Origin of the sequence: Mycobacterium asiaticum, assembly GCF_001668675.1 — a bacterium.
Lineage (GTDB): Bacteria > Actinomycetota > Actinomycetes > Mycobacteriales > Mycobacteriaceae > Mycobacterium > Mycobacterium asiaticum_D.
The window spans coordinates 1-108,938 of the sequence record NZ_LZKQ01000100.1 but is presented as its reverse complement, the minus strand read 5'-3'; the positions used below and the strand labels follow the sequence as shown (position 1 = coordinate 108,938).

At 67.2% G+C, this 108,938-nt stretch carries 113 protein-coding genes, 5 tRNA genes and 1 other RNA gene; 68 read left to right on the top strand and 51 right to left on the bottom strand.

Annotation, left to right across the window (positions count from 1 at the left end; translation table 11 throughout):
* On the bottom strand, positions 1-1,279 hold a 1,279-nt coding region (locus A9X01_RS09360), incomplete at its 3' end, for a DNA polymerase III subunits gamma/tau (protein WP_065120456.1).
* Between the two features lies 1 nt (position 1,280).
* Here A9X01_RS09360 and A9X01_RS29780 point away from each other — a divergent pair.
* Complete coding sequence (locus A9X01_RS29780) at positions 1,281-1,583, top strand: hypothetical protein (protein ID WP_172832477.1); 303 nt, start codon at positions 1,281-1,283, stop codon at positions 1,581-1,583.
* Between the two features lie 23 nt (positions 1,584-1,606).
* On the opposite strand, the gene A9X01_RS09350 is transcribed toward A9X01_RS29780, so the two are convergent.
* A complete protein-coding gene (locus A9X01_RS09350; protein WP_065120454.1) occupies positions 1,607-2,878 on the bottom strand; it encodes an aspartate aminotransferase type Ic in 1,272 nt (423 codons plus the stop codon).
* 25 nt (positions 2,879-2,903) lie between these two features.
* Positions 2,904-2,998, bottom strand: an RNA gene (gene ffs, locus A9X01_RS09345) — signal recognition particle sRNA small type.
* A gap of 90 nt (positions 2,999-3,088) precedes the next feature.
* Here ffs and A9X01_RS09340 point away from each other — a divergent pair.
* Together A9X01_RS09340 and lucA are read left to right on the top strand one after the other, a co-directional pair.
* Positions 3,089-3,174 (top strand) — tRNA-Ser (locus tag A9X01_RS09340).
* Between the two features lie 84 nt (positions 3,175-3,258).
* Positions 3,259-4,128: a lipid uptake coordinator LucA gene (gene lucA / locus A9X01_RS09335; protein ID WP_065120453.1), complete on the top strand. Its 870-nt coding sequence runs from the start codon at positions 3,259-3,261 to the stop codon at positions 4,126-4,128.
* A 4-nt stretch (positions 4,129-4,132) separates the two neighbouring features.
* Here the strand turns inward: lucA and A9X01_RS09330 are convergent, their stop codons facing one another.
* Positions 4,133-4,873 (bottom strand): enoyl-CoA hydratase/isomerase family protein, encoded by a 741-nt coding sequence (locus A9X01_RS09330; RefSeq protein WP_065120452.1) that lies wholly within the window; start codon positions 4,871-4,873, stop codon positions 4,133-4,135.
* Positions 4,874-4,959: 86 nt separating this feature from the next.
* Between A9X01_RS09330 and A9X01_RS30445 the strand changes: the two genes are divergently transcribed.
* From A9X01_RS30445 to A9X01_RS09315, 3 genes are all read left to right on the top strand, one after another.
* A complete protein-coding gene (locus A9X01_RS30445) occupies positions 4,960-5,463 on the top strand; it encodes a lipoprotein LpqH (protein WP_172832479.1) in 504 nt (167 codons plus the stop codon).
* Between the two features lie 77 nt (positions 5,464-5,540).
* Positions 5,541-7,274: a hypothetical protein gene (locus tag A9X01_RS09320; protein WP_065120450.1), complete on the top strand. Its 1,734-nt coding sequence runs from the start codon at positions 5,541-5,543 to the stop codon at positions 7,272-7,274.
* The gene (locus tag A9X01_RS09315) at positions 7,271-8,638 is read left to right on the top strand and encodes a CHAT domain-containing protein (protein WP_065120449.1); all 1,368 of its coding nucleotides are present in this window, start codon (positions 7,271-7,273) and stop codon (positions 8,636-8,638) included. The genes A9X01_RS09320 and A9X01_RS09315 overlap by 4 nt, the downstream gene beginning before the upstream one ends.
* Positions 8,639-8,650: 12 nt before the next feature.
* Here the strand turns inward: A9X01_RS09315 and A9X01_RS09310 are convergent, their stop codons facing one another.
* Positions 8,651-9,019, bottom strand: a complete 369-nt coding sequence (locus A9X01_RS09310) for a hypothetical protein (RefSeq protein ID WP_065120448.1) — start codon at positions 9,017-9,019, stop codon at positions 8,651-8,653.
* Between the two features lie 84 nt (positions 9,020-9,103).
* Here A9X01_RS09310 and A9X01_RS09305 point away from each other — a divergent pair, with 84 nt between their 5' ends.
* The 6 genes from A9X01_RS09305 to A9X01_RS09280 are packed head-to-tail and all read left to right on the top strand — an operon-like array spanning position 9,104 to position 13,850.
* Positions 9,104-10,450 (top strand): hypothetical protein, encoded by a 1,347-nt coding sequence (locus A9X01_RS09305; RefSeq protein WP_065120447.1) that lies wholly within the window; start codon positions 9,104-9,106, stop codon positions 10,448-10,450.
* Positions 10,447-11,559, top strand: a complete 1,113-nt coding sequence (locus A9X01_RS09300) for a hypothetical protein (RefSeq protein ID WP_065120446.1) — start codon at positions 10,447-10,449, stop codon at positions 11,557-11,559. Before A9X01_RS09305 ends, A9X01_RS09300 begins: the two co-directional genes overlap by 4 nt.
* A gap of 58 nt (positions 11,560-11,617) precedes the next feature.
* Positions 11,618-12,676 (top strand): NAD(P)H-dependent amine dehydrogenase family protein, encoded by a 1,059-nt coding sequence (locus A9X01_RS09295; protein ID WP_065120445.1) that lies wholly within the window; start codon positions 11,618-11,620, stop codon positions 12,674-12,676.
* A gap of 46 nt (positions 12,677-12,722) precedes the next feature.
* Complete coding sequence (locus tag A9X01_RS09290) at positions 12,723-12,935, top strand: CsbD family protein (RefSeq protein ID WP_065034036.1); 213 nt, start codon at positions 12,723-12,725, stop codon at positions 12,933-12,935.
* Positions 12,932-13,105 (top strand): CsbD family protein, encoded by a 174-nt coding sequence (locus tag A9X01_RS09285; protein ID WP_036362695.1) that lies wholly within the window; start codon positions 12,932-12,934, stop codon positions 13,103-13,105. The genes A9X01_RS09290 and A9X01_RS09285 overlap by 4 nt, the downstream gene beginning before the upstream one ends.
* A gap of 43 nt (positions 13,106-13,148) precedes the next feature.
* On the top strand, positions 13,149-13,850 hold the full coding sequence (locus A9X01_RS09280) for a cutinase family protein (protein ID WP_065120444.1): 702 nt from the start codon (positions 13,149-13,151) through the stop codon (positions 13,848-13,850).
* 8 nt (positions 13,851-13,858) lie between these two features.
* On the opposite strand, the gene A9X01_RS30440 is transcribed toward A9X01_RS09280, so the two are convergent.
* A complete protein-coding gene (locus A9X01_RS30440) occupies positions 13,859-13,996 on the bottom strand; it encodes a hypothetical protein (RefSeq protein ID WP_172830430.1) in 138 nt (45 codons plus the stop codon).
* Between the two features lie 18 nt (positions 13,997-14,014).
* Positions 14,015-14,401, bottom strand: a complete 387-nt coding sequence (locus tag A9X01_RS09275) for a PPOX class F420-dependent oxidoreductase (RefSeq protein WP_065120443.1) — start codon at positions 14,399-14,401, stop codon at positions 14,015-14,017.
* Between the two features lie 162 nt (positions 14,402-14,563).
* Between A9X01_RS09275 and A9X01_RS09270 the strand changes: the two genes are divergently transcribed.
* Positions 14,564-15,553, top strand: a complete 990-nt coding sequence (locus A9X01_RS09270) for an SDR family NAD(P)-dependent oxidoreductase (protein ID WP_065120469.1) — start codon at positions 14,564-14,566, stop codon at positions 15,551-15,553.
* Here the strand turns inward: A9X01_RS09270 and A9X01_RS09265 are convergent.
* Positions 15,550-16,122 carry a TetR/AcrR family transcriptional regulator gene (locus A9X01_RS09265; protein ID WP_081282291.1) on the bottom strand — a complete coding sequence of 191 codons (573 nt, stop codon included), beginning with the start codon at positions 16,120-16,122 and terminating at the stop codon, positions 15,550-15,552. The two genes, A9X01_RS09270 and A9X01_RS09265, sit on opposite strands and share 4 nt — an antisense overlap.
* A 99-nt stretch (positions 16,123-16,221) precedes the next feature.
* Here A9X01_RS09265 and A9X01_RS09260 point away from each other — a divergent pair, with 99 nt between their 5' ends.
* A complete protein-coding gene (locus tag A9X01_RS09260; protein ID WP_065120441.1) occupies positions 16,222-17,157 on the top strand; it encodes an NmrA family NAD(P)-binding protein in 936 nt (311 codons plus the stop codon).
* Positions 17,158-17,174: 17 nt separating this feature from the next.
* The gene (locus A9X01_RS09255) at positions 17,175-17,924 is read left to right on the top strand and encodes an SDR family NAD(P)-dependent oxidoreductase (protein WP_065120440.1); all 750 of its coding nucleotides are present in this window, start codon (positions 17,175-17,177) and stop codon (positions 17,922-17,924) included.
* On the opposite strand, the gene A9X01_RS28930 is transcribed toward A9X01_RS09255, so the two are convergent.
* Complete coding sequence (locus A9X01_RS28930; RefSeq protein WP_081282284.1) at positions 17,914-18,705, bottom strand: SMP-30/gluconolactonase/LRE family protein; 792 nt, start codon at positions 18,703-18,705, stop codon at positions 17,914-17,916. The genes A9X01_RS09255 and A9X01_RS28930 overlap by 11 nt on opposite strands.
* Positions 18,706-19,031: 326 nt before the next feature.
* Between A9X01_RS28930 and A9X01_RS09245 the strand changes: the two genes are divergently transcribed.
* A complete protein-coding gene (locus A9X01_RS09245) occupies positions 19,032-19,646 on the top strand; it encodes a cysteine hydrolase family protein (RefSeq protein ID WP_065120439.1) in 615 nt (204 codons plus the stop codon).
* Between the two features lie 4 nt (positions 19,647-19,650).
* On the opposite strand, the gene ligD is transcribed toward A9X01_RS09245, so the two are convergent.
* Positions 19,651-20,676: a non-homologous end-joining DNA ligase gene (ligD, locus tag A9X01_RS09240; RefSeq protein WP_065120438.1), complete on the bottom strand. Its 1,026-nt coding sequence runs from the start codon at positions 20,674-20,676 to the stop codon at positions 19,651-19,653.
* Between the two features lie 37 nt (positions 20,677-20,713).
* Here ligD and A9X01_RS09235 point away from each other — a divergent pair, with 37 nt between their 5' ends.
* From A9X01_RS09235 to A9X01_RS09220, 4 genes are read left to right on the top strand one after another with little or no spacing between them, the layout of a single operon-like run.
* The gene (locus A9X01_RS09235; protein WP_065120437.1) at positions 20,714-21,778 is read left to right on the top strand and encodes an ATP-dependent DNA ligase; all 1,065 of its coding nucleotides are present in this window, start codon (positions 20,714-20,716) and stop codon (positions 21,776-21,778) included.
* 39 nt (positions 21,779-21,817) lie between these two features.
* A complete protein-coding gene (locus tag A9X01_RS09230; RefSeq protein ID WP_065120436.1) occupies positions 21,818-22,381 on the top strand; it encodes a TetR-like C-terminal domain-containing protein in 564 nt (187 codons plus the stop codon).
* A 37-nt stretch (positions 22,382-22,418) separates the two neighbouring features.
* Positions 22,419-22,847, top strand: coding sequence for a hypothetical protein (locus A9X01_RS09225; RefSeq protein WP_253849033.1), 429 nt, complete (start codon positions 22,419-22,421; stop codon positions 22,845-22,847).
* A gap of 18 nt (positions 22,848-22,865) precedes the next feature.
* Positions 22,866-23,279 carry a hypothetical protein gene (locus A9X01_RS09220; protein ID WP_155772001.1) on the top strand — a complete coding sequence of 138 codons (414 nt, stop codon included), beginning with the start codon at positions 22,866-22,868 and terminating at the stop codon, positions 23,277-23,279.
* A 10-nt stretch (positions 23,280-23,289) separates the two neighbouring features.
* On the opposite strand, the gene A9X01_RS09215 is transcribed toward A9X01_RS09220, so the two are convergent.
* Genes A9X01_RS09215 through A9X01_RS09200 form a run of 4 tightly spaced genes read right to left on the bottom strand, consistent with a single transcriptional unit; the run spans position 23,290 to position 26,873 of the window.
* The gene (locus A9X01_RS09215) at positions 23,290-24,519 is read right to left on the bottom strand and encodes a cytochrome P450 (RefSeq protein WP_065120467.1); all 1,230 of its coding nucleotides are present in this window, start codon (positions 24,517-24,519) and stop codon (positions 23,290-23,292) included.
* A gap of 25 nt (positions 24,520-24,544) precedes the next feature.
* Positions 24,545-25,030 (bottom strand): NUDIX hydrolase, encoded by a 486-nt coding sequence (locus A9X01_RS09210; protein ID WP_065120434.1) that lies wholly within the window; start codon positions 25,028-25,030, stop codon positions 24,545-24,547.
* A 3-nt stretch (positions 25,031-25,033) separates the two neighbouring features.
* On the bottom strand, positions 25,034-26,398 hold the full coding sequence (locus A9X01_RS09205; RefSeq protein WP_065120433.1) for a WS/DGAT/MGAT family O-acyltransferase: 1,365 nt from the start codon (positions 26,396-26,398) through the stop codon (positions 25,034-25,036).
* Positions 26,399-26,450: 52 nt separating this feature from the next.
* Positions 26,451-26,873, bottom strand: coding sequence for a hypothetical protein (locus A9X01_RS09200; protein WP_081282283.1), 423 nt, complete (start codon positions 26,871-26,873; stop codon positions 26,451-26,453).
* Positions 26,874-27,037: 164 nt separating this feature from the next.
* Here A9X01_RS09200 and A9X01_RS09195 point away from each other — a divergent pair, with 164 nt between their 5' ends.
* The 3 genes from A9X01_RS09195 to A9X01_RS09185 all read left to right on the top strand — a co-directional run bounded on the left by A9X01_RS09195 (position 27,038) and on the right by A9X01_RS09185 (position 29,530).
* Positions 27,038-28,096 (top strand): NAD(P)H-dependent amine dehydrogenase family protein, encoded by a 1,059-nt coding sequence (locus A9X01_RS09195; protein WP_172832478.1) that lies wholly within the window; start codon positions 27,038-27,040, stop codon positions 28,094-28,096.
* A gap of 76 nt (positions 28,097-28,172) precedes the next feature.
* Positions 28,173-28,946, top strand: a complete 774-nt coding sequence (locus A9X01_RS09190) for an SDR family NAD(P)-dependent oxidoreductase (protein WP_065120431.1) — start codon at positions 28,173-28,175, stop codon at positions 28,944-28,946.
* Entirely contained in the window at positions 28,943-29,530 is a 588-nt protein-coding gene (locus A9X01_RS09185; RefSeq protein ID WP_065120430.1) for a TetR/AcrR family transcriptional regulator, read from the top strand. Before A9X01_RS09190 ends, A9X01_RS09185 begins: the two co-directional genes overlap by 4 nt.
* Here the strand turns inward: A9X01_RS09185 and A9X01_RS09180 are convergent.
* Complete coding sequence (locus tag A9X01_RS09180) at positions 29,527-30,513, bottom strand: D-2-hydroxyacid dehydrogenase family protein (RefSeq protein ID WP_065120429.1); 987 nt, start codon at positions 30,511-30,513, stop codon at positions 29,527-29,529. The genes A9X01_RS09185 and A9X01_RS09180 overlap by 4 nt on opposite strands.
* 30 nt (positions 30,514-30,543) lie before the next feature.
* Positions 30,544-31,236, bottom strand: a complete 693-nt coding sequence (locus A9X01_RS09175; RefSeq protein WP_065120428.1) for a type 1 glutamine amidotransferase domain-containing protein — start codon at positions 31,234-31,236, stop codon at positions 30,544-30,546.
* Positions 31,237-31,319: 83 nt separating this feature from the next.
* Here A9X01_RS09175 and A9X01_RS09170 point away from each other — a divergent pair, with 83 nt between their 5' ends.
* Both A9X01_RS09170 and A9X01_RS09165 read left to right on the top strand, forming a co-directional pair.
* Complete coding sequence (locus A9X01_RS09170; protein ID WP_065120427.1) at positions 31,320-35,231, top strand: Pls/PosA family non-ribosomal peptide synthetase; 3,912 nt, start codon at positions 31,320-31,322, stop codon at positions 35,229-35,231.
* Positions 35,228-36,550: a M1 family metallopeptidase gene (locus A9X01_RS09165; RefSeq protein ID WP_065120426.1), complete on the top strand. Its 1,323-nt coding sequence runs from the start codon at positions 35,228-35,230 to the stop codon at positions 36,548-36,550. The genes A9X01_RS09170 and A9X01_RS09165 overlap by 4 nt, the downstream gene beginning before the upstream one ends.
* On the opposite strand, the gene A9X01_RS09160 is transcribed toward A9X01_RS09165, so the two are convergent.
* The gene (locus tag A9X01_RS09160; protein WP_065120465.1) at positions 36,551-36,937 is read right to left on the bottom strand and encodes a DUF2237 family protein; all 387 of its coding nucleotides are present in this window, start codon (positions 36,935-36,937) and stop codon (positions 36,551-36,553) included.
* Positions 36,938-37,079: 142 nt separating this feature from the next.
* On the opposite strand from A9X01_RS09160, the gene A9X01_RS09155 reads away from it, so the two are divergent.
* The gene (locus A9X01_RS09155; RefSeq protein ID WP_065034041.1) at positions 37,080-37,472 is read left to right on the top strand and encodes a hypothetical protein; all 393 of its coding nucleotides are present in this window, start codon (positions 37,080-37,082) and stop codon (positions 37,470-37,472) included.
* Here A9X01_RS09155 and A9X01_RS09150 read toward each other — a convergent pair.
* From A9X01_RS09150 to A9X01_RS09135, 4 genes are read right to left on the bottom strand one after another with little or no spacing between them, the layout of a single operon-like run.
* Positions 37,469-38,434, bottom strand: coding sequence for an LLM class flavin-dependent oxidoreductase (locus A9X01_RS09150; RefSeq protein WP_065120425.1), 966 nt, complete (start codon positions 38,432-38,434; stop codon positions 37,469-37,471). The genes A9X01_RS09155 and A9X01_RS09150 overlap by 4 nt on opposite strands.
* A gap of 6 nt (positions 38,435-38,440) precedes the next feature.
* Positions 38,441-38,938, bottom strand: coding sequence for a VOC family protein (locus tag A9X01_RS09145; RefSeq protein ID WP_065120424.1), 498 nt, complete (start codon positions 38,936-38,938; stop codon positions 38,441-38,443).
* The gene (locus A9X01_RS09140) at positions 38,905-40,143 is read right to left on the bottom strand and encodes an MBL fold metallo-hydrolase (protein WP_065120423.1); all 1,239 of its coding nucleotides are present in this window, start codon (positions 40,141-40,143) and stop codon (positions 38,905-38,907) included. Before A9X01_RS09140 ends, A9X01_RS09145 begins: the two co-directional genes overlap by 34 nt.
* Before the next feature lie 13 nt (positions 40,144-40,156).
* The gene (locus A9X01_RS09135) at positions 40,157-41,425 is read right to left on the bottom strand and encodes a sulfotransferase family protein (protein ID WP_065120422.1); all 1,269 of its coding nucleotides are present in this window, start codon (positions 41,423-41,425) and stop codon (positions 40,157-40,159) included.
* Between the two features lie 103 nt (positions 41,426-41,528).
* On the opposite strand from A9X01_RS09135, the gene A9X01_RS09130 reads away from it, so the two are divergent.
* From A9X01_RS09130 to A9X01_RS09115, 4 genes are all read left to right on the top strand, one after another.
* Complete coding sequence (locus tag A9X01_RS09130) at positions 41,529-41,903, top strand: YbjQ family protein (protein ID WP_065120421.1); 375 nt, start codon at positions 41,529-41,531, stop codon at positions 41,901-41,903.
* A gap of 45 nt (positions 41,904-41,948) precedes the next feature.
* On the top strand, positions 41,949-42,308 hold the full coding sequence (locus A9X01_RS09125) for a hypothetical protein (protein WP_065120420.1): 360 nt from the start codon (positions 41,949-41,951) through the stop codon (positions 42,306-42,308).
* Between the two features lie 89 nt (positions 42,309-42,397).
* Positions 42,398-43,534: a glycoside hydrolase 5 family protein gene (locus tag A9X01_RS09120; RefSeq protein WP_065120419.1), complete on the top strand. Its 1,137-nt coding sequence runs from the start codon at positions 42,398-42,400 to the stop codon at positions 43,532-43,534.
* A 13-nt stretch (positions 43,535-43,547) separates the two neighbouring features.
* A complete protein-coding gene (locus tag A9X01_RS09115) occupies positions 43,548-44,288 on the top strand; it encodes an SDR family oxidoreductase (RefSeq protein WP_065120418.1) in 741 nt (246 codons plus the stop codon).
* Between the two features lie 3 nt (positions 44,289-44,291).
* Here A9X01_RS09115 and A9X01_RS09110 read toward each other — a convergent pair whose 3' ends face one another.
* Positions 44,292-45,107 (bottom strand): PE-PPE domain-containing protein, encoded by an 816-nt coding sequence (locus tag A9X01_RS09110; protein ID WP_155772000.1) that lies wholly within the window; start codon positions 45,105-45,107, stop codon positions 44,292-44,294.
* A gap of 223 nt (positions 45,108-45,330) precedes the next feature.
* Here A9X01_RS09110 and A9X01_RS09105 point away from each other — a divergent pair, with 223 nt between their 5' ends.
* The 3 genes from A9X01_RS09105 (at position 45,331) to A9X01_RS09095 (ending at position 47,261) form a co-directional block, all read left to right on the top strand.
* Positions 45,331-45,588, top strand: coding sequence for a hypothetical protein (locus tag A9X01_RS09105; RefSeq protein WP_065120416.1), 258 nt, complete (start codon positions 45,331-45,333; stop codon positions 45,586-45,588).
* A gap of 75 nt (positions 45,589-45,663) precedes the next feature.
* Positions 45,664-45,969 carry a hypothetical protein gene (locus A9X01_RS09100; RefSeq protein ID WP_065120415.1) on the top strand — a complete coding sequence of 102 codons (306 nt, stop codon included), beginning with the start codon at positions 45,664-45,666 and terminating at the stop codon, positions 45,967-45,969.
* A gap of 284 nt (positions 45,970-46,253) precedes the next feature.
* Positions 46,254-47,261, top strand: a complete 1,008-nt coding sequence (locus A9X01_RS09095) for a hypothetical protein (protein ID WP_155771999.1) — start codon at positions 46,254-46,256, stop codon at positions 47,259-47,261.
* 59 nt (positions 47,262-47,320) lie between these two features.
* Here A9X01_RS09095 and A9X01_RS09090 read toward each other — a convergent pair.
* The 3 genes from A9X01_RS09090 to A9X01_RS09080 all read right to left on the bottom strand — a co-directional run bounded on the left by A9X01_RS09090 (position 47,321) and on the right by A9X01_RS09080 (position 48,536).
* Positions 47,321-47,410 (bottom strand) — tRNA-Ser (locus A9X01_RS09090).
* A 29-nt stretch (positions 47,411-47,439) separates the two neighbouring features.
* On the bottom strand, positions 47,440-47,901 hold the full coding sequence (locus A9X01_RS09085; RefSeq protein WP_065120464.1) for a nucleoside deaminase: 462 nt from the start codon (positions 47,899-47,901) through the stop codon (positions 47,440-47,442).
* Positions 47,902-48,011: 110 nt separating this feature from the next.
* Positions 48,012-48,536, bottom strand: coding sequence for a tRNA adenosine deaminase-associated protein (locus tag A9X01_RS09080; RefSeq protein ID WP_065120413.1), 525 nt, complete (start codon positions 48,534-48,536; stop codon positions 48,012-48,014).
* 107 nt (positions 48,537-48,643) lie between these two features.
* Between A9X01_RS09080 and A9X01_RS09075 the strand changes: the two genes are divergently transcribed.
* A complete protein-coding gene (locus A9X01_RS09075; RefSeq protein WP_436405250.1) occupies positions 48,644-49,600 on the top strand; it encodes a prephenate dehydrogenase in 957 nt (318 codons plus the stop codon).
* On the opposite strand, the gene A9X01_RS09070 is transcribed toward A9X01_RS09075, so the two are convergent.
* The 5 genes from A9X01_RS09070 to A9X01_RS09050 are packed head-to-tail and all read right to left on the bottom strand — an operon-like array spanning position 49,563 to position 53,599.
* Positions 49,563-50,162, bottom strand: a complete 600-nt coding sequence (locus A9X01_RS09070; RefSeq protein WP_065120412.1) for a putative glycolipid-binding domain-containing protein — start codon at positions 50,160-50,162, stop codon at positions 49,563-49,565. The two genes, A9X01_RS09075 and A9X01_RS09070, sit on opposite strands and share 38 nt — an antisense overlap.
* 4 nt (positions 50,163-50,166) lie before the next feature.
* Positions 50,167-50,913, bottom strand: coding sequence for an ABC transporter permease (locus tag A9X01_RS09065; RefSeq protein WP_065120411.1), 747 nt, complete (start codon positions 50,911-50,913; stop codon positions 50,167-50,169).
* Positions 50,910-51,587, bottom strand: a complete 678-nt coding sequence (locus A9X01_RS09060; protein WP_065120410.1) for an ABC transporter permease — start codon at positions 51,585-51,587, stop codon at positions 50,910-50,912. The genes A9X01_RS09065 and A9X01_RS09060 overlap by 4 nt, the downstream gene beginning before the upstream one ends.
* The gene (locus A9X01_RS09055; protein ID WP_065120409.1) at positions 51,587-52,681 is read right to left on the bottom strand and encodes an ABC transporter ATP-binding protein; all 1,095 of its coding nucleotides are present in this window, start codon (positions 52,679-52,681) and stop codon (positions 51,587-51,589) included. Before A9X01_RS09055 ends, A9X01_RS09060 begins: the two co-directional genes overlap by 1 nt.
* 3 nt (positions 52,682-52,684) lie before the next feature.
* Positions 52,685-53,599 carry an ABC transporter substrate-binding protein gene (locus tag A9X01_RS09050; RefSeq protein ID WP_065120408.1) on the bottom strand — a complete coding sequence of 305 codons (915 nt, stop codon included), beginning with the start codon at positions 53,597-53,599 and terminating at the stop codon, positions 52,685-52,687.
* A 78-nt stretch (positions 53,600-53,677) separates the two neighbouring features.
* Here A9X01_RS09050 and A9X01_RS09045 point away from each other — a divergent pair, with 78 nt between their 5' ends.
* Entirely contained in the window at positions 53,678-54,037 is a 360-nt protein-coding gene (locus tag A9X01_RS09045; protein ID WP_065120407.1) for a LapA family protein, read from the top strand.
* On the opposite strand, the gene A9X01_RS09040 is transcribed toward A9X01_RS09045, so the two are convergent.
* Both A9X01_RS09040 and A9X01_RS09035 read right to left on the bottom strand, forming a co-directional pair.
* Entirely contained in the window at positions 54,034-55,083 is a 1,050-nt protein-coding gene (locus A9X01_RS09040; RefSeq protein ID WP_065120406.1) for a phosphotransferase family protein, read from the bottom strand. The genes A9X01_RS09045 and A9X01_RS09040 overlap by 4 nt on opposite strands.
* Before the next feature lie 23 nt (positions 55,084-55,106).
* Complete coding sequence (locus A9X01_RS09035) at positions 55,107-55,715, bottom strand: histidine phosphatase family protein (protein WP_065120405.1); 609 nt, start codon at positions 55,713-55,715, stop codon at positions 55,107-55,109.
* A gap of 83 nt (positions 55,716-55,798) precedes the next feature.
* Here A9X01_RS09035 and A9X01_RS09030 point away from each other — a divergent pair, with 83 nt between their 5' ends.
* Genes A9X01_RS09030 through A9X01_RS09010 form a run of 5 tightly spaced genes read left to right on the top strand, consistent with a single transcriptional unit; the run spans position 55,799 to position 60,496 of the window.
* Positions 55,799-56,824, top strand: coding sequence for a phosphotransferase family protein (locus A9X01_RS09030; protein ID WP_065120404.1), 1,026 nt, complete (start codon positions 55,799-55,801; stop codon positions 56,822-56,824).
* A gap of 1 nt (position 56,825) precedes the next feature.
* Entirely contained in the window at positions 56,826-57,590 is a 765-nt protein-coding gene (locus tag A9X01_RS09025; protein ID WP_065120403.1) for an SDR family NAD(P)-dependent oxidoreductase, read from the top strand.
* Between the two features lie 31 nt (positions 57,591-57,621).
* The gene (locus A9X01_RS09020) at positions 57,622-58,929 is read left to right on the top strand and encodes an acyl-CoA dehydrogenase family protein (RefSeq protein WP_065120402.1); all 1,308 of its coding nucleotides are present in this window, start codon (positions 57,622-57,624) and stop codon (positions 58,927-58,929) included.
* Positions 58,926-59,528, top strand: a complete 603-nt coding sequence (locus A9X01_RS09015; protein WP_065120401.1) for a TetR/AcrR family transcriptional regulator — start codon at positions 58,926-58,928, stop codon at positions 59,526-59,528. Before A9X01_RS09020 ends, A9X01_RS09015 begins: the two co-directional genes overlap by 4 nt.
* Entirely contained in the window at positions 59,528-60,496 is a 969-nt protein-coding gene (locus tag A9X01_RS09010) for an NADPH:quinone oxidoreductase family protein (RefSeq protein WP_065120400.1), read from the top strand. The genes A9X01_RS09015 and A9X01_RS09010 overlap by 1 nt, the downstream gene beginning before the upstream one ends.
* Before the next feature lie 90 nt (positions 60,497-60,586).
* On the opposite strand, the gene A9X01_RS09005 is transcribed toward A9X01_RS09010, so the two are convergent.
* Positions 60,587-62,467 carry an alkyl/aryl-sulfatase gene (locus tag A9X01_RS09005; RefSeq protein WP_065120399.1) on the bottom strand — a complete coding sequence of 627 codons (1,881 nt, stop codon included), beginning with the start codon at positions 62,465-62,467 and terminating at the stop codon, positions 60,587-60,589.
* A 136-nt stretch (positions 62,468-62,603) separates the two neighbouring features.
* On the opposite strand from A9X01_RS09005, the gene A9X01_RS09000 reads away from it, so the two are divergent.
* On the top strand, positions 62,604-63,074 hold the full coding sequence (locus tag A9X01_RS09000) for a lipoprotein LpqH (protein WP_065120398.1): 471 nt from the start codon (positions 62,604-62,606) through the stop codon (positions 63,072-63,074).
* Positions 63,075-63,086: 12 nt separating this feature from the next.
* On the opposite strand, the gene A9X01_RS08995 is transcribed toward A9X01_RS09000, so the two are convergent.
* From A9X01_RS08995 to A9X01_RS08985, 5 genes are all read right to left on the bottom strand, one after another.
* Entirely contained in the window at positions 63,087-64,592 is a 1,506-nt protein-coding gene (locus tag A9X01_RS08995) for a sensor histidine kinase (RefSeq protein WP_065120462.1), read from the bottom strand.
* Positions 64,570-65,274, bottom strand: coding sequence for a response regulator transcription factor (locus A9X01_RS08990; RefSeq protein ID WP_065034046.1), 705 nt, complete (start codon positions 65,272-65,274; stop codon positions 64,570-64,572). Before A9X01_RS08990 ends, A9X01_RS08995 begins: the two co-directional genes overlap by 23 nt.
* A gap of 155 nt (positions 65,275-65,429) precedes the next feature.
* Positions 65,430-65,585, bottom strand: a complete 156-nt coding sequence (locus A9X01_RS30430) for a DUF6131 family protein (RefSeq protein WP_099051174.1) — start codon at positions 65,583-65,585, stop codon at positions 65,430-65,432.
* A gap of 12 nt (positions 65,586-65,597) precedes the next feature.
* On the bottom strand, positions 65,598-65,849 hold the full coding sequence (locus tag A9X01_RS28925) for a hypothetical protein (RefSeq protein WP_080697084.1): 252 nt from the start codon (positions 65,847-65,849) through the stop codon (positions 65,598-65,600).
* A 104-nt stretch (positions 65,850-65,953) separates the two neighbouring features.
* Positions 65,954-66,367: an MmcQ/YjbR family DNA-binding protein gene (locus A9X01_RS08985; protein WP_065120397.1), complete on the bottom strand. Its 414-nt coding sequence runs from the start codon at positions 66,365-66,367 to the stop codon at positions 65,954-65,956.
* An 87-nt stretch (positions 66,368-66,454) separates the two neighbouring features.
* Here A9X01_RS08985 and A9X01_RS08980 point away from each other — a divergent pair, with 87 nt between their 5' ends.
* Positions 66,455-67,285 (top strand): hypothetical protein, encoded by an 831-nt coding sequence (locus A9X01_RS08980; protein ID WP_065120396.1) that lies wholly within the window; start codon positions 66,455-66,457, stop codon positions 67,283-67,285.
* Here A9X01_RS08980 and A9X01_RS08975 read toward each other — a convergent pair.
* The 4 genes from A9X01_RS08975 to A9X01_RS08960 all read right to left on the bottom strand — a co-directional run bounded on the left by A9X01_RS08975 (position 67,282) and on the right by A9X01_RS08960 (position 73,101).
* A complete protein-coding gene (locus A9X01_RS08975; protein WP_065120461.1) occupies positions 67,282-69,174 on the bottom strand; it encodes a PE family protein in 1,893 nt (630 codons plus the stop codon). The genes A9X01_RS08980 and A9X01_RS08975 overlap by 4 nt on opposite strands.
* 134 nt (positions 69,175-69,308) lie before the next feature.
* Positions 69,309-70,658 carry a PE family protein gene (locus tag A9X01_RS08970; RefSeq protein WP_081282290.1) on the bottom strand — a complete coding sequence of 450 codons (1,350 nt, stop codon included), beginning with the start codon at positions 70,656-70,658 and terminating at the stop codon, positions 69,309-69,311.
* A 172-nt stretch (positions 70,659-70,830) separates the two neighbouring features.
* Positions 70,831-72,060 (bottom strand): PE family protein, encoded by a 1,230-nt coding sequence (locus A9X01_RS31830; protein WP_081282289.1) that lies wholly within the window; start codon positions 72,058-72,060, stop codon positions 70,831-70,833.
* 93 nt (positions 72,061-72,153) lie between these two features.
* Positions 72,154-73,101 carry a class I SAM-dependent methyltransferase gene (locus A9X01_RS08960; RefSeq protein ID WP_065120393.1) on the bottom strand — a complete coding sequence of 316 codons (948 nt, stop codon included), beginning with the start codon at positions 73,099-73,101 and terminating at the stop codon, positions 72,154-72,156.
* A gap of 138 nt (positions 73,102-73,239) precedes the next feature.
* Here A9X01_RS08960 and A9X01_RS08955 point away from each other — a divergent pair, with 138 nt between their 5' ends.
* Positions 73,240-74,271: a phosphotransferase family protein gene (locus tag A9X01_RS08955; RefSeq protein WP_065120392.1), complete on the top strand. Its 1,032-nt coding sequence runs from the start codon at positions 73,240-73,242 to the stop codon at positions 74,269-74,271.
* Here A9X01_RS08955 and A9X01_RS08950 read toward each other — a convergent pair.
* The 3 genes from A9X01_RS08950 to A9X01_RS08940 all read right to left on the bottom strand — a co-directional run bounded on the left by A9X01_RS08950 (position 74,268) and on the right by A9X01_RS08940 (position 75,359).
* A complete protein-coding gene (locus A9X01_RS08950) occupies positions 74,268-74,984 on the bottom strand; it encodes a PE family protein (RefSeq protein WP_081282280.1) in 717 nt (238 codons plus the stop codon). The genes A9X01_RS08955 and A9X01_RS08950 overlap by 4 nt on opposite strands.
* A 164-nt stretch (positions 74,985-75,148) precedes the next feature.
* A tRNA-Arg gene (locus A9X01_RS08945) sits at positions 75,149-75,221 on the bottom strand.
* 46 nt (positions 75,222-75,267) lie between these two features.
* A tRNA-Ser gene (locus A9X01_RS08940) sits at positions 75,268-75,359 on the bottom strand.
* Positions 75,360-75,441: 82 nt separating this feature from the next.
* On the opposite strand from A9X01_RS08940, the gene A9X01_RS08935 reads away from it, so the two are divergent.
* Both A9X01_RS08935 and A9X01_RS08930 read left to right on the top strand, forming a co-directional pair.
* Positions 75,442-76,497: an aromatic amino acid aminotransferase gene (locus A9X01_RS08935; protein ID WP_065120390.1), complete on the top strand. Its 1,056-nt coding sequence runs from the start codon at positions 75,442-75,444 to the stop codon at positions 76,495-76,497.
* An 11-nt stretch (positions 76,498-76,508) separates the two neighbouring features.
* A complete protein-coding gene (locus tag A9X01_RS08930; protein WP_065120389.1) occupies positions 76,509-76,970 on the top strand; it encodes a DUF4334 domain-containing protein in 462 nt (153 codons plus the stop codon).
* On the opposite strand, the gene A9X01_RS08925 is transcribed toward A9X01_RS08930, so the two are convergent.
* Positions 76,967-77,548 carry a TIGR03086 family metal-binding protein gene (locus A9X01_RS08925; RefSeq protein WP_065120460.1) on the bottom strand — a complete coding sequence of 194 codons (582 nt, stop codon included), beginning with the start codon at positions 77,546-77,548 and terminating at the stop codon, positions 76,967-76,969. The two genes, A9X01_RS08930 and A9X01_RS08925, sit on opposite strands and share 4 nt — an antisense overlap.
* Positions 77,549-77,572: 24 nt before the next feature.
* Between A9X01_RS08925 and A9X01_RS08920 the strand changes: the two genes are divergently transcribed.
* The gene (locus tag A9X01_RS08920; RefSeq protein WP_065120388.1) at positions 77,573-78,397 is read left to right on the top strand and encodes a crotonase/enoyl-CoA hydratase family protein; all 825 of its coding nucleotides are present in this window, start codon (positions 77,573-77,575) and stop codon (positions 78,395-78,397) included.
* On the opposite strand, the gene A9X01_RS08915 is transcribed toward A9X01_RS08920, so the two are convergent.
* Complete coding sequence (locus A9X01_RS08915; RefSeq protein ID WP_065120387.1) at positions 78,384-78,770, bottom strand: hypothetical protein; 387 nt, start codon at positions 78,768-78,770, stop codon at positions 78,384-78,386. The two genes, A9X01_RS08920 and A9X01_RS08915, sit on opposite strands and share 14 nt — an antisense overlap.
* A 24-nt stretch (positions 78,771-78,794) precedes the next feature.
* On the opposite strand from A9X01_RS08915, the gene lipE reads away from it, so the two are divergent.
* Together lipE and A9X01_RS08905 are read left to right on the top strand one after the other, a co-directional pair.
* A complete protein-coding gene (gene lipE, locus A9X01_RS08910; RefSeq protein ID WP_065120386.1) occupies positions 78,795-80,036 on the top strand; it encodes a lipase LipE in 1,242 nt (413 codons plus the stop codon).
* A gap of 37 nt (positions 80,037-80,073) precedes the next feature.
* Entirely contained in the window at positions 80,074-81,180 is a 1,107-nt protein-coding gene (locus tag A9X01_RS08905) for an Rv2629 family ribosome hibernation factor (protein ID WP_065120385.1), read from the top strand.
* A 125-nt stretch (positions 81,181-81,305) separates the two neighbouring features.
* Here A9X01_RS08905 and A9X01_RS08900 read toward each other — a convergent pair.
* Positions 81,306-81,392, bottom strand: a tRNA-Ser gene (locus A9X01_RS08900).
* Between the two features lie 46 nt (positions 81,393-81,438).
* Between A9X01_RS08900 and A9X01_RS08895 the strand changes: the two genes are divergently transcribed.
* Positions 81,439-82,410 carry an NAD(P)H-quinone oxidoreductase gene (locus tag A9X01_RS08895; RefSeq protein ID WP_065120459.1) on the top strand — a complete coding sequence of 324 codons (972 nt, stop codon included), beginning with the start codon at positions 81,439-81,441 and terminating at the stop codon, positions 82,408-82,410.
* A gap of 81 nt (positions 82,411-82,491) precedes the next feature.
* Here A9X01_RS08895 and A9X01_RS08890 read toward each other — a convergent pair whose 3' ends face one another.
* On the bottom strand, positions 82,492-83,688 hold the full coding sequence (locus A9X01_RS08890) for a cysteine desulfurase-like protein (protein ID WP_065120384.1): 1,197 nt from the start codon (positions 83,686-83,688) through the stop codon (positions 82,492-82,494).
* A gap of 137 nt (positions 83,689-83,825) precedes the next feature.
* On the opposite strand from A9X01_RS08890, the gene A9X01_RS08885 reads away from it, so the two are divergent.
* From A9X01_RS08885 to A9X01_RS08855, 7 genes are all read left to right on the top strand, one after another.
* Positions 83,826-85,847 (top strand): DUF6541 family protein, encoded by a 2,022-nt coding sequence (locus A9X01_RS08885; protein ID WP_065120383.1) that lies wholly within the window; start codon positions 83,826-83,828, stop codon positions 85,845-85,847.
* Positions 85,848-85,869: 22 nt separating this feature from the next.
* On the top strand, positions 85,870-86,403 hold the full coding sequence (locus tag A9X01_RS08880; RefSeq protein ID WP_036363704.1) for a bacterial proteasome activator family protein: 534 nt from the start codon (positions 85,870-85,872) through the stop codon (positions 86,401-86,403).
* Between the two features lie 3 nt (positions 86,404-86,406).
* Positions 86,407-87,204 (top strand): galactan export ABC transporter ATP-binding subunit Wzt/RfbE, encoded by a 798-nt coding sequence (gene wzt, locus A9X01_RS08875; RefSeq protein WP_036362562.1) that lies wholly within the window; start codon positions 86,407-86,409, stop codon positions 87,202-87,204.
* Positions 87,197-88,111: a galactofuranosyltransferase GlfT1 gene (gene glfT1 / locus A9X01_RS08870; protein ID WP_065120458.1), complete on the top strand. Its 915-nt coding sequence runs from the start codon at positions 87,197-87,199 to the stop codon at positions 88,109-88,111. The genes wzt and glfT1 overlap by 8 nt, the downstream gene beginning before the upstream one ends.
* The gene (gene wzm / locus A9X01_RS08865; protein WP_065120382.1) at positions 88,108-88,938 is read left to right on the top strand and encodes a galactan export ABC transporter permease subunit Wzm/RfbD; all 831 of its coding nucleotides are present in this window, start codon (positions 88,108-88,110) and stop codon (positions 88,936-88,938) included. Before glfT1 ends, wzm begins: the two co-directional genes overlap by 4 nt.
* Positions 88,939-88,945: 7 nt before the next feature.
* Positions 88,946-89,785, top strand: coding sequence for a class I SAM-dependent methyltransferase (locus A9X01_RS08860; RefSeq protein WP_065120381.1), 840 nt, complete (start codon positions 88,946-88,948; stop codon positions 89,783-89,785).
* Between the two features lie 320 nt (positions 89,786-90,105).
* Positions 90,106-91,875: a PE family protein gene (locus tag A9X01_RS08855; RefSeq protein ID WP_065120380.1), complete on the top strand. Its 1,770-nt coding sequence runs from the start codon at positions 90,106-90,108 to the stop codon at positions 91,873-91,875.
* Between the two features lie 5 nt (positions 91,876-91,880).
* On the opposite strand, the gene A9X01_RS08850 is transcribed toward A9X01_RS08855, so the two are convergent.
* Entirely contained in the window at positions 91,881-92,525 is a 645-nt protein-coding gene (locus A9X01_RS08850) for a C39 family peptidase (protein ID WP_065120379.1), read from the bottom strand.
* Positions 92,526-92,596: 71 nt separating this feature from the next.
* Here A9X01_RS08850 and A9X01_RS08845 point away from each other — a divergent pair, with 71 nt between their 5' ends.
* The 10 genes from A9X01_RS08845 to A9X01_RS08800 all read left to right on the top strand — a co-directional run bounded on the left by A9X01_RS08845 (position 92,597) and on the right by A9X01_RS08800 (position 103,356).
* Positions 92,597-93,076, top strand: a complete 480-nt coding sequence (locus tag A9X01_RS08845) for a GTP cyclohydrolase I (protein WP_081282279.1) — start codon at positions 92,597-92,599, stop codon at positions 93,074-93,076.
* 6 nt (positions 93,077-93,082) lie between these two features.
* The gene (locus A9X01_RS08840; RefSeq protein ID WP_081282278.1) at positions 93,083-93,604 is read left to right on the top strand and encodes a 6-carboxytetrahydropterin synthase; all 522 of its coding nucleotides are present in this window, start codon (positions 93,083-93,085) and stop codon (positions 93,602-93,604) included.
* A 6-nt stretch (positions 93,605-93,610) separates the two neighbouring features.
* Positions 93,611-93,835 carry an NfeD C-terminal domain-containing protein gene (locus tag A9X01_RS08835; RefSeq protein ID WP_065120377.1) on the top strand — a complete coding sequence of 75 codons (225 nt, stop codon included), beginning with the start codon at positions 93,611-93,613 and terminating at the stop codon, positions 93,833-93,835.
* A gap of 26 nt (positions 93,836-93,861) precedes the next feature.
* A complete protein-coding gene (locus A9X01_RS08830) occupies positions 93,862-95,010 on the top strand; it encodes an SPFH domain-containing protein (protein ID WP_065120376.1) in 1,149 nt (382 codons plus the stop codon).
* A 51-nt stretch (positions 95,011-95,061) separates the two neighbouring features.
* Positions 95,062-95,547, top strand: a complete 486-nt coding sequence (locus A9X01_RS08825) for a GreA/GreB family elongation factor (protein WP_065120375.1) — start codon at positions 95,062-95,064, stop codon at positions 95,545-95,547.
* A gap of 100 nt (positions 95,548-95,647) precedes the next feature.
* The gene (locus tag A9X01_RS08820; RefSeq protein ID WP_155772003.1) at positions 95,648-96,013 is read left to right on the top strand and encodes a GtrA family protein; all 366 of its coding nucleotides are present in this window, start codon (positions 95,648-95,650) and stop codon (positions 96,011-96,013) included.
* 31 nt (positions 96,014-96,044) lie between these two features.
* Positions 96,045-97,436, top strand: a complete 1,392-nt coding sequence (gene dprE1 / locus A9X01_RS08815; protein WP_065120373.1) for a decaprenylphosphoryl-beta-D-ribose oxidase — start codon at positions 96,045-96,047, stop codon at positions 97,434-97,436.
* Complete coding sequence (gene dprE2, locus A9X01_RS08810) at positions 97,437-98,201, top strand: decaprenylphospho-beta-D-erythro-pentofuranosid-2-ulose 2-reductase (protein WP_065120372.1); 765 nt, start codon at positions 97,437-97,439, stop codon at positions 98,199-98,201. It abuts the gene before it with no gap.
* Positions 98,202-98,203: 2 nt separating this feature from the next.
* Positions 98,204-100,084 carry a galactan 5-O-arabinofuranosyltransferase gene (locus A9X01_RS08805; protein WP_065120371.1) on the top strand — a complete coding sequence of 627 codons (1,881 nt, stop codon included), beginning with the start codon at positions 98,204-98,206 and terminating at the stop codon, positions 100,082-100,084.
* Positions 100,084-103,356 (top strand): arabinosyltransferase domain-containing protein, encoded by a 3,273-nt coding sequence (locus A9X01_RS08800; RefSeq protein WP_065120370.1) that lies wholly within the window; start codon positions 100,084-100,086, stop codon positions 103,354-103,356. The genes A9X01_RS08805 and A9X01_RS08800 overlap by 1 nt, the downstream gene beginning before the upstream one ends.
* Before the next feature lie 7 nt (positions 103,357-103,363).
* On the opposite strand, the gene A9X01_RS08795 is transcribed toward A9X01_RS08800, so the two are convergent.
* Entirely contained in the window at positions 103,364-104,497 is a 1,134-nt protein-coding gene (locus A9X01_RS08795) for a BTAD domain-containing putative transcriptional regulator (RefSeq protein WP_065120369.1), read from the bottom strand.
* 133 nt (positions 104,498-104,630) lie between these two features.
* Here A9X01_RS08795 and A9X01_RS08790 point away from each other — a divergent pair, with 133 nt between their 5' ends.
* Together A9X01_RS08790 and A9X01_RS08780 are read left to right on the top strand one after the other, a co-directional pair.
* On the top strand, positions 104,631-107,951 hold the full coding sequence (locus A9X01_RS08790; RefSeq protein ID WP_065120368.1) for an arabinosyltransferase domain-containing protein: 3,321 nt from the start codon (positions 104,631-104,633) through the stop codon (positions 107,949-107,951).
* Positions 107,952-108,221: 270 nt separating this feature from the next.
* Positions 108,222-108,740 (top strand): SRPBCC family protein, encoded by a 519-nt coding sequence (locus A9X01_RS08780; protein ID WP_009240172.1) that lies wholly within the window; start codon positions 108,222-108,224, stop codon positions 108,738-108,740.
* Positions 108,741-108,938 lie beyond the last annotated feature (198 nt).

Genomic DNA, 108,938 nt, shown 5'->3' with positions numbered 1-108,938 from the left:
GTGTCGCGGGCTTCGGCGGCGCCGCCGGGACCGGTTCGGCCTTGGGCTCCGGCCGCGGCGCGGGCCGGGTGATCGGCGGACGAGCCGGCGCGCTGGGCGCGGGCGCGTCCGCGGCCGGTATAGAGATCGCCAGCCGCGTCTCGATGCGCTCAACACGTTGCAGCAACGCCGATTCGGCGTCGGAGGCCGACGGCAACAGCAGGCGGGCGCACACCACTTCGAGCAGCAACCGCGGCGCGGTGGCGCCACGCATCTCCCCGAGGCCGGCCTGGACGACTTCGGCGTATCGGGTCAGGGTCGCCGGACCGATGCGGGCCGCTTGATCCCGCATGCGGTCCAGGATGTCCTCCGGCGCGTCCACCACGCCGCGGGACACCGCGTCCGGGACCGCCTGCATGAGGATGAGGTCGCGGAACCGTTCCAGCAGATCGGTGGCGAAGCGCCGCGGGTCGTGTCCGGCGTCGATCACCGATTCGACGGCGCCGAACAACGCCGCCGCGTCGCCGGCGGCCAGTGCGTCGACGGCGTCGTCGATGAGCGCGACGTCGGTGGCGCCCAGCAGCCCCAGCGCCCGCTGATAGCCGACCCGGCCGCCGTCGGATCCGGCCACCAGCTGATCCAGCACCGAGAGCGTGTCGCGCGGCGAGCCCCCGCCGGCCCGGATGACCAGCGGGTACACCGCCTCGTCGACGACCACGCCCTCCTGCTCACAGATCCGGGAGATCAACGCCCGCATCGTGCGGGGCGGCAGCAGCCGGAACGGATAGTGATGAGTGCGCGACCGGATCGTGGGCAGCACCTTCTCCGGCTCGGTGGTCGCGAAGATGAAGATGAGGTGCTCGGGTGGCTCCTCGACGATCTTGAGCAGCGCATTGAATCCCGCCGTGGTCACCATGTGCGCCTCGTCGACGATGAACACCCGGTAGCGCGACTGGGCCGGCGCGTAGAAGGCGCGGTCGCGCAGTTCGCGGGTGTCGTCGACGCCGCCGTGGCTGGCCGCGTCGAGCTCGACCACATCGATGCTGCCCGGCGCATTGGGGGCCAGCGCCTGGCAGGAATCGCAAACTCCGCACGGGGTAGCGGTGGGACCCTGCGCGCAGTTCAGCGACCGCGCGAGAATGCGTGCGGACGAGGTCTTTCCGCAGCCGCGCGGGCCGGAGAACAGGTATGCGTGGTTGATCCGGCCCGCTTGCAGGGCGACGGAGAGCGGCTCGGTGACGTGCTCCTGCCCCACCACTTCGGCGAAGGTTGCCGGTCGGTACTTGCGGTAGAGGGCCACGGTGAGCAGGCTACCGACGCCCGGTGACGATGCCGACCCCAGAGGGTCGGCTGAGGAGGCGGGCAATCAAGCGGAGCCCGGTGACGATGCCGACCCCAGAGGGTCGGCTGAGGAGGCGGGCAATCGAGCGGAGCCCGGTGACGATGCCGACCTCAGAGGGGCGGCTGAGGAGGCGGGCAATCAAGCGGAGCCCGGTGACGATGCCGACCCCAGAGGGTCGGCTGAGGAGGCGGGCAATCAAGCGGAGCCCGGTGACGATGCGCTCGTCGGCGTTGATTCTGCGTCCAGGGCGCTGGGAACCTGAACTTTTCCGCCCTGAGCGCAGGATCAAGTCAGAGTTTCGGTCGCTGCCAGCAGCGCGCACGTGGCCAGCCCGTCCACCGCGTCGCGCAGGTCCGACTGCGACGGGAAGGACGGCGCGATGCGAATGTTCTTGTCGTCCGGGTCTTTGCGATACGGGAACGACGCCCCGGCTTCGGTGACGGCGATCCCGGCATCCTTGGCCAGCGCGACGGTCCGGCGGGCGGTCCCGGGCAGCACGTCGAGGCTGATGAAGTAGCCGCCCTTCGGCTCGGTCCACGAGGCGATCTTGGCGCCGCCCAGCCGTTGCTCCAGGATCTCGGCGGCCAGCGCGAATTTCGGCGCCAGGATCTGCTGGTGCCGCAGCATGTGCAGACGCACCCCGTCGGCGTCGCCGAAGAAACGCAAGTGCCGTAGCTGGTTGACCTTGTCGGGTCCGATCGACTTCTTCCCGGCGTACTGCAGGTACCAGGCGATGTTGCCGAGCGAGCCGCCGAAGAAGCTGACGCCGGCACCGGCGAAGGTGATCTTGGACGTGGACGCGAAGATGTAGGGCCGGTTGGGGTTGCCCGCCTTGGTGGCCAGGCCGAGCACGTCGACCTGACGGATGAAGTCGTGGGTCAGGGTGTGCACGGCGTAGGCGTTGTCCCAGAACAGGCGGAAGTCGCTGGCCGCGGTCTTCATTTGCACCAGGCGGCGGACGTTCTCCCAGGAGTAGGTGATGCCGGTCGGGTTCCCGAAGACGGGAACAGTCCACATGCCCTTGATTGCCGGGTCGGCCGCGACCAATTCTTCGATCAGGTCGACGTCTGGGCCGTCCTCGAGCATGGGAACCGGGATCATCTCGATGCCCATCGTCTCGGTGATCGCGAAGTGCCGGTCATAGCCGGGCACCGGGCACAGAAACTTGACGGTCGGCTCCTTCGCCCACGGCCGCGGCGAATCCACGCCACCGTGCAGCATCGAGAAGACGACGACGTCGTGCATGAACTCCAGGCTGGCGTTGTTGCCCGCGATCAGGTTTTGCACCGGGAGGCCCAGCAACTCGGCGAAGATCGCGCGCAGCCCGGGCAGACCGTGCAGGCCGCCGTAGTTGCGCGTGTCGGTGCCCTCCGGGTCACGGAAGTCGGCGCCGGGCGCGGACAACAGCTGGTTGGACAGGTCGAGCTGTTCGGGCGACGGCTTGCCGCGGGTCAGATCCAGCGAAAGATTCTTTGCCTGCAGCGCTGCGTATTCCTGCTGGTGGCGCGCGTGCAGCGCGGACAACTCTTCAGGGCTGAGGGAATCGAACGACGCCATGCGGCCCTTTCGTATTGCTTGGAAAATGAGGGGACCCCGCGCACCCGACAGAGCCCATTGACCCTTGCTGCCTTCCGGCCCTGGGGGAGTTCACAGGATAGACGCCGCGCGGGGTCCACCGGCGAGTGTAGTACCAGGCCGCGGCGACTCGACGGCGGTGGTGGCAGGTACCCGGGACACCCGGCACCGTTCAGCAGCTACCATGACCACGGAGGATTCGCCTAGTGGCCTATGGCGCTCGCCTGGAACGCGGGTTGGGTTAATAGCCCTCGCGGGTTCAAATCCCGCATCCTCCGCTGTACGGTCCGCCGTGTGACCAGGAACGACATTCGGCCTGGTCACCTTTCGGCGGCGTGAGATCAATCTGTTTGAGGAGGGGTATGGGGCGCAAAGTCGCCATGCTTTGGCACGCGTCGTTTTCGATCGGCGCCGGCGTCCTCTTCTTCTATTTCGTACTGCCGCGGTGGCCCGAGTTGGTGGGCGACACGCCAGAAATGCTCGGGCGGGTGCTGCGCATCGTCACCGGCGCGCTGATCGGACTTGCCGCCTTGCCGGTGGTCTTCACCCAGCGGCGTACCGGCAAGCCCGAGCTGGGCACCCCGCAAATGGCGCTCACGATCAGGACCTGTTCGATCGTCGCGCACGTATTGGCCGGTGTGCTGATCGTGGGCACCGCGATCAGCGAGTTCTGGCTCAAGCTGGACACGGTCGGCCAGTGGCTGTTCGCGATCTACGGGGCGGCCGCGGCCATCGCCGTGCTGGGCTTCTTTGCTTTCTACCTGTCGTTCGTGGCCGAGTTGCCGCCACCGCCGCCCAAACCGATCAAGCCGAAGAAGGTCAAGAAGAGCCGGGGCCGCGGCAAGAAGCGCGGCAAGGCCGCCGAAGTTGATGCGGCTGACGAGGCGGACGACGAAGACGAAGCCGAGGCGACCGACGAAGCCAGAGACGAAGAAGACGCGGAAGCCTCCGAAGACACCGTCGAGGCCGAAGACGAGGAATCGACGCAGGCCGAGACCGTCGAGGCACAGGTGCCCGAACCGGTAACTCAAGTGCAGGAAACCGAGGAGCCCGCCGCCGAAACGACGGAGGAAACCACCGACACCTCCGAGGCCGAGACCTCCGAGGCCGAGACCTCCGAAGCCGAAACCGTCGAGGCGCCCGTCCCCCAGCGGCTCCGCAACCGGCGGCCCACCGGCAAGACATCGCACCGCCGCCGGCGCACCCGCGGCGGGGTCGCGGTCGAGGAGTAGGTCCTTAGCGGCGCCGCAGCCGCTCGACGTAGTCGGCGATGCCCTGCAGCGTCTGGTCCGCCCCCCAGATCCGGCGAACGTCATCATCGATCTGCGCGCCGTCCCGGATGCGCCGCAGCGCCGGACCCCGCAGTTGCGCCTTGGTGTGGCTGTAGGCCTGCGCCGGAATGCTGCTGAGGTCTGTCGCTTCGGCCACGGCCGCGTCCAATAGGTCCTCATTGACGATGCGGTGGGCCAGTCCCCGGGCGACGGCTTCGTCGCCGCGGTAGTTCCGCCCGCCGAGCAGGACCTCCTCGGCGTGGTCACCGCAGGCGTAGCGGAGCACCTCGAGCGCGGCGACCGGGAACGCGACGCCCACCCGGACCTCGGCGGCTCCGATCTGCGCCTCCGGACTGGCCAGGCGCCAATCGCAGGCGCCGGCCAACACGCACCCGCCGGCTATCGCGGCGCCGTTGATCGCCGCCACGGTCGGTCCCGGGTAGCTGAACAACGCCTCGAACGCATCGGACAACGCGGGCACCAACTGGTCCGTGTAGCCCGCTCCGCCCTCGATCACGCGATTGAGGTCCACCCCGGCGGAGAACACCCGCCCAGCGCCGGTGATCACCAGCGCACCGCCGCCCGAGCGGGCGAGCTCCTGGATGGTCTGCGTCAACTCACCGAGGGTCTCGACGTCGAGCGCGTTCACCCGCCCCCAGGAAAGCGTCAGCACCTGCACCGATCCCGCAGTCTGGATCTCGATCACAAGGGATACTTCACCACAATTTTTGGGATCGGTAGCAACGCCCACCGCCTGTACTTGCTCCCATGACGACGCCATCAGGGCGGCGCATGACGGAAGGAAGTCCAGTGAAACGTGCTATCGCGGTTGCGATCGGAACCCTCGGCTGCGCGTCCGCGCTGGTGGGCTGCTCGAGCGGCGGCCACACCGCCAGCCCAGCCTCGAATGCGCCGGCCAGTGTCGCCACGGGTGGGAGCGCCGGCACCGAGGTCAAGGTGGGCGGCTCGGACTTGGCGGGTCTGAACCCGTCCTCGGTCACCTGCGTCAGGCAGGGCGGCAAGATCAATATCGGTAGTGGTTCGACCGGCGGCCAGCAGGCATTGGCGGTGGTCATGACCGAAGGCAACCCGCCGACGGTCGACTCGCTGGCCATGGTCGTCGACGGCAACGCCCTGTCGGTCTCGGACAACATGGGCGCCAAGGTCGGTGAAGCCAAGGTCGCGGTGGACGGCAAGACCTACACCATCACCGGGCAAGCGCAGGGCGCCGACCTGAAGAACCCGATGGCCGGAATGATCACCAAGGACTTCAGCATCAAGGTGTCGTGCGGCTGATGAGGGGTAGTTCGGGGCGGCGGGCATGCAGTGCATGTCCGCCGTTCCGGATTGGCGTCCGGACTTATGATGCAGCCGTGTCGATCACCGGCGACCTCGATCGGGCGCGTCAGCTGACGTTCGCCGCCGACGAGGGCGCGGCCCGGGATCTGTTGCTGACACTGCCACCGCAGATCGAGCGGGCCGACCGCGACGATCTGTTGCTGGAAGTCTTCGCGCAGCTCGGTGAGATCTACCTGGTCCGCGGCGCGAATGACGGAGTGCGCGAATGCATCCGGCGAATGCGCGAACCGTTGGCGATCTATCGGGGCATCCTGGACGGCACCCGGCCCGAGGCCGCCGCCCAGGTGAACATGTCGGACGCCGAGATCGCCCATATGGTCCTGCGCTACTCGCGGCGGGCGCATTTCCTCGAGATCGGATTGGCCGCGGCACAGGGCAACCACGAAGAAGCGGCGGACGCGCTGCGCGTACTGGCCGAAACCGAGTGCTCCGACGGCGATCTCGCAGACGAGCGGCAACGGTTACTCACCCACGCCCAACTGCTCTGCGCGACCGCCCTGTGTGACGACGATCTGCACGTGCGGTCGCTGCCGTTGTGGGCCCAGGTGCTCGATGCCCTAAACCGGCCCGCACGGGGAACCGAAGCCGACGACTACATCTGGGTTTCGGCGGCGACCGGCTACGGCAGGTTCTGCATCGAGACCGGGCGATTGGCCGAGGCTGAGCCCTGGCTGCGCCGCGCCGGCGCGCGCGCTCAAGCCCGTGGCTGGGAATTGGCAAGCGCGCGAACACAGCTGGAGCGCGCCGCGGCCTGTTGGACCGCCGGTGACCACGAAACCACCGAGCAACTGGTCTCCGATGCCTACCCGGTGATCGCCCGCCACGCACGCGCCCACGACGTGTCCCGCTGCTGGCTCTACATGGGGCTGACCCGGCTCGCAAGTGGCGCGCTCGAGGCCGCCGACCAGTGCTGGGAGCACGCAGAGCAGCACTGGCGCGACCTGGGCAAGCCGCTACACCTTCACCGTATTCTGTTGCAGCGCAGCTGGATCGCGATCTTCTGGGGTCGCTTTTCTCAGGCTGTCGAGCTGATCGCGCAGGCCCGCGAGTTGCTCGACTCGTCGCCGCGCAGCAGCTGGCTCCAATACGCACTGCTGGACAACCATCTGGGGACCGTCTGGCGAGCGGACGCGCTGGCGGATCTGGGTTTCGACGGGTCCGGCGACCCCGACGAGTCGTTGCAGGAGATCGAGGCCCGGCAGGCCGAATCGCTCGGAATCCTGCACGGCGAGGTCGGGACCCCGGAGTACTGGCGCGCGATGGGCAAGCTGGAACAGGCGGCCGAACTCAAGGTGCCCGCTGCCCTGGCCGTGGACTCCGTACGTTATTCGATCGCCGACACCGATGCCCGATCACGTTGGGCCGCACAGGTCTCGGCGCCGATCCTGGCCAGCGCATTCGCGGTCGCGTGGGAATGGGAGAACACCGAACTCGTCAGCGAGCTGGTCGAGTACCACAGCGCCCGTGGCACATTCAACACCGAACAACAGCAACGTCAGGTCGGCGAATGGGAGTCCACCGGCACCGGCCCGGTGCTCGTCGAGAGTGACGACGACCTGGCACTTCCGGCAGCAGCGGCCGGATCTGCACCGACACAAGCCCATTCGCTGACCCGCCTCGGACCGCTGCCACCACTGCAGATGCAACCGGGTGCGCCGCCGATCATGAGCCACTATCGCGCGCTGGCGTTTGCGCGGTACGGCCGCGAGGTGACCGCCGCCGAGCCGGCTTGGTCGACCTGGCCATGACCGGTGCGACCCTGGTCCTGCGTTACGCCGACGTCGGGATCGCCACATACGCCAGTCTGCGCTTGATCGACCAGTCCGGAATGACGCAACAGACCGTCAACTGGGTGGTGGAGGAGCCAATTCTGTTGGCCGCCTTACAGGAATTGCGCGATGCCCTGCCCGAGCCATATGGCTCAGAGAGCAGGCGGGACGCCATCGAGCGGGCTCTGACCCGCGGCCCGTTCGCGACACCGGACACTGAGCTGACGGTGGCCTACATCCTCGGTGTTCTGCTCATCGGCACCGCGGGATGGCAATTGCTGGCGGATTGCGCCGCGACTCCGCGGCCGACACTGTTCGTCTCGCCCAGCACCCGGTTGGCCAGGGTGCCCTGGGGATTGCTCGCGGTGCCGAAATCCGGGCCCAGCAAAGAAGAATTGGTGCGGGCACGGCAGGACGCGATCACTTCCAGCGGGCGGGTGGCCGCTCAAATCCCCTGGCAACTCACCGATGTCAAAGAGCACACCGACGGCTATCGCCTGATGGAGTTGGTCGATGTGCTGATGGCGGTGCCACAGAACATCGTGCACGCGCCGCGCCCCCACACCGATTGGAGTGGCCGGCACGAAGGCCCCGCGCTACTGATCCTGGATCCGCGGGTACCGGGACAACGGCCGGACTCCGCGCTGGGATCAGTACTTGGGCGACCATCGGAACAGACCCCGCTAGCAAGGCATTTCACCGAATCGTTGCGGCGCCGGCGGGTCTTGCCGGACGTCGGCAGCGCGGCGGAACTGTTCCGCCGCCAGGACGCCGACCGCAGCTGGTTGGCCGATTTGCTGACCCAGCGGCCGAGTCGGCTGATGTACGTCGGACACGCCAGTTCAGCGGACGACGACGTGGGTCACGCGGACCGGGCCGCGCTGCACCTCGCGTGCACCGCAGCTGCACCAGGAGACGCCTCACCGATTGGCAATCACCGCCCCTTGACCGCCTCGGACCTCATGGCGCTGCGGTTGCCGATCCCACCCCGGGTAGCGTTGCTGGCCTGCGCTTCGGGTGGGGATTACCAGTTCGACGAGGCGACAGGTCTGGTGGCGGCGATGATCCTGGGCGGGGCGCAACTGGTGACCGCCACGCTCTGGTCGCTGCCCACCACGGCCGCCTATCGGCAGTTCGCGCCGGCCGCCGGCGGCGCGAGCGCACCCGATCCCATGGCCGAAGTCGTTGTCGGCGTGGACAGTGCGCACGAGGAGGCCGACGCCGGGTGCGCGGTCAATCGCTGGCAGCGCGCGCAGATGCGGCGCTGGCGGGACGGTGCCGTCACCGCCAACCCGTTGTTCTGGGGAGCGCTGGTCACGTTCGCCGTAGACGGTGCGCGTTGAACGGCCCGTCCGTCATACCAGGGCGAGGCCTTGAGCCCGCACCGCCAACACATCATCGGGTAACGAAAGCTCCTCCCGCGCAGCGGGATCGAACGCGACCAGCATAACCAGGCCGGGACGCAGCGTGGATAGGTCCGCACCCGGGTTGTCGTGCACCAAGCGGCCGACGAAGGTGTCACCGTCCACGCTGGCCACCTCTATCCAGATCTGGCGTTCGCCGGCGTGCGCCGCAACCTGCTCATCCACGACGGTTCGCACGGTGCCGACCCCGACCGCGAGGCTGTCGTCCGTGCGCTTGTGCGCGTTGCGGGTGGCCCGGCGGGTCAACGTCGCCAGTAGCGCGATATGGGCCCCAACTGCCATCAGCTTCGACTTGTTCATGGGACCAGCTTCGGGACCGCGATCGGCTACCGAACCCAACTTTTCGAGTACCAGGATTTTCCCGGCTGCCCCTATCCTGTCGTCATGAGCGCCGATTCGCAGGTGGAGCCTGCCCTGGACGGACGCGACGATCGCGACGACCGTGCGACGGGACAGCCCCGGCGGGCGGTGATCGACGCCGCGTGGCGGGCCATCGGTCCCGGCGTTGAAGTATTGAGCAGCGACGACGGCGGCCCGCTGAGCCGGACCGTGAAACGCATCATCGACCCGCTGGTGCTGCGGCTGCGCGCCAATCCCCAGTATTCCGCACCTGTCGTCACCGATGCTGTCGCGCTGGCAATGCACGACCTCATCATCGGCAATGCGGCCCAATTGCGCTGCGCGGCAGCCTGGTTCGAGGTGCTCAAGTTACAGCGCAGGCGGCTGCGGATACGCAGCGGCAACGCTCAGGAGCTGTACTTCCCAGTGTGTTTCGAGCTAGCGGTCACCAAAGGTGCACCGACAAACGAAGATTCGGCTACCGCGGCCGATGTTCTGCAGGAGGTGCATCAGGGCAGGGATCGCACCGCGGTCGAGGTGCTCAACGATTACGTGACCAGCGCACAGGTGGTGGCGACGCTAGCGGCTCAGCTGGTCGCGAGCTGGCGCGACGTGCGGGCCGACGACGTCCCGCGCGAACCGTTCATGGCGGAGCTGGCCACCGTGCTCGGCCCGGCCAAGAGCCACACCGCCGCCGCGGCGCGGCAGCGCGTCTGGACCGCGATGATCGCCGACACCACGCCGTACAACCTGGGTGCGCTGATCCGCCTCGAATCCGCCGACGTGCCATGGTCGATCGTCGACCTGGGGTTGAGTGCCGTTGCCCCGCAACGTCCCCCGGAAGTTGCCAGCGGATCCGAAAGCGACCGCCCGCTGGATCGCACCGTGGTGGACCGGGTCCGGTCCACGTTGCGGCGCGCCCTGGACCGCGACGCACTGCCGGATGTCCCGCTGTTATGCGCGGAGGAGGTGGACCGGGCGTGCGCGCCATGGGGACTGCTGGCCGAGGACAAGCAGGCCACCCTGGTCGCAGGTATCGAGGTGGCCGTCGACCTGGCGCCGCTAGACCGCTCGGTCACCAGTCGCTACGGGCTGGCCGCGCAGATTCAGGCGCGGCTGCGCAAGGAGGCCTACGTGCTGCACGCGCGGCGTTATCTGGCCGAGGGCGGGCCGATTCATCCGCGCCAACAACAGGTGGTCGACGATCTCGCGTCGTACGCGCAGCCGTACCTGAGTCGGTTGTGGGCGCGGCTGCACGGGCGCGACGTGTGGCAGGAGCCCTGTGCCGACATCGACGATGTGCGGTCGCTGCTGGAAGGTGTCGCCAGGTCGGTCAGCCTCGACCATCGACAGCGGATCAAGTCGATGCTGGAACTGCAGGTGGCGGGATGAAGCTGATCAGCGAGTCCGGACTCTGGACACAGACCTCACCGCTGGTCGCGGTGCTGGAGGTCAGCGGCGCGGTGCTGTCCTGGATTGTCGACGACCCGGCCGGTGCCGCCGCCGGCCAGATCACCTTCACCGACCCGGACCGGGCCGATTGGCTATGGCGGGTGATCGGTCAGGCGGGTCACCTCGCGGTGGTGTCGGCCGCGGCGACCACCGACGAACCCCGGGATCTCGACGGCATCGACATCACGCCGGGGTCGCTGGATCCTTTGCACCGGTTGGCGATCGGCCAGTGGCTGCGTCGCTGGTGGCCCGCCAGCCAGCGCGACGGTGTCATCGCACTCGATCAAGCCCTGCTGGACGCCGAGATCGCGTTGCTGACCGCCGGCGCGGACGGTTTCTTCACCGACGACACCCTGGATTCGGATGTGACGGAACTGCTGAGTCCACACGCCGCAGCCCTGACGGCACACGTGCGAAGCAACGATCCCCGCATCCGCGACCTGGTGCGGGCTGCCGCCGACCTCGCCGACGAGGTCGGCGTCGACGGCAGCGGCTGGGCGGAACTGTCCGCGGCTCTACGGGATTCGGGCCTTAGCCTGGCCGAGCCGACCGGCTACCGCGATGACTACGCACTGGCCGCCGGCGCCGATCCCGGCCCGGCGGGCGTGGCATCGATCGGCAGGGGCGTCGCATCGATCAACTGGGGAGCGGTGCCGCCGGGTGTTTTCGACGCGGCCGAGGACACCGTCGACTGGCGCGTGGAAGCGGCCGGCCCGTCGGTCGTCGCCGTCGTCCGTGCGGCGGTCATCGGACCCGATCCGGCCACCGACGTACCGGTTCGCGTTCAGTCCGGAGACGTCAGCGGCGCCGCCGCGCTGGATGCCGGCGGCCGCGCCACCGTGCCGCTCGTCGACGGCCAACGGCGAGCACTGACGGAATCGGTTGCCTGGAACCACGATTGGCCCGTCACGTCGGTCATCGTCGGCGCCGATGTGACGGAACCCCGGGCGGCCCGGGAACGGATTCGCGGCTGGGTGCGGTCCCGGCTGGACCAGCCGCCACCGGACGCCTTCCTCGCCGAGATCCTGGCAGCCGAATCGTCCTACTAGGCAGCGTCCTATCGGCGTCCTACTAGGCGACGCCCACCCCCTTGCCTATGCTGAGCGAGTGCCCAACACATATCGGGTCGTGCAGTGGACGACCGGGAACGTCGGTAAGAGCTCACTACAGTCCATCGTCGCCAACTCGCAGTTCGATCTGGTGGGTTGCTACGCGTGGTCCCCGGAGAAAGCCGGCCAGGACGCCGGGGAGTTGGTCGGCATCGAACCGCTCGGGATTGCCGCGACCAATGACGTCGAGGAACTGCTGGCTCTGAAGCCGGACTGCGTGGTCTACAACCCGATGTGGATCGACGTCGACGAGTTGGTCCGGATCCTGTCCGCGGGTGTCAACGTGGTGACGACGGCTTCCTTCATCACCGGCCACAACCTGGGCGAGGGCCGCGACCGGATCCTGGAGGCATGCCAGCAGGGTGGCTCGACGATCTTCGGCTCGGGTGTCAGCCCGGGCTTTGCAGAGTTGTTGGCGATCGTGTCCGCGATGGTGTGCAACCGCGTCGACAAGGTCACCGTCAACGAGGCGGCCGACACCACGTTCTACGACTCCCCGGACACCGAACGGCCGGTGGGTTTCGGACAGCCCATCGACAATCCCGAGCTGCCGGCGATGGCGGAGAAGGGAACCGCGATCTTCGCCGAGGCCGTCCGCCTGGTTGCCGACGCGTTGGGCGTCGAACTTGACGAGGTCCGGTGCGTGGCCGAATTTGCGCAAACCACAGCCGATCTCGAGATGGCATCCTGGACGATTCCGGCGGGATGTGTTGCGGGTGTCTACATCAGCTGGCGCGGCATTGTCGGCGGCAACACGATCATCGACCTCAACGTGCGCTGGAAGAAGGGGCAGACCCTCGAACCCGACTGGCCGATCGACCAGGACGGCTGGGTGATCCAGATCGACGGTCAGCCGACGGTGACGACCAGGGTCGGCTTCTTGCCGCCGCCGTACTTCCAGGCGACGACACTGGCCGAGTTCATGGCGCTCGGACACATCATGACTGCGATGCCGGCGATCAACGCGATCCCCGGCGTGGTGGCCGCTGCACCCGGCATCGCCACCTATGCCGACCTTCCGCTGACCCTGCCGCGTGGGACAGTCCCCTCGTCGTGAGGCAGTGCCCGGCATGAAGCCGACGCTGAGCGGGTATCCGCTCCACATGGCTACCAACAACCGATTGAGCAACTCAGCAAAGTATTGGGGCGGGCGGGCCAAAGAAACGGTCGGCCGGCTGACCGGTGACCGGCGCACCCAGTATGAGGGTGTGCTGGACCAGGCGAAGGCGAATCTCAAGGACACCGGGCTGCGTTTCCGGGACGCTGTGCGGGGCGGGCGTCGGCCGGTGCGGCGGCAACCACGGCGGCAACCATGAGCGCCGAAGACAAGGTTAAGAACAAGATCGAGGACCTTGGCGGCCGGGCCAAAGAGGCGGTCGGCCGGGCGACGGGCGATCGCGACACCGAGGCCGAGGGACGTGCCGATCAGGCCAAGTCGAGCCTCAAGGATGCCGGCGAAAAGGTCAAGGACGCCTTCAAGAAATAGCCGCAGGCGGTTGAACTGCGATTTTCTGGCTACTTCTATTGGCATGCTATTCAAGTCAAGGGCTCGCCGGCTGACGGCGGGCGCCGCGGTGGCGCTGGGTTGCTTTGCGCTGCTGAACGCGCCGGCACCCGATGCGTCGGCAGCGCCATGTCCGGACGTCGAGGTGGTGTTCGCGCGCGGTAGTGGCGAGCCACCGGGTGTCGGCGGCATCGGCGGGGCATTCGTCGATGCGCTGCGTGCGGATATCGGCGCACGGTCGCTGGGCGTATATGCGGTCAACTACCCGGCCAGTACCGACTTCGGCAGCAGCGATTTCCCGCTGACCGTCATCGACGGGATCCGAGACGCGGGCGGCCACATCCAGTCCATGGCCGCGACTTGCCCGAACACCAGAGAGGTCCTGGGCGGGTACTCGCAAGGGGCTGCCGTCGCCGGTTACGTCACCTCGGCGGCCGTCCCGCCGGGTGTGCCCGCGTCCGCAGTGCCGCAACCGCTGGCTCCCGAGATCGCCAATCACGTCGCGGCGGTCACGCTGTTCGGTACGCCCTCACCGGAATTCCTGAGTCAGTACGGCGCGCCACAGATCGCCATCGGACCGCTGTACCAGCCCAAGACCATTCAGCTGTGCGCCGACGGTGACAACATCTGCGCCGGCGGCGGCACCACCCCCACCTTCGCGCACACGTTGTACGCGGCCAACGGAATGACCGGTCAGGCAGCGGATTTCGCGGCCGGCCGCCTGTAAGTCGGGCCTCAGTCGGGATCTTCCGGCAAGTCCGGGTTCGGGATGCTGGGTGAGTTCTTCAACCATTCCCGCAACCGGAGCAACCCGTTGATCACGATGCCGAGCCCAAGCAGAACCAGCACCGCGACGATGATTGCGGTAGTCACCATTCCATGGTGACAGGTCTATGCGGGCTTGATCTCCAGTCCGACGTGCACCTTGTCGATGCCGCCGCGCACGATCGAGTGCGCGTAGAACCACCAGGCGTGGTACCAGTACCGCTTGAGCACGGCGTTGTACACCCGTCGCGTCTCGGACTTCGGCAGGACGCGGGCAACCGCTTCCACCTCGTCGCTCTTGGGCTTACCCAACGAACCACTCCTGGCGACGGTCACCCGCGGCGTGTTGCGAATGCGCTTGACCTTCCACGAATCGTCGTCGGTGATGACGAGCAACCGGTCGTCGCCGTCGGGCACTCCCCAGATCGCGGTCGGCTTGGGACGGCCGTCCTTGGTGAAGGTCGTCAGCAGCAGATACTTCGACTTGATGACATCTTTGAACGAGATTGCCACGCTGTGTTTCCTCCTGGATAGGTTTGCCGATCCCGACATCGGCGATACCGCACCGCGACCTATTACCCGCATTGCACGCTGCGGAAACCGTGGGATTGCATGGCAGGCGGCACAGCCACCCCACCGCATTCCACCGTTAGCGACGGTTGCAACAATGCGAAGATGCGTGTTCTGGTCACCGGAGGTACGGGGTTCGTCGGCGGGTGGACCGCCAAAGCCATAGCCGATGCCGGGCATTCCGTCCGGTTCCTGGTGCGAAAGCCCGAACGCTTGAAGACGTCGGTGGCCGCACTCGGGGTCGACATATCCGACTACGCCGTCGGTGACATCAAGGACCGCGAGTCGGTTCGGGAGGCGCTGCAAGGCTGCGACGCCGTCGTCCACAGTGCCGCGTTGGTGGCGACCGATCCGCGGCAGACGGCGCAGATGCTGGCCACGAACATGGAAGGCGCGGGGAACGTTCTGGGGCAGGCGGTCCAACTCGGTCTGGACCCGATCGTGCATGTCTCGAGCTTCACCGCTCTTTTCCACCCGAACGTGACGACCCTGAGCGCCGACCTGCCGGTTGTCGGTGGGACTGACGGATACGGAACCTCCAAGGCGCAGGTGGAAATCTATGCCCGCGGCCTGCAGGACGCCGGTGCGCCGGTCAACATCACTTATCCCGGAATGGTTCTCGGCCCGCCGGTGGGCAATCAGTACGGTGAGGCCGGCGAGGGTGTGCGGGCGGCGCTGCAGATGCACGGTATCCCGGGGCGCAGCGCGGCCTGGATGGTCGTCGACGTCCGCGATGTCGCCGCCGTGCACGCGGCACTGCTCGAGCCGGGGCGCGGCCCGCGACGGTACATGGTGGGCGGGCATCGGGTCCCCGTCGGCGAGCTGGCGAAGCTGCTGGGCGAGGTGTCGGGCACCACGATGTTCCCGGTGCCGGTCCCGGACAGCGCATTGCGCGCCGCCGGAACACTTTTGGACTTCGTGGGACCCTATCTGCCCTTCGAGAACCCGGTGACCGCGGCGGGAATGCAGTACTACACCCAGATGCCCGAATCCGATGACACGCCGGCCGAGCGGGAACTCGGCATCCAATTCCACGATGCCCGCACCACGCTGGCCGACACCGTTGCGGCACTGCGGCAGGCGCAGCGCGACTAGTCCGGTACCACCGCGGCGTCGATCAACGCGGCGGCGGCTGCCCGGGCGTGTACGACCGGTGACGCATCGTTCAGCGAGGTTGCCATCGCCGTTGCCCCTTCGAACAACACGGCGAGCTGCTGACCCAACAGGTGCGGGTCGGCGGCGCCCAGTTCCTGCGCAACGGCGGCAAGCCGACGGGTGAAGCGCAACTTGTGACTCCGCACGATCTTGTCCGCACTCGTCATCGCGCCAGCGGATTCCACCGCTGCGTTGTGAAAAGGACACCCGCGCACCACTTCTGCGCGCGGCGCCTCGAAGATGGCCAATAACCGCTCGCGAGGAGAAAGAGCGGTGTCCGCGAGACGCTGTTCAAGCGGCGTGCCGCCGCGACCGTCAATAGCGGTCAGGTAGTTCTCGACCAATTCGCCTTTACTCGAAAAGTGTTGATAAAGCGTGCGTTTGGAAACGCTGGCGTGCCGGGCGATGAGATCGACACCGGTGGCATGGATCCCGTTGCGGTAGAAGAGGTCGGCTGCCGCACGCTCGATGCGCGCACGGGCCCCGCGTCCGCTCACCCGTTGCTCCATGACCGCCATATTACACCGATCGGTTTACATTATGCGAGATCGCTGATATCGTCGACCGTTCATATACACCGATCGGTTTACTTAGTCGGAAGGACGCCCATGCAGCACACCGCGGAATCGCCCATCCTGGTAATCGGTGCGACCGGACGGCACGGCGGAACCGGGGCTACCGTGGTGGACTGCCTGCTGCGACGTGGTCATTCGGTGCGGGCGCTGATCCGCACCGACGACGAGCGTGCCGCCGAACTGCGTCGGCGGGGCGCCGAGACCGTCGTCGGCGACTTACATGATCGCGACTCGCTGGTACCCGCATTCGACCGCGTCCGCGCGGTGTATTTCACCTACCCCGTGGCGCCTGGCATCATCCCAGCCGCGGCCAACGTCGCCTCGGTGCTGTCTAAGCACGCGTCCGCTGCACACCTCGTGGTGATGTCCATGGCGGTGTCAGCCCTCGACAGCCCGAGCAAACTTGGCCAGGCTCAAGCGGTTGCCGAGGACATCTTCATCTGGGCAGGCTTAAATCCGACGGTGCTGCGGTTCGCCGGACTGTTCCACGAGAACATCGCAGTCCTGCACCAGCGAACCATCCAGCGTGATGCCGTGATCGCCAACAGCTTTGGCGGCTGTGCGGCGCCATGGATCAGCGGGGATGACGCCGCCGAGATCGCCGCCGCCCACCTGTTGACGCCTCGCCCCGATTCACCGCGAATCAGCTATCCACCGCCGGCGGAGGCGATCAGCCACACCGAACTTGCCCGCATCATCTCCGCGACGGCGGGCCGGCCGGTGCGCTATGAACACATCTCCGCGGCCGCATGGCAGCGGCAGCTGGAATTGGCCGCCGAATCCGAGCACCCGGTCAATGTGGGCATGGCGCAACACATCGCGGCCGTCGGCGCGGCCCTGTCGGGGCGGAGCAAGCCACTGGTGGCACCGGACCCGTCCGCCCTGGCGGCGATGCTCGACCGGCCGCCCGCGTCGGTCGCTGATTTCATTCGGCGCAACCATTCCCACTTCGCCACCGATCGGACATAAACCAAGGAGAAGCGATCATGTCGTCCGTGCTGATCACCGGAGCCAACCGCGGCATCGGCCGCGCCATCGCCACCGAGTTCACCCGCCGCGGTCACCGGGTCATCGCCACCGCACGCGATCCGCGCTCGCTGGCCGACCTCGACGTCAGCGGGCGGCTGGCCCTCGACGTCACCGATGACGCGAGCGTCACTGCCGCCGTGGCGGCGGCCGGCGAAATCGACATCCTGATCTCCAACGCGGGGGCCATCTTCTATGCCGCGGTCGAAGCCATTCCGCTGCCGGAACTGGAACGGGTGTTCGACCTCAACACCGTCGGCGCCGTCCGGGTGGCGCAAGCCGTACTCCCGCAGATGCGAGCCCGCGGTGACGGCAAGCTGATGTTCATGTCCAGTGTGCTCGGCCGAATCGTGTTGCCGCCCGCCGCCGCGTACGCCGCGACGAAGTGGGCGCTGGAAGGGTTGGTCGAAGCCCTGGCCATCGAAGTTGCGCCATTCGGCGTTCAGGCGGCGCTCCTGGAACCGTCCGCCGTGAGCTCCGGCGCACTCGACGACGTCGCCACCTACACGCTGCCCGACGATCCCTACGCCGCCGTGCTGAACGGCGGCGGACCGCGCGCCGGGATGATCACCCCCGAACAGGTTGCTGCAGAGGTCGTCGACGCCGCCGAGAAGCCCCAACTCCCGTTGCGCATCCCGATCGGGGACGCCGCCCGCGCGCTGCTGGCCGCCCGTCATGTTGCCCCCGAGGACGCCCCTTTCACCCTTTGACCGGGATCGCGGCCGCGGGCACCGCCACGCCCGGCACACCCACATCGATCCGCAGCAGCGCCCCGGCGGTGGTGACATAGATTGCCGTTCCGGCAAAGGCCAGCGACGACACGAATCGTCCCGGAAGTTCGACCACTTCGCGCAGAGCGCCCCCGGCATCGAATCTTGCAATGCCGCCGCCACTTCCGAGCGCAACCCATACGCCGCCGTCCGCATCGACCGCCAGGCCGTCACATTCACCGCAGGGCGCGTCGGCGAATACGGACGACCCGTGCGGTCCGTATGCGCGCACCCGCGCCGCCGCGTACTCGGCGACATACAGCGTCTCGCCACCCGGCGCGAACCCAACACCGTTCGGCCAGAGCAGATCATCCAGCAAAATCTGCGTCGCGCCGTCGGGCGCGATACGAATCAATTCGGTGGGTCCGGCGGTCTGACCCGCCTGCGGCTGATGACGCAGAACTCCGACGATCACCGAACCATCCGACCCCACGGTCAGATCGTTGATGCCGGTGGCGCCCACGGGAGCCAGCACGGTCCGCAGACCCGACGGGTGCACATACGCCAGATCGCGCCCGCTGACCAGAATTCCGCCGTCGGCATGCAACGCGATACCGCCGATCCCGCGCCGCCGGTCAACCACGGTCGATATTGCGTCGCCGGACCAGCGGTAAACGCCGCCGGCCGTGGTGTTTGCCACCAGCACCGATCCGTCCGGCAGCGGCCGAGGCGCTTCGAGCAAACCGTCGGCCTCCCACAGGGTCTGCACTCGGTGAGTCATGTCATCGCCTCGACCCGACCGATGTCCGCCCCGAAACCCGGCGCGGCCGGCAGCTGCGGGCAGCGCTGCGCAAACGGCGCGGGTTTGCGGGTATCACCTCGCGCTCGGGCCTTTAACTCCCCGCAGCCGTCACCGAAGCGCGCGTTCGAAAGCGGTTCGACGCCGCATGAGCGGCAACCCGTTACGGTCGTCATTCGACCCCTCTGTGTCGAGCCCACGACGGCCCCCGGGGTATCGGGCCCTCACAGATTATGCGCAGTTGCCGCACGCCGTCACTGCCGTCATGCTGAACGGCGCATGCCGCGTCGACGGATGGGACCTCAGCCGTGACCTACCACGCACACACCACTGGCCTGTTGGTCATCGACCCATACAACGACTTCATCTCGCCCGGCGGGAAAGTCTGGGAACGGCTGCAGGGGGTGTTGGAGGCCAACGACTGTGTCGCCCATATGAAACAGGTGCTCGACGCCGCGCGCGAGGCGCAGGTGCGAGTGTTCTATGCGTTGCATCGCCGGTACCGCCCTGGCGATTACGAGTCATGGCAGTACGTCGCCCCAGTTCAGCGGGCCGCGTGGTCGCGCCGCACGTTCGAATACGGCACCTGGGGCGGCGAATTGCGCCCCGGCTTCGAGCCCCGGCCCGGTGACATCGTCGCCGACGAACACTGGTGTTCCAGTGGTTTCGCCAACACGGATCTGGACCTGCAACTGAAGAGGCACGGCATCCACCGGCTCATCGCCATCGGGCTCATCGCCCATACCTGTGTGGAGGCAACCGTCCGCTTCGCCGCGGAGCTTGGCTACGACGTCACAGTGGTCAAGGACGCAACCGCGGACTACTCAGACGTGGAGATGCATGCCGCGCTAGAGGTGAACCTGCCGAACTATGCCAGCGCGATCCTGACCGCCGCCGAGGTGACCGCGGCGTTGAAGGCGTGATGCGTCACTTCTTCCGGTCCGTATCCCGGCTCGGCTGAACCCTTTTCGGCTCCCCCGGCATTTTGGGATAGTTCGGCGGATACGGCATGTCGCCGAGGCCGCGCTGCTCGTCAGCCTCGACCAACTCGAGCAGCGGAGCGATCGACTGGGCGAGTGAGTCCATGCCGGCCCATGGGTCATCACGGCCCGCAACCAGGTCGGGCACCGTGGCCATGGTGTAGTCGTCGGGATCGGCATGCGCCAACTCGTCCCAACTCAGCGGGGTGGAGACGGTCGCAATCGGGGTGCGGCGCACCGAGTACGGCGACGCCATGGTGCGGTCCCGTGCGTTCTGGTTGAAGTCGATGAAGATGCGCTTGCCGCGTTCTTCCTTCCACCAGGACGTGGTCACCGCATCCGGTGCCCGTCGCTCGATCTCGCGCGCCAGCGCGATGCCGGCCCGGCGCACCTGCACGAAATCCCAGTCGGTGGCTATCCGCAGGAAAACGTGGATGCCGCGGCCCCCGGATGTTTTGGCGTAGCCCACCAAACCGAGTTCGGCGAGCAGTGGCCGCAGCACATCGACGGCGACCGTTCGGGCTTCGGCGAAGCCGGTGCCCGGTTGCGGATCGAGGTCGATGCGCAGCTCGTCGGGGTGGTCGGTGTCGGGGCAGCGCACCTGCCAGGGGTGCAGGGTGATGGTGCCCATCTGCGCCGCCCACACGATGGCCGCCGGGTGGGTCACCTTCAGCGCATCGGCGGTACGTCCGGACGGGAAGGTGATCCGGCAGGTCTCCAGGTAGTCGGGATGGTGCTGCGGAACCCGCTTCTGGTAGATCTCCTCGCCGTCGATGCCGTCGGGGAAGCGCTGCAAATGCGTGGGCCGGTCACGCAGCGCAGTGAGCATCGGACCGCTCGAGACGGCCCGATAGTAGTCGACCAGCCGGCCCTTGGTGCCCTGCTTCCCCAGCTTGGGGAAGTACACCTTGTCCCGGTTGGTCAGCCGGACGGCGATCCCATCGACGTCGAGTTCTTCTGCTGCGGCAGCCATAGCTGCACTCCAGCATGCCGCACGCAAGAATGAACCAATGGACTTACCCGTCATGCCGCCCGTGTCGCCGATGCTGGCCAAGTCGGTCAAGACGATTCCGGCGGACGCGTCATACGAGCCCAAGTGGGACGGCTTTCGCTCGATCTGCTTTCGGGACGGCGACGAAGTCGAATTGGGCAGCCGCAACGAGCGGCCAATGACGCGCTATTTCCCCGAGCTGGTCGAAGCGGTCAAGGCCGAGCTGCCGCCGCGCTGTGTCATCGATGGCGAGATCGTGATCGCCACCGATCACGGGCTGGATTTCGAGGCGCTGCAGCAGCGGATTCATCCGGCGGACTCCCGGGTGCGGATGCTCGCCAAGGCGACGCCGGCGTCGTTCATCGCGTTCGACCTGTTGGCCCTCGGCGCCGACGATTACACCCGGCGTCCGTTCAGCGAGCGCCGCGCGGCACTCGTCGACGCGCTGGCCGATTCGGGGTCGTCCGTTCACGTCACCCCGGCCACTACCGACCGCAGCGTCGCCGAGCAGTGGTTCAGCGACTTCGAGGGCGCCGGCCTCGACGGCGTCGTGGCCAAACCGCTGACGGTCACCTACCAGCCGGACAAGCGCGTCATGTACAAGATCAAGCACGAGCGGACGGCGGACTGCGTGGTGGCCGGATACCGGGTGCACAAGTCGGGCGGTGACACGATCGGTTCCCTGTTGCTCGGTCTCTACCAAGAAGACGGCCAGCTGGCGTCGGTCGGCGTGATCGGTGCCTTCCCGATGGCCGAACGCAGGCGGCTGTTCACCGAGCTGCAGCCGCTGGTCACCGCTTTCGACGACCATCCGTGGAACTGGGCCGCCCACGAGGCGGGCGAACGCACGCCGCGCAAGAACGAGTTCTCCCGCTGGAACGCCGGCAAGGATCTGTCGTTCGTGCCGCTGCGGCCCGAGCGCGTGGTGGAGGTGCGCTACGACCACATGGAGGGCGCGCGCTTCCGGCACACCGCTCAATTCAACCGGTGGCGACCGGACCGCGATCCGCGCTCGTGTACCTACGAGCAACTGGAACAGCCCGTCACCTTCAAGCTGGGCGACATCGTCCCGGGGCTCGGCTAAGACGATTCGTCACGGCCGGGCCGGGGTAATGATGAAGTCATGGGGCCCATCCCGGCGGAGCTCGAGTCACGGGTGACGACGGCTGTGCTCGACGAGTTAGCCCGGTGGGGCGTCGAGCGTTTCAGCGTGGAGGCGCTCGCGGAACGCCACGGTCTGGACGCCGCGACGATCTACGACCATTGGGGCGATCGGCAGCGACTCATCGTGGACATCGCGCTCAGGGATCTCGACAATCTAGGTTCGTTGGCCGACACCGGGACGCTGCGCGGAGACCTGCTGGCGTTGGCCCGCGGCGTCGCCGCCAACCTCAACACCGAGGTCGGCCGCATTTTCCTGCGGGCGCTGGTGATGAATGCTCGTGGTCATCATCACGACAACGACACGCGAATGATGTACTGGCAAAGCTGTTTCGCGATCGTTCGGTCGGTCTTCGATCGCGCGCGGGAGCGCGGCGAAATGCGCGACGATGTCAGTACCCTGGCGGCGGTGCAGATCCTGTTGGCGCCGTTGAACATTCGCGGCCTGTACTCGAACGGCCGGATTGACGACCGTTATTGTTCCCACGTCGCCGATCTGACCTGGCATGCCGTCGCCCGCCGGTAATGGCCGCTGCCTCGTTTGCTCGCCTTAGGATGTCGGGATGCTGAACGTGTCCGCTCTGTTCGTCGCTCGTAGCGCCACTTTCGACGAGCAGGGCGCCATCAACGCTTCGTGCATACCCATGGCTTGGTTCGAAGTCGACCGAATGCCGTTTTGGGCAGAGCTTCCGGTTGTTTTGGTGGTGCACGCACCGGCCGGTGGAGACTATGCCCCGGAGTTGCACGTGGTGTGCAAGGACCCCAGCGGGTCGCCGCGCGGATCACTGCGGGCAGCCTGGCATTGGCCGGATGAAGAGAACCGTGCCTCGAAATTCCGGTGCTTCACTCAAGAACTCTCCCTCCCGGTAGCGTCCCCCGGTGAGTACACGATCGGCGCGTATTACGACGCCGACGGGAAAATCGAGCTGGCCGCGCCGGTTCCATTTTCAATCTTGTTGTCGCAACCGGGTCCGGCCGAAACGGCGGACTGAAACCATTAGGCTGTGCCGATGCACTTAGCCGCATTGCTCGTGGCGGGCGCCGCGAAAATCGACGACTCCGCAATCGACGCCAGCCGCCTTCCCATCACCAGCTATGAGGTCAACCAGACCCCGTGGTGGATGACAATTCCCCTGGTCTTGGTGGTGCACGCACCGGCGGGCGGAGAATACGACGCCGAAATCTTCATCGTCTGCAAGGATCCCGCCGGCACGATTCGCGGCACGGTCCGCTCGGCCTGGCAATGGCCGGACGAGGAAAGCAAGCCATCCAAATACCGCTGCTTCACTCCGGAGCTTTCATTCGCGGTCGAGACCACCGGTGAATACACGATCGGGGTCTACCGTGACGCGGAGGGCATCAAGTCGGTGGGCACCCCGATACCTCTCTTTGTCGGCCTGGCCGGCGGGCGTCAGCGACGCTGACCAATAACAGCTAGACGGAAACCGTCAACGCCGACAACCCCCGCAGGGTGATGTTCGCCTTGTAGCGGGGATCGCCGGCCAACCGCGCGTCCGGGAAACGTGCCGTCACCGCCGACAAGGCCACACTGGCCTCCAAGCGCGCCAGCGGTGCACCCAAACAGTAGTGCGCACCGCGTCCGAAACCCAAGTGCCGCAACGCGGGTCGGTCCGGGTCGAAAACGTCGGGCCGGTCGAACTCGGCAGGATCGCGATGTGCGGCCGCCAGCAGCAGCATCAGCACATTGCCCCTGGCCACCTCGACGCCGCCAATCGTCATGGGATCGAGGGCGATCCGGCTGAGCTGTTGCACCGGCGGGTCGTAGCGCAGCGTCTCCTCGACCACCGCTGCAGCGCGGGTGTGGTCCGCGGCCAGCGCCGTCCACTGCCGGCCGTCCCGCAACATCGCGAGGACGGCGTTGCCGATGAGGTTCACCGTGGTCTCGTGACCGGCCACCAGTAGCAGCACGCACGTCGACACGATTTCCTCTTCGGTCAACTGATCACCCGACTCGTTGACCGCGACGAGCGCCGACAGCAGGTCATCGCCGGGTCGCGACCGGCGCTGCGCGATCAACCCGTGCAGGTACTCACGCAATTCGGCGCCGGCACCCAACGACTCGTTGAGTTCGTCGCTCTGCTCGTCGGTGAAGAACGGGTCCAGTGACTTCGCCAGCACCGCCGAAGCGCGACTGAACTGCGGTTCGTCCTCGAGCGGCACGCCGAGCAGCCGGCAGATCACCGCGACCGGCAGCGGATAGGCAAAGTCGGCGACCACGTCGAAACTGCCCTGCTCGGCGATGCGGTCGAGCAGTCCGTCGACCAGCGCGCTGATTTCGGGCTGCAGCGCGTTGACCACCTTGGGGGCGAAGGCCTTGCTGACGAGCTTGCGCAACCTGGTGTGATCCGGCGGGTCGAGGAACAGGAAGCTCGGCGGCGTCCCCTTCCGCAGCGACGGGTCGGCCTCGAGCATTTGCTGTGCCGCCGTCGACTTCAGGTGGTCGCTGCTCGATGACGAATGGCGCAGCACCTCGTCGCAATCCCGGTACGACGAGAAGAGCACAAAATCGCTGCCCGGCAGCACCAGCGGGCCGTTGCAACGCAACTCGGCACACACCGGGTACGGGTCCGCCCGGCTGCCCGGGTCCAGCAGTTGCAGCAGCAATGTCTGCGGATCAGCTTGCTCGGTGGGCGCCGTGGTCATGGTGCCCATTGTGCCTGCGGTTTGTTTACGGGCCTTCGGTCAGCCCGGCGAGGTCCGGGTGCGTCATCAGTCGGTCGAGGAACACCCGCTGCCCCTTCAGGAGTTTCGCGCGCGCACCCGCCACCGGAAACCATTCGACGCGGTCGATCTCGGGAAACTCGCGCAACTTGCCCGAGCCGCGCGGCCATTCCATTTCGAAGGTGTTGCTGTGCGCGTCGGTGATGTCGAGATCACTTCTAACCGCGTAGGCGGTCACCACCTTGCCGCTGGGTTGTCGCACCGACCCCAGATCGATCCGCGGGCCGGCCGGCACCGCCAGTCCGAGCTCTTCGACGAACTCGCGCTGCGCGGTTGCCCACGGGTCGTCCCCGTCCGAGTACTCACCCTTCGGGATCGACCAGGCGCCGCCGTCCTTGCGCGCCCAGAACGGTCCACCCGGGTGCGCGATCAGCACGTCGACAATGTCGGCGCGGGTCCGATACAGCAACAGACCCGCGCTGAGCTTGGGCATGCGTCAGACCCCGACGGCCTGCTCCAAGTCCTTGAGCGAGGACTCCAGATGCGCGAGCAACCGCTGCAGGTGCGGCACACTGCGACGGCACCCGACCAGACCGAAGTCGAGGTTGCCGGCATTGTTGACCAGCGTGATGTTCAGCGCCTGGCCGTCCGGGATGTTCGACAGCGGGTAACTGCCGTCGAGGCGGGCACCGCCGTAGTACAGCGGGTCCGACACACCGGGCACATTGGAGATGACGATGTTGAATGGCGGCGGTACCGCGGAGAGAAAGCCCGGGACACCGGCCAGCGTCAGCGGCGCCATGTTCAGCGCCGACAACGCCAGCACCTGGTACGAGGGCAGCTCCGCCAGCACCTTTTTGTTTCGGCGCATGGACTCGCCGATGATCTCGATCCGCTTCGCGGGGTCTTCGACATTGGTGGCCAGGTTGCACAGAATGCTGCCCACCTTGTTGCCGCCGCTGTCGGCGTCGGCCTCCGAGCGCAGGCTCACCGGAACCATCGCGACCAGCGGGGTGTCCGGTAGCGCATCCTGCTCGAGCAGGTAGTACCGCAACGCACCGGAGCACATCGCCAGCACGGCGTCGTTAACCGTCACTCCGGCGGCCTGCTTGACATTCTTGACCCGGTCCAGCGACCAGGACTGCGCGGCGCACCGCCGAGCGCCGCCGACCTTCACATTCAGCATGGTGTGCGGCGCGGCAAACGGCAGCGTCAACTGCTGTTCCAGCAGTGCGGCGCGGGCGAGCTTCAAGGTCGACGGGGCCACTCCCGCCACCGATCCGGCCGCCGCGAGCAACGAGTTCAATGGGTTGCGGGCGGGTTTGGCGGCGGGCGTCCGCGCCGGCTTGGGCAGGTTCCACATCGCCTTGACGTGGGTGTCGTCGGGGTCGGTCGACATGGTGCGTTGCATCAGCTTCACGGCCGAAACACCATCGATCAGGGCATGGTGCATCTTGGTGTACATCGCAAAGCGGCCGTCTTTGAGTCCCTCGACCACGTGCAACTCCCACAGTGGGCGGTGGCGGTCGAGCAGGCTGGTGTGTAGCCGCGAGGTGAGTTCCAGAAGGTCGCGCACGCGGCCCGGCGAGGGCAACGCCGACCGCCGGACGTGGTAGTCCATGTCGACTTCGTCGTCGTAAGTCCATGCCAGCTGCGAAATTCCGCCGCCGATTGTCGCGGGGTGTTTGCGGAAGGTCGGCTGAAACTCGTCGTTGGCAATCAGGGCGTCGTGGAATTCCCGGACGAATTCGGGGCCGGCACCATCGGGCGGTTGGAACAGCGACAACCCGCCGACGTGCAAGGGATGCTCACGCGATTCGGTGAACAGAAACATCGAGTCGGTGGGCATCATCAATTCCATGCACACATTAAAGCGTGTCGAACAACGCTGGTGAATGGTCTTTGACGAGTGATTAACCGACGGCGACGACGCCAGAGCTGGAAATGGTGAAGCCCCGCCCGTTTGTCACTGTGCAGGTGACCCCCCCGGTTTCGGACAGGCAAGTGAAGGGGCCGATGCTGGCGCTTTGGCCGTAGGGCAGGGTCGGGGTTCCCTGGCCGGCGTTGCCGAGACAGGACTCACCCGTGCAGGTCTTGAAGGTTCCATTGGTCGACATGTGCACCGACTGCGGCGGAGAGTCGGTCTGGCAATAGGTTTCGTCGGGTATGCCGCTACCGCGCTGATAGTTGATCTCGCAGCCGAGATTGTGCGACGGGGCATAGAAGGTACACCATGTCGAGCTGCACACCGGATTGTCGGCCGCTGCCACCGGCATACCCATGACCGCGGCGAACCCGACCAATCCCAACACCGTGGCAAACGACCGCAACACCATTCTCGGAACGTATCAGAGCATTTCCGTGTGGCCACCGCTTCCGCCAAATATGCTGTCGCGCTTCCGTATTGCGGCGTCGACACCCCATTCTTGAGGGACGGCATTGACAGTGACTGTCAATGCGGCATAACGTGCCGCTGGTCACCGTCCACCGGGAGGTCGCCGTGCCGAGCCAGTCCAAGTTCCGTGTCATCCAATGGGCGACCGGAGGCGTCGGTAAGGCCGCCATCGAGTGCGTGCGCAACCACCCGGAACTTGAATTGGTCGGATGCTGGGTGCACAGCGCCGACAAGAACGGCACCGACGTGGGACACATCGTCGGCACCGCCGAGTTGGGCGTCACCGCCACCACCAGCATCGACGACATCCTGGCCATCGATGCCGACTGCGTCGTGTACAGCCCGCTCATTCCGAACGACGACGAGGTCATTGCGATTCTGCGCTCGGGCAAGAATGTGGTCACCCCGGTCGGCTGGGTGTATCCGGACCTGAGCAATCCCCGCGTGCAGGCGATCGCGGACGCTGCCGTAGCCGGGGGCGTGACGTTGCACGGGTCGGGCATACATCCGGGTGGCATCACCGAGCGATTCCCGCTGATGTTGTCGTCGCTGTCCTCGGCCGTCACCCATGTCCGCGCCGAGGAGTTCTCCGATATCCGCACCTACAACGCCCCCGACGTGGTGCGCCACATCATGGGCTTTGGCGGCACACCCGAGGAGGCGACGCAGGGACCGATGGCCGAGCTGCTCGAAGCCGGTTTCAAGCAGTCGGTGCGAATGATCGCCGACACCATGGGTTTCCGCATCGATCCCAACATCAGGACGATTCAGGACATCGCCGTCGCGACCGGTGACATCGACTACGAGGCCGTTCCGATCACCAAGGGAACAGTGGCCGCCCGCCGGTTCCGGTGGCAGGCGATATCCGACGGCAAGCCGGTCATCACCGCAGCGGTGAATTGGCTGATGGGCGAGGAGAACCTGGAGCCGGCGTGGAACTTCGGTGATCAGGGCGAGCGCTTCGAAGTCGAGATCACCGGCGATCCGGATGTGAGCATCACCTTCAAGGGGCTCCAACCACAGACGATTGCCGAAGGGCTGCAACGTAACCCGGGTGTCGTGGCCACCGCCAACCACTGCGTCAACGCCATCCCCTACGTCTGCCCCGCGGAACCGGGAATCAAGACCTACCTCGACCTTCCACTGATCGCCGGCCGCGCATGAGGAATGTCCTGGGCGATGATGCGCGCCGCACATATGAGATGCATCGGGGGGTACCGCTGCACCTGGGACCGGCCCGATGAGCTATTCACACCCCCAATCCCTGGACGGCCATGTCGCGATCGTCACCGGCGCGGCCCAGGGTGTCGGCAAGGGAGTGGCGGCCGCACTGCTGGAGCGGGGCGCCGCTGTGCTCCTGGTCGACATCCAGGGCGAAAAGCTCAATGCCACCGCTGCCGAACTCGGTGCGGCCGGGCGCGTCGAGCAGATCGAGGCGGACCTGCGCGATCCGGACAGCGCCCCGCGCATCGTGGCGCACGCGGTCACGGCGTTCGGCACGGTGCACGGTCTGGTCAACAACGCCATCGCCACCAATGAGCCGAAGGCCTTCGTCGACATCACCACAGACGACCTGGCGCTGGGCTACGAGGTCGGTCCGCGCGCCACCTTTCTGCTGATGCAGGCCGTATACCCACTGATGGCCGAGGCGGGCGGCGGCTCGATCGTGAACCTGGGCTCGGGAACCGGCACCGGCGGTGAACCGAAGTGGGGCGGTTACGCCGCCGCCAAAGAAGGCATCCGCGGCCTGTCGAAGGTGGCCGCCCTGGAATGGGGCCGGCACAACATCCGGGTCAACGTCATCTGCCCGTTCGCCGAATCCGACGGCGTCAAGTTCTGGAAAGAGTTCGCCCCCAACGACTACGCCAAGGCGGTCGGACGCGTCCCGATGAAGCGGATCGGCGACGTCCGGACCGATGTCGGCGCGCTGGTGGCGTTCCTGCTCGGCGGCGACGCGACTTTCATCACCGGACAGACCATTCACGTCGACGGCGGTATCGGCAGCTTCCGATGACCGAGTCATTACGCGATCGCCAGCGCGCGCAGATCCGTGCCGACATCAGGCGCGCGGCCTTCCGGCTGTTCATCCAGCGCGGCTACGACGCCGTGACCACCGAGGAAATCGCTGCCGCCGCAGGGGTTTCCCCGCGCACGTTCTTCCGGCATGTGCCGGCGAAGGAGGACTTGCTGCTGAGTCCGGTGCGCCATGGTGGCGCCGCCATCGTCAGCATGCTCGAGCAGCGGCCCGCCACCGAGACTGCCGATGTCGCGTTGGTCAACGCCATCATCGGCCGGACCCGGTCGTTCGACCAGGCCGACTGCGAGGAGTGGCGGGAAGCGCTGCTGGTGGCGCCCGAGCTGCTGGCCAAGGTCACCATGTACACCCATGCCGACCGGGAACGGGCGACGAAACTGACGGCGGATCGGATGGGCGTCGACCCTGAAATGGACCTGCGCCCCGCGCTGTTGGTACAACTCGGTTTCGCGGCGGGTGACTTCGCATTTCAGCAATGGGTTCGTGGAACCGGCAAACGTCACTCACTGGATCACTACGTCACCACGGCCCTGCAGGCGGTGCGCAGCGCCCACTGGCACTAGTCGCGCAGCGCCCCGGGATTGGCGATGCGTACCGGGCTCCCCTCCAGCCACGCCACGACGGCTTCGACGGTGTCCGCGTAGAAGACGCTCAGCATCTCGCGGGTCACATAGCCGAGATGCGGCGACAGGGTCACGTTCGGCAGCCTCCGGAGCGGATGCTCGGCCGGAAGTGGTTCGGTGTCAAACACATCCAGTCCGGCTCCGGCGATTCGTCCGGTACTCAACGCATCAAGCAGGGTGGCCTCGTCGACGATGGGTCCCCGCGATGTGTTGATCAGGTACGCGGTCGGCTTCATCGCGGCCAGCTCCGGTTCGCCGATCAGCCCGCGGGTGCGCTCGGACAGCACCACATGGATGGACACCACGTCGGATTCGGCGAACAGTGCCGCCTTCTCCACCCGTCGGGCGCCGGCCTCTCGCGCCGCCTCATCGGTGAGATGCTGGCTCCAGGCGATGACCTCCATGCCGAACACCGCGGCATACTCCGCCATGCGTTTGCCGACTCGCCCCAAACCGAGGAGTCCCAGCGTCTTTCCCGCCAGCGTCATTCCGGTGGTGGTCTGCCACTGACCGTCGCGCATCCGCAAATGCTCCTCGGCGAGATTGCGCACGGTCGCGATCAGCAGACCCCAGGCCAGTTCCGGTGTCGCGTCCCGCGCGGAGCGGAAGCGCGGATGGGCGAAGTCCGAGTGGGCGACCAGGATTCCGCACTCCGTCGCCGCGGCCATGTCCAGGTTGGGCAGGTTTCGGCCGACGATGGTGATCAGCTTGAGGTTGGGCAGCCGCTCGATCAGCGTGCGAGGGAAAGCCATCCGCTCGCGCAACGTGCAGACGACGTCGAAAGGCCGCAGCGCCTCGATGGCCTCGGCTTCGGACAGGTGCCGGTCGAAAACCGTTAGTTCAGACCGGTTCTGCACGGGCGACCAGTCGGCGAGCTGTAACGCCACACCGGCGTAATCATCGAGGATTGCGACCCGGGGCATGCGATCAACCTACCCGGGTCCAGATGGCGCTCAGCCCAGAGCTTTGAGCAGTTCCTGCGCCAGCGGCCCGGCGGAGGCGGGATTCTGACCGGTGTAGAGGTTGCGGTCGACGGTCGTGAAGGGCTTCCACACTTCGCCGCGGGCGAAGTCGATTCCGGCGTTGATCAACTCGTCTTCCACCGTCCATCGGGCCTTTTCGCGCAGGCCCACTCCGTCCTCTTCGTCGTTGGTGAAGGCGGTCACCCGATAGCCGGCGAAGGGTGTTGTGCCGTTGCGACGTGTAGCCAAAATCGCGGCGGGCGCATGGCAGACGATTGCCAGCGGCTTGCCCGACGCGAGCGCCGCGACAAGCAGGCGCCCGGAGTCGGCGTCCCGCGACAGGTCTTCCATCGGGCCGTGGCCGCCCGGGTAGTAGACGGCGTCGTAGTCGTCCAGCCGAACGTTGGCCAATTCGATTGGCCTGCGCAGCTCCTCGGCCTCGCGCAGCGTCTCCTCCAGCTCGAGGGCGATCTCTTCGCTGCCGGCCATCGCGGGACGCAGGCTCATCACATCGACGTACGGCACCACACCACCCGGCGTCGCCACCACAATCTCGTGTCCTGCCGCGACGAAAGCGCTATAGGGCGCGGCGAATTCTTCGGCCCAATAACCGGTCGGGTGCCGGGTGCCGTCCTTGAGTGTCCAATAGCTGGTACCCGAGACGACAAACAAGATTTTGGCCATAACCGAACCTACGTCAGGCCCCGTCGCACAGCCACCGAACAACCGTTACTTGGGCCGCAGCCGGGGCCACTAGTCTTCCTAAGGTGCCCGCGATCCCTGCGCAGTATCTGCTGTCTGCTGACGCGCCGAGTCCGCGCACGCTGATCGACATCATCAAAGACACGGCGGCGCGGTACCCGGATGCCGCCGCGATCGACGACGGCGAGGTGCAGCTGACCTACAGCGAACTCGTCGAGGACATGAACGACAGCGTCGCCTGGCTGGCGGCCCGGGGTATCGGCCGCGGCGACCGGATCGGCATCCGGATGCCCTCGGGCAGCTACTCGCTGTACGTGGCGATCCTGGCGGTCCTCGCCGCCGGCGCGGCCTATGTGCCCGTCGACGCCGACGACCCGGACGAGCGTGCCGAATTGGTGTTCGGCGAGGCCAACGTCGTCGCGGTGATCAGCGCCGACGGCATCGAGCGCACCCAGGGTGCGTCACGTGGCTGGCGCGCAGGGGCGCCGCTGGCCCGCGACGACGCGTGGATCATCTTCACCTCCGGGTCCACCGGCACACCCAAGGGGGTCGCGGTCACCCACCGCAGCGCCGCGGCGTTCGTCGATGCTGAAGCGCGAATGTTTCTGCAGGACAATCCCATTGGACCCGGCGATCGGGTGCTGGCCGGGTTGTCGGTGGCGTTCGACGCGTCGTGCGAGGAGATGTGGCTGGCCTGGCGGCACGGCGCCTGCCTGGTGCCCGCGCCGCGATCGCTGGTGCGCAGCGGAATGGATCTGGGGCCGTGGCTGGTCACCCGTGACGTCACCGTGGTCTCGACGGTGCCGTCGCTTGCCGCGCTGTGGCCCGCCGAGGCCCTGGAAGCGGTGCGGCTGTTGATCTTCGGCGGCGAGGCATGCCCGCCCGAGCTCGCCGAACGGCTCACCCTGGGCGTCGAGGGCGGCCGCGAAGTATGGAACACCTACGGCCCCACCGAGGCCACCGTGGTGTCCTGCGCCGCCCGGCTGGACGGCACCGGGCCAGTCAGCATCGGCCTGCCGTTGGCGGGGTGGGACCTGGCTGTGGTCGACGGCGACGGTGCCCCGGTGAGTTACGGCGAGACCGGCGAACTGGTCATCGGCGGTGTGGGACTGGCCCGCTACCTGGACGAGGAAAGGGACCGCGAGAAATACGGCCCAATGCCGGCACTCGGTTGGAAACGGGCGTATCGCAGCGGTGATCTGGTGCGGCTGGAGCGTGACGGGCTGTACTTCTGCGGCCGCGCGGACGACCAGGTCAAGGTAGGCGGCCGCCGCATCGAGCTCGGCGAGGTGGACTCTGCGCTGGTGAACCTGAACGGGGTCAGTGGCGGTGCGGCCGCGGTCCGGCGCACCAGCACCGGAACGCCGGTACTGGTGGGCTATGTGGTCAGCGCGGATCCGTCGTTCGACATCACCAAGGCGCGTGACGAATTGGCCGAGCGGCTGCCGGCCGCGCTGGTGCCCCGGCTGGTGCGCATCGAGGAACTGCCCACCCGCACGTCGGGCAAGGTCGATCGGGACGCACTGCCCTGGCCGCCACCCGGGAGTTCCGCCGATGAAGAAACACCGGAGCTGGCCGGCACCGCGGGCCGGCTGGCCGGGTTGTGGCGAGATCTGCTGGGCGGCACGGTGACTGGTCCGGAAGCCGACTTCTTCGCCCTGGGCGGTGGCTCACTGGCGGCGGCGCAACTGGTCGCCACCCTGCGCCAGCACTACCCACAGCTCACCGTCGCCGACCTGTACGACCACCCACGACTGGGCTCGCTCGCCGGCTTCCTCGACGAATTGGAGCCGCCGCCGCAGGTGCCCGAGCGCGTGGTGCGGCCGACGTCGCTGCGCACGCAGTTGATCCAAAGCCTGTTGATCCTGCCGCTGGCCACGTTGTCGGCGCTGCAGTGGGTTACCTGGCTGGCTTTGGGGAACAACATTGCCCGTGCTGTGCATGCGGTGCCGTGGACGGTCGCGGTGAACTGGTGGATCGTCGCGGCGGCATTCGTCATGTTCGTCACACCACTGGGCCGGATGGGCATCGCGGTGCTCGGCGCGCGGATCCTGCTGTGGAACGTTCGGCCGGGCAGCTACCCGCGCGGCGGGTCCGTGCATCTGCGCGTCTGGTTCGCCGAGCGGCTGGCGGCAGCGAGCGGTGCCGAAAACCTCGCCGGCGCGCCGTGGCTCGTCTATTACGCACGCGCCCTCGGCGCGCACATCGGTAAGGGCGTCGACCTGCATTCGGTGCCGCCGGTGACCGGCTTGTTGGCCGTCGGACACCGCAGCGCCATCGAACCCGAAGTCGACTTGTGTGGGCACTGGATCGACGGTGACCTGTTTCACCTTGGCGCGATCACGATCGGCAACGACGCGACGATCGGAGCCCGCACCACGCTGCTACCCGGCGCGGTGGTCGGCAAGAACGCCGACGTGGCACCCGGTTCCGGCGTCGTCGACAAGATCAAGAACGGTCAGTACTGGAAGGGCTCGCCGGCGGCCAAATCCGGGCGGGTCAAACATCCGTGGCCCGACGAGCGACCGGCTCCGAAATCGCAGTGGGTGGCGGTATACGGGTTGACCTCGCTGTGGCTGGCCGCCCTGCCGCTGCTGGCCGTCGCGGCCGGGCTGGTCGTGATCTGGCTGGCGGTGCGCCACACCCGCAGCCCGGCACAGGCGGTGGCGCCGGCGTTGCTATGGACGCCCGCCGCGGCGGTGACCGCGCTGGCCGCGTACGCGGTGCTGACGGTGGTCGCGGTGCGCGCGTTGTCCCTCGGGTTACGCGAGGGCTATCACCCGGTGCGCAGCCGCACGGGGTGGCAGCTGTGGACCACCGAGCGGCTGATGGATGCCGCCCGCAACTACCTGTTCCCGTTGTACGCCAGCCTTTTCACGCCCGTCTGGCTGCGCGTGCTGGGCACCCGCGTGGGCCGCGGCACCGAGATCTCGACGGTGCTGCTGACCCCCAAATTCGCGGTGATCAAGGACGGCGCATTTCTGGCCGATGACACCATGGTCGCCTCCTATGAACTCGGCGGCGGCTGGATCTACGCCGCCGAGACAACCGTCGGGCGCCGCGCGTTCCTGGGTAACTCGGGCATCACCCAACCGGGACGCCGGGTGCCCGACGACGGCCTGGTTGCCGTGCTCTCGGCGACCCCGCCCAAGGCCAAACGCGGCTCGTCGTGGCTGGGCAGCCCGCCGATGCGGTTGCGCCGCCGCCCTACCGAGGCAGACGAAGAGACCACCTACCATCCGCCGACCCGCTTGAAGGTGATGCGGGCCGCGGTGGAGATCTGTCGGGTGTTGCCGGTGCTGGTGAGCGCCGTGATCGGGGTGGCGGTGCTGGGCGTATTGCAGGCGCTGACAACGCGATTCGGGATCTGGTGGGCGGCGCTGGCCGGCGGGCTGGTGCTGCTCTCGGCCGGCATGACCGCCGGTGTGGTGACCGTGGCCGCCAAATGGTTGTTGGTCGGGCGGATCAGGGCCGGCGAGCACCCGCTGTGGTCGTCGTTCGTGTGGCGCAACGAACTTGCCGACACCTTCGTCGAAACCGTTGCCGCGCCTTGGTTTGCGCGGGCGGCCAGCGGCACACCGGTGCTGAACCTGTGGCTACGGGGGTTGGGCGCGGCGATCGGCCGGGGCTCGTGGTGTGAAACCTACTGGCTGCCGGAGGCCGATCTGGTCACCCTCGGCGCCGGCAGCACGGTGAACCGCGGCTGCGTGGTGCAGACGCACCTGTTCCATGATCGGATCATGCGGCTGGACAGCGTCGTGTTGGAGCCCGGCGCCACCCTCGGCCCGCACTGCGTCGCGCTGCCGGCAGCCAGGCTGGGCGCCGGGGCGTCCGTTGGACCCGCATCGCTGGTCGTCCGAGGCGACGAGGTACCCGGATCGACCCGCTGGCAAGGTAATCCGGTGCGGCCCTGGCAGCAGGCCCGCAAGAAGTCCGGCCGCAAGAGAGCGGCCAGCGCCGAGGAAACCGCCGCGTGAAATCGGCCAACGACAAAACCACTTCGAACGAGGTGGTCGATCCCTACCTCCCGCAGAACGGCAACTTCGGTTACACGGTGTCGCGTTATGAGCTGGACCTGGAATACCGGGTGGCGAGCAACCGGCTGTCAGGGACGGCGACCATCACCGCGATCACCGTCACCGAGCTGACGGATTTCACCCTCGATCTGTCCAGCGCGTTGTCGGTGTCGAAGGTCTCGGTGAACGGCAAGCGCGCTCCCCGCTTCAGTTGCCGGGCCGGCAAACTGCGCATCACACTGCCCGCCAAATTGGCCACCGGCGCCGCCATGTCGATCGTGGTGCGCTATGGCGGTACCCCCAAACCGCTCCGGACGCTCTGGGGGGACGTGGGTTTCGAGGAACTGTCCGATGGCGCCCTGGTCGCCGGCCAGCCCAACGGAGCGGCGTCCTGGTTTCCCTGCGACGACCGCCCCAGCGCCAAGGCCGCCTTCCGGATCCGGATCAGCACCGAGAGTGGCTACCGGGTGGTCGCGAACGGCAAGCTGATGTCGCGCCGGGCCCGGGCTTCGCAGACCGTCTGGATCTACGAGCAGCCGGAGCCGACATCCACCTACCTCATCACTCTGCAGATCGGCGTCTACGAGACCGCCCGGTTGGCCCGGACGCCGATCACGATGCGCGCCGCGCTGCCAGAACGTCTCAGAGCCGAGTTCGACCACGACTTCGCCCGGCAACCCGAGATGGTGAAACTGTTCATCGATCTGTTCGGACCGTATCCCCTGGCGGACGGGTACACCGTCGTGGTCACCGACGACGACCTGGATATTCCCCTTGAGGCACAGGGCATCTCGATATTCGGGGCGAACCACTGCGATGGCACCGGGGACAGTGAACGGCTCATCGCCCACGAGTTGGCGCACCAGTGGTTCGGCAACTCGGTGACGGCGCGCCAGTGGCGCGACATCTGGTTGCACGAGGGCTTCGCCTGCTACGCGGAATGGCTTTGGTCGGAGCACAGCGGCGGTCCGGATGCCGACGAGCTGGCGCACCGGTACCACTACGAGCTCGCGCAGCAGCCACAGGACCTGCTGCTGACCGATCCGGGACCGCGCCGCATGTTCGACGACCGGGTGTACAAACGGGGCGCGCTGACCCTGCATGCCCTGCGCCGCGAGCTGGGTGACGAGAAGTTCTTTGTGCTGCTGCGGGATTGGACCAACCGGTACCGGCACGCGACCGCCGTCACCGACGACTTCACCGGTCTGGCCGCCAACTACGCCGACGGGTCGCTGCGAGGGTTGTGGGAGGCCTGGCTGTACTCGGCGGAGGTCCCCTGATTACAGGTTTGCGAGATCGTCGGGGACGTCAACGGCGTGCTGCTGCAAGACCTCGAGCGGTACCACCTCGAGCGTGCGCTCGTGGGTGGACGCCAGGACCACCGGAGCGGCGCACCCGTCTTGATGAGCGCGCAACCAGTTCACCGCGGTGACACACCAGCGGTCACCCGGCAGCAATCCGGGGAATCGGTACTCGGGCACCGGCGTGGACAGGTCGTTGCCGATGGAACGCTGGTGCTCGAGGAACTCGGTGGTGACGACCGCACAGATGGTGTGCAAGCCGCGGTCCTGGTCGCCGGTGGAACAGCAGCCATCCCGGTAGAAGCCGGTGACCGGCTCATTCCCGCACGGTTCCAGCGAACCACCGAGCACGTTGCGATCAGGCAGGCGATCGGACATGCGCTTAGTATCGCGCTTTCCAGCGAATTGTCGCCCCTAAACGGCGGCCATCCTCGAACCCCACTGCAGGCCGGCGCCGACCATGCTTTCGGCAGCGGCGGGTTTGCTGCTCGATGGTAGGTTCAGCGGCGTGATACTCACCGGAGCTTTTCTGGCCGACGCCGCCGCCGTCGTCGACAACAAACTCAATGTGTCTGGCGGGGTGCTTTCCCGGTTCGCCCTCGGACCCGAACGGTCGGCCCGGTTTGTACTGGTCGTCCTGACTCAGGCCGAGCCCGGCAGCACCGACCGAATGCTCAAGATCGAGATGCGGCCGCCGACCGACGAGGACCCGATCCGGCTGGAGTTCGAGGTTCCGGAAGCCTCGGTAGCGGAGTTCCCGGGTTTCGCCTTCTTTGAGTTGCAGCTCCGGTTACCTTCCAACGGTCGATGGGTCCTGGTGGTCAGCGGTGGCACCGGCGCCATCTCGCTGCCGGTGCTGGTAACCGACTACGTGCCCCAGGAATCGTCACTCGGCCTTTAGGCCAGCGCCGGCAACACGGAGTCGGTGAGCAGCTGCACCGACTTCCATGCTTCGTCGGCCGGCATGCCACCCACCAGCGGGTGCAGCACGATCGGGCCGTAAGACTCGGCGTCCCGCACTTCGGCGATGAGCTCGTCGGGTGTCAGGAACCGGTACCTACCCGAAGCCCTCACCTCGTCGAGCGTCTGAACGCCGGGCAGGTGCATCAGGGACCGCTCCTCGGCTGACCATCCGCCGTATGTGACCGCCTCCCACAGGATGTAGTCGCCGAGCTCGGCCCACGCCCGGTCCGGGTCCTCGTGCAGGAAGATCATCCCGCGGTTCACCGGTCCCGGCATGATCACGAACGGTGCCACCCCGGCCTCGGCGCACAACTGCCGGTAGTGCTCGGCGACGTCGGGCAGGTGGTCGGCCAGGCTGAGCGGCAAGCGGAACCGCGCCGCGCGCCGGGCGGTGGCACGTGAGCCGCCTCCGACGTACAGCGGCGGGTGTGGCTTCGTCCATGTCCCGGTGCAGACACCCACCGCCGCGCCTGACCAGATCGAGAGCATCCGCTCGATCAAGTGGTCCATCAGCTTGCCTCGCCGACTGAAATCGACACCGAGGGAATCGTATTCGGCGGTCCGATAGCCCAGTCCCACCGTGGTGTGCAACCTGCCCCGGCTCATGTTGTCGACCAGCGCGATGTCCTCGGCCAGCCGGACCGGATTCCACATCGGTCCGAGCGCACAATCCACACTGGCGATCAACCGTGACGTTCGGGCCAAAAACATCGACGCGGCCATGATCGGATTGCAGCTCCAGCCGTGCCCGGTGACGTGGTGCTCGTCGACGCTGATCGTGGTGATACCGCGCGACTCACCCCACTGCGCCAGTTCCAGTGCGGCTCGGATCAACTCGCCCTGCTTGCGCGGATCCCCGTGGGGCGAGCCGAAGTTGAAGCGCAGCACGGTCAGCAGCATGTCCGGCTACCGGGCCTGTGATCGCACAAAGGCGGGAAAGTCGGGAAACAGAGCGCGATCTACGATCTCGATGCGCGTGCCGAATGGGTCGACGTAGTAGGCGAACAGCCCCAGCTCGGTGCCCGGCACGTCTGCGGTCATCTCGAACACGAAGCCGTTGCCCTGCAACGATCGAGCCGCCTCGGCTAGGTCGTCGGTGAAATAGCCGACGTGGTGCACTGCGTTGCCGGGCGCCGCGGTCCAGGGGGTGCCCGGAACCTCCTGCAGGAGTTCGAGATACGGGGCCTGTACGGAGTACACGATCGTGGAGGTCAACTCGCGCGTGCCGGCGGTCGTCCGGAACGGCAGCGTGTAACTCATCGGGCTGATCCACTGATAGCCGGCCAGAGCGGTGAGGCGGGCCATCGCGGCTTCGATGTCGGGCACCACCACACCGGTGTGGTAGAGGTCTTCGGGTTTCAGCGCCGCGGTCACGAGTTCCTCGCAATCTGTTGCTTGAGCCATGCGGTTTCCCAGAAGTTGCTGCTGCCCGCTAGCAACTGTTGGTGGGCGTCTCGGAGTATTTCGCGGGCCGCGGGAGTGCCTTCGGGCAGCAGCTCGGCCAGGTGGATCGCGTGCAGCGACCGACCCGCACTCAGGTGTGCCCGCGCACGATCCGCCAGGGCATCGGCGCCGGCGAGCTCGACCACGTCGGCGGCGACGGCGTCGAGACCGACTGGATAGAGTTCGGTGGTCGAGCGGTGGTGGAACCAGCCGGAGTAGTTCTCCCAGATGGCCCGCACGTCCCATGCGACCTTTCCATAGCCCTCGCCCACTTCGTATTCCGGGGGCAGCGTGATCTCGCGCATCAACGTTCGGACGTCCTTGCCGGCGTTCATCCCGGCGACCGTTGCGTCATGGACGTACTGAATCGCATCGCGCAGTCGCGTCAGCTCGCTGTCGATGCGATCGGCGCCGGCAACGGGATCGAAGTGACCCGTCACCAACAACTCCGGTCGCAGCCGGCGAACTCGTTCGACCGACTCGACGGCGCTCAGCGCGTCACGGTATCGGTCGCCGCGGATGGTGACCAGATTGGGGATGTGTCCGAAAACGGGACCGAAGGTATTCCCACACAAACAGATTCGCTCGTCGGGTAACCACACCACCAGCGAATCGTTGGTCTCCCCGCCCGGCACGGAGATCAGTTCCAGCCGTCGTCCGCCGACCTCCAGCGTGAGGGTGTCCTCGAAGTCCAGGTCAACGGCGGGGACGCTTTGGGGCGCCAGCCTTTTGGTGCCGAGACGACGCTGGATCGCCCGGATGCCCTCGGCGAGGGTGTTCTGGAACGCGAACGCATTGCGGTGGGCCCGATAAGGGATCAGGCGTTCGTTGTCGTCGCGCCAGCGTGTCCAGTTCGCCTGTGCGACAACGGTCGTCTCCGGGTCACGTACGCTGTCCAAGCCCCCGACATGGTCGACGTGGCCCTGGGTGAAGATGATGTAGCGCACCGGCGCGGAGTCGACTGCGTCGAAGTTGGCCCGGTGCACCGGTCCCTCGAATCCCATGCCGGTGTTGACGATCACCCGCCCGTCCCCGGTGGTGAGCAGGTAGGAGTTGGACAGTCCTGGCGAGGACCATATTCCGGGCGCGATCTGCTCGGCACGCTCGGCGGAGGCGGCCCGCATGGCATCGGCGCCCGGGCGGCGTCGATAGATCGGTTCGAACATCACTGCCTTTCCTTCACTCGGCGCGGACGTCGAACGCGTCGAAGTAGAAGCCGAACCGTGCCCGTAAGTCGTCGGGCGATATGCCGAAATGGCGGCGCAGGTCATAACGAATGCGGCCGTGCTTGCCGCGGGGATTGCCGTCGAGATACCGCTTGAACCGTTCCCGCACCGGTGCCGGCAATTCCACGTCGCCGCGCCGGTAAAGCTGTTCGAGCAAAGGCATTTCGTTGCCGTTGAGCTGGTGAAAACCGATGTCGATGCTGCGTTCGGCCGGCACCAGGCCACGGTCACGCACGCACGCGCTCAGCAGTCGGTGCACGCGGTCGCTCCAGTAGTCCAGCAACCAGTCCGGCTCGATCGATGTGCGGCGCAGCCGGTCTGAGTAGGCCATCATGGTGATCGCGGATTGGATCACCGCGACCGGATCGCGGTGGGTGAAGGCCACCGTCGCGTCGGGAAACGTCGCCATCAGCGGCCCGAGTTGCTCGCAGTGCTGCGGACTTTTGAGGATCCACGTCCGTGGACCGCGCAGGAACGTCAGCGCTTGTAGCACCTTTTTCAGATACGCGTAATGCCGATGCTGATCCAGGCTCAGGTAGTAGTCGCGCCAATCCGGCACGCGCGCATGCCATTCCAGCACATAAGAGGCGAGGTCAAGGTCGAGGATCTCGACCTCCTCCTCGATGGCCTCCGGGAAGCGGTCGTGCATGGCGGCCACGATCGGCGCGCTGATCATGAGCGCGTCGTGTTCCTGCTTGACCCGTGTGTAGCGCGGATCCACACCGCACGTGTCCGGCCCACGGCCGGGCGCCGGTATGGGATCCTGGCTCTCCCAGTACGGCAGGGCGCGCCGGCGGGGGTCGGTGGCGATGAGGTTCACCAGATGCGTAGTGCCGGATCGCGGCATCCCGACCACAATGAAGGGCTTTTCGATCGGGATCGACCCGATTTCGGGAAAGCGTTTGAGCAGTTCGGTCAACGACAGCCGGTTTCGCAGCAGTCGTACCACTCGTTGCCGCAGGGTTGATCGGTTGAGCTGGCGTAGGCCATCGTCGTGTTCGATCGCCGCAACGTGGGCGCTCAGGCGGTCGGTGAATCCGTCGGTGTCGTCGAGATCGCTGACGCCGGCCTGCTCGCGGGCTTCGCTGAGTATCTTGTCGATATCGAACTCGACCTGCCTGGCTTCAGTGAATTCAAGAATCTGACGCTGGACTTCAGTCAGCTGGGGCGATGCCAGGTCATCGAAGTCGATGTCGTCGGCGGCAGGGCCCGCAGCATTCACCTGTGACCTCCCCAGGGCGCCGTCGCCGTGACTTGTCGAACGATAGCGCAGCGGTAGCCTGCGCGGGGACCACCCATTTCGAGATCGGCAGAAAGGCCCGGCGATGCTGATCGTCACTACCAACGAGCTACCCGGTTGGCGGATCGAGCGCGTGTGCGGCGAAGTCTTCGGGCTCACCGCCCGATCACGAGATTTCCTCGGACATTTCGGCGCTGGGCTGGTGTCTCTCTTCCGGGGTGAACTTCCGAAAGGCATGACCGAAAACCTCGCTGATTATCGCCAGGAGGCGATAGACCGGCTGATCCGCGATGCGCAGGACAAGGGCGGCAACGCCATCATCGGGATGCGGTTCGACACGTCCGTACTCGACGATACGTGGACAGAAATCTGCGCCTACGGCACCGCGGTGGAAGCCGTGCCGGTCAGCGAGGGCGCGCGCTACACCGCCGCTCAACTGGGATACACGGCGGCTTCGTGATCTGCGCCCTAGCCGGGCGCCGGACGGTGGCGGTAGGTTCAGCCGGTGATAGTCGGGGCGTTCCTTGCCGAAGCTGCGGCTGCAGTGGACAACAAGCTGAACGTCTCGGGCGGCGTGCTCCTCCGCTTCGCTGTCGAGGCGGATCGGCTGGCGCAGTTTCTGCTGGTGGTGTTGACGCAGTCGGAGACCGGCAGCCCGGATCGCCGCATCGAAGTCGAGATCCGGCCGCCGACCGACGATGACCCGCTGACCATCGAATTCGAGCTACCCGAAGCCGCCATCACCGCCGAGCTGGGGTTTGCGATATTCCCCATCGAAGTGACCCTGCCGGTCGACGGCCGCTGGGTTCTGATGGTGACCGGAGGGGCGGGCATGATCTCGCTTCCGCTGTTGGTGAGTGGTTAGGTGACGGCGGGATAACAATTCCTAAATCAACGGGTCGCTGATCGGTACGCCGCCCGGGATGCCTGGGCGGAGAAACCTACCGTCACGTCGTGCACCGTCGAACCGCCCTGAAGCTGCCCCTGGCGTTGGCTGTCGGCACGGCTTTGGCCCGGACGCCCCAGGCCTCCGCGGAGGCAGGACGCTGGCCGGCCGAGCGCGCGCACAACTGGTATCAGGCCCAAGGCTGGCTGGTCGGCGTCAACTACATCACGTCGACCGCCATCAACCAGCTCGAGATGTTTCAGGCGGGCACCTACGACGCGCGGCGCATCGACAACGAATTGGCGGTGGCGCGTTTCCACGGTTTCAACACCGTGCGCGTCTTCCTGCACGACCAACTGTGGGCGCAGGACCGGGCCGGCTTCCAGTCCCGGCTGGCGCAGTTCGTTGGGATCGCGGCCCGGCACGGCATCAAGCCGTTGTTCGTGTTGTTCGATTCCTGCTGGGATCCGTTTCCGCGGCTGGGCCGTCAGCGCGCCCCTCGACCGGGAGTACACAACTCGGGGTGGGTGCAAAGTCCGGGGGCCGAGCATCTCGACGACCGCCGCTACGCCCCCATCCTGGCCGACTACGTCACCGGAGTGTTGACCCAATTCCGCAATGACGACCGGGTTTTGGGGTGGGACCTGTGGAACGAACCCGACAACCCGGCCCGGGAGTACCGCAAAGTGGAGCGGAAGGACAAACTGGACCGCGTCGCCGGGCTCCTCCCCCAGGTCTTCCGCTGGGCCCGCGCGGTCGATCCCGTCCAACCGTTGACCAGCGGTGTGTGGCAGGGAAATTGGGGAGATCCCGGGAGCCGGAGCGCCATCGCCGGTTTCCAGCTCGACAACTCCGACGTGATCACCTTTCACAGCTATGCCCCGCCCGGTGAATTCGAGAGCCGAATCGGCGAGCTCGCGCCGCTGGGTCGGCCGATCATCTGCACCGAATACCTGGCCCGATCCCTGGGCAGCACCGTTGAGGGGATTCTGCCGATTGCCCGGCGACACAACGTCGGTGCCATCAACTGGGGGCTCGTAGCGGGCAAGACCCAGACGTACTTCCCGTGGACTTCATGGGACCGTCCGGCCACCGCGCCACCCAAAGTGTGGTTCGCCGACCTGTTGCAGCCCGACGGCCGCCCCTTTCGCGACAGCGAAGTCCAATTGATCCGCAAGCTCGCCAGCGGACAGGACCGGGATTAGTACGGGAGCCGCCATGGGACGGGTCGACGGCAAGGTCGTGCTGATCAGCGGCGGTGCGCAGGGCATGGGCGCAGCGCACGCCGAGCTGCTGGTGTCCGAAGGCGCGCACGTCGTCATCGGCGACGTGCTCGACAATCCCGGCCGCGCGGTCGCTGAAAGGCTCGGTGCCGCTTGCCGTTTCGTGAACCTCGACGTTACCGACTCGGGACGTTGGGAGGCGGCCGTCGGGGTCTGCCTTGATGAGTTCGGCCGGTTGGATGGGTTGGTCAACAACGCGGGCATCGTGCGGCTGGATTCGATCGTGCGGCCGTCGTTGCTCGACTGGCAGAGCGTCCTGGACGTCAATCTCACCGGCGCCTACCGCGGCATGTGCGCGGCCGCGGGACCGATGATCGAGGGCGGCGGCGGATCGATCGTGAACATCTCCTCGGTGGAGGGGCTTGCGGGCAGTGCGCATTTGCACGCGTACGTCGCGGCGAAGTTCGGCCTGCGCGGCATCACCAAGTCGGCGGCGCTGGAGCTGGCCGCGCACAACATCCGGGTCAACTCGATCCATCCCGGTTTGGTGCACACCCCGATGAGTGCCGGCGTCACCGAGGAATTCATGAAGCCCATCCCGATGCGGCGCGGCGCCGCGGCCACCGAGGTATCTAACTTCGTGGTGTTTCTGGTCAGCGACGCGTCGTCCTACGCCACCGGAGCCGAGTTCGTCGTCGACGGCGGCCTCACCTGCGGGGTCCCGACACCGATCTAGTGGTCAGGTCGGGGGCGACAGCGTCCCCATCGGCCGGAAGTAAGCGGCTTCGACGGCGGGGCGCCACCCCATGTCCGCATTACGCTTGTGCTCCTCCGGCGACAGTATTTTCAGCAGCGTGACCATCGGCAGGTAATAGGTGGCCGGCGCCCCGAGGATGTACGTCGCATTTCCCTCGACGAACGTCTTGTTTCCCGGATCATTCAGGCCGATGTTGCTGTAGTCGCCGTGGACTTGCCGGTATTGGCCCGCGCCGCCGACGAACATCGCGGCGAATCTGTTCATCACCGCGGTGGCGTTGGCGAGGTTCGCCGGGCAATCGGCCCAGAAATCGTATTGCCGGATCACCACTTTGACGGTGTAGCGCGTATCGATCGGGAAGCCGTTTCCGCCGTAGGCCGCCGTGCATCCGCTGTATCGGACGTGCATGCAGCCGCCGTATTTTCCCTCCGGGTCACCGGTGAGAATGAATGTCACGGACGCCGGATCGATGTCACTCGTCGGGCCATAGGTGCGTAGCCAGTCGTCTGCCACCTGGGCGCCCTCGCTGTGCCCGAGGACGATTTTCGGACCCGGGACTGCGTGCAGCATGTTGTTGAGGTTGAGGGCCCCTTGGTGGACATTACGGGCGGCGGGAAAATTGTTGTACGGGACTTTCGCCACCACATTCGGAGCTGCGAACAGTTCGCCACGCAGCCAGTTGCCGGGTAAGGAGCGAAAAGCAGGATCGAGCGTCAGAACCGTAGCGCCGGCCGCTGGCACAACCTCGGCGCCAGCATTAACCGGTGTCAGCGCCGTAATGTTGCCCGCGATGGCCATGAGCGTCAGGGCAACCGATGCTACAGCTCTGCTCACTGACGTCACCAGGCAAACCTCAAGAGATCGCAGCGGAATTTGCTGCTCATATATATCACCGGCGATGTTCCGACCCGCCGCAACGTTTGCGAATCGACATCGGAATGACGCTTCCCATACATATTCGCGGGTTAGCCGTCGTCGAATTCCTGCGCCGCTGCGTCAACCACGGCGCTAAATTGTCACCATGAAGAAATTCACACCCGCTTTGCTGGCCGCCATCGCGGTAGCGGCATTCCAGATTTCCGTCGCGCCAGCGGCATCCGCGAATCCCTGTCCCGCTGCCGGGGAAGGTTCCTATCCGAACCGGATCGATTGCCCGCTGGGCAGCATTGCCGCGGCGGATGCGGTCGACGAGGCCAGGCAGCGCGACGAGGGACGTCCGCCCTGCTACACCCGCGAGGGCGTGCCCTACTACACGCCCGGTGACGCACCCTGCGGCTGAGCGATTCCGACGGCTGATTTCCGCTGCCTCGCGGTGACCCCCATCTGAGTGGGTATACGCGCGGCGGGAGGCACGATGAATCAGCCCGAGTCACCATCGGATAGCCGCTACACCGAGGCGGACCTCAAGGACGCCGAGAACAGAGTCGCACATGCTCGGGAAGCGGCGGGCCGCTCGGCACTGTCGGCGGCAAAGAGCCTTGAAGAGTCCGCGCGCGCACACGACGAGGTCGCCGGCATCGAAGAGTCAGCAGTCAACCGAGACAGGCACGAGATAGACAGGTTGCGGCGATCGGCAAAGCAACATCACGCCTTCGCCGCCGAAGACCGCGACCTCGCGGAGAAGAAGCGCAAGGAAGCGAACGAAATCTTCGGCGCTTAGGGGACGCAATGGGATTGAGTCTGAAAATTGCCCCGGGAGTGCGAATCCGGGCGTCAGGATCAGGGATCAGGACCAGTGTGGGCCCTCGCGTTGCACGCGTTCACGTTGTCACCGGCAAAGCAACCGCCGTCAGCTCGGGATTTGGTCCCTTCACGGCTTCGTCGACCACAAAGAGTCGACGTCCCGCAGGGAAAACGCACCCGCCCCCCTCGACCAAGCAGGTACCACCCAGCAAGGTCGACACGTTCGTCACCGGCGTAAAACTCGCGGCCGGTGTGGCGGAAATGATCGGTCATGCCCTCGATCGACGGCAAGCCAAACAACTCGCAGCCGACAGCGTCAGAGCCGCGGAACTCCTCACCTCACTGCACCTGGACGACTTTCCCGGACCAGCCGAACCGGCGCCTCCGGAACCACCGGCGCTTTCCCGGAGTTGGCAACGGCTGCGGCAGCTAGCCAGCGCAGACCGCCGCGCGGAGGCCGAAGCCACCTACGCCGAGGCGCAGGCAATCTATGCCGAAGAGTCGCACAGGTGGAATCTGCTGCACGAACACGACCCGCACGAGGTCATCGCCGCAGTAGACGATGCGCTGGCGGACAACGTATCTCAGTCTGCGTGTATCGACGCCGGTTCAGGTCCACTCGGGAATTACGTCACCGTGGTCGTGCACTACCCCGGCCCCGAGATCACCGACGGCCTGGTGCAGGCCGGTTCAGGCACCCGGCCGCGCACCGAGAAGGAGAAGATCGATCTCTATCGTCGTGCGCTCGCCTCGACCGTGATCGCCAGCGCGAAAGAGGCGTTGGTTTACGCTCCCGCAGCCACGGAGGCATATGTCGTCGTCCTGCGGTACGACCTGCAAGGACGCCGAAAGAGGACGTCGCAACTCGACGCGATCTACGCTGGCGCCCTTAGCCGGCGGGTGCTACAGGTGGACTGGGCGGCCAATAGCCCGCAGGATTGGATGTTCGGCGCTCGGGAAGCACGGTTCAACCTGGACCGGAAAGGCAGGTTCCGGCCGCTCGGGGACACCGCGGGCGACGACCTGCGCCGCCTAGTGGACGCCGTCGCAGCGACGCACGCGGACACCCGACGACGCCGCTACTCGCGCGAAGAGTCACAACGGTTGATGGGCAGTCAAGCGCCCGAACCGTTCGAGTCGACGTGCGCCTGCCCGGGTTGCGGCGCGATGGAGGCGCACTGCTTGCGCTTGCCGCGGACTGGCGAACCGAAGTGGGCCAGCACAATTCGGAGTTGCGCCAGCTGCGGGCGCGAATGGGCGCAGGCCTAGTACGCGAAAAGCCCGGACCCTAAAGGAGGGTTCGGGCTATTCCGATGTCCTGAGACATTTGGCGGTGGCGGAGGGATTTGAACCCTCGGACGGTTTTAGCCGTCACACGCTTTCGAGGCGTGCTCCTTAGGCCGCTCGGACACGCCACCGCCAGGCAGCTTACCGAATCGACCGCCGCTCACCCCAATCGCTGCCGGGCGAAGAACTGCTCGAGCGGCGCGGCGCACTCTTCGGCGAGCACTCCGCCCCGCACCTCAGGGCGATGATTCAGCCGGCGATCACGCACCACATCCCACAGTGACCCGACTGCGCCGGTCTTCGGCTCCCACGCACCGAACACCACCCGAGCCACCCGCGCCAGCACCAAGGCACCGGCACACATGGTGCACGGCTCGACGGTGACCGCCAGCGTCGCGCCCTCCAGGCGCCAGCCGTCGCCGAGGACAGCGGCCGCGGCCCGCAACGCCAGGATCTCGGCATGGGCGGTGGGATCGCCGAGCGCTTCGCGAGCATTCACCGCCCTGGCCAGCTCGGTCCCGTCGGCGCTCACGACCACCGCGCCGATCGGCACGTCCCGCGGTCCGGCGGTCCCGGCGACTGCCAGCGCGGCGCGGATCAGCTGCTCGTCAGAGACCCTCACCGACCCCTGCTGATGGCGGCGATCCGCTGCGCCGGGCTCGTCCGCGCTTGCGATCACCGACCCGGACCGAGGGCGGCGACCCGCTGCGCCCGGCTGCGCCGCGCTTGCGATCACCGACCGAGACGGTCGATCACCGCCGACAACTGTTCGGCGAAACCCATCTCCCGCGCGATCCGGCCGAGTTGCTCGTCGGCGTACAGGTCCGTCTCGTCCAGAATCACCCCCAGCACCGCCTCGGGCAGCCCGATGTCGGAGAGCAACCCCAGGTCACCCTCCTCGAACGGGTCGGCGTCCTCGAGGTCTTCGGGGTCGATGTCGGCGTCCAGGCTGTCCAGCACTTCGGCCGCGATGTCGTAATCCAGCGCGGCGGTGGCATCCGACAACAGCAACCGGGTCCCGGAGGGCGCTGGGCGCACGATGACGAAAAACTCGTCGTCCACGTCCAGGAGCCCAAAGACCGCCCCGGCGCTGCGCAGCTCCCGCAGCTCGGTCTCCGCGGCCGACAAACTGGTAAGAGCCTTGGGGCCGAGCGGCGCGCAGCGCCAGCGGCCCTCTTCACGCACGACGGCGATGCCGAAGCCGTCCGGGGTGTCCGCGGACGGGCCCTGCGTTGCCGAGGCCCGTTGTACTCCCATGGCCGCATACGCTAGTCCCTGACCTGGCCTCTGGCCAGATGAAGCCGGGACGCGCAGCCTGCGCCCGGCTGAGCTGTGCCAACCTTGAACAAGTGGTGAGGACTGAGGTGAAAACACCTGTATGCGTGCTCGGACTGGGGTTGATCGGTGGGTCGATCCTGCGGGCCGCTTCCGCATCCGGCCGTGAGGTATTCGGCTACAACCGCTCGGTGGAGGGCGCCCAGGGCGCGCGTTCGGACGGGTACGACGCCACCACCGACCTCAACGCGACGCTGACCCGGGCCGCCGAAACCGACGCGCTGATCGTGCTGGCCGTGCCGATGCCGGCCCTGCCGAGCATGCTGGCCCACATCCGCGAGTTGGCGCCGCACTGTCCGCTGACCGACGTGACCAGCGTGAAGACCGCGGTGCTCGACGAGGTCGCCGCCGCCGGGCTGCTGGAGCGCTTCGTCGGCGGGCACCCGATGACCGGCACCGCGCACTCGGGCTGGCGGGCCGGGCACGGCGGATTGTTCAACCGGGCGCCCTGGGTGGTCAGCGTCGACGACCACGTCGACCCCACGGTCTGGTCAATGGTGATGACGTTGGCGCTGGACTGCGGCGCGGTGGTGGTGCCTGCCCGATCCGACGAGCACGACGCGGCCGCCGCCGCCATCTCGCACCTGCCGCACCTGCTCGCCGAGGCGCTGGCCATCACGGCGGCCGAGGTTCCGCTGGCGTTTGCCCTGGCGGCCGGCTCGTTCCGGGACGCCACCAGGGTCGCGGGGACGGCACCGGACCTGGTGCGCGCGATGTGCGAGGCCAATACCGGCCAGTTGGTGCCGGCCACCAGCCGGATCATCGAGCTGCTCAGCCGCGCGCGCGACTCATTGGCCAGCAACTGTTCGGTGGCCGACCTGGTCGACGAGGGCCACGCGGCCCGCACCCGCTACGAGAGTTTTCCGCGGTCGGACATCGTCACCGTCACCATCGGCGCCGACAGCTGGCGCCAGCAGCTGGCCGCCGCGGGCCGCGCCGGTGGAGTGATCAGATCCGCTCTGCCAACCCTGGATATTCAACAATGAACCCGTCCCGGTCGACGGTCACCGTGGTGTCGGCCACCGGCGAACGCAGCTTGATCCCGTCCAAGCGGCCTTCGCTGGCGTAACTCACCGTCTCCGCCTCGACGGACATTGAGGGCACGTTCACATAGACCATCGGCAGCGTGAGCGTCTCCGCCCGCTCGTGGATGCCGAGCCGCCGGATCGGCAGCGCATTGAAGAACGGGCTGAACACCAGGTCAACGTCCAGAGCGCCGTTGTACCCCGCGCGTCTCTCGCCCTGGTGGTCGGTGATCAACCACATGTTCTCTTCGTCGCGAGCGATGGCGAGCTGGCGCTCGCGCTCCGCCAGCGTGACGGTCAGCCCGAACCGCTTGGTTGCACCGGACTCGTCGGTCTGCAATTCGTAGAAGGCACCGAAGGCCGGGCTGGTCGGGGTGGCCGCGGCTACGATTCGCCCGTTGGCCTTGATTCGCTTGCCGGACAACTGAACTCGCACCGATTCCATGCGCGAGCAATCCTGGGCGCGCCAGGTGAACATCGCGGGCTGGACACGCTGTGTTGGGTCAGAAGGGGCTGCGTTCACACTCCTACCGTAGGACGTGCGCGTCGGCCGTGGTGACTTTGTCGGCAACTGTGATCTTGGGTACGTGATCACGCGGCCGGACCACCCGCCTCAACCGGCCGCTACCGGGCGCCGCAGCCCACACCGCCAAGGCCAGCAGGCCGTCCAGAATCAGGGCCAGCGCGGCCACCAGCACCGCCCCGACCAGGGCTATGGCGAACTGCCGTTCCTTGATCCCGTCGATCAGATAACGGCCCAATCCGCCCAGGCTGGCGTACGCGGCCACTGTCGCGGTGGCGACCACCTGCAACGTCGCGTTCCGCAGGCCACCCAGGATCAGTGGCAGCGCATTGGGCGCCTCAACGCGCAGCAACACCTGAGCCTCGGTCATCCCCATCGCCCGCGCGGCGTCCACCACCAGGCGGTCCACGCTGGCGATACCCGCATACGTGCCCGCCAACAACGACGGAATGCCGAGCAACATCAGCGCCACGATCGGCGGGCCCAGCCCCAGCCCATACAGCAGGACGCCGAGCAGCAGTACTCCCAAGGTCGGCAGCGCTCGCAGCCCATTCACCGCGCCGACCACCACCAGCTGACCGCGTCCGGTGTGACCGATGATGAGCCCGACCGGGATGGCGATGACGGCCGAGGCGCCCACCGCCAGGACGGTGTACTCCAGGTGCTCACAGATCCGGGCCGCCAAGCCGGCGGGCCCCGTCCAGTTGTCGGCGGTCGTCAGGAACGACAACGCCTGCGCGACGAAGTTCATCGGGCACCCCCCACGAGCGGGGACCGCAACCGGCGCCGGTCAGACGCGCGCTCCCACGGCGTGACCAGCCGGCCGAGGAGGCTGAGCAGGGTGTCGATCACGACCGCCAGGGCGAACATGGCGATGATGCCGGCCAGGATCTGATCGCTCTTGTTGGTTTGGAATCCCGCGGTGAACCAGGTGCCCAGACCACCGATGCCGATCACCGATCCCACCGAGACCATCGCGATGTTGGTCACCACCACCACCCGCAACCCCGCTATCAACACCGGAATAGACAGCGGCAGTTCAACTTTCAGCATGCGCACGGCGGGCGCATAGCCGATCGCAATGGCCGCCTCGCGGACATGGGCCGGGACCGCGTCCAGCGCCTCGAGCACCGCGCGCACCATCAGGGCGGCGGTGTAGGCCGTCAGCGCGACCATGACGTTGGCCTCGTCGAGGATCCTGGTGCCCAGGATCAGCGGCAGTACCACAAACAGCGCCAGCGACGGGATGGTGAAAACCACGCTGGCGGTAGCCGTGGTCAATCGCCGCCACAGCGGGGCGTGCTGCACCGCGAGTCCGAGGGGCAGCGCGATCGCCAGTCCGGCAACGACCGGCACCAGCGACAGCCGCAGGTGGACGACGGTCAGCGCCCACGCGGTGCCCAGGTGGTTCAGCAGATAGTGCATCAGGTCCGCCGCCGGGTTTCCGCGGCAGCCAGCACGTCGGTGGCCAGGATGCCGCCGACGACCTTGTGCCCGCTATCCACGGCCACGCCCATCGATGACGGCGACGCCAGCGCCGCGTCCAGCGCCTGGCTGAGGTTGCCGTCGACATGGAACACCGAACCGACCGGCATGAGGGTCTCGGTGAGCGGCTCACCGGCCCGGTGCCGCCGCAGCCCGTCGTCGTCGATCCAGCCCATCGGCTCACCGCCGCCGTCGACCACCAGCATCCAACCATCCGAAAGTTGAGTGCTGGCAAGGTCGTTGGTGGATACCCGATCGATATCATGCAGGGGCAGCCCGGCCGCGTCGAGCAGTTGCAGCCACCGGTAGCCGCGGCCGAGTCCGATGAACCTCGCCACGAAGTCGTTCGCGGGGCGCGCGAGCAACCGTGCGGGTTCGTCGTACTGCTGCAACACACCGCCGGCGCCGAACACCGCAACCCGGTCGGCGAGCCGCAGCGCCTCGTCGATGTCGTGGGTCACGAACACCACCGTCTTGTGCAATTCGCTTTGCAGACGCAGGATTTCGTTCTGCAGGGTGTGCCGGACCACGGGGTCGACGGCAGAGAACGGCTCGTCCATCAGCAGTATCGGCGGATCCGCCGCCAAAGCTCGCGCGACACCGACGCGCTGTTGTTCGCCGCCGGAGAGTTGCGCCGGATAGCGCGACGCGACTTCGGGTTTCAGCCCGACCCGCTCCAGCACGTCGTGGGCGGCGGCACGCGCGGCGCGCCGGGACTGCCCCCGCAGCACCGGCACCGCCGCGACGTTGTCGATCACCCGTTGGTGGGGCATCAAGCCGGCGTTCTGGATGACGTAGCCGATCCCGCGCCGCAACCGCACCGGGTTGACCGTCGAGACGTCCGCCCCGTCGACCGTCACGGTGCCCGACGTCGGGTCGACCATCCGGTTGATCATTCGCAGCGCGGTGGTCTTGCCGCAGCCGGAGGAACCGACGAAGACCGTCAGTTCGCCGGCTGGGACGTGCATGCTCAATCGATCGACGGCCGTGGCGCCGTTGCCGAAGACCTTGCTGACGTTGTCGAAGGTGATCAACGACTACCCGATCGCGTGATCGAAACCGTTGTCATGCACCCATTTGCGGGCAACTTGGTCAGGATCTGCTCCTCCGTTACCGGATACCGCCGCATTCAGTTGGGCGATGCCTTCGGTGGTCAGCTTGGCCGACACGGCATCCAGCACGTCCTTGAGCCGGTCCGACTTCTTCTGCGAGTTCACCAGGGGCACGATATTGCCGGCTAAGAAGTTGTGCTCGGGGTCGGCCAGTACCACCAAGTGTTCCTGGACCACGGCCGGTGAGGTGCTGAAGATGTTGGCCGCGGTCGCCGTTCCCTCGACGAGCGCCCGCACCGTCACCGCACCACCGCCGTCGTTGATGGTGACGAAATTGCCCGGCGCGATGGCCAGCCCGTATTTCTGGCGCAACCCGGGCAGCCCGGAGGGACGCGTGGCGAACGCCGACGGCGCGGCGAAACGCACTTCAGCCGAGTGCGCCGCCAGGTCGGCGATGGTTTTGAGGTTCCACCGGGTCGCGGTCGCACCGGTGACCGTCACCGTGTCGGTGTCCGATGCCGGCGAGGGGGTGAGGATGGACAGATCGCCGGGCAACTGCCGGTAGAGCTCCAATTCGACGGCATCCAGGACGGTCACTTTGGACTTCGGTTCGAAGTAGAGCAGCAGGTTGCCGATGTATTCGGGCACCAGGTCGATGGAATGGTCCTTCAGCGCCGGGATGTACGTCTCGCGGCTGCCGATACCCATCCGACGACCGACGTCGAATCCGTTGGCCTGCAAGGCTTGTGCGTAGATCTCCGCGACGATCTCGGATTCGGGGAAGTCGCCTGATCCGACGACGATGGATTTCGGGCCGCCCATGCCGGACCCGAACGGATCGGGACTTCCGCACGCCGCAACCAGGCACGCCACCGCGGCGAGCGCCGCGCGCCGCAGCATCCTCACGATGCCGACACTATCCCGACCGAGATGCAAATGTTGGTTTCAATCCGTGCGGCGGGGGACAAAGATGGAGACATGAGCACCCCCTCTGGCTCGCCCCCGGCGGATCAGCCACCGCCACCGCCGCCCCGCCGCCCCGGGCCGCGGTCCCGCACGGCGCCGAACGACCCGGCCTCGAAGTTCACCCGCGCGGGCGCCCTATGGTCGGCGCTGATCGCAGGTTTCCTGATTCTGATTCTGCTGTTGATCTTCATCGCTCAGAACACGGCGTCGACGGCATTTACGTTCTTGGGCTGGCACTGGACGCTGCCACTGGGTGTTGCGATTCTGCTGGCCGCCGTCGTCGGCGGGCTGATCACCGTCGCCGCCGGCACCGCCCGGATCGTTCAGTTGCGCCGGGCGGCCAAGAAGAATTTGTCCGCCGTTCCGCGTTAGTTCAGCCTGGCGATCTCGGCCAGGCCGCGGGAGATCAACGGCGCCACCACCTCGGGCGCGTCGTCCGTCGAATCCGCCTTGCCGTCGGCCTCCTCGGCCATCCGCCGGCGGAAGTCGATCCCGGCCGCGATGATGGCGAGCTTGAAGTACGCCAGCGCCATGTAGAACTCCCACTGCCCGAGCGGCTGCCCGGACACCAGCGAGTATCGGTCGGCCAGTTCGTCGGCGGTGGGAAGCAGCGGCGAGGTCCACGCCGCCTGCGTGTCGATGATCAGGTCCAGCGCCGGGTCCCGGTAGACGCACATCAGGGCCGCGTCGCTGATCGGGTCGCCCAGGGTGGACAGTTCCCAATCCACCACCGCGCGCACCCGGGTGGGGTCCTGCGAGTCCAGGATGGTGTTGTCGATCCGGTAGTCGCCGTGCACGATCGACACGCGGCTCTGTTGGGGAATGCTTTGTTGCAGTGCGGTGTGCAACCGCTCGACGTCATCGTCGCGGCGGTCGTCGGGCAGCCGCACCAGCTGCCACTGCGATCCCCAGCGGCGCACCTGACGTTCCAGATAGCCGCTCGGTTTGCCGAAGTCGCTCAGCCCGACCGAGTCGGGGTCGACGTTGTGCAGGTCGACAAGGACTTGGATCAGCGCGTCGACACAACCGTCGATCGCCCGCCGGCCCAGCGACTCCAGCTGGGCACGACGGCGCACCACCTGTCCGTCGACGAATTCGACGATCTGGAACGGCGCGCCCAGCACCGACTCGTCATCGCACAGGGCGACCGTGCGCGCCACCGGAACCGGGGTGTTCTGCAGCGCGGCAACGACCTTGTACTCGCGGCTCATGTCGTGCGCGGAGGGCGTCAACCCATGCAGCGGCGGTCGCCGCACCAGCCAGCTCGTCGCGTCGTCGTACACGCGGAAGGTCAGATTGGAGCGGCCACCGGAAATGAATTCGCCGCGCAGCTCCCCGTCGCGCGCGATGTCGAGTGAACGCAGGTACCGGTCCAACGCGGGCAGATCGAGCCCGTTGAGTCGGTCAGTCGAGGTCACCGAACTTGTTTACCACCGACCAGCTAGGACCGTTGATTCCGGGGCAGCAGGTCCCAGACGTGTTCGGTGCCGTTGACCGACGCCACCGTCGCCTGACCCGACCGGGAGAACAGCAGCCGGGTCACCGAGGCGTAGTCGATCGGGAAGGACAACAGCCGCGCGGTGCCCAGGATTTCGTGCAGCACCACGTTGATCACACCGCCGTGGCTGAACGCCGCGATCGTCTCGTCCGGGTCGGCCGCGGCGACCAGGTCGTCGATTGCCGCGCGGACCCGGGCGCGAAACGCGTCCTCGTCCACGGCGCTGGGCAGATGCCCTTGCGACATGCGTGCCCATTCCTGCGGGAACTCGCTGCGGATCTGCTCGATCGGTATGTAGTGCGGCTGGTCGCGGTCGTATTCGGCGAGCCGATCGTCGATTTCGATGGACAACCCCCGAGCCGCCGCGACCGGCTCGGCGGTCTGGATGGCGCGCCGCTGCGGGCTGCTCACCAGCCGCGAGACGGGGAACCGGTCCAGCGCCCGAGGCAGCCGGGCGACCTGCTGAAAGCCGGTATCGGACAGTTCCGGATCGGAGCCCTCGCCATGATCGCTGCGCAGCGGCAAGGCATGCCGGATCAGGAGCAGTTGCATGCGGCAAGCCTCGCACGAGCGGATCCACCGGTCGCTCCGGCGGCGGAGAATGCTATTCTCCCAGCGGAGATTGGGGCGTGCGGATGGTGGCGATCGCCGGGGATGTGTTGGGGCGCTGGCTGGACGCCAATGACGCGCCGGGGCAGGGCGAGGAACCGGTACTGGATCCGCTCAGCGGTGGCTCGCAGAACACTTTGTACCTTGTGCGTCGCGGACCCGAGCGGATGGTGCTGCGGATGCCGGGCCCGCGCGCCGATGCGGCCCGGATCGACGGGTTGCTGCGCGAGATCCGGTTGGTGCGGGCGCTGCGCGGGACCGACGTTCCGCATGCGGAGCTGATCGCGGCCGACGAAGCCGGGTCGGTGTTGGGGCTGCCGTTCTACGTCATGCGCGCGATCGACGGTTGGAGCCCGATGGACGGCGGCTGGCGAGCACCGTTCGCCACCGACCTGCAGGCGCGGCGCGGGCTGGCTTTCCAGCTGGTAGAGGGTGCCGCGAAACTCGGCCGGGTGGACTGGCGCGCGCAGGGCCTCGAAGGCTTCGGGCGCCCCGAGGGCTTCCATGACCGGCAGGTGGACCGCTGGCTGAACTTCCTGGCCTCCTATAAGGTGCGGGAGCTGCCCGGCCTGGACACCGCGTCGGACTGGCTGCGCCGCAACCGTCCTGCGCACTACACCCCCGGCATCATGCACGGCGACTACCAGTTCGCCAATGTGATGTTCGAGCATGGGAAGTCTGCCCGGCTGGCCGCCATCGTGGACTGGGAGATGACCACCGTCGGTGACCCGTTACTCGACTTGGCCTGGGCGCTGCTGGGTTACGACGGCGAAGAGCCCCGCGCCGAGGGGTTCTACCTCGATATGGCCGGGATGCCGAAACGCAGTGAATTGCTCGATCACTACGAGTCGATCAGCGGATTGTCCACCGAGAACATCGATTACTACCTGGTGTTGGCGAATTGGAAGCTGGGCATCGTGTTGGAAAAAACGTATGCGGCCGGAGTGCGGACCGGAAAAGTCGATCCCAAGATCACCGGGGCGTTCGGACCGATGATCCTGCAGCTGATAGCGACGGCCGCCGAACTGTCCCGGACGGCGGGGGTGCGCTGACATGGGTTATGCCGACCAGCTTTTCGACCTCACCGACCAGGTGGTCCTGATCACCGGCGGCAGCCGCGGGCTGGGCCGGGAGATGGCGCTCGGAGTGGCGCGCTGCGGGGCCGACGTGGTGATCGCCAGCCGCAACATGGACAGTTGTGTGGCGGTCGCCAGGGAGATCGAGTCCGAAACCGGGCGCGCCGCAATGCCTTACCAGGTGCATGTGGGGCGCTGGGACCAGCTCGACGGTTTGGTCGAGGCGACGTACGACCGGTTCGGCAAGGTCGACACCCTGATCAACAATGCCGGCATGTCCCCGCTCTACGGCAAGTTGTCCGACGTCACCGAGAAGCTTTACGACTCGGTGTTCAACCTGAATCTCAAAGGTCCGTTTCGTCTTTCGGCGTTAGTAGGCGAACGGATGGTGGCGGCGGGGCGCGGTTCGATCATTAATGTGAGTTCCGCGGGGTCGCTGCGCCCGAGCCCCGACATCGTGCCCTATGCGGCGGCCAAGGCCGGGCTCAACGCGATGACCGAGGGCTTCGCGCGCGCCTTCGGTCCGACGGTGCGGGTCAACACGCTGATGGCCGGACCGTTCCTGACCGATGTCAGCAAGGCGTGGAATCTCGACGAGCGCGGTGACCAGATGTTCGGGCATCTGTCGCTGAAGCGTGCCGGTAACCCACCCGAAATCGTCGGCGCTGCACTATTCCTGGCCTCTGATGCGTCCAGTTTCACAACCGGCTCCATCGTGCGGGCCGACGGCGGCATTCCCTGACCTTGGCAGTCGTAGAAGACAGGAGCATCCGATGGCATGGGACTTTTCCACCGATCCCGAGTTCGAGAAGAAATTGCAGTGGGTCCGTGACTTCGTCCGCGAGGAGGTCGAGCCACTTGAGGTGCTGTTCCCGGGCTGCGAGTTCCTGCCGCTGAACGAAGAGCGGCGAAAGATCGTCGATCCGCTCAAGCAGCAGGTCCGTGACCAGGGCTTGTGGGCGCCGCATCTGGGCCCCGAACTCGGCGGGCAGGGCTTTGGCGCGGTGAAGTTGACGCTGATCAACGAGATCTTGGGCCGCAGCCCCTGGGCGCCAATCGTATTCGGAACCCAGGCGCCCGACACCGGCAACGCGGAGATCCTGGCCCGCTTCGGCACCCAGGAGCAAAAGGACCGCTACCTGGCCGGTCTGTTGTCCGGCGAGATCTTCTCCTGTTTCTCGATGACCGAACCCCAGGGCGGCGCCGATCCGCGCGTCTTCAACACCCGCGCGGTAAAGGACGGGGACGACTGGGTGATCACCGGGCGGAAGTTCTTCTCCTCCAACGCATCCGTCGCCTCGTTCTTTATCGTCGTCGCGATCACCGATCCCGACGTACCGGTTCACTACGGCGCCTCCACATTTTTGATTCCGGCCGGCACACCGGGCCTCACCATCGAGGCCAATCACCACTTGGTCGGATCGGATCCCCATGAACCGGGACACGCCTTGGTCCGCTACGACGACGTGCGGGTGGGTGCGGACGCGTTGCTGGGCAAGCCCGGCCAGGGCTTCCTGATCCTGCAGACACGGCTGGCCGGCGGCCGGTTGCATCATGCGATGCGCTCGATCGGGTTGGCCCAGCGCGCCGTCGAGATGATGGCTCGCCGTGCAAAAAGCCGTTTCACCCAAGGTAGTTCGTTGGCCGACAAGCAGCTTGTGCAGGAGTTCATCGCCGACTCCTACACCGAGCTGACACCGTTCCGGTTGACCGTCCTGCACGCCGCTTGGCTGATCGACACCGGTGACGACCGCGCGGCTCGCGCCGAGATCGGCGTCTGTAAGATCCTGGCCTCGCAGGTGCTCAAATCCATTGCGATTCGGGCGATTCAGGTGCACGGTGCGCTCGGGCTCAGTGACCAGCTGCCGTTGGTGAACATGCTGCTCGGCGGCATCGCGCTCGGGCTGGCCGACGGGCCGACCGAGGCGCACAAGGTCAACCTGGCCCGCATGCTGCTCAAGGGCTACGAGGCCGAGGAGGGTGAATGGCCCAGTGAGATGCTGGACGTCCGCCGCGAGGCGGCCCGCGCAAAGTACGGCGACCTGATCGATCGCGTTCCGGCACTGCCGGATTCACCGTGAGCGATCGGGTCACCGCGGCCGGCGAGCGCGCGCTCGACGATCGGCAGCGCGAGGCCACCGAGGAGGTGGAACGCATCCTGGCCGCGGCGGTCCGCGTCATGGAGCGGGTGGCGCCCGAGCCGCCGCGGGTCAGCGACATCGTCGCCGAGGCCGGGTCGTCGAACAAGGCGTTCTACCGGTATTTCGCCGGGAAGGACGAGCTCATCCTGGCGGTGATGGAGCGCGGCGTCGCGATCGTGGTGTCCTACCTGCAGCATCAGATGGCCAAGCACCAACGTCCCCGAGACAAGGTCGCGTGCTGGATCGAGGGCACCGTGGCACAGGTTGCCGACCCGCAGCTGAGCAGCATGAGCAGTGCCGCCGCCCGGCAAATGTCGAATGGCCCCGTCGCGGACCAGGAGATGTTGCGGCCACTGCGTGACCTGCTGGTCGAGCCGGTCACCGCACTGGGCAGCTCGGACGTCCATCGAGATGTCAACGCGGTCTACGGGTGCACGATTGCGATGATGCGACGGTATATGGGCTCGGCCGACCGGCCCGGCTCAACGGACATCGAACATCTAGCGCAGTTCTGTCTGCGCGGACTGGGAGTCGATTGATGCGCGCGATCGTGTGCAATGCCTACGGCCCGCCGGAGGACCTGGTTTTGACCGAGGTCGCCGATCCGGTGCCGGCGCCGGGTCAGGCGTTGGTGCGGGTGCACGCCGCGGCGGTCAACTTTCCCGATGTGCTGTTCGTCGCGGGCAAGTACCAGGTGCGGATCCCGCCGCCGTTCACTCCGGGCAACGAGATCGCCGGTGAGGTGGTGGCGGTCGGCGAGGGCGCCTCGTTGCAGCCGGGCCAACGGGTCTTCGGTACCACGTTCGGGGCCTTCGCCGAGCTGGCACTGCTGGACGCGACCATGGCGCAGACCGTTCCCGACGGCGTCGACTTCGGTTCGGCGGCGGCCTTCGGGGTCACCTACCGCACCGCTTACCACGCGCTGCGGTCGGTAGCCCGAGTGACAGAGGGTGATTGGGTGGTGGTCCTCGGCGCCGCCGGCGGAGTCGGCCTGGCCGCGGTGGATCTGGCGGTGGTCATGGGAGCACGGGTGCTGGCTGCCGCGTCCAGCCCGGAGAAGCTGCAGTTGTGCCGCGAGCGTGGGGCGCAGGCCACCGTCGACTACGACAACGAGGATCTGAAGCTTCGCATCCGCGAACTCACCGGAGACGCCGCGCGCGTCGTGCTCGACCCGGTCGGCGGGCCTTACGCGGAGCCGGCGCTGCGCGGCCTGGCACGCGGGGGCACCTTCGTCACCCTGGGCTATGCGGCGGGCACGATTCCGGCGATCCCGCTCAACCTGGTGATGCTCAAGGACGTCACCATCCGAGGCATGGAGATCCGCACCTTTTTGGACGACTATCCCGAGGAGTGCACTCGCGATATCGCTGAGCTGTCGCAGCTGTTCGCCGACGGCAAGATCCGCCCGTACATCGGCGCACGGTTTCCGTTGGCCGAGACCGCCGCGGCCCTGCGCTATGTCGCCGACCGCAAAGTGCTGGGCAAGGTGATCATCGACGTCACCTAACTGTGCCGAGCAGACGCGGAAGTACCCTTTTGGGGCCCATTTTGGGGGCTTTAGCGTCTGCTCGCGCAGGGAAAGGCGCCCCCCATTGATTCAGGGGGTGACGATGTTGAAGTTGGCATCCGGCTGTTCGAGCACCGCCAACAACGACTGCAGTGCCGCCTGGTCACCGGACAACTCGAGCCCCGGCGACGTGAAGTCACCGATCGCGACGAGCAACAGCCGAATTTTGTTGGCCAGCTTGACCGTAACGGTCGCGGTAGCGGGGTCGGCGGCCGTCTTGCGGTGCACCAGTACACCGTTGCGCAGCGTCAGCCGGTAGTTAGTGCCGACGTCGTCGAACGTGACGTCGATGGCGATGTCCAGGTCCCAGCTGCCGGGTCCGTTAACCCTGATGGCCAACCCGTCGAAGACCTGTTCGGGCGTCAACTGCGCCAGCAGGGTCGGTGAGGTGACCTGCCCTGCCGTGCCGAAGTTGCCCACCCGCAGTTCGGTTGCGCCGCTCATGAAGAAGTTGCGCCAGGTGGCGTTCTCCGCGCCGTAACCCAGTTGCTCCAAGGTGTCGGCGTACAACTCCCGCGCCGCGGCATGATGCTGGTCGGTGAACATCGCGTGGTCGAGCAGCGTCGCCGCCCAGCGAAAGTCGCCCGCATCGAACGCGGTTCGGGCCAGCTCGACCACCCGGTCCAGACCGCCCAGCGCTTCGACATAGCGTGGCCCCAACGACTCTGGCGGGTGCGGCCACAGCCGGCCCGGATTTCCGTCGAACCAGCCCATGTAGCGCTGGTAGACGGCCTTCACGTTGTGGCTGACCGATCCGTAATACCCGCGGGCATGCCAAGCCTGGTCCAATGCCGGTGGCAGCTGGAACATCTCGGCGATCTCCACGCCGGTGTAGCCCTGATTGAGCAACCGCAAGGTCTGATCATGCAGGTAGGCATACAGGTCTCGCTGCAGCGACAGGAATTCGACGATGCGCTCGTATCCCCAGGTCGGCCAGTGATGGGAGGCGAACACAACGTCGGTGCGGTTGGCGAAGGCGTCGATGGCCTCGGTCAGGTAGCCCGCCCAGGCGTGGGGGTCACGTACCAGCGCGCCGCGCAGCGTCAACAGGTTGTGCAGGTTGTGCGTGGCGTTCTCGGCCATGCACAACGCGCGGAATTGCGGGAAGTAGAAGTGCATTTCGGCCGGCGCCTCGGTGCCGGGCGCCATCTGGAATTCGATCTCGACACCGTCGATGGTGTGCGCCTCCCCGGTGACCCGGACGTCCACCGTCGGGACGATCAGCCCCACCTCGCCGGTGGACGGCGTCTGGCCCAACCCGCAACCCACCTGTTCCTTTGGGCCGCGCGCCAGTTGTGAGCCATACATGTAGGTCGCGCGGCGCAGCATCGCCGGGCCCGCATACACGTTCTCCTGCACGGCATGTGCGGTAAAGCCCTCCGGCGCCAAGATCGTGACCTTGCCCGCGTCGACGTCGGCTTGCGACGTCACGCCCAGCACGCCCCCGAAATGGTCGACATGGCTGTGGGTGTAGATCACGGCGACCACGGGCCGGTCGCCGCCACGATGCGTGCGATAGAGCTCCAGCGCAGCGCGCGCCACCTCGGTGGACACCAGGGGATCAATGACGATGACCCCGGTGTCGCCCTCGATGAAGCTGATGTTGGAGATGTCGAAGCCACGGACCTGATAGATGCCCGGCACCACTTCGTACAGACCCTGTTTGGCGGCCAGTGTCGACTGCCGCCACAGGCTGGGGTGGACCGAGGTCGGCGCGGGGCCGGTGAGGAAGGAGTACGCGTCGTTGTCCCACACCACCCGGCCGTCGGCGGCCTTGATGACGCACGGCGACAGAGCGGCGATGAAGCCACGGTCGGCGTCGTCGAAATCCCTTGTGTCGTCCAGAGGTAGCGTGTGCGTGCGGTGTGCCGATTCGATGACTGCGGTGGGCGGCTTGTGCTCCATCGGCATTACCTTGCCAAAAGCGTGCAGCCTCGAAAAGGCAAAACAAATTTTTCGCCGAATCTAGAATTTCATCCACTTACCGCGCATACTGCCGGGGCGGTCCTCAAAGACGATGGGCCGGTTTACGGGCAAAGGAGCACAGGTGAAGCGTGGACTGACGGTCGCGGTAGCCGGAGCGGCCATTCTGGTTGCGGGTCTTTCCGGATGTTCGAGTGACAAGCCGAAATCGGGCGGCGGGTCTGCAAGCGCGACAAGTAGCGGAGGCGGCAGCGCCTCTGGCACAAAGGTCCTCATCGACGGGCAGGACCAGCACGTCACCGGGTCCGTCGTATGCACGACGGCGGCCGGGAACGTCAACATCGCGATCGGAGGGCAGGAGGCCGGCATCGCCGCGGTGCTCACCGACGCCAATCCCCCGGAGGTCAAGTCCGTGGGACTCGGCAGCGTCAACGGCGTAGTGCTGGGTTACACCGCCGGAACCGGCCAGGGCAAAGCCGAAGCCACCAAGAACGGCAACGTTTACAAGATCACCGGAACGGCCACCGGTATCGACGCGGCCAACCCGATGTCACCGGTCAACAAGCCGTTCGAAATCGACGTCACCTGCTCCTAGAAAGCTGACGTCCTAACCTGACGACGACGCGGCCGGCTGCCGTCCATTGCTCGGCAGCCGGACCGCGAATTCGGTGTGTCCGGGTGAGCTGTTCACGGTGATCGTTCCGTTGTGGGCCTTGACGACGGCCGAGACGATCGCCAGACCCAGTCCGGTGCTGCCGCCCTTACGGGACCGCGAGGTGTCGCCACGAGCGAACCGTTCGAACACCTCCGACTGCTGGTCCTTCGGAATTCCGGGGCCGTTGTCGATCACCTGCAGCAGCGTGTGCGTTGGCGCGGCGCTGAGACGAGTGGTGACGACGGTGCCTGGCGCGGTGTGGATGCGGGCGTTGGCGAGCAGGTTGGCCACCACTTGGTGCAGACGGGCCTCGTCGCCGGTGACCATGACCGGTTCCGGCGGCAGGTCGAGTTCCCACTGATGATCCGGCCCGGCGATGTGTGCGTCGCTGACGGCATCCACTGCCAACCGGGACAGGTCCACCGGTTCGCGTTCCAAGGGTCGCCCGGAGTCCAGCCGGGCCAACAGCAGCAGGTCCTCGACGAGACGCGTGATCCGTTCGGTCTCCGACGCCACCCGACTCATCGCGTGCGCCACCGCTTCCCGGTCGTCGCCCATGCGCTGCGCCAACTCGGTGTAGCCGCGGATCGCGGCCAGCGGCGTGCGCAGTTCGTGGCTGGCGTCGGCGACGAATTGGCGAACCCGGGTCTCGCTGGCCTGCCGCGTCGACAGCGCCGCCGCGATGTGGTCGAGCATGCGGTTGAGCGCGGAACCGAGTTGGCCCACCTCGGTGGCGGGGTTCGCATCGGGTTCGGACACCCGTACCGGCAGCTCGACCTCACCACGGTCCAACGGCAGATCCACCACCTTGGTCGCGGTCTGGGCGACCCGTCGCAACGGCGCCAACGCTTGACGGATGATCACCGCACCGGCGGTGGTGGCCGCGACGAGCGCGATCAGAGTCACGATGCCGAAAATGATCAGCATCCGGAGTTCGGTGGCGTCGATGTTGGACATGGACAGACCCGTGACGATGACGTCGGTCCGGTTGCGGCTCGGAGCGGCGACGACGCGGTAGCGCCCGAGGCCGTCGAGGTCCAGGGTGACCGGTGTGCGGCTGCCGGCGATTTGCTCCAGCTGGTGCTGCGCCGTCGGCGTCAATGCGTCCCGCGCGCCGCTGCCGGTCAGATATCCGGCGTCCACTGTCCTGCCGTTGCTGACCACCGCTGCAACCATGCCGGCCGGCTGGCCGGGCGCGTCGAGAAACCTTGGGCCCGGGCCGGTCTTGACATAGCGCGGCTCGTGGCGGCGCGGCGGTTCGGGATACAGCAGCGACGAACGGTAGGAGGTGCCGCTGAGTTGGCTGTCCAGTTGGGCCACCAGATGGTGGCGCAGTGCCAGTTCGGTGGCCGCGGTGATGCCGACGCAGACGATGGCCAGGACGGCGATCTGGCCGACGAGCAGCCGCAGTCGCAGCGACCAGACCCGGGGCCCGCTAGCGCGCCGGCTTGAGGACATAACCTGCACCGCGCAGCGTGTGGATCATGGGTTCGCGTCCGCTGTCGATCTTCTTGCGCAGGTAGGAGATATAGAGCTCGACGATGTTGGATCGCCCGCCGAAGTCGTAGCTCCACACGCGGTCCAGGATCTGCGCCTTGCTCAGCACCCGCTTGGCGTTGCGCATCATGAACCGCAGCAACTCGAATTCGGTGGTGGTCAACGAGATCGGTTCACCGGCGCGAGTCACCTCGTGGCTGTCTTCGTCGAGCACCAGGTCGCCGACGACCAACTGGGCGCCGCTGTCGACCGTGGTAACCCCGGTGCGGCGCAGCAGCGCGCGCAACCGCAGCACGACCTCCTCGATGCTGAACGGCTTGGTTACGTAATCGTCTCCGCCAGCGGTCAATCCGGCGATGCGATCCTCCACGGCATCCTTGGCCGTCAGCAACAGGACCGGCAATCGGGGATTCTCCCGGCGCAGCTTCTGCAGGACTTCCAGGCCGCTCATGTCGGGCAGCATTACGTCCAGAACTACTACGTCGGGGCGTTCGGCGCGGGCGGCCGCAACCGCCGAGGCACCGTCACCGGCCGTCGCGATGTTCCAACCCTCATAGCGCAATGCCATTGACACCATCTCGGCGAGAACGGGTTCGTCGTCCACCACCAGCACGGTGACCGGTTGGCCGTCCGCGCGGCACATGACCACGCGTTCAACGGAACTTCTGGGAGCCGCCACGGGTTCCAGTATCCGTACCCGGATAGGGCAACGCTATGGCATCCCTGTGCTTGACCTGTGAAACGCAAACGGCCGCGTGACCGTTGATGCGGTCACGCGGCCGTTTCCCCGATGCTGTGTTAGTACCAGTAACGCCTGCCGGCCACTGGGCGGCCGACCGAACCCATGGCCCACATCACCGCGCCCACAATGAGCAGAATCACCCCGAGCACGGTCAACAAATGCACGCCAAACACAAATCCGAGGATGAGCAGGATGGCACCGACGACAATCATGGCGATTTCCTTTTAACTAGCAGGGATGTGATCAATTGATTGCAGGGCGCTCGGCTGCGGTAACTGCGGCGCGTGGCAATCCTTTACTTTTGGATTTACGCCCATGTAATTCAAAGGTCCGGCAATCACCGTGACCGCAACGGTTCCCGCTGAGGCACAACTGGTTTCCTGACCTTTGAAGTAGCCGCGCTGCCAGGCTGCGAGGATCCCTATGAGCAGCCAGATCAACACAATCGCACCTAGAATTCCGCGACCTCGCACCATGGCGGCCTCCGTTGTTCCCGAAACAATTCCCGTGCAGCACAGCGTTGCCCGTTGTACGCGTGCCTAAACCTGAAAAGGGGCGTAATCTCGCCTCTCAACCCGTTCTAAGCGGGGTGATCAGCGAGCCACATTGCGGCGCGCCTTTTGGACGCACGGGACAACCATGCGTCCTGAATCAGTTCCGCCAACTCGGTGACGCTGATGTCGGCCAACCGGGCGCCGCGCACCAGCACCGAGGGGTGCCCGTCGAAATGGCTGGTGCTGAAGAACGGCGAGTTGGGGTCTTGGATCAACGCCAGCTTGTCGCTTTCGGACTCCACCCACAGCATGATCACGTCGGGGTAGCGTTCCCCGGTCGCCGGATCGACCGCATCCGGTTGCGGAGTTCGGAAGAACACGAACGACTTTCCGCCCACCTGGTAGATGGCGTTGCCCTTCGGCCCCTCGAGCTTCTTGACATGCGGCATCGCGGCGGCGAGCCGGTGCACATCGCTGACTTTCGCGGGCCGATCAGCCATGCCCGCGACGATACCGGCGGACGTGGCAGTCCCCGCTGTAGCATGGGCGATCGGTAAGGGGTTGCAGTAGAGGGGGATTGCGCCGCGGTGGTTGACACGCTGTTCGCCGATGTCTCGGAATATCAAGTGCCAGTTGATGATTCGTACCCGTACCGGGTCTTATCGATCCGGGTCAGCGACGGCACCTATCGCGACCATAACTTCGCGCGTAATTACGCGTGGATGCGCGATGCTTTGGACAGTGGGCGATTGACCTTCGGGATTGTCTACACCTACGTCCGCCCGAACTGGCTGGCAAATGCCAACACGGTGCGGTCGATGATCGACGCCGAAGGCGGCCTGCATCCGCGGGTGGCGCTGATGCTCGATGTTGAGTCCGGGGGCAATCCGCCTGGCGACGGGTCGAGCTGGATCAATCAGCTGTACTGGAATCTGGCCGATTACGCAGGCTCACCGGCCCGAATCATCGGTTACGCCAACGCCTATGACTTCTTCAACATGTGGCGCGTGCGCCCACCCGGGCTTCGTGTCATCGCCGCGGGCTACGGATCCAACCCGAATCTGCCCGGGCAGGTGGCCCACCAGTACACCGACGGTAACGGCTACAGCCCGAACCTGCCGCAGGGGGCGCCGCCGTTCGGCCGGTGCGACATGAATTCCGCCGACGGGCTGACACCGCAACAATTCGCCGCCGCGTGCGGCATCGGGACGAACGGAGGACCATTGATGGCACTCACCGACGACGAACAAACCGAATTGCTGACCAAGGTGCGGCAGATCTGGGATCAGCTGCTCGGCCCCGACGGGGCGGGCTGGCCACAACTCGGCCAGAACAGCCAAGGCCAGAATTTGACGCCGGTCGATGCGATCGCCGCCATCAAGGGCCAATTGGAGGGCGGTTCGTCGACCGAGGGTTAAACGCCGGACTCGCCGAACACCACGCCGCCAGCACCGCCGGTTCCGTCGGGCCCGTCAATCCCGTCAACGCCGCCCGCGGGACCGCCCACGCCACCGGCTCCCCCCTGACCCCCGGCCCCGCCGTTGCCGATCAGTCGAGAGGCGCCGCCATTACCGCCGCTGCCACCATTGCCACCGGGCTGCCCGTCTTGGCCGACACCATTGATGCTGGTCGCTCCACCGCTTCCACCTGCCCCGCCGGCACCACCGTTGCCATAGAACCAGCCACTGCTTCCACCAGATCCGCCGTTGCCGCCCCCACCGCCGACACCGGGGACGCCGTCGGCCGCAACCGTGCTTGCACCGGTCCCGCCGTTACCGCCAGCCCCGCCGTCGCCGATCAGCAACCCGCCAGCACCACCCGCACCGCCAGCACCGCCGGTGCCTCCCACGGCGCCAGCGATCCCGCCGTCACCGCCCGCACCGCCGGCCGCACCGGTGCCGAACAGTCCTGCCCCGCCACCTGCCCCGCCCGTGCCGCCGGTTCCGCCGGTGATGGCGAAGTATAAAGTGCCGTCGGCTTTCAGGCCGCGGCCTGCGCCGCCGGTGCCGCCCTGCCCTCCGACTCCCGCGTTGCCGGCCAGCCATCCGGCTCTGCCGCCGCTGCCGCCGTCTCCGCCGTCTCCGGCAACGCCGGGGCCAAATGATCCGGCGCCGGTTTGTCCGCCCGCGCCGCCCGCACCCCCGGCGCCGCCGTTGCCCAGCAGGCCGGCATTGCCACCTGCACCGCCCGCACCGCCGCTGCCGCCGACGATCCCAACCAAGTCACCCTGGTATTCGAATGCACCGTCGGCACCCGCTCCGCCTTGGCCGCCGGCACCGGCATTGCCGTAGATCCACCCGCCGTTACCGCCGCTTCCTCCGGATCCACCGGCACCGCCGCCCAAAATCCCTGGCGCGCCACCGGCTCCCCCGGCGCCACCTATCCCACCATCGCCGAATAGCCCGGCCGCGCCGCCGGCGCCGCCCTGTCCGCCCGCGCCGCCCGAATATCCTTCTGCTACCAGCCCTCCTTCGCCACCCTGACCACCTGCTCCGCCGTTGCCGGACAACCACCCACCAGCACCACCCGCGCCGCCGGCGCCGCCGCGCCCTGCGACGGTGCCGGCCGCCATTCCAGCTCCGGTGGCGCCACCGTCCCCGCCAACACCACCGGCACCACCGGCGCCCAACAGCCCGGCGGCGCCACCCGCACCGCCTGCTCCGCCGTTTGCGCCATTAGCGCCGGGCCCGGCGGCCAAGGCTGTCCCGCCTGCGCCGCCGGCACCACCGTTGCCGTACAACCAGCCGCCCGAGCCACCGGCACCGCCGGCCGCACCGGCCCCGCCGGCGCCACCCAACCCGCCGTTGCCAATCAGTCCCGCCGCGCCGCCAGCTCCGCCAACCGCCCCGTCGGCTATTTGGGAGAACCCATTGCCACCATTTCCGTAAAGCAACCCGCCGGCACCGCCGTTCGGACTCGCAGCCGTCCCGTGGGCTCCGTCACCGATAAGCGGCCTGCCCAGCAAAGCCTGAGTCGGCGCGTTGATGGCGTTGAGGAAGTCCTGCTGCGCCGACTGCAGCGCGACGTTGGCCGCCTCAGCTGAGGCATAGGCTCCGGCTGCCCCGGTGAGCGACTGCACGAACTGTTGGTGGAAGGCCGAGAGCTGCCGACTCAGGGCTTGGAACTGCTCGCCGTGCCCGCTGAACAACGCCGCTACCGCCGCGGATACCTCGTCGGCGCCCGCCGCCAAAACGTTCGTGGTCGGTGGTGCGGCCAGCCTGCCAGCCGAAGCCAGCATCGAGCCGACGCCGGCAATGTCTGCGGCTGCCGCAGCAACCGTTTCCGGGACTGCCACCAAAAACGACACGGTCACCCTCCTCGCGCGTTTGTCAGGACCATGAACGAATCGAGGGATTTGACGATAGCGTCATTGCGCGGAATGGATAGGGATTTCGGAATGAGTGACAGGAAATCCAAAAGGTAATTAAGCCGCTTGCGCGGTCAGCCGAATAAAGTCCGACGCGTCCCGTCCGCGCCAGAATCTCCATCGGTACCGTCGGCAACCGAGCCACCGACACCGCCGGTCCCGCCGAGGCCGCCGACACCGGCGTTTCCGAACGGCCCGGCACTGCCACCGGCGCCGCCATTGCCACCCGCGCCGCCGACCGAAGCCCGCAAGGTAGCTAAGTCCGAGTGAATCCCGGGCCCGCCAGCTCCGCCGCGACCACCGGCACCGGCGTCGCCGAACACCCCGCCGCCGGCGCCGCCGGCTCCGCCATTTCCGCCAATTCCGGCAGTTGCGTCATACTCGGTAACTGACCCCGGCAGGGCCGAGAAGATCACGTTAGGCGGAACTACCGGGACTTCCGGACCAGGGAATCCGCCGGTTCCTCCGGCTCCACCCGTTCCGCCGGCGCCGATCAACCCCGCCGATCCGCCCGCGCCCCCGTCGCCCCCGATTCCGGCAGTGGCGAATGCGACATAGAGGGTGTCACCATCCTGCACATAGGCATTCCCGCCATTCCCCCCAGCGCCACCGGCGCCGCCGTTGCCGTAAATCATCCCGCCGCGACCCCCGACGCCGCCTGCGCCGCCATTGCCCAACGGTGGCGGCGGGGCGCCACCCGGATTGACACCTGAACTTCCGCCCACCCCACCAGCGCCTCCGGCGCCGCCAAGTCCGAACAGTCCGGCCGCACCACCCGCGCCACCGGCACCACCGCTACCAGCCAGGTCGGTCAGCGTCGCGAGCGAACCGCCTCCACCCTGACCGCCGGCCCCACCGTTGCCCAACAACCATCCCCCGTTGCCACCCGCGCCGCCGGCGGCACTCAGACCGCCATTGCCCCCAACACCGCCATTGCCGATCAGTCCTGCCGCACCACCGCGCCCCCCGACGGCACCGGCCGCCGTCTGCGAGAACCCGTTGCCGCCATTGCCATACAGGAGCCCACCGGCGCCGCCGTTCGGGTTCGCCGACGTTCCGTGCGCGCCGTCCCCGATCAGCGGACGACCCAACAAAGCTTGCGCGGGCGCATTGACTGCCGCCAGCAGCCGTTGCTCGGCGGCGTTGGCGGCCTCGGCCATCGCGTAGGAGTTCGCGCCCACGTTCATCAGCTGCACGAATCGCTCGTGAAACGCGCCCATCTGCGCACTGAACGCCTGGTATTGGCGCCCATGGCCGGCGAACAGTGAGGCGATCGCGACCGACACCTCGTCGGCGCCGGCGGCCAGCACGCCCGTTGTCGGCAGGGCCGCCGCGACGTTGGCCTGACCCAGGGTCGAGGCGAGGCCGGACAAGTCCGCTGCCGTCGAAGCCACCAGTTCGGGAACTGCCACCAGATACGACATCGCCACCTCCGCAACCTCGGCTTAGCCTTGGCGGAAAGTAACGGTAGCGTCAACTAACAGTTCGCGGGCAACTTCGGAGCGGTAAGAGTCAAATTCATACCGACGCCGTTGAGGGAGCTAGTCGGCGACCAAGGATCGATCGCCGGATTCGTGAACACCACGCGGCAATCGGTCAGCCGCCCGGATTTCCGTCGGCCCCCGGGTTCCCGCTGATCTGCACAACCGTGACACGGCCGTCTAAGCCGTCGTACCTCGTCCCGCCGGGTCCACCCGGGCCGCCGGGGCCCGGGTGCCCGAGGAACCAGCCGCCATCCCCACCGTTGCCGCCGATACCACCATCTCCACCGGCGCCACTGAAGACGGAGATGGTGTCAGGGCTAGTGATGAAGCCGATGCTGCCGTTCGAGTAAAGTCCGCCGAGTCCGCCAGCGCCTCCTGAGCCGCCGGCCCCGCCGGTACCAATCGGCCCGGCCGCTCCACCGACGCCACCATTGCCGCCAGTACCCGCGACAGCACCACCGGAGTCAAGCACGAGTGAGCCGTCACTCTGCACCCTCACCGAGAAGCCATTTCCGCCGAGACCCCCGCGTCCACCGGCTCCGCCGTCACCCATCAACCAACCGCCTCGGCCACCGATGCCGCCCGTACCGCCGTGGCCGGCGGTGAGGTCGAAATCAAAGCCGCCGGTGTTTACCCCGCCATCGCCACCAGCACCCCCGATACCGCCGCGGCCAATCATCCCTGCCGCACCACCGGCACCGCCCAGTCCGCCGGTACCCGCTCCGAACCCGCCGACGGCTGCGGCACCTGTCCCGCCAGCTCCCCCAGCCCCGCCGTTGCCGAACAACCACCCGCCACTACCACCTACGCCGCCGGCGGCATTGACCCCTCCAGCGCCGCCTGACCCGCCGTTGCCGATCAAACCGGCCGCACCACCGCGCCCCCCGACGGCACCGGCCGCCGCCTGCGAGAACCCGTTGCCGCCATCGCCATACAGGAGCCCGCCGGCTCCACCGTTCGGGTTCGCCGCCGTCCCATGCGCGCCGTCCCCGATCAGCGGACGACCCAGCAAAGCTTGCGCGGGCGCATTGACCGCGGCCAACAGCCGTTGCTCGGCGGCGTTGGCGGCTTCGGCCACCGCATAGGAATTCGCCCCCGCGTTCATCAGCTGCACGAACTGCTCGTGGAACGCACCCAGCTGTGCACTCAACGCCTGATATTGCCGCCCATGGCCGGCGAACAGCGAGGCGATCGCGACCGAGACCTCGTCGGCGCCGGCGGCCAGCACGCTGGTCGTCGGCAGGGCCGCGGTCACACTGGCCTGACTCAGTGTCGACGCGAGGCCGGATAGGTCCACCGCCGCCGAAGCCACCAATTCGGGAATTGCCACCACATACGACACCATTAACTCCCGCCCCCGCCAGCATTCAGCAGGAAATAACGTTAGCGTCAGCGACAACCTCGGCGCAGCCTTTCGGCGGCCGGAGCAAACATTTCAGGCGCTAGCCGGCTTTCGCGCGGAGACAAACAGCGTCGGCGGCATGGAGTACTCGGAGCCGCTCGGCACCACGCGGTCGTAGCGATCCATCAATTCCGGGAAGTCCGCCTCGGTGGCTTCCCAGCCGCGCTCCCGCAGCCAATCGGTGAGCGCGGTGCGCTCCTCGGGGTACCAAAGGTCTTCCACGGCCGGGACCTCGGCGTCGACGAGTCGCGCGGCCACCGCCCGGATCCGCCGCATTTCCTCGCGCTGGCGCTGCACCAGATCGGCATCGATCGCACCCTTGCCCGGCACGTTCGACGCCAGCCAGCTACCGGGTGCGCTCAGCATGTGGATGCGCTCGAACAACAGGTCCTGGGCTTGCGCGGGCAGGTACCGCACCAATCCCTCGGCCGACCATGCCGTCGGCTGCGTCGGATCGAAACCCGATTCCTGCAACGCCGTCGGCCAGTCCTGGCGCAGATCGACCGCGATGTTGACCACCTGCGACGTAGGCCGGGCACCGTGCTGCTCCAGCGTGGTGTTCTTGAATTCCAACACCTTGGGCTGGTCGAGCTCGTAGACCACCGTGCCGTCCGGCCACGGCAACCGCCAGGCGCGGGCATCCAGGCCGGAGGCGAGGATGACGATCTGACGGACGCCGGAGTCGGCGGCGGCGAGGAAGAACTCGTCGAAGAACGCGGTCCGCGTGGCCATGAAGTCGACCATCAGCTGCGCTCGGGCGCCGATCTCGGGTTCGATCTCGCGGGCTTGCGCAAGTAAGTCCGGGTCGGCGTACAGGGTCCACATCCCCTTGCCCGCCGCGTTGAGAAAGACCCTGGCGAACGGGTCGTTGATCAGCGGGTTTTCGCTCTCCGTCTCCGCGGCCCGGGCCGCGGCCACACCAAGCGCGGTCGACCCGACACTCTGCGTGATCTCCCAAGAATCATTGTCGGTGCGCTGCATCGCATTCCTCCCGAACCAAACTAGTCAGTTTTGCAAACTATTCTTCCAGTGTGGCGCCCGGCAACGGCCGCCGCTGGGTAGTCCCTACGCTTTTTCTAGGCTCTCTCCAAGTCGGTTGACAGGGTGCAAAGGAGCAGCATGAATCCGGCCGTGGATCTGGATGCGGTTGCCCGCTGGATGTCGGAGCAGGGTCTCGGGGAGGGACCGCTGCAGGACGTCGCGCCGGTAACCGGCGGCACGCAGAACGTGATGATGCGGTTCACCAGGTCGGGCCGGCCCTACGTGCTGCGCCGCGGCCCTCGGCACCTGCGCCCCCGCAGCAACAGCGTCATCCTGCGGGAGACCCGGGTGCTCGCCGCGCTGGCCGGCTCCGATGTGCCCCACCCACATCTGATCGCGACGTGCGACGACCCCGGCGTGCTCGGGGACGCGGTGTTCTACCTGATGGAGCCGATCGATGGCTTCAACGCGGGCGAGGGGCTGCCGCCATTGCATGCCAATGACCCCGAGGTGCGTTACGGCATGGGGTTGTCGATGGCCGACGCGCTGGCCAGGCTCGGCGCCGTCGATCACGTCGCCGTCGGCCTCGAAGATTTCGGTAAACCGGAGGGTTTTCTGGAACGTCAAGTGCCACGGTGGCTTTCGGAGCTGGAGTCCTATCAGGAGTACGACGGCTACCCCGGTCCGGACATCCCGGGGATTGACGAGGTATCCCAGTGGCTGCAAGCCCATCGGCCCACCACGTGGACGCCCGGCATCATGCACGGCGACTACCACGCGGCCAACGTGATGTTCTCCCGCACCGGCCCCGAGGTGGTGGCGATCGTGGACTGGGAGATGTGCACGATCGGCGACCCGCTGCTGGACCTGGGTTGGCTGCTGGCAACCTGGCGCCAGGACGATGGGTCCAGCGTGTTCGGCCATGCACTCGGCGGCACGGACGGTCTGGCCAGTACCAACGATCTGCTGCAGCGCTATGCCGCCAACACCACCCGCGATCTGTCGCACATCACCTGGTACACCGTGCTGGCCTGCTTCAAGCTGGGCATCGTGATCGAGGGCACGCTGGCCCGCGCCTGTGCGGGCAAGGCGGAGAAAGCCGTCGGCGATCAGCTGCACGCGGGCACCGTGCACCTGTTCGAGCGCGCGCTGACGTTGATCGAGTCCTAGGCGACGCGATTGGCGCCGCCGCCGCCACCGGTGCCGAAGTCGCGACGGGCCTCGTCGTGGCGCTTGACATAGCTGGCCCGTAGGTCGCGCGCGTCCCCGCGGCCCCCCGGGCCGCCGTCGCCAAAACCCCTGACCGGCTTGCTGTTTCGGGCACGGTTGGCTGCCGGGTCCGGCTTGTTGAGCAGTCCCGCGCTCGCCGCGTTGGCGGCACCGCCCCGTCCGACCGGCGCAGCGCTGCCGGCGTAGCCGCCTACCCGACCAGGCGCACCTCCACCGGCGACGCCAGCCCCGCGATAGCCGGCATTGCCGGAGCCGCCCAACAGACCTGCCCCGGGGGCGCCGATGGCGCCGCCTGACGGACGTCCGAGCAATCCTTGCGCCGGTGCGCCAGTCCCGCCGGCGGTTGCCCCGGCGCCCGCCATCGGTTTCGCATTCGCCGCCTCAGCGCTGGCGTACGCGTTGCCCGCCGAGTTCATCGCCTGGACGAACTGCTGGTGCAGATTCGCCGCCTGGGCGCTCATCCGCTGGTACTGCTGGGCGTGCGAACCGAACACGTTGGCCATTGCGGTCGAAACCTCGTCAGCGCCGGCGGCCAGCACGCTCGTGGTGGGCAGCGCGGCCGCGGAATTTGCCGCCGTCAGCGACGACCCGATCCCCGCCAAATTCGTCGCAGCCTCCGCCAGCAACTGGGGCTGCGTAAACAAAAATGACACGGCGACACACCTCGGATTAACCCGGCTTGCGGAACCTCCGCACTTTACGGCGAAACTGCTGGTCGGCGAGGTGTTTTTATATTTCCGCAGCCGAAACGTTATAGAACGGTTATCGACGGACGCGCGACTGTAAAAAGCGTTTACAGCGGAATTGAATTCATGTGCGCGCCCGAAGGGATTCGAACCCCTAACCTTCTGATCCGTAGTCAGATGCTCTATCCGTTGAGCTACGGGCGCCGACGTTCTTCAGTTGTGGTCAATCAGTTGTCTAGCAGGTGTTGCTTGGCGGAGGCGAGAGGATTTGAACCTCCGGTCCCCTTTGAGGGGGACAACTCATTAGCAGTGAGCCCCATTCGGCCGCTCTGGCACGCCTCCATGGCCTTCCAAAGGTTACCCGACCCCGGAACCCGGAGCCGCCGGAGGCATAGCGTACACAGCTGCGACATATGCTGTCGAAGTGACCGCCCGCCTGCGGCCCGCGCTGGCGGGGCTGCCTGTTTACGTTCCCGGCAAGACCGTGCCGGGCGCGATCAAACTGGCCAGCAACGAGACGGTGTTCGGCCCGCTGCCCAGCGTTCGCGCGGCCATCGAACACGCCACCGATCTGATCAACCGCTACCCCGACAACGGCTGTGTGCAGCTCAAGGCGGCGCTTGCCCGCCATGTCGGGCCCGGCTTCGCCGCCGAGCACATCGCGGTGGGTTGCGGGTCGGTGAGCCTGTGCCAGCAACTCGTCCAGATCACCGCCTCGGTGGGTGACGAGGTGATCTTCGGCTGGCGTAGCTTCGAGCTGTACCCGCCGCAGGTCCAGGTGGCCGGGGCGGCGCCCGTCCAGGTGCCCTTGACCGACCACACCTTCGACCTGGACGCGATGCTGGCCGCGGTCACCGACCGGACCCGGCTGATCTTCGTCTGCAATCCCAACAACCCGACGTCCACCGTCGTCGACCCGGATGCGCTGACCCGCTTCGTCGAGGCGGTGCCCTCAGAGATCCTGATCGCCATCGACGAGGCGTACGTCGAGTACATCCGCGACGGTATGGCACCCGACAGCCTGGGGCTGGTTCGCGCGCACGACAACGTGGTGGTGCTGCGCACCTTTTCCAAGGCGTACGGCCTGGCCGGTCTGCGGGTCGGGTATGCGATCGGGCACCCAGCGGTGATCACCGCGCTGGACAAGGTCTACGTCCCGTTCACCGCCACCAGCGTCTCGCAGGCCGCCGCCATTGCCTCGCTGGAAGCCGGCGACGAGCTGTTGGCCCGCACCGACGCGGTGGTGGCCGAACGGGTGCGGGTTAGCGCCGAACTGCGCGCGGCCGGATTCACCCTGCCCGATTCGCAGGCCAACTTTGTCTGGTTGCCGCTGGGCCCCCGCACGCGGGACTTCGTCGAACAGGCTGCTGACGCGCTGATCGTGGTCCGTCCCTATGGCAGCGACGGTGTGCGCGTCACCGTCACGGCCGCGCCCGAAGAGAACGACGCGATGCTGCGGTTCGCCCGCAAATGGATTTGAGGAGTACCCCTATGAGCCTGGCTCGCAAGAAGTTCACGGAGTTCACCGAGCGCGCCGGCGACATCCCGGACGCCGAACTCGACGAGTTCTGGGCATCGCTGTCACCGGCCACGATTGACGGCATGCTCGGGGAATGGCGCGGCGGCGAGTTCGTCACCGGCCACAAGATGAACCACCAGCTGGAGAAAGCCGGGTGGTTCGGCAAGTCCTTCAAGTCCGCCTCCGACGTTCAGCCGCTGGTGTGCGTGGATGCCGAGGGCAACAAGTTCTCCAACGTGAAGATGGGCAAAGGCGAGGCCAGCCTGTGGTTGGAGGAGTTCCGCGGCGAGGTGACCGCGACGATGGTCTACGACGGCCAGCCGGTCCACGACCACTTCAAGGTGATCGACGAGGACGCGGTGATGGGCATCATGAACGGCAAGGGCGTCGTCCACGACGGCCGCTACTTCTACTTCTATCTCGAGCGGGTCTAGCCGGGGTTGCGGCCGGTGAAGGCGACCAGCCGGTCCAGACCGCGGGCATCCTCGGCCACCTCGACGGGATCGTCGAAACCGGCCCCGCCCCGCCGTTCGGGCCTGATGAGTTGGTGCGCCAACCCCAGCACGTACTCGGCCAGCGAATCTGGGACCTCGACGTCGCGCCCCAATGCGACCGCGTAATCCCAGGCGTGCACCAGGAACTCCAGCGACAGGACGGCGGCCGCGACCTGCGCCGGCATCTCGTCGTCGCCGAATTTGACGGTGCCGTCCAGGCCGTGGCGATGCCAGGCGTCCAGGGCCGGCCGGGCCCGCATGATGATCTGCCGCTCGACCGAGTCTTCGTCGTCGGACTCCGGAAATTCGGCGCCCACCATGCCGCCGATCGCCGTGATGGAGTTCAGCAGGTGCTTGGTCAGCGCCGCCACGTCGAACTCCGTGCACGGGGTCTGCCTGGTGAGGTCCTCGCGGGCGATGGTTCTGACCACCTCTTCCAGGATCCCCAGCGTCAGCTCGGCGCTGCGTAGCTCGTCGTTGGGCGGCGAATCGGGTCCGGGGCGCAAATCTGCGGGCATATTCGCCACGCTACGGTCTCGGTCATGGGCGAGAAATATGAATCGGTGACCGTCGAGGTCAAAGACCAGGTCGCACAGGTCACCCTGATCGGACCCGGCAAAGGCAATGCGATGGGGCCCGCATTCTGGGCAGAGTTGCCCGAGCTGTTTCCGGCTCTCGACGCCGACCCCGAGGTGCGCGCCATCGTCCTGACCGGATCGGGCCGCAATTTCAGCTACGGGCTGGACGTGCCGGCCATGGGTGGCTCGTTCACGCCCCTGTTGTCCGGCGACGCGCTGGCCGGCCCACGGGCGGTGTTCCACCGTGAGGTCAAGCGCATGCAGGCCGCCATCACCGCGGTCGCCGACTGCCGCACACCCACCATCGCTTCGGTGCACGGCTGGTGCATCGGCGGCGGCGTCGACCTGATCTCGGCCGTCGACATCCGCTACGCCAGCGCCGACGCCAAGTTCTCGGTGCGCGAGGTCAAGCTGGCCATCGTCGCCGACGTGGGCAGCCTCGCCCGGCTGCCGCTGATCCTCAACGACGGACACTTGCGCGAACTCGCGTTGACCGGCAAGGACATCGACGCCGCCCGCGCCGAAAAAATCGGCCTGGTCAACGACGTGTACGACGACGCCGAGGCCACCCTGGCCGCCGCGCACGCCACCGCCGCCGAGATCGCCGCCAATCCCCCGCTGACGGTGCACGGCATCAAGGACGTGCTGGATCAGCAGCGCACGTCGGCGGTGTCGGAGAGCCTGCGCTACGTCGCGGCATGGAACGCGGCGTTCCTGCCCTCGAAAGACCTCACGGAAGGGATCTCCGCGACGTTCGCCAAGCGTCCGCCGCAGTTCACCGGCGAATAGCGCTGAACCACAGCGCAACAGCCAACCAGCCCGTCGAGATCGCCAGTCCGGCGAACTCCAGCCACCCGACCGTTGCGCCGGCGCGGTGGTTGGTGTCGATGAGGTGGCTGAGGGCGTGCATCGCCCAATGCGCCGTCGCGAACGCCAGCGCGGGAACTCGCCAGGACGGCCACCGCAGCGCTGCGAGCAGCATCAGACCGAGCGGCAATTCGAACGACGCGTTGTCGAAGATGTAGTGCGTGTTGCGGATGCCGAAGGCGCCAAGGGTGTCGAAGAACGTCTGCGGCGCCAGCCACTGGAACAACCCCAAGCCGACCGAGTAGGCACCAAACACGAGCAGGATCACCTCGACGTAGCGCAACCGGGCGGCCATGCCTGTAAAGCTAGGCTGTCGGCGATGACGTCAACACCCGATGGCCGGATCCGTGTGCCCGACGACCTGGACGCCGTGACGGCGATCGGCGAAGAAGACCACGCCGAAGTCGGCAGTGCCGCCGTCGAACGGATCTGGCAGGCCGCGCGGCATTGGTACCGGGCCGGCATGCACCCCGCCATCCAGCTGTGCCTTCGGCGCAACGGCCGGGTGGTGCTCAACCGGGCCATCGGGCATGGCTGGGGCAACGCCCCTACCGATGAGCCCGACGCCGAAAAGATTCCCGTCACCACCGACACCCCGTTCTGCGTGTATTCGGCGTCCAAGGGCATCACCGCGACAGTCGTTCACCTGCTCGTCGAACGCGGGGTCTTCGACCTCGACGACCGGGTGTGCGAATACATCCCGAGCTACACCAGCCACGGCAAGGACCGCACCACGATCCGGCACGTGCTGAACCACAGCGCGGGCGTCCCGTTCCCCACCGGGCCGCGTCCGGACCTCAAGCGCGCCGACGATCACGAGTACGCCCAGGAACAGCTCGGCAAACTGCGTCCGCTGTACCGGCCGGGTCTGGTGCACATCTATCACGCTCTGACCTGGGGTCCGTTGATGCGGGAGATCGTCTACGCGAGCACCGGCAAGGACATTCGCGAGATCCTGGCCAGCGAAATCCTTGAGCCGCTGAACTTCCGGTGGACCAACTTCGGCGTGGCGAAGCAGGATGTTCCCCTGGTTGCGCCCAGCCACCCGACCGGCAAACCGTTGCCGCCGGTGATTGCCGCGATCTTCCGCAAGGCAATCGGCGGAACGGTGCACGAGATCATCCCCTACACCAACACCCCGGCGTTTCTGACCACCGTTGTGCCGTCGTCCAACGGCGTCTCCACCGCGGACGAGCTGTCGCGGTTCGCCGAAATCTGGCGCCGCGGCGGCGAACTCGACGGCGTGCGGATCATCAGCGCGGAACGCATGTACGACGCCGTGCAGGAGGCCCGACGGCTGCGACCCGATTTCGCGGTGGGCCTGCAGCCGGCCCGGTGGGGCACCGGATTCATGCTGGGCACCGATCGCTGGGGGCCGTTCGGGCGCAACGCTCCTGCCGCGTTCGGAAATCTGGGGCTGGCCAACATCGCGATCTGGGCGGATCCGGCGCGCGGTTTGGCGGGCGGCGTGATCAGCAGCGGCAAGCCCGGCAAGGACCCCGAAATCAAGCGCTACACCGCCCTGATGGACACCATCGCCGCGTCGATCCCGCGGGTGTGAGCGTTTGTCGGTGGACTAGGCGGGCATCCATCGACACATGGATTCCGAACGCTTCCGAAAACTGCTGGACACCCCCGGACCCTTTGCCTCCGTCTTCTTCGACGACTCACACGACAGCCATGATGCGGCCGCTCAACTCGACCTGAAATGGCGCGCGGTGCGTGAGGAGCTGGAGCGACAGGGCGCAGACGAATCCGTCGTCGACGAGATGGAACGTGCCGTCATGGATCTGCAACCACCGACCGGTCGCAGCGGTCGGGCGGTCGTGGCGGGCCCGACCGGTGTCCTGGTCAACGAGCATCTGGTGCGCCCGCCCGCCGCCACCGTGACTCGGGTGTCGGAACTGCCCTACCTCGTTCCCGTCCTCGAACTGGGTATGGACGAACCGAATTACGTTCTGGCGATCGTCGACCACACCGGCGCCGACCTGACCGTCCGCGACAACAACGGACTGCGCTCGGAGACTGTCGACGGCGGCGGCTACCCGGTGCACAAGGCGGCGGGCGCCGAGACCGCCGGCTACGGCGACCCACAACCGCGCACCGACGAGGCTGCCCGCAAGAACATGCGCGCCGTCGCCGACCGCATCGCCGAGTTGACGGACCAGACCGGCTCCGAGGCGGTCTTCCTGGTCGGCGAGGTGCGGTCCCGCAGCGACCTGCACGCGGAGCTGCCGGAGCGGATCCGCGGCCGGGCCGTGCCCCTAGAGGTCGGCGCGCGACACAGCGGGCACGACTTCGACGAGGTGCAACGCGAGATCGAAACCTGGTTCGCCAAACGGCAATTGCAGATCCTCGAAGACGCCGCCGAGCGGTTCAGCGCCGAGGTCGGCCGGCAAGCCGGGCTGGCTGCCGAAGGGTTGGACGCGGTGTGTTCGGCGTTGCGGCAGGGTGCGGTCGAGACGCTGATCGTCGGGGACATCGGCGACGCCACGGTAGTTACCGACGAGGGCCTGACCACCGTTGCTCCGAACGCCAACGTGCTGTCCGAGCAGGGCGCCGCGCCGGCCAAGACGTTGCGCGCCGATGAGGCGCTGCCGCTGTTCGCCATCTCGGTCGGAGCGTCGTTGGTGCGCACTGACGAGCGGATCGAACCCGCGGACGGGGTGGCCGCGGTGCTGCGGTACGCGCCGACGCTGCACTGAGCTTCGGCCCCTGAGCTTGGCCGCCGCGCGAGGGTGCGCAAAATGCCAGCCGCGGCGGCGTGTCGCTGTACCGACACGCACCCTCGCGGCGGCCGGGCGACGCGCTCGCGGCCCCAAAAAATTTGCGGTGGCGGAGGGATTTGAACCCCCGGACGGTTTTAGCCGTCTCTCGCTTTCAAGGCGAGTGCATTAGGCCGCTCTGCCACGCCACCCGAACATCGGTAAGGCAAGGGTAGCGGTGCCGGTAGCGTGACCGACATGCGTGCCATAGTCGCCGAATCCGCCGAACAGCTGGTCTGGCAAGAGGTCCCGGATGCGTCCGCCGGACCCGGAGAGGTCCTGATCAAGGTCGCCGCGGCCGGCGTCAACCGTGCGGACGTGCTGCAGGCCGCGGGCAAGTACCCACCCCCGCCGGGCGCCAGCGAGATCATCGGCATGGAGGTGTCGGGCGTCGTCGCCGATGTCGGTGCGGACGTGACGCAGTGGAGCGTCGGACAGCAGGTGTGCGCGCTGCTGGCCGGCGGCGGTTACGCCGAGTACGTCGCCGTCCCGGCCGGCCAAGTGATGCCGATCCCGTCGCCCGTCGACCTGGTGGACGCGGCCGGGATACCTGAGGTCGCCTGCACGGTGTGGTCCAACCTGGTGATGACCGCCCACCTGGGCCCCGGCCAGCTGCTGCTGGTGCACGGCGGGGCCAGCGGCATCGGCACCCACGCCATCCAGGTAGCGCGTGCCCTCGGCGCCCGGGTGGCGGTCACCGCCGGATCACCGGAGAAGCTGGACCTGTGCCGCGAACTGGGTGCCCAGATCACCATTTCGTATAAGGACGAGGACTTCGTCGCTCGCCTGAGGCAGGAGACCGACGGGGCCGACGTGATTCTGGACATCATGGGTGCGGCCTATCTGGATCGCAATATCGATGCGCTGGCCACCGACGGACAACTGGTCATCATCGGCATGCAGGGCGGGGTGAAGTCGGAGATCAACCTGGGCAAGCTGCTGGTCAAGCGGGCGCGTGTCATCGGCACCACGCTGCGGGCCCGCCCGGTCAGCGGACCGAACAGCAAGAGCGCTGTGGTGAGCGCGGTGACCACGTCGGTATGGCCGATGTTCGCCAGTGAGCGGGTCCGGCCGATCATCGGTAAGCGGTTGCCCATCCAGCAGGCCGCGGAGGCACACCAGCTGCTGCAGTCCGGCGGCTCGTTCGGAAAAATTCTGCTGACGGTCTAGTTCCCTGCGCGAGGAGACGCGAAAGCCCCATTTTGCGTACGCAAATGGGGGCTTTCGCGTCTGTTCGCGGGGAAACGGGAGCTACCCGAGCGAGGCGAGCGCGCGCACCAACTGATCGACCTCGGCCATCGTCGAGTAGTGCGCCAAGCCGACGGTCACCGCGCCACCGATGTCGTTGACGCCCAGCACGTCGAGCACGCGGGAGCTGGCGTTGGCGATCGCCAGGATCCCGTTGTCCGCCAACCGCTGCACCACCCGGTCGGCCGGCACCTCCGTCACGGCGAAGCTGACCACCGGTATCCGCGCCTCCGGACGGCCGAGCAGGATCACCAGCGGCAGCGACCGCAGCGACGTCATCAGGTAGTCGTAGATGCGGTTCAAATACGCCGAGGCGGAGTGCATCGACACCGACAGCCGCTCGCGCCGGGTCCCGCGCGCGGACTCGTCCAGCGAGGCCAGGTATTCGACGCTGGCCACCACACCGGCCAGGAAACCGAACTGATGCACGCCCACTTCCAGCCGGCCCGGGCCCGTGGCGTAGGGATTGGTCGACACGGAGCTGAACGTGTTGATCAGCGCAGGCTCCCGGAACACCATTGCCCCGATCGGCGGTCCGCCCCAGCCGACGGCGTTCACCGCGACCACGTCGGCGTCGGTCTCCTTGATGTCGATGAGCCGGTACGGCGCCGCGGCGGAATGGTCGACGACCACCAGGCCGCCGACGTCATGCACGAGCTTCGTCATCGCGCGCAGATCGGTGACGGCGCCCAACGTGCCCGACGCCGATGTGACCGCCACCAGGCGGGTCGCCTTGTTGATCAGGCTCTCCCACTGCCAGGTCGGAAGCTCACCGGTCTCGATATCGACCTCGGCCCACTTGACCTTCGCGCCGTACCGGTGTGCCGCGCGCAGCCACGGGGCGATGTTGGCCTCGTCGTCCAAGCGGCTGACGACCACCTCGTAGCCCAGCCCGGAGCGCGCCGATGACGCCTCGGCCAGCGACGACAGCAGCACCGCCCGGTCGGCACCCAGCACCACGCCGCTCGGGTCGGCGTTGACCAGGTCGGCTATCGCCTCGCGGGCCGCCTCCAGCACCGCCGCGCTGCGGCGCGCGGACGGGTGGGCACCTTCGGTGCTGGCCGCGGACCGGCGGAAGGCAGTCGAGACGGTGGTCGCGACGGAATCGGGGATCAGCATGCCCTCGGGTGCGTCGAAGTGCACCCACCCGTCACCAAGCGACGGGTGCAGTCCACGCACCCGGGCGACGTCGTAGGCCATGCCAGCCACCTTAGAGCTATTGCGTGCTTCGAAAGCTACGGCCATTTTCGAGGATGGGTGCCGGTGGCGGGTGCGCCATGGACGTGCCAGCGTCACGGCCCTCCGAGTCAGGTCACCCGGCCAGCCATACTAGTCGAGTGAGCTTGTGCTTCGGAACGCTGATCGCATTGGTCCTGCTGATCGCACCGGGTGCCACCATCGCACGTATCGCACAGTTGAACTGGCCGATCGCGATTGCGGTCGGCCCGCCTCTGACGTACGGCGTTGTGGCACTGGCGATCATCCCCTACGGCGCGCTCGGCATCCCATGGAACGGGTGGACGGCGCTGGCCGCATTCGCGGTGGTGTGTGCATTGGCGACGCTGCTCACACTGCTGCTGGCGCGGTTCCGGGACAAGGACGCCGAGGCGCGCGGGGTCAAACCCGGTCCGGCGATCGTGGTCGCGGCGGGCGTGCTGCTGGGCGCCGTCCTGATCGGCTGGGCGGCGGTCGCCGGCATCCCGCATTGGCAGTCGATCCCGAGCACCTGGGACGCGGTGTGGCACGCCAACACCGTGCGCTGGATCCTGGACGTTGGCCAGGCGTCGCCCACCCACATGGGCGAGCTGCGCAACGTCGAGACGCACGCGCTGTTGTACTACCCGTCCGTCTTTCACGCCCTGACGGCCGTGCTGTGCCAGCTCACCGGCGCGGCGGCCACCACCGGCTACACGCTGACCTCGGTGGCGGCCGCGATCTGGCTGTTCCCGGTCAGCGCGGCGGTCCTGGCCTGGACGACCTTGCGCAGCCACACCACCGAGTGGCGCACCGCGGCCGTCGCGGCCACCGCGGCCGCGCTTTCCGCCTCGTTCACCGCGGTTCCGTACGTCGAGTTCGACACCGCGGCCATGCCCAACCTGGCGGCCTACGGCGTCGCGATACCGACCATGGCGCTGATCGCGTCGACGCTCGGGCACCGCGACCGCATCCCGGTGGCGGTGCTTGCCCTGGTCGGGGTCTTTTCGGTGCACATCACCGGCGGCATCATCACCTTGTTGCTGCTGGGCGGCTGGTGGCTGTTCGAAGCGCTGTGGCACCCGGTTCGAGGCCGCATCCGGGACGTGGCGGTGTTGGCCGGCGTCGGCGTGGCGGCCGGACTGATCCTGCTACCTCAATTTCTGAGCGTCACCAAGCAGGAAGACATCATCGCCGGCCACTCGTTTCTGACGTATCTGAGCAAGAGACACGGCCTGTTCGATGCCGTGTTCATGCACTCCCGGCATCTCAATGACTTCCCGTACCAGGTCGCACTGAGCTTTCTGTGCGCAGTCGGCGGCTTCATCCTGCTGTTCGACGGGATCACCTGGAACCGCAACGTGCTCAAACTCGGCTGGCCCCTGGCGGTGCTGAAGGTGCGTTGGCCGCTGATGGTCTGGCTGCTGTTCATCGTGATCAACGTCGACGCCGGCACACCGCTGTGGGGTCCGCTCGGCAACGTGGCAGGAGCCATCGGCGAGTTCTTCTACAAAGATCCGCGCCGCATCGCCGCGGCCACGACCCCGTTGTTCAACCTGATGGCTGCCGTCGCGCTGGTGTGGCTGGTCGCCGCGGCGATTGCCCTGGCAAAAAAGCTGACCAAGAAACGCAAACCGCTGCCGAACCGCTTCTGGGCCACCGCCACCGCGGTGCTGTTGGTGGGTGTCAGCGTGGGTCTTGCGGTTCTTTACTTCCCGCGCCACCGGTTCCTGTTCGGCGACAAGTACGACTCGATCATGGTCGACCAACGCGACCTCGACGCCATGGCCTACCTCGCCAAACTGCCCGGCGCACGGGACACGCTGATCGGCAACTCCAACGTCGACGGCACCAATTGGATGTACGCAGTCGCGGGACTGCACCCGCTGTGGACGCACTACGACTACCCCGTGCAAATGGGGCCGGGCTATCACCGCTTCATCTTCTGGGCCTACGCCAGGAAGGGCGACACCGACAAGCGGGTCCCGGAGGCAATCAAGGCGCTGAACATCCGCTACGTGTTGGCCAGCGGCCCGACGGTCCGGGGGTTCAAGATTCCCGACGGACTAGTCTCACTGGACAAGTCGCCGTACTGGACGATGATCTACGACAACGGCGGCGCCCAGATTTACGAGTGGCACGGCGATACGCCGGTACATCCCTAGCAACACGAGGACGGTGATTGAGTTGGGTACGGGCAACGACGACCCGAACGATGACGGCATCGAGGTCATCGGCGGCGTCGACCCGCGTCTGATGGCGCTTCGGCAAACCGATGACGACGAGGACTCCGACGACCGCTCCCTGACCGACCTGGTCGAGCAGCCCGCCAAGGTGATGCGCATCGGCACCATGATCAAGCAGCTGCTCGAGGAGGTGCGCGCGGCACCGCTCGACGACGCCAGTCGCAGCCGGTTGCGTGACATCCACGCCACCAGCATCCGCGAGCTGGAGGACGGTCTGGCCCCGGAACTGCGCGAGGAGCTGGAGCGGCTCACCCTGCCGTTCAACGAGGAGACACCGCCGTCGGACGCCGAGCTGCGGATCGCCCAGGCCCAGCTGGTCGGCTGGCTGGAGGGGCTCTTCCACGGCATCCAGACTGCGCTGTTCGCCCAGCAGATGGCCGCCCGCGCGCAACTCGAGCAGATGCGCCAGGGTGCGCTGCCGCCAGGGGTGAGTCGGCCGGGCCACCACGGGCCCGGCACCGGACAGTACCTCTGAGCCGTGCCGAGCGGTCCGCACATCGAGACCCGCGACGCGTGGGTCGAATTCCCGATCTTCGACGCCAAGTCGCGGTCGCTGAAGAAGGCGTTCCTGGGTAAGGCCGGCGGTGCGATCGGCCGCAACAGTTCCAACGTGGTGGTCATCGAAGCGTTGCGGGACATCACCATGTCGCTGGAGCTCGGTGACCGGGTGGGGCTGGTCGGGCACAACGGCGCCGGGAAGTCCACCCTGCTGCGCCTGCTGTCCGGCATCTACGAACCCACGCGCGGCTGGGCGAAGGTCACCGGCCGCGTGGCGCCCGTGTTCGACCTGGGCATCGGCATGGACCCGGAGATCTCCGGCTACGAGAACATCATCATCCGGGGCCTGTTCCTCGGGCAGACCCGCAAACAGATGCTGGCCAAGGTGGACGAGATCGCCGAGTTCACCGAGTTGGGCGACTACCTGTCCATGCCGCTGCGCACCTATTCCACCGGCATGCGGGTGCGGCTGGCGATGGGCGTGGTCACCAGCATCGATCCGGAAATCCTGCTGCTCGACGAAGGCATCGGCGCCGTCGATGCGGAGTTCCTGAAGAAGGCGCAGTCGCGGCTGCAGAGCCTGGTCGAGCGCTCCGGGATCCTGGTGTTCGCCAGCCATTCCAACGAGTTCCTGGCCCGGCTGTGCAAGACGGCGATGTGGATAGACCACGGCGTCATCAAGCAGAGCGGTGGTATCGAAGACGTGGTGCGCGCCTACGAGGGTGACGACGCGGCGCGGCACGTGCGCGAAGTTCTCGCCGAGACCGCGCGTGAGTGAGTCCGTTTTCGCCGTCGTCGTCACCCACCGGCGCCCCGAGGAACTCGCTCGCTCGCTTGACATCCTGTCCACCCAGACTCGGGTGCCGGACAAGCTCATCGTCATCGACAACGACGACTCCGGTGACAGCCGCGTGCACTACCTCGTCGCCGCACAGGAGATTCCGTCGATCTACCTCAATTCGCGCCGCAACCTCGGCGGTGCGGGCGGATTCGCGCTGGGCATGCTGCTGGCGCTGGCGCACGGCGCCGACTGGATCTGGCTCGCCGACGACGACGGTCACGCGCACGGTACCGGGGTGCTGCAGACGCTGCTGGCGTGCGCGGCCAAGCACGGACTGGCCGAGGTGTCCCCAATGGTCTGCGACATCGAGGACCCCGAGGCGCTGGCGTTTCCGCTGCGTCGGGGCCTGGTGTGGCGCAGGCGGGTCAGCGAACTAAGGACGGAACCCGGTCAAGACCTGCTACCCGGCATCGCGTCGCTGTTCAACGGCGCGCTGTTCAAGGCGGCCACGCTGGAGGCGATCGGCGTGCCGGACCTGCGGTTGTTCATCCGCGGCGACGAGGTGGAGATGCACCGCCGACTGGTTCGCTCCGGCCTGCCGTTCGGCACCTGCCTGGATGCGGTTTATCTGCACCCGTGTGGCTCCGACGAGTTCAAGCCGATCCTGGGTGGCCGCATGCACACGCAGTACCCGGACAACCCCACCAAACGTTTTTTCACCTATCGCAACCGCGGTTACGTGCTGGCGCAGCCCGGCCTGCGCAAGCTGCTGTTTCAGGAATGGGTCCGGTTCGGCTGGTTCTTCCTGGTGACCCGACGCGACCCCAAGGGTCTGCTGGAATGGTTCCGGTTGCGCCGGCTGGGACGCCGGGAGCAGTTCGGACGGCCTGGAGGTGCGGCATGACATTCATCGATGCGGCGGCGCAGTCCAAAACGTTCACCCGCGCTCGTCGCGACCTGGTCGACGGGTTCCGGCGGCGTGAGTTGTGGCTGCACCTGGGCTGGCAGGACATCAAGCAGCGCTACCGCCGTTCGGTGTTGGGGCCGTTCTGGATCACGATCGCGACGGGCACCACCGCCGTGGCGATGGGCGGGTTGTATTCCAAGCTCTTCCACCTCGACCTGTCGGTGCACCTGCCCTACGTCACGCTGGGGTTGATCATCTGGAACCTGATCAACGCCGCCATCTTGGAGGGCGCCGACGTCTTCGTCGCAAATGAAGGTCTGATCAAGCAGTTGCCGACGCCGCTGAGCGTGCATGTGTACCGGCTGGTGTGGCGGCAGATGATCCTGTTCGCGCACAACATCGTCATCTATGTCATCGTCGCTCTCATCTTCCCCAAGCCGTGGTCCTGGGCCGACCTGTCGGTGCTGCCGGCACTGGCGCTGATCATGCTCAACGCCGTCTGGGTGTCGCTCTGCTTCGGCATCCTGGCCACCCGCTACCGCGACATCGGGCCGCTGCTCAATTCGCTCGTCCAGCTGCTGTTCTTCATGACCCCGATCATTTGGAACGACGACACGCTGCGGCAGCAGGGCGCCGGCCGCTGGTCGAAGATCGTCGAGCTCAACCCGCTGCTGCACTACCTGGACATCGTGCGGGCACCGTTGTTAGGTGCCCACCAGGAACTGCGGCACTGGGCGGTGGTGTTGGGGCTAACGGTTGTCGGGTGGGTGCTGGCGGCCATCGCGATGCGCCAGTACCGCGCCCGCGTGCCGTACTGGGTATAGGGGGTCCATGAGTCAGCCCGGCCGGGTCGACGCCAGCCTGCTGAGCGGCGTCTCCGAGACAGCACTGTTCACCCTGCGCGGCCGGGCTTATCAGGCCGGCCGCCCGGACGCGATCATCGACGACCCGATGGCTGTGCGGCTCGTCGAGTCCATCGAATTCGATTTCGAGAAGTTCGGTCGCCGCAAGGGCCAGGAGATGGCGTTGCGCTCGCTTGCCGTGGACCGGTGCGCGCTCGCTTATCTCGCCAAGCACCCCCGCGCCGCCGTGGTCGCGCTCGCCGAAGGGTTCCAAACCAGCTTCTGGCGGTTGAGCAGCGCGCTGCCAGATCCGCAATTCAGTTGGGTGTCAATCGATTTGGAGCCAGTCATCGAGCTGCGACGCCGGCTGCTGCCCCAATCACCACGGATCACCGAGATTGCGCAGTCCGCGTTGGACTACAGCTGGATGGACCAGATCGACACCCGCAACGGTGTGTTCCTCACCGCCGAGGGTCTGCTGATGTACCTGCAACCGCAGGAGGCGTTGGAACTGATCGGCGAGTGCGCCAAACGTTTCCCGGGCGGCGAGCTGTTCTTCGACGTGCCGCCGACCATCGTCAAGAAGGTGGCACCCAACGGGATGCGCTCGTCCAAGCATTACCGGGTGCCGCCGATGCCGTTCAGCCTCTCCCCTCGTCGCCTGGCCCAGCTGGCCGACACGGTGCCTGGGATCCGTGCGGTGCACGATGTGCCGATGCCCAAGGGCCGCGGCTGGTTCTTTGGGACGGCATATCCGGCGCTCTGGCAGTTCCCGCCGGTCAAGCCGTTCCGGGGCGCCTACACCCTGCTCGAATTCGGCGACGTGTGACTGGACCGCCACCCCGCATTTGGATCTGGTTCGCGGAGTCGATTATCAGGCGGTGAACTTCGCTCAGCGGCTAGGTATTTCGTGGGTTTATGTCCGTAGCAGCAAACTTCAGTCTGCGGAACATTGCTATGCGGCTCGATTACCGGAGTTACGCGTCTGGGTTGTTCGGTGAGCTGGCGCCGCGGGCGCACAAGTGCACTTTGCACAATACGTTGTCCTAATCCGATGCGAAATCTCCATCCAAAATTTGTGCGTCGCTGGCAAATAATGGTGGCCATTTCAGCGGTGCAAGAGCTCGACTCCCCAGGAAAGGTGCGTCAATGTCGTTCATGCTCGCGACCCCCGAGTGGTTGGCGACTGCGGCCCAAGAGGCCGCCGACATCGGATCGGCAATCAGCGCGGCGAACGCCGCCGCAGCGGCCCCGACGACGGGCGTGCTCGCCGCCGCGGCAGACGAGGTTTCAGCCCAGATCGCGGCGTTGTTCGGTGCGCACGCTAAGGGCTATCAGGCGGCCAGTGCAGAGGTAGCCTCGTTCCACACCCGGTTCACAATGACGCTACAAGCCGCCGCCGGCTCGTATGCGAGCGCCGAAACCGCCAACGCATCACCACTGCAAATCGTTGAACAGCAGGTACTCGGCATCGTCAACGCACCCACCCAGGCACTCCTGGGCAGGCCGCTGATCGGTGACGGCGCCGCAGGCTTGACCGTGAACGGCGTAGGACAAGCTGGCGGGGCTGGTGGGCTCTTGTTCGGCAACGGCGGGGACGGCGGCGCGAGCACATCGGCCGGCGCCGCTGGCGGGGCAGGCGGCAGCGCGGGCCTCTTCGGCAACGGCGGATCCGGCGGGCAGGGCGGAGCTGGTGCCGCCGGCGGCACCGGTGGAACCGGCGGGCTGTTGTTCGGCAACGGCGGCCACGGCGGGGCCGGCGGCGCCGCGCTGGCCGGCATCAACGGCGGCAATCCCGGTCGTGGTGGTGACGGCGGCAGCGCCGTCTGGTTCGGCGGCGGCGGCAATGGCGGCCAGGGTGGCACCGGTCTGACGGGAACTAACGGCACTAATCCCACCCCCAGTGGGGTAGTCGCAGCCACGGGAAGTTCGGGCGCATCTGTCAACGACAGCAACCCCTTTTTCGCGGAGGCTGTGGGTGGCACCGGAGGCCAAGGTTTCACCGGCGGTCTCGGGGCCACCGGGGGCACCGGAGGGTCGGGCGGTGACGCAGTGGCCACGGGCGCCCCAGGCGTCGATGCAACTGCCACCGGTGGGACGGGTGGTCTCGGCGGCATGGCCGGCGCTGGCGCCCCCGGCGGGAATGGTGGAACTGGCGGCAACGCGACCGCGATATCTGCGGGCTTGGCCCTTACCACCGCCACGGGCGGTGACGGCGGCGCCGGAGCCCCCGGTTCCGGGCCAGGACAGGCCGGAGGCGCCGGAGGCGACGGCGGCAACGCCACGGCAAATGGAGGCATAACGGGTTCCGCTACGGGCGGCAACGGCGGCGCGGGCGGCGCCGGGAGCGCTGGCGCGGGTGGCAGCACCGGCGGTACAGGTGGCTCCGGCGGCAATGGTGGGCGCGGCGGTCTGCTGATCGGCAATGGTGGCGCTGGCGGTACCGGAGGACTCGGCGGCACGGGCGGGATCGGCGACTTCGGCGGGGCAGGAGGTGCCGGTGGCAACACAGGCACTGCCACCGGCACAACTGTCGGTTCCAGCGAAGGCGGCCCCGGCGGCGATGGCGGGGCCGGCGGAACCGGCGGGGCCGGTGGCGCAGGTGGGGCGGGCGGCAACGGTGGCGCGAGCGGCCTGCTGGCCGGGACCGGCGGCGCGGGCGGCGCCGGCGGTACCGGTGGAACCGGAGGCGGCGGGGGCCCCGGCGGTGATGGTGGGCACGGTGGCTTCGGCTCCGACGGCGACGCCGCCGCCGGTGGCCTTGCCGGCGACGGGGGTAGCGGTGGCGCGGGCGGTGCCGCCGGCAGTGGCGGCAGCAGCGGAACCGGCGGCGCTTTGAGCGGGACGGCCGGCCCAACGGGCGCGATCGGTGTGATCGGTGCGTTAGGGGCCGACGGAGCGGATGGCAGTCACGGCTAACCCGGTCAGCGCGCCGTCCAAGCCACGACCAACTGCTCGCCGCCGCTGGCCCAGGACCGGACGAAGACCTCTAGAGACACCGTCTCGTCTCGGCCGTGAGGGTTGCCGCTGTCGTTGAGGTGCATCGTTGCATGAGCCAGGTCGATGCCGGTGACCACCACCGCGTGGTCGCTGGTCGGGTTGCCGCTCTGGTCCCGGTTCTGCACCGGCAAGCCCCACAGCAGTTCCGCGTTCACCCCGGCGATCACCTTGTGCCCGTCGGACAGGTAGCGCTGCAGCGCTTCGGGGCCGGAGTCGAGGGCGCCGTGCACGCCGTACTGGGCCAGCAGCAGCGGGATGTCGGCGGGTTCGGTGCCATACCCTGCGGCGTAGAGCGGTCCGGGCCGTACCTGGCTGGGCAGCCGCTGCGCCACCGCAATGACCTCCTGCTCGGCCGGCTCGCGGCCGGTCAGCTGGCCGATCACATCTGCCGAAGCCATCAGCGCGCAGTCGTCGTAAGTTTGCATCCGCCAGTACGGCGCCGCGGCCGCCGGGTCGCCGTACATGCCGGTGACGTTCGCGGCCTGGCACAGGGCGACAGAACCCCCAACCCCGGCGGCGATGCCCGCCGCAACGACGACGGTCGCCGCCACCTTCCACCAAGTCCTCATGCCTAGCAGGCTCGGGTGCCGTCCTTTGGGAAAGCTCTACGGAAGCTCGGCGATTTCTTGGCGCGGCGGCGTTGAGAATCTTCCAAGAATCCTTCAAGAATCCGTCAAGGACCCGCCGGGACGCTATGCCGGTGCAAGCAACACTCGTACGCCACTCCGAAATTGTGTTGGTGCGTCCGATTCCATTCCACGGGCTCTGCGAGCAACACCTGCTGCCGTTCTACGGCGTCGTGCACATCGGTTATGTGCGCGGCGAAAAGCGGTTGCACCACGACGAGTTCGCCCAGATCGTGGAGGCCTGCTCGGGCGGAATCCGGGTGCAACAGAAGATGACGACCCGGATCGGGCTGTGGCTCGATCACCAACTCGGCGCGCCCGGCCTGGGCGTGCTGCTCGAAGGCGGCTACGCCTGCACACCGGTGCGCGACGGCGCCGCCCTGGCCGGGCCCACGACCACCATGGCCTTCTACGGCTCGATGCGTGACAGCGCCGAGCAACAGCGCCAATTCCTGACCCTGACCAGAAAAACAGCCGAATCGAAAGACGAGTGACCGACGATGACCACCCTTGCCTTTGAATTCCCCGATACCGTCCAAAGCGCCACCCTGCATCGCGACGATGCCCCGCCCGGCCGCACGGCGAAGTTCCACCTGCGCAAGCGGTTCAGCGACCTCGCCTGCTGCCATCGCTCTTGGACCGGCGCCGGAAAGGACTTCTACCTGCACGGCTACGAGCAGCGCTTCGAAATCGAATTCGCCTGCGCTGAACTCGATCCCGGCACCGGCATGGTCGTCGACGCCGATTGCCTCGAGGACGTGCGCGCCGCGCTGCGCCGCCAGTTCGACCACACCACCCTGATCGCGGCCGACGACCCGCAGCGTGACCTGTTCGAACTGCTGGCCGCGCAGGGGGCTATCGACCTCCGGGTCATGCACTGCCCCGGCATGGAAGCCTCCGCCGCCTGGGTTTTCGACACCGTGGAGCGCATTGTCGCGAAGGCCAGCGAGGGCCGCGTCTGGGTCTCCCGGGTCCAAGCCCGAGAGAATCGCAACAATAAGGTCACCCTGATGGCAGACTGACTGGCCGTGAGCCTGTCGGTCGTCGGCTGCGTAGGGACCGTGATCGTGCCGACCCGCGGCGCCGACGGCGCCGGCGAGGTCCTGGTGACCGTGCGCGGATACAAAGAAGCTTTCCTGGCCCGCTCCGATGACCCGCTGCCCAAGGGCGCCAAGGTGCTCGTCGTCGCGACGCACGGCCCCCGAACGGTGGTCGTCGAACCCTGGCACGACCCCACCGAAATTCTCCGATAGAAACCGAAATAACAAGGAGTCCAACCATGCTCGGTTACCGGGTGCCCGCGCCGGATGAAGCGATGCTCATCTCGGGCGGCAAGGTCAGAGGCAACGTCCCGTTCCGGGTCGTCACCGGCCACGGCGCCTTCGTTATTCCGTTCTTTCGCAAGGCGGCATTCCTGACCCTGGCGATGTGCGAGGCCGAAGTCGCCGAGAAATGTGTCACCCAGCAAGGCATCACGCTGAACGTCCGCGCCGTCATCGCGTTCAAGGTCGGCAACGATCCGGAGAGCATCATTGCGGCGGCGCAACGCTTCCTGTCCGAGCAGGACCAGATGCAGGTGCTGACGGGACGCATCTTCGCCGGCCACCTGCGCTCGATCATCGGCTCGATGACCGTCGAACAGATCATCCGGGAACGGCAGAAACTGGCGACCGAGGTGCTCGACGGGTCCAAGGAGGAAATGGCCCGGATCGGCCTGAACGTCGACGCGCTGCAGATCCAGTCGATCGACGACGACGGACTCGGCTACATCAAGGCGATGTCGGCGCCCCACAACGCCGCCGTCCAGCAGCAGGCGCAGATCGCGCAGGCGAGAGCGAACCAGGCCGCCGCCGAAGCCGAGCAGGAGTCGCAGCGCAAACAAGCCGAATTCGCCCGGGAGACAGCGATTGTCAAGGCGCAGTACAAGGCCGAGGTGGACAAGGCGCAGGCCGAGGCCGCACAGGCGGGTCCCTTGGCCGAGGCGGAGGCACAGCGCGAAGTGCTGGCCATGCGCACCGAACTGGCCCAGCGTGCCGCGGAACTGCGGCAGCAGGAGCTGGTGGCCGAGGTCGTCAAGCCCGCCGAGGCCGAAGCCGAACGCGTCCGGATCCTGGCTCTCGCCGACGCCGAGAAGATGAAGATCCAGGCCGAGGCGGCAGCGTCGCACAACCGGGTGGCGCTGGACCGCATGATCATCGACCAGCTGCCCGAGATCGTCGACAAGGCGGCGCGCGGGCTGGCCAACTCCAACCTGACCGTGCTCAACGGAGCCGAAGGGCTCAGCCAGGTCACCAGCGGCTTGGTCTCGCAGGGCCTGGCCATCTTCGACGCGGTGCGCAACGGCCTGGGCCAATACGACGACGGCGTCGGGCTCAGCGACGGGGACGATGTGGTGCCGTTCACCCCGAAGGATGGTTCCGCCGGCTAGGGGTGTATCACTGATACGCCACACACCATCAGCGGCGAAAGGTCGTGCCAGGTGAGCGAGGAATCTCAGTCAACGGACCTGGCGGCTGCGGCGCGGGAGAATCTCGCCGCCGAGTTGGACCGGCTCAAGCAGCGGCGCGACCGACTCGAGGCCGAGGTGCGCAACGACCGCGGCATGGTCGGCGATCACGGTGACGCGGCCGACGCGATCCAGCGCGCCGAGGAACTGGTGGTGCTCGGGGACCGGATCAACGAACTGGACCGGCGATTGAAGGCCGGGCCGGCGGATGCGGATCCGTCTGAGGTGTTGCCCGGCGGTACCGAGGTCACGTTGCGGTTCGCCGACGGCGAGGTGGTCACCATGCACGTCATCTCCATCGTGGAGGAGACGCCGGTCGGCCACGAAGCCGAGACGCTGACCGCGCGCAGCCCGCTGGGCCAAGCCCTGGCCGGGCACCAGGCCGGTGACACGGTGACCTACTCCACCCCGCAGGGACCCACCCAGGTCGAACTGATCTCGGTGAAGTTGCCGTCATAGCCCGGGGAATCGCCACCGTTAGACTCCCCCGATGGCCGATCCCACACCAGGAGCTGTGCCGCCAGTCGAGCCGCAACCCCTCAGCCTCAAAACCCAGGTGCTGCGTTTCGTGGTCACCGGCGGCCTGGCCGGCATCGTCGACTTCGGCCTTTACGTCGTGCTTTACAAGGTGCTCGGCGTCCAGGTCGACCTGGCCAAGGCCATCAGCTTCATCATCGGCACCATCACCGCCTACCTGATCAACCGGCGCTGGACGTTCCAAGCGTCGCCCAGCACTGCCCGGTTCGTCGCGGTCATGATCCTGTACGCGATCACGTTCACCGCCCAGGTCGGGCTCAACCATCTCTGCCTTGCGTTGCTGCACTACCAGAGCTGGGCAATACCCGTCGCCTTCGTGATCGCGCAGGGCACGGCGACCGTCATCAATTTCATCGTGCAGCGAGCCGTGATCTTCCGCATCCGCTGAGCCCACCCGGCAGGCGGTACCCTCTGTGACGATGTCAAGCACCCCTGAGCCCGCCTCGGGCACCACCCTCACCCGGCTGACCGGGTGGGGACGAACGGCACCCTCGGTGGCACAGCTGTTGCGCACACCGGACGCCGAGGTGATCGCCAAGGCCGTGGCCCGAGCCGCCGACTCCGACGGTCGTGGCGTGATTGCCCGCGGTCTGGGCCGCTCCTACGGCGACAACGCGCAAAACGGCGGCGGCCTGGTGATCGACATGAGCGTGCTCAACAAGATCCACTCGCTGAGCGCCGACAGCAGGCTCGCCGACGTCGACGGCGGCGTCAACCTCGACCAGCTGATGCGGGCGGCGCTACCGCTGGGACTGTGGGTTCCGGTGCTGCCGGGCACCCGCCAGGTGACCATCGGCGGCGCCATCGCATGCGACATCCACGGCAAAAACCATCACAGCGCCGGCAGCTTCGGCAACCACGTGCGCAGCATGGACCTGCTGCTGGCCAGCGGCGAAGTCCGGCGCATCACACCCGCCGGTGAGGACGCTGAACTGTTTTGGGCCACCGTCGGAGGCAACGGGCTCACCGGGATCATCCTGCGGGCCACCGTCGAGATGACCCCCACCGAAACGGCGTACTTCATCGCCGACGGCGACGTCACATCGAGCCTGGACGAGACCATCGCCTTCCACAGCGACGGCAGTGAGGCGAACTACACCTACTCCAGCGCCTGGTTCGACGCGATCAGCCCACCCCCGAAGCTGGGCCGCGCGGCGATCTCCCGTGGTTCGCTGGCCACCCTCGACCAGCTGCCCGCCAAGCTGCAGCGCAATCCCTTGAAATTCGATGCGCCGCAGCTGCTTACGTTTCCCGACGTGTTCCCCAACGGGCTGGCCAACAAATACACCTTCATGCCGATCGGCGAGCTGTGGTACCGCAAGTCGGGAACCTACCGCGGCAAGGCGCAGAATCTGACGCAGTTCTACCACCCGCTGGACATGTTCGGCGAGTGGAACCGGGCGTTCGGCTCAGCCGGGTTCGGCCAGTACCAGTTCGTGGTGCCCACCGACGCGGTCGAGGAATTCAAAGGGATCATCCGCGACATCCAAAAGTCCGGGCATTACTCGTTTCTCAATGTGTTCAAGCTCTTCGGCCCGGGCAACCAGGCGCCGCTGAGCTTCCCGATTCCGGGCTGGAACGTCTGCGTCGACTTCCCGATCAAGCCCGGCCTCAACGAGTTCCTCAACGAACTCGACCGGCGCGTGCTGCAATTCGGCGGCCGGCTCTACACCGCCAAGGACTCGCGAACCACCGCCGAGACCTTTCACGCCATGTACCCGCGCATCGACGAATGGATCGCCGTGCGCCGCAAGGTGGATCCCAACGGGGTGTTCGCCTCCGACATGGCCCGACGTTTGGAGCTGCTCTAGATGGTGCTTGATGCCGTGGGAAACCCCCAGTCGATCCTGCTGCTCGGCGGCACGTCCGAGATCGGGCTGGCCATCTGTGAGCGGTACCTGCGCAACGCGGCCGCGCGAATCGTGTTGGCCTGTCTGCCAGACGACCCGGGCCGCGAGGACGCGGTAGCGCAGATGAAGACCGCGGGCGCACGGTCGGTGGAACTGATCGACTTCGACGCGGTGGACACCGACAGCCATCCCAAGGTGATCGACGAGGCCTTCGGCAACGGCGACATCGATGTCGCTATCGTCGCGTTCGGACTGCTCGGTGACGCCGAGGAATTGTGGCAGAACCAGCGCAAGGCCGTGCTGATCGCCGAAATCAATTACACCGCAGCGGTTTCGGTGGGTGTGTTGCTCGGTGAGAAGATGCGCGCACAGGGTTTCGGCCAGATCATCGCGATGAGCACGGTGGCCGGCGAGCGGGTGCGCCGGTCGAACTTCGTCTACGGCTCCACCAAGGCCGGCCTGGACGGTTTCTACCTCGGTCTTTCAGAAGCGCTGCGCGAGTACGGTGTTCGGGTGCTGGTGATCCGGCCCGGCCAGGTGCGCACCCGGATGAGCGCGCACGTCAAGGAAGCTCCGCTGACCGTCGACAAGGAGTACGTCGCCGAACTGGCGGTGACCGCGTCCGCGAAAGGTAAGGAATTGGTTTGGGCGCCAGGAGCGTTTCGCTACGTGATGATGGTGTTGCGGCACATCCCGCGGAGCATCTTCCGCAGGCTGCCCATCTGACCATGCGTAACGCGCTGGCCACCCTGGGCCAGATGGCCCTGGCGGTCCTGGTGGCCATCGTGGTCTCGACGGTTTCGCTGCTCGCCATCTCCCGGGTGCAGTGGCCGGCCTTCCCGTCCTCCAATCAACTGCACGCGCTGACCACCGTCGGCCAGGTCGGCTGCCTGGCCGGTCTGCTCGCCGTGGGGCTGGTATGGCGACACGGGCGGTTCCGCCGGCTGGCGCAACTCGGCGCGCTGGTGTTCGTGTCGGCGTTCAGCGTGGTGACACTCGGCATGCCGCTGGGCGCCACCAAGCTTTATCTGTTCGGCATCTCCGTCGATCAGCAATTCCGCACCGAGTACCTGACCCGGCTCACCGACAGCCCCGCCCTGCGCGACATGACCTATCTCGGGCTGCCGCCGTTCTACCCGCCGGGCTGGTTCTGGCTCGGCGGGCGCGCGGCGGCGCTGACCGGCACGCCCGCCTGGGAGATGTTCAAGCCGTGGGCGATCACCTCGATCACCATCGCCGCCGCGGTAGCGCTGGTGCTGTGGTGGCGGATGGTCCGCTTCGAGTACGCGCTGCTGGTCACCACCGCCGGCACCGCGGTGACGCTGGCCTACAGCTCGCCGGAGCCCTACGCCGCGATGATCACCGTGCTGCTGCCGCCGGTGCTGGTGCTGACCTGGTCGGGTCTGCGAGCCGTCGGCGCGGCGGGTTGGGGTGCCATCGTGGGCGCCGGCCTGTTCCTGGGCTTCGCCGCCACCTGGTACACCCTGCTGGTCGCCTACAGCGCGTTCACGGTCTGCCTGATGGCGCTCGGGCTGGTCGCCTTCCGCTGGCGGGCGCAGGGCCTGCGGGCGGCGCTCGATCCGCTGCGGCGACTGCTCGTCATCAGTGTCATCGCGTTGGCCATCGCCTCCATCACCTGGCTGCCCTTCCTGCTCCGCACGTTGAGTTCCCCCGTCAGCAACACCGGCAGCGCCCAGCACTACCTGCCCGCCGACGGCGCCCAGCTGACGTTCCCGATGTTCCAGTTCTCCCTACTGGGGGCGATCTGCCTGCTGGGCACCCTCTGGCTGATCGTCAAGGCGCGGACGTCGGTCCGGGCCGGCGGGCTGGCCCTCGGCGTGCTGGCCGTCTATCTGTGGTCGCTGCTGTCGATGCTGACCACGCTGGCGCGCACCACGCTGCTGTCGTTCCGGTTGCAGCCGACCCTTTCGGTGCTGCTGGTGACCGCCGGGGTGTTCGGCTTCGTGGAAGTGACCCAGGCGCTGCGCCGGGACTGGATCGGCAGCCGCGCGGTGCTGCCGGTGGCCGCGGCGATCGGGCTGACCGGCGCCATCGCCTTCAGCCAGGACATCCCCGACGTGCTGCGACCGGACCTGACGATCGCCTACACCGACACCGACGGCGACGGGCAACGCGGTGACCGGCGGCCACCCGGCTCGGAGAAGTACTACCCGGCGGTGGACGCCGCGATCCAGCGGATCACCGGCAAACCGCGTGATGAGATCGTGGTACTGACCGCCGACTACAGCTTTCTGTCGTTGTATCCCTACTGGGGCTTCCAGGGGTTGACGTCGCACTATGCCAATCCGCTGGCCCAGTTCGACAAACGCGCAGCCCAGATCGAGTCCTGGGCCAAGCTCAAGACGGCCGACGAGTTCATCGCTGCGCTGGACAAGCTGCCGTGGCCGCCGCCGACCGTTTTCGTGATGCGCCGCGGCGCCAGCAACACCTACACGCTCCGGCTGGCCGAGGACGTCTACCCCAACCAGCCCAACGTCCGCCGCTACACCGTGGACTTCAAGGCCGCGCTGTTCAGTGATCCACGGTTCGCCGTCGAAGCCATCGGCCCCTTCGTGGTGGCCGTCCGCAAGCCTGGACTGAGCTCCTGATGGCCACCGAAACCGCACCGGGCGAGACCAAACAATTAGCATCTACCCTCGTGAGCGACACGGGAGCTAACTACCGGATCGCTCGCCTCGTCGCGGTGGTCGCCGGTCTGCTCGGAACCGTCCTCGCACTCGCGACGCCACTGCTGCCCGTCAACCAGACCACCGCGGAACTGAACTGGCCGCAGAACGGCACTTTCGGCAGTGTCGAAGCGCCGCTGATCAGTTACGTGGCCACCGACCTGAACATCACCGTGCCCTGCCAGGCCGCCGCCGGGTTGGCCGGACCGCAGAACACCGGCAAGACGGTGTTGTTGTCCACGGTGCCCAAGCAGGCACCCAAGGCGGTTGACCGGGGCCTGCTGCTGCAGCGGGTCAACGACGATCTGGTGCTGATCGTGCGCAACGTCCCGGTGGTGACCGCCCCGATGAATCAGGTGCTCGGCCCGGATTGCAAACGGCTGACCTTCACCGCCCACGCGGACCGGGTCATCGGCGAGTTCGAGGGGCTCAAGCAGGGGCCGACCAGTGAGCACCCCGGCGATCCGCTGCGCGGTGAGAAGAGCGGCTACGACTTCCGACCGCAGATCGTGGGCGTGTTCACCGACCTGTCCGGGCCGGCACCGCCGGGCCTGACCTTCTCCGCGGTCGTCGACACCCGTTACAGCAGCAGCCCGACGACGCTGAAGATGGCCGCGATGATCCTCGGGCTGGTGCTGACCGCCGCCGCCCTGGTCGCGCTGCACGTCCTGGACACCGCCGACGGCACCCGGCACCGGCGGTTCCTGCCGTCGCGGTGGTGGTCGCTCGGTGGGCTGGACGCCCTGGTCCTCGCCGTGCTGGTGTGGTGGCACTTCGTCGGCGCCAACACCTCCGACGACGGCTACATCCTCACCATGGCCCGGGTCTCCGAACACGCCGGGTACATGGCCAACTACTACCGCTGGTTCGGCACCCCGGAGGCGCCGTTCGGCTGGTACTACGACCTGCTGGCGGTGTGGGCGCACGTCAGCACCGCCAGCATCTGGATGCGGCTGCCCACCCTGGCGATGGCGGTGACCTGTTGGTGGGCGATCAGCCGCGAGGTCATCCCGCGACTGGGTTACGCGGTCAAGCGGAGCCGGGCCGCGGCGTGGACGGCCGCCGGCATGTTCCTGGTGGTCTGGCTGACGCTGGACAACGGTCTACGTCCCGAACCGATCATCGCGTTGGGGATCTTGCTGACCTGGTGCTCGGTGGAGCGCGCGGTGGCGACCAGCCGGCTGCTGCCCGTGGCCATTGCCTGCATCATCGGCGCGCTCACGCTGTTCTCCGGTCCGACCGGAATCGCCTCCATCGGTGCGCTGCTGGTTGCCATCGGGCCGCTGCGGACCATCCTGCATCGACGCTCGAAACGGTTCGGCTTGCTGCCGCTGCTGGCGCCGATCCTGGCCGCGAGTACCGTCACCGCGATCCTGATCTTCCGCGACCAGACCCTGGCCGGCGAGGTCCAGGCAAGTCGGTTCAAGCAGGCCGTCGGGCCCAGCCTGAAGTGGTTCGACGAGCACATCCGCTACGAGCGGCTGTTCATGCCCAGCCCGGACGGGTCGGTGGCGCGCCGCTTCGCGGTGCTGGCGCTGCTCGTCGCGCTGGCGGTGGCGGTGGCGATGTCGTTGCGCAAGGGGCGGATTCCGGGGACGGCGGCCGGGCCGAGTCGCCGCATCGTCGGCATCACCGTGATCTCCTTGTTCGCGATGATGTTCACCCCCACCAAGTGGACCCACCACTTCGGGGTGTTCGCGGGGCTGGCCGGCTCGTTGGGGGCGTTGGCCGCCGTCGCCGTCACCGCCACGGCGATGAAGTCGCGACGCAACCGGACCATGTTCGCCGCCGCGGTGCTGTTCGTCATGGCGATGTCGTTCGCCAGCGTCAACGGCTGGTGGTACGTATCGAATTTCGGTGTGCCGTGGTCGAATTCGTTCCCCAAGCTGAGATGGTCGCTGACCACCGCGCTGCTGGAACTCACGGTGGTGGTGCTGTTGGTGGCCGCGTGGTTCCACTTCGTGGCCACCGAGGAACGCCCGCCCAAGACCCGCGTCGGCGCCCGGCTGGCCGGGCTCGTCCAATCACCGTTGGCGATCGCGACGTGGCTGTTGGTGCTCTTCGAAGTCGTGTCGCTGACCCAGGCGATGGTGGCGCAATACCCGGCGTGGTCGGTCGGCCGGTCCAACTTGCAAGCGCTGACCGGCAAAACCTGCGGGCTGGCCGAAGACGTGCTGGTGGAGCTGGATCCGGACGCCGGCATGCTGGCGCCGGTGTCCGCTCCGGTGGGCGAGGCGCTGGGCGCCGGTCTCTCGGAAGCGTTCACGCCCAACGGAATTCCCGCCGACGTCTCGGCGGACCCGGTGATGGAACGCCCCGGTGACCGCAACTTCGCCAGTGACGACGGGGTGGTCACCGGCAGCGACCCGGGCACCGAGGGCGGGACCACCGCGGCACCGGGGATCAACGGGTCCCGTGCCCGGCTGCCATTCAACCTCGATCCGGCTCGCACACCGGTGCTCGGCAGTTGGCGATCGGGCATCCAGGTACCCGCGATGCTGCGCTCGGGCTGGTACCGGCTGCCGCCCAAGGAACAGCGGGGCAAGTCCGCGTTGCTGGTGGTGACCGCCGCGGGCCGCTTCGATCCCCGCGAGGTTCAGGTGCAGTGGGCCACCGACGACGAGGCTGCCGCCGGAAAGCACAGCGGCTCAATGGGATTCGCTGACGTCGGCGCGGTGCCCGCGTGGCGTAACCTGCGCGCGCCGCTGTCCGCGATCCCCGAATCGGCGACCCAGGTACGGCTGGTGGCCGATGATGACGACCTGGCGCCCCAGCACTGGATCGGCCTCACCCCGCCGCGGGTGCCGCGGCTGCGCACCCTGCAGGATGTCGTCGGCTCCAAGGACCCGGTGTTCCTGGACTGGCTGGTGGGCCTGGCGTTCCCGTGTCAGCGGCCGTTCGGTCACCAGAACGGCGTCGACGAGGCGCCCAAGTGGCGGATCCTGCCCGACCGGTTCGGTGCGGAGGCGAACTCGCCGGTGATGGACAACCTGGGCGGTGGGCCGCTGGGCATCACCGAATTACTGACCCACGCGACCACGGTGGCCAGCTACCTCAAGGACGACTGGTTCCGGGACTGGGGCGCGTTGCAACGATTGACGCCCTATTACCCCGATGCGGGGCCCGCCCGACTCGAGTTGGGCACCGTCACCCGCAGCGGGTTGTGGAACCCGGCGCCGCTACGTAAGAGTTGAGCGCACTTCAGGCTTGCTGGACATCGAACCGGAACTCGCAGCCACCGATACAGATGCGGTCGCCGTCAGTCAGCGTGGCGCTGCCCCGGATCGGCTGACCGCCCACCTCCACGCCATTGGTGGACCGCAGATCGGTGATCACGAAAGCCGTTCCGGTGTCGGCGATTACGGCATGGTGCCGGCTGACGTCGGTGTCGTCGAGCACGATGTCGTTGTCGGCCAGCCGGCCGATGCGGGTGACGGCGCCGTTGAGTCGGTATACGCGTCCGGCGCTGTCCCGCAACGCGGCGACCAATGTCGGGACGGCCGGGGCCGCGGTGGCTTCCCGGTACGCGCCGCGTTTGCGGGTGCTGGCGACGGCATGCTTGGTGACGATCGGCTCCTGCCGCAGGATGCGCTCGTGCAGGGCGGTGACGGTCGGGCCGGGATCGATGCCGAGACCCTCGGCCAGCGCCGTCTTGAGCTGCCGGTAGGCGCCCAGGGCGTCGGACTGTCGTTCGGTGACGTAGTAGGCGGTGATCAGCTGGGCCCACAACGGCTCCCGGTAGGGATGCTCGGCGGCCAGCGACTCCAGTTCACCGATGACGGCATCGGCCCGGCCGCAGGCGATCTCGGCTTCGGCGCGGGCGCTGTGGGCTCCAACCTTGTCCTCGACGAGCTTGGTGGCGAAGGCGTCCACGAATTCGAAGTCCCGCAGGTCGTCGAGCACCGGGCCGCGCCACTCGGCCAGCGCCTGAGACAGGTGCTCGCTGGCCTCTTCGAACCGGCCCGCGGCGGCGGCCTGGACTCCGGCGGTTTTCGCGGCCGCGAACCGGCCCAGGTCGTAGTCGCTGTCGGAGACGGTCAGCTGATAACCCGGCGGCGCGCTGGCCAGGACCCGTGCCGGGTCGACGCCGCCGGTCGTGCGCAGCAGCCGGCGCAGATTGGAGATGTGGGACTGGATGCTGGTGCGTGCCGCCGGAACCGGCGAACCGTCCCACACCGCGTCGGTCAACGCGTCCACCGAAACCGGCCGGTTGCGGTTGATCAGCAGCATCGCCAGCACCGCCCGCTGCTTCGCTGCACCGACGGGCACCGGGGTGCCGTCCACCAGCAGTTGCAGCGGTCCCAGAACACCAAACCCGAGAGGCGTGTTCGTCATCGCGCTGCCAGCCTCCGATCATCCAGGCCGTTGGCTATATCTATGTACCCATTGTGATCGTTACACGCGGCGGGGCCTTTCCCCGGCCCCGCATCCAATAGTCACTTAATCGCGTCGCCTACGATCGACCATCGTGTCCCCCGACGGTAATGAGCGATCCCACCGGATCGCCCGGCTAGTAGCCGTCGTCTCGGGAATCGGCGGACTGGTGTTATGCCTGCTGGTCCCGTTGTTGCCGGTGCGGCAGACCACCGCCACCATCGTGTGGCCGCAGGGCACCGGTGCCGACGGCAACATCACCCAGATCACCGCCCCGCTGGTGTCCGGGGCACCGCAGGCACTGGACATCTCCATCCCCTGTTCCGCGATAGCAACTCTGCCCGCCAACGGTGGTCTGGTGGTCTCGACCCTGCCGACCGACGGCTTCGAGACCGGCAAGCACGGGCTGTTCGTGCGCGCGAACAAGGACACGGTCGTCGTCGCCTTCCGCGACACGGTGGCCGCGGTCGCGCCGCGCCCGGCGATCGCGGCGGGTGGTTGCCAGGTGCTGCACATCTGGGCCGACGCCGGTGGCGCGGGTGCCGACTTCGTCGGGATTCCCGGTGCCATCGGCAAGCTGGCACCCGAGAAGAAGCCCCAGGTCGGGGGCATCTTCACCGACCTCAAAGTGCCGGCGCAGCCCGGCCTGTCGGCACGCGTCGACGTCGATACCCGGTTCATCCTCGCGCCCACCACGCTGAAGTCGCTGGCCATGGGCCTCGGCGCACTCGCGGTGCTGTCCGCCATCCTTGCGCTCGCCGCGCTGGACCGCCGCAGCCGCGGCGACTCGCTGCGCAACTGGCGCTCACCGATGACGTTGCTGGCTCGTTACCGCCCGCGGTTGCGCCGTGGGTCGCACGCGGGCCTGTCGGGCTGGCTCGCCGACGCCGCGGTCATCGCAACCCTGCTGCTCTGGCACATCATCGGCGCCACCACATCCGACGACGGATACAACCTCACCATTGCCCGGGTGGCGCCCAAGGCCGGATACATCGTCGACTACTACCGCTACTTCGGTACCACCAACGCGCCGTTCGACTGGTACTTCAGCGTGCTGTCCAAGATGGCGGCGGTGAGCAGCGCCGGGGTGTGGATGCGGCTGCCCGCCCTGCTGGCAGGCATCGGCTGCTGGCTGCTGATCAGCCACTGCGTCCTGCGCCGACTCGGGCCGGGCCGGGGCGGCCTGGCCGGCAACAGGGTCGCGCTCTACACCGCCGGCGCGGTGTTCGTCGCCGCATGGCTGCCGTTCAACAACGGACTGCGCCCCGAACCTTTGATCGCCCTGGGCGTGCTGCTCACCTGGATCCTGGTGGAGCGCTCGATCGCACTCGGCCGGCTCGCGCCGGCCACGTTGGCGATCATCGTCGCCGCGCTGACCGCCACGCTCGCACCGCAGGGCCTGATCGCCGTCGCAGCATTGTTGACCGGCGCCCGCGCGATCGCGCAGATCGTCCGGCGGCGCCGGGCCACCGACGGCCTGCTGGCGCCCCTGGTGGTGCTGGCGGCGTCGCTGTCGCTGATCACCGTGGTGGTGTTCCGCTCGCAGACGCTGGCCACCGCCGCCGAATCGGCCCGCATCAAGTACAAAGTCGGCCCGACGATCGCCTGGTACCAGGACTTCCTGCGGTACTACTTCCTCACCGTCGAGAGCAACGCGGACGGTTCGATGGCGCGGCGATTCGCGGTGCTGGTGCTGCTGCTGTGCATGTTCGGGATGCTGTTCGTGCTGCTGCGCCGCGGCCGGGTGGCCGGGCTGGCCACCGGACCGGCCTGGCGGCTGCTGGGCACCACCGCGATCGGCTTGCTGCTGTTGCATTTCACCCCGACCAAGTGGGCCATCCAGTTCGGTGCGTTCGCCAGCCTGGCCGGTGCGCTGGGCGCCGTCACCGCCTTCACCGTTGCGCGGATCGGCCTGCACAGCCGACGCAACCTCGCGCTGTACGTCACCGCGCTGCTGTTCGTGCTCGCCTGGGCCACTTCCGGCATCAACGGGTGGTTCTACGTCGGCAACTACGGCGTCCCCTGGTACGACATCCAGCCCGTCGTCGCCAGCCACCCGGTTACCTCGATGTTCCTGACGCTCTCGATCCTCACCGGCCTGCTGGCCGCCTGGTACCACTTCCGGATGGACTACGCCGGGCACACCGAGGTCAAGAACAACCGGCGCAACCGTGTGCTGGCGTCGGCCCCGCTGCTGGTGGTGGCGGTGATCATGGTCCTGGGTGAAGTCGGCTCGTTGGCCAAGGGCGCGGTCTTCCGCTACCCGCTCTACACCACCGGAAAGGCCAACCTGGCCGCCCTCACGTCGGGCCTGTCACCCACCAGCTGTGCCATGGCCGACGACGTGCTGGCCGAGCCCGACCCCAACGCCGGGATGCTGCAGCCGGTGCCGGGTCAGCAGTTCGGTCCCGACGGGCCGCTCGGCGGCGTCAGCCCGCTCGGCTTCAAGCCCGAAGGCGTCGGCGAGGACCTCAAATCTGACCCGGTGGTCAGCAAGCCCGGCGTCGTCAATTCCGACGCCTCGCCCAACAAGCCCAACGCCGCCATCACCGACTCCGCCGGCACCGCGGGCGGCAAGGGGCCCGTCGGCGTCAACGGGTCGCACGCGTTCCTGCCGTTCGGATTGGATCCCGCCCGCACCCCGGTGATGGGCAGCTACGGCGAGAACAACCTGGCGGCCCGCGCCACCTCCGCCTGGTACCAGCTGCCGCCGCGCCGGCCCGACCGGCCGCTGGTGGTGGTCTCGGCCGCGGGCGCGATCTGGTCCTATAAAGAGGACGGCGACTTCATGTACGGCCAGTCGCTGAAGCTGCAGTGGGGCATCTCGCGACCGGACGGCAACTTCACCCCGCTGGGCGAGGTGTTTCCGATCGACCTCGGTCCGCAACCGGCCTGGCGCAATCTGCGGTTCCCGCTGACCTGGGCGCCGCCGGAAGCCAACGTGGCCCGCATCGTCGCCTACGACCCGAACCTGAGCTCCGAGCAGTGGTTCGCCTTCACGCCACCGCGGGTGCCCGAGCTGGAATCGCTGCAGCAGTTGATCGGCTCGCAGACCCCGGTGTTGATGGACATCGCGACGGCGGCCAACTTCCCGTGCCAGCGCCCGTTCTCCGAGCACCTGGGCATCGCCGAACTGCCCGACTATCGGATCCTGCCCGACCACAAGCAGACCGCGGTGTCGTCGAACCTGTGGCAGGCGGCCTCGACCGGCGGGCCGTTCATGTTCACCCAGGGGCTGCTGTGGACGTCGACGATCTCGACGTACCTCAGCGGTGACTGGTACCGCGACTGGGGTTCGGTGGAGCAGTACCACCGCCTGATCCCGACCGACCGCGCGCCCGACGCCGTCGTCCAGCAGGGCGTGACCACCGTGCCCGGCTGGAGCCGGCAAGGACCGATTAGGGCCCTCCCATGACTTTGAGCGCGAGCAGACGCGAAAGCACCCCCCCAACCGGGCCCTGGGGGGGGTTTGGGGGGTCGGCGCGCGGGGAAAAAATCACCCGCTGGGGGGGGCGGCAAGCGGGCGGGTTGGCCGGGACGGCCACCCGGGCCCGAATCCGGACGTGCACGCTCGAGCGCAAGAAGTTGGCCGCCGCCGAGCGCTGGTTTGAGCAACAGCACGCGATCTGGACGGGCAGGTACAGCAATCTGGACAAGCTCTTAGAGAAACTCCAAGGAGAAGGCAATGAAGGCTGATCTTCGGTTTGATTTCCTCGTCGACATGCAAAAGAGCAGCCTCACCGTGAGGCGAGAGTTCGCGGCAAAGCGCCAGCTGGTGTGGGATTGCCATACGAAGCGCGAACTGCTCGATCAGTGGTTTGCACCCAAGCCGCTGACCACCAAGACCAAGCATATGGAATTCAAGGAAGGCGGCTACTGGCACTACGCCATGATCACCCCCGATGGAGAGTCTTTCTGGAGCCGCCTGGACTATCAGAAGATCAACCCGATCGATGGCTACGCGGCGCTCGATGCTTTTTCTGATGAAGCCGGCGCCGTGAATCCGGATATGCCCCGCGCCCGCTGGGATGTCACTTTTACCGATGCGAAGGAACGCACCCTCGTCACGACTGTGGTGTTGTACAACTCGCCAGAGGATGTGCAGAAGGTCATCGACATGGGGATGAAAGACGGCATGACCTCCACCATGGAGCGGCTCGACGAACTGCTGCTGGCCCTGGCCGGGCGGGACGCGCTGGCTTAAGACCGCGTCTGCAGACGAGAGGGCCCCGAACAGGTCGGGGCGCTTTGCGTTGGAGGTGCAACGGTGTGCTTCAGGTGACGGTCAACGTTCCATTCATCGTCTCGTGGCCGGAGCCGCAGAAGATGTCGCACAGGAAATCAAACGTGCCGGTCTTGTCCGGCGTGAGCGCCAGCCGTACGGTCTGCCCCGGCACCACGT

Coding starts and splice junctions, on each gene's coding strand:
- A9X01_RS09350 (WP_065120454.1), bottom strand. CDS start 2,878: ATGGCGTCGTTCGATTCCCTCAGCCCTGAAGAGTTGTCCGCGCTGCAC.
- lucA (WP_065120453.1), top strand. CDS start 3,259: ATGGGGCGCAAAGTCGCCATGCTTTGGCACGCGTCGTTTTCGATCGGC.
- A9X01_RS30445 (WP_172832479.1), top strand. CDS start 4,960: ATGACGGAAGGAAGTCCAGTGAAACGTGCTATCGCGGTTGCGATCGGA.
- A9X01_RS09315 (WP_065120449.1), top strand. CDS start 7,271: ATGACCGGTGCGACCCTGGTCCTGCGTTACGCCGACGTCGGGATCGCC.
- A9X01_RS09310 (WP_065120448.1), bottom strand. CDS start 9,019: ATGAACAAGTCGAAGCTGATGGCAGTTGGGGCCCATATCGCGCTACTG.
- A9X01_RS09305 (WP_065120447.1), top strand. CDS start 9,104: ATGAGCGCCGATTCGCAGGTGGAGCCTGCCCTGGACGGACGCGACGAT.
- A9X01_RS09300 (WP_065120446.1), top strand. CDS start 10,447: ATGAAGCTGATCAGCGAGTCCGGACTCTGGACACAGACCTCACCGCTG.
- A9X01_RS09290 (WP_065034036.1), top strand. CDS start 12,723: ATGGCTACCAACAACCGATTGAGCAACTCAGCAAAGTATTGGGGCGGG.
- A9X01_RS09285 (WP_036362695.1), top strand. CDS start 12,932: ATGAGCGCCGAAGACAAGGTTAAGAACAAGATCGAGGACCTTGGCGGC.
- A9X01_RS09280 (WP_065120444.1), top strand. CDS start 13,149: ATGCTATTCAAGTCAAGGGCTCGCCGGCTGACGGCGGGCGCCGCGGTG.
- A9X01_RS09270 (WP_065120469.1), top strand. CDS start 14,564: ATGCGTGTTCTGGTCACCGGAGGTACGGGGTTCGTCGGCGGGTGGACC.
- A9X01_RS09265 (WP_081282291.1), bottom strand. CDS start 16,122: ATGGAGCAACGGGTGAGCGGACGCGGGGCCCGTGCGCGCATCGAGCGT.
- A9X01_RS09260 (WP_065120441.1), top strand. CDS start 16,222: ATGCAGCACACCGCGGAATCGCCCATCCTGGTAATCGGTGCGACCGGA.
- A9X01_RS09255 (WP_065120440.1), top strand. CDS start 17,175: ATGTCGTCCGTGCTGATCACCGGAGCCAACCGCGGCATCGGCCGCGCC.
- A9X01_RS28930 (WP_081282284.1), bottom strand. CDS start 18,705: ATGACTCACCGAGTGCAGACCCTGTGGGAGGCCGACGGTTTGCTCGAA.
- ligD (WP_065120438.1), bottom strand. CDS start 20,676: ATGGCTGCCGCAGCAGAAGAACTCGACGTCGATGGGATCGCCGTCCGG.
- A9X01_RS09235 (WP_065120437.1), top strand. CDS start 20,714: ATGGACTTACCCGTCATGCCGCCCGTGTCGCCGATGCTGGCCAAGTCG.
- A9X01_RS09230 (WP_065120436.1), top strand. CDS start 21,818: ATGGGGCCCATCCCGGCGGAGCTCGAGTCACGGGTGACGACGGCTGTG.
- A9X01_RS09225 (WP_253849033.1), top strand. CDS start 22,419: ATGCTGAACGTGTCCGCTCTGTTCGTCGCTCGTAGCGCCACTTTCGAC.
- A9X01_RS09220 (WP_155772001.1), top strand. CDS start 22,866: ATGCACTTAGCCGCATTGCTCGTGGCGGGCGCCGCGAAAATCGACGAC.
- A9X01_RS09215 (WP_065120467.1), bottom strand. CDS start 24,519: ATGACCACGGCGCCCACCGAGCAAGCTGATCCGCAGACATTGCTGCTG.
- A9X01_RS09210 (WP_065120434.1), bottom strand. CDS start 25,030: ATGCCCAAGCTCAGCGCGGGTCTGTTGCTGTATCGGACCCGCGCCGAC.
- A9X01_RS09205 (WP_065120433.1), bottom strand. CDS start 26,398: ATGGAATTGATGATGCCCACCGACTCGATGTTTCTGTTCACCGAATCG.
- A9X01_RS09200 (WP_081282283.1), bottom strand. CDS start 26,873: ATGGTGTTGCGGTCGTTTGCCACGGTGTTGGGATTGGTCGGGTTCGCC.
- A9X01_RS09190 (WP_065120431.1), top strand. CDS start 28,173: ATGAGCTATTCACACCCCCAATCCCTGGACGGCCATGTCGCGATCGTC.
- A9X01_RS09185 (WP_065120430.1), top strand. CDS start 28,943: ATGACCGAGTCATTACGCGATCGCCAGCGCGCGCAGATCCGTGCCGAC.
- A9X01_RS09180 (WP_065120429.1), bottom strand. CDS start 30,513: ATGCCCCGGGTCGCAATCCTCGATGATTACGCCGGTGTGGCGTTACAG.
- A9X01_RS09175 (WP_065120428.1), bottom strand. CDS start 31,236: ATGGCCAAAATCTTGTTTGTCGTCTCGGGTACCAGCTATTGGACACTC.
- A9X01_RS09150 (WP_065120425.1), bottom strand. CDS start 38,434: ATGCTGCTGACCGTGCTGCGCTTCAACTTCGGCTCGCCCCACGGGGAT.
- A9X01_RS09145 (WP_065120424.1), bottom strand. CDS start 38,938: ATGGCTCAAGCAACAGATTGCGAGGAACTCGTGACCGCGGCGCTGAAA.
- A9X01_RS09140 (WP_065120423.1), bottom strand. CDS start 40,143: ATGTTCGAACCGATCTATCGACGCCGCCCGGGCGCCGATGCCATGCGG.
- A9X01_RS09130 (WP_065120421.1), top strand. CDS start 41,529: ATGCTGATCGTCACTACCAACGAGCTACCCGGTTGGCGGATCGAGCGC.
- A9X01_RS09115 (WP_065120418.1), top strand. CDS start 43,548: ATGGGACGGGTCGACGGCAAGGTCGTGCTGATCAGCGGCGGTGCGCAG.
- A9X01_RS09110 (WP_155772000.1), bottom strand. CDS start 45,107: ATGGCCATCGCGGGCAACATTACGGCGCTGACACCGGTTAATGCTGGC.
- A9X01_RS09105 (WP_065120416.1), top strand. CDS start 45,331: ATGAAGAAATTCACACCCGCTTTGCTGGCCGCCATCGCGGTAGCGGCA.
- A9X01_RS09100 (WP_065120415.1), top strand. CDS start 45,664: ATGAATCAGCCCGAGTCACCATCGGATAGCCGCTACACCGAGGCGGAC.
- A9X01_RS09095 (WP_155771999.1), top strand. CDS start 46,254: ATGATCGGTCATGCCCTCGATCGACGGCAAGCCAAACAACTCGCAGCC.
- A9X01_RS09080 (WP_065120413.1), bottom strand. CDS start 48,536: ATGGGAGTACAACGGGCCTCGGCAACGCAGGGCCCGTCCGCGGACACC.
- A9X01_RS09065 (WP_065120411.1), bottom strand. CDS start 50,913: ATGAACTTCGTCGCGCAGGCGTTGTCGTTCCTGACGACCGCCGACAAC.
- A9X01_RS09060 (WP_065120410.1), bottom strand. CDS start 51,587: ATGCACTATCTGCTGAACCACCTGGGCACCGCGTGGGCGCTGACCGTC.
- A9X01_RS09050 (WP_065120408.1), bottom strand. CDS start 53,599: ATGCTGCGGCGCGCGGCGCTCGCCGCGGTGGCGTGCCTGGTTGCGGCG.
- A9X01_RS09045 (WP_065120407.1), top strand. CDS start 53,678: ATGAGCACCCCCTCTGGCTCGCCCCCGGCGGATCAGCCACCGCCACCG.
- A9X01_RS09035 (WP_065120405.1), bottom strand. CDS start 55,715: ATGCAACTGCTCCTGATCCGGCATGCCTTGCCGCTGCGCAGCGATCAT.
- A9X01_RS09030 (WP_065120404.1), top strand. CDS start 55,799: ATGGTGGCGATCGCCGGGGATGTGTTGGGGCGCTGGCTGGACGCCAAT.
- A9X01_RS09025 (WP_065120403.1), top strand. CDS start 56,826: ATGGGTTATGCCGACCAGCTTTTCGACCTCACCGACCAGGTGGTCCTG.
- A9X01_RS09020 (WP_065120402.1), top strand. CDS start 57,622: ATGGCATGGGACTTTTCCACCGATCCCGAGTTCGAGAAGAAATTGCAG.
- A9X01_RS09010 (WP_065120400.1), top strand. CDS start 59,528: ATGCGCGCGATCGTGTGCAATGCCTACGGCCCGCCGGAGGACCTGGTT.
- A9X01_RS09005 (WP_065120399.1), bottom strand. CDS start 62,467: ATGCCGATGGAGCACAAGCCGCCCACCGCAGTCATCGAATCGGCACAC.
- A9X01_RS08995 (WP_065120462.1), bottom strand. CDS start 64,592: ATGTCCTCAAGCCGGCGCGCTAGCGGGCCCCGGGTCTGGTCGCTGCGA.
- A9X01_RS08990 (WP_065034046.1), bottom strand. CDS start 65,274: ATGTGCCGCGCGGACGGCCAACCGGTCACCGTGCTGGTGGTGGACGAC.
- A9X01_RS30430 (WP_099051174.1), bottom strand. CDS start 65,585: ATGATTGTCGTCGGTGCCATCCTGCTCATCCTCGGATTTGTGTTTGGC.
- A9X01_RS28925 (WP_080697084.1), bottom strand. CDS start 65,849: ATGGTGCGAGGTCGCGGAATTCTAGGTGCGATTGTGTTGATCTGGCTG.
- A9X01_RS08985 (WP_065120397.1), bottom strand. CDS start 66,367: ATGGCTGATCGGCCCGCGAAAGTCAGCGATGTGCACCGGCTCGCCGCC.
- A9X01_RS08970 (WP_081282290.1), bottom strand. CDS start 70,658: ATGTCGTATCTGGTGGCAGTTCCCGAACTGGTGGCTTCGACGGCAGCG.
- A9X01_RS08960 (WP_065120393.1), bottom strand. CDS start 73,101: ATGCAGCGCACCGACAATGATTCTTGGGAGATCACGCAGAGTGTCGGG.
- A9X01_RS08955 (WP_065120392.1), top strand. CDS start 73,240: ATGAATCCGGCCGTGGATCTGGATGCGGTTGCCCGCTGGATGTCGGAG.
- A9X01_RS08930 (WP_065120389.1), top strand. CDS start 76,509: ATGAGCCTGGCTCGCAAGAAGTTCACGGAGTTCACCGAGCGCGCCGGC.
- A9X01_RS08925 (WP_065120460.1), bottom strand. CDS start 77,548: ATGCCCGCAGATTTGCGCCCCGGACCCGATTCGCCGCCCAACGACGAG.
- A9X01_RS08920 (WP_065120388.1), top strand. CDS start 77,573: ATGGGCGAGAAATATGAATCGGTGACCGTCGAGGTCAAAGACCAGGTC.
- A9X01_RS08915 (WP_065120387.1), bottom strand. CDS start 78,770: ATGGCCGCCCGGTTGCGCTACGTCGAGGTGATCCTGCTCGTGTTTGGT.
- lipE (WP_065120386.1), top strand. CDS start 78,795: ATGACGTCAACACCCGATGGCCGGATCCGTGTGCCCGACGACCTGGAC.
- A9X01_RS08905 (WP_065120385.1), top strand. CDS start 80,074: ATGGATTCCGAACGCTTCCGAAAACTGCTGGACACCCCCGGACCCTTT.
- A9X01_RS08895 (WP_065120459.1), top strand. CDS start 81,439: ATGCGTGCCATAGTCGCCGAATCCGCCGAACAGCTGGTCTGGCAAGAG.
- A9X01_RS08890 (WP_065120384.1), bottom strand. CDS start 83,688: ATGGCCTACGACGTCGCCCGGGTGCGTGGACTGCACCCGTCGCTTGGT.
- wzm (WP_065120382.1), top strand. CDS start 88,108: ATGACATTCATCGATGCGGCGGCGCAGTCCAAAACGTTCACCCGCGCT.
- A9X01_RS08860 (WP_065120381.1), top strand. CDS start 88,946: ATGAGTCAGCCCGGCCGGGTCGACGCCAGCCTGCTGAGCGGCGTCTCC.
- A9X01_RS08855 (WP_065120380.1), top strand. CDS start 90,106: ATGTCGTTCATGCTCGCGACCCCCGAGTGGTTGGCGACTGCGGCCCAA.
- A9X01_RS08850 (WP_065120379.1), bottom strand. CDS start 92,525: ATGAGGACTTGGTGGAAGGTGGCGGCGACCGTCGTCGTTGCGGCGGGC.
- A9X01_RS08840 (WP_081282278.1), top strand. CDS start 93,083: ATGACCACCCTTGCCTTTGAATTCCCCGATACCGTCCAAAGCGCCACC.
- A9X01_RS08830 (WP_065120376.1), top strand. CDS start 93,862: ATGCTCGGTTACCGGGTGCCCGCGCCGGATGAAGCGATGCTCATCTCG.
- dprE1 (WP_065120373.1), top strand. CDS start 96,045: ATGTCAAGCACCCCTGAGCCCGCCTCGGGCACCACCCTCACCCGGCTG.
- dprE2 (WP_065120372.1), top strand. CDS start 97,437: ATGGTGCTTGATGCCGTGGGAAACCCCCAGTCGATCCTGCTGCTCGGC.
- A9X01_RS08805 (WP_065120371.1), top strand. CDS start 98,204: ATGCGTAACGCGCTGGCCACCCTGGGCCAGATGGCCCTGGCGGTCCTG.
- A9X01_RS08800 (WP_065120370.1), top strand. CDS start 100,084: ATGGCCACCGAAACCGCACCGGGCGAGACCAAACAATTAGCATCTACC.
- A9X01_RS08795 (WP_065120369.1), bottom strand. CDS start 104,497: ATGACGAACACGCCTCTCGGGTTTGGTGTTCTGGGACCGCTGCAACTG.
- A9X01_RS08780 (WP_009240172.1), top strand. CDS start 108,222: ATGAAGGCTGATCTTCGGTTTGATTTCCTCGTCGACATGCAAAAGAGC.